Origin of the sequence: Pseudomonas sp. Irchel s3h17 (genome assembly GCF_900187505.1) — a bacterium.
Taxonomy (GTDB): Bacteria; Pseudomonadota; Gammaproteobacteria; order Pseudomonadales; family Pseudomonadaceae; genus Aquipseudomonas.
Genome location: NZ_FYDL01000008.1, coordinates 112710 through 227620, shown reverse-complemented (window position 1 = coordinate 227620; position 114911 = coordinate 112710). Strand labels below are relative to the sequence as shown.

The 114911-nt window shown below is 60.3% G+C and carries 103 protein-coding genes and 1 tRNA gene (2 of these 104 cut by a window edge); 43 read left to right on the top strand and 61 right to left on the bottom strand.

What is annotated here, in order from left to right; genetic code table 11:
* Both CKW25_RS13785 and CKW25_RS13780 read left to right on the top strand, forming a co-directional pair.
* Positions 1-2640, top strand: the 3' portion of a protein-coding gene (locus tag CKW25_RS13785) for a transglycosylase domain-containing protein (RefSeq protein WP_095079994.1). Its footprint begins 477 nt before the window's first position; 2640 of the gene's 3117 nt are visible here — the last part of the coding sequence; its start codon lies beyond the left edge, outside the window; its stop codon occupies positions 2638-2640.
* A gap of 171 nt (positions 2641-2811) precedes the next feature.
* Complete coding sequence (locus CKW25_RS13780; protein ID WP_095079993.1) at positions 2812-7479, top strand: dermonecrotic toxin domain-containing protein; 4668 nt, start codon at positions 2812-2814, stop codon at positions 7477-7479.
* 60 nt (positions 7480-7539) lie between these two features.
* Here the strand turns inward: CKW25_RS13780 and CKW25_RS13775 are convergent, their stop codons facing one another.
* The 6 genes from CKW25_RS13775 to CKW25_RS13750 form a co-directional block, all read right to left on the bottom strand.
* Positions 7540-8796 (bottom strand): hypothetical protein, encoded by a 1257-nt coding sequence (locus CKW25_RS13775; RefSeq protein ID WP_095079992.1) that lies wholly within the window; start codon positions 8794-8796, stop codon positions 7540-7542.
* 61 nt (positions 8797-8857) lie between these two features.
* Positions 8858-9346, bottom strand: coding sequence for a CS1 type fimbrial major subunit (locus CKW25_RS13770; protein WP_095079991.1), 489 nt, complete (start codon positions 9344-9346; stop codon positions 8858-8860).
* Positions 9347-9423: 77 nt separating this feature from the next.
* Positions 9424-10164 carry a pilus assembly protein gene (locus CKW25_RS13765; RefSeq protein WP_095079990.1) on the bottom strand — a complete coding sequence of 247 codons (741 nt, stop codon included), beginning with the start codon at positions 10162-10164 and terminating at the stop codon, positions 9424-9426.
* Between the two features lie 54 nt (positions 10165-10218).
* Positions 10219-11457: a hypothetical protein gene (locus CKW25_RS13760; protein WP_095080060.1), complete on the bottom strand. Its 1239-nt coding sequence runs from the start codon at positions 11455-11457 to the stop codon at positions 10219-10221.
* A 71-nt stretch (positions 11458-11528) separates the two neighbouring features.
* Positions 11529-14051, bottom strand: a complete 2523-nt coding sequence (locus tag CKW25_RS13755) for a CS1-pili formation C-terminal domain-containing protein (protein WP_095079989.1) — start codon at positions 14049-14051, stop codon at positions 11529-11531.
* 99 nt (positions 14052-14150) lie between these two features.
* The gene (locus tag CKW25_RS13750; RefSeq protein ID WP_095080059.1) at positions 14151-14651 is read right to left on the bottom strand and encodes a CS1 type fimbrial major subunit; all 501 of its coding nucleotides are present in this window, start codon (positions 14649-14651) and stop codon (positions 14151-14153) included.
* 554 nt (positions 14652-15205) lie between these two features.
* On the opposite strand from CKW25_RS13750, the gene CKW25_RS13745 reads away from it, so the two are divergent.
* Positions 15206-15769 carry a PadR family transcriptional regulator gene (locus CKW25_RS13745; protein ID WP_095079988.1) on the top strand — a complete coding sequence of 188 codons (564 nt, stop codon included), beginning with the start codon at positions 15206-15208 and terminating at the stop codon, positions 15767-15769.
* Positions 15766-16551, top strand: a complete 786-nt coding sequence (locus CKW25_RS13740; protein WP_095079987.1) for a siderophore-interacting protein — start codon at positions 15766-15768, stop codon at positions 16549-16551. Before CKW25_RS13745 ends, CKW25_RS13740 begins: the two co-directional genes overlap by 4 nt.
* Before the next feature lie 237 nt (positions 16552-16788).
* Here CKW25_RS13740 and CKW25_RS13735 read toward each other — a convergent pair whose 3' ends face one another.
* Both CKW25_RS13735 and CKW25_RS13730 read right to left on the bottom strand, forming a co-directional pair.
* Complete coding sequence (locus CKW25_RS13735; protein WP_095079986.1) at positions 16789-17460, bottom strand: Pr6Pr family membrane protein; 672 nt, start codon at positions 17458-17460, stop codon at positions 16789-16791.
* A 9-nt stretch (positions 17461-17469) separates the two neighbouring features.
* Positions 17470-17700 (bottom strand): VF530 family DNA-binding protein, encoded by a 231-nt coding sequence (locus CKW25_RS13730; protein WP_095079985.1) that lies wholly within the window; start codon positions 17698-17700, stop codon positions 17470-17472.
* 278 nt (positions 17701-17978) lie between these two features.
* Here CKW25_RS13730 and CKW25_RS13725 point away from each other — a divergent pair, with 278 nt between their 5' ends.
* The 7 genes from CKW25_RS13725 to cmoB all read left to right on the top strand — a co-directional run bounded on the left by CKW25_RS13725 (position 17979) and on the right by cmoB (position 28115).
* Positions 17979-19361 carry a carbohydrate porin gene (locus tag CKW25_RS13725; protein WP_095079984.1) on the top strand — a complete coding sequence of 461 codons (1383 nt, stop codon included), beginning with the start codon at positions 17979-17981 and terminating at the stop codon, positions 19359-19361.
* 89 nt (positions 19362-19450) lie between these two features.
* Positions 19451-21859, top strand: a complete 2409-nt coding sequence (locus CKW25_RS13720; RefSeq protein ID WP_095079983.1) for a glucose/quinate/shikimate family membrane-bound PQQ-dependent dehydrogenase — start codon at positions 19451-19453, stop codon at positions 21857-21859.
* A 650-nt stretch (positions 21860-22509) separates the two neighbouring features.
* On the top strand, positions 22510-24930 hold the full coding sequence (gene lon, locus CKW25_RS13710) for an endopeptidase La (protein WP_095079982.1): 2421 nt from the start codon (positions 22510-22512) through the stop codon (positions 24928-24930).
* Positions 24931-25135: 205 nt separating this feature from the next.
* Complete coding sequence (locus tag CKW25_RS13705) at positions 25136-25528, top strand: protease inhibitor I42 family protein (protein WP_095079980.1); 393 nt, start codon at positions 25136-25138, stop codon at positions 25526-25528.
* Positions 25529-25530: 2 nt separating this feature from the next.
* On the top strand, positions 25531-26166 hold the full coding sequence (locus tag CKW25_RS13700; RefSeq protein WP_095079979.1) for a lysoplasmalogenase: 636 nt from the start codon (positions 25531-25533) through the stop codon (positions 26164-26166).
* Positions 26167-26382: 216 nt separating this feature from the next.
* Complete coding sequence (gene cmoA, locus CKW25_RS13695; RefSeq protein WP_172736508.1) at positions 26383-27162, top strand: carboxy-S-adenosyl-L-methionine synthase CmoA; 780 nt, start codon at positions 26383-26385, stop codon at positions 27160-27162.
* A complete protein-coding gene (gene cmoB, locus CKW25_RS13690; protein ID WP_095079976.1) occupies positions 27159-28115 on the top strand; it encodes a tRNA 5-methoxyuridine(34)/uridine 5-oxyacetic acid(34) synthase CmoB in 957 nt (318 codons plus the stop codon). Before cmoA ends, cmoB begins: the two co-directional genes overlap by 4 nt.
* 189 nt (positions 28116-28304) lie before the next feature.
* On the opposite strand, the gene tadA is transcribed toward cmoB, so the two are convergent.
* The 6 genes from tadA to CKW25_RS13660 all read right to left on the bottom strand — a co-directional run bounded on the left by tadA (position 28305) and on the right by CKW25_RS13660 (position 35097).
* On the bottom strand, positions 28305-28802 hold the full coding sequence (gene tadA, locus CKW25_RS13685; protein WP_095079974.1) for a tRNA adenosine(34) deaminase TadA: 498 nt from the start codon (positions 28800-28802) through the stop codon (positions 28305-28307).
* On the bottom strand, positions 28802-30178 hold the full coding sequence (locus CKW25_RS13680; RefSeq protein ID WP_095079972.1) for a multicopper oxidase family protein: 1377 nt from the start codon (positions 30176-30178) through the stop codon (positions 28802-28804). Before CKW25_RS13680 ends, tadA begins: the two co-directional genes overlap by 1 nt.
* Positions 30179-30393: 215 nt before the next feature.
* Positions 30394-31971: a glutamine-hydrolyzing GMP synthase gene (gene guaA, locus CKW25_RS13675; protein WP_095079971.1), complete on the bottom strand. Its 1578-nt coding sequence runs from the start codon at positions 31969-31971 to the stop codon at positions 30394-30396.
* Between the two features lie 99 nt (positions 31972-32070).
* Positions 32071-33540 carry an IMP dehydrogenase gene (gene guaB, locus CKW25_RS13670; RefSeq protein ID WP_095079969.1) on the bottom strand — a complete coding sequence of 490 codons (1470 nt, stop codon included), beginning with the start codon at positions 33538-33540 and terminating at the stop codon, positions 32071-32073.
* Positions 33541-33691: 151 nt separating this feature from the next.
* Positions 33692-34240 (bottom strand): sugar ABC transporter ATPase, encoded by a 549-nt coding sequence (locus tag CKW25_RS13665; RefSeq protein ID WP_095079968.1) that lies wholly within the window; start codon positions 34238-34240, stop codon positions 33692-33694.
* A gap of 89 nt (positions 34241-34329) precedes the next feature.
* On the bottom strand, positions 34330-35097 hold the full coding sequence (locus CKW25_RS13660; RefSeq protein WP_095079966.1) for a sulfite exporter TauE/SafE family protein: 768 nt from the start codon (positions 35095-35097) through the stop codon (positions 34330-34332).
* A gap of 102 nt (positions 35098-35199) precedes the next feature.
* Here CKW25_RS13660 and CKW25_RS13655 point away from each other — a divergent pair, with 102 nt between their 5' ends.
* From CKW25_RS13655 to leuA, 4 genes are all read left to right on the top strand, one after another.
* On the top strand, positions 35200-36105 hold the full coding sequence (locus CKW25_RS13655; RefSeq protein ID WP_095079965.1) for a LysR family transcriptional regulator: 906 nt from the start codon (positions 35200-35202) through the stop codon (positions 36103-36105).
* 83 nt (positions 36106-36188) lie between these two features.
* Positions 36189-37568: an exodeoxyribonuclease VII large subunit gene (xseA, locus tag CKW25_RS13650; protein WP_095079963.1), complete on the top strand. Its 1380-nt coding sequence runs from the start codon at positions 36189-36191 to the stop codon at positions 37566-37568.
* A 3-nt stretch (positions 37569-37571) separates the two neighbouring features.
* Positions 37572-38393: a M23 family metallopeptidase gene (locus tag CKW25_RS13645; RefSeq protein ID WP_095079962.1), complete on the top strand. Its 822-nt coding sequence runs from the start codon at positions 37572-37574 to the stop codon at positions 38391-38393.
* A gap of 332 nt (positions 38394-38725) precedes the next feature.
* Positions 38726-40405 carry a 2-isopropylmalate synthase gene (leuA, locus tag CKW25_RS13635; protein WP_095079960.1) on the top strand — a complete coding sequence of 560 codons (1680 nt, stop codon included), beginning with the start codon at positions 38726-38728 and terminating at the stop codon, positions 40403-40405.
* A 246-nt stretch (positions 40406-40651) separates the two neighbouring features.
* On the opposite strand, the gene CKW25_RS13630 is transcribed toward leuA, so the two are convergent.
* The 21 genes from CKW25_RS13630 to trmJ form a co-directional block, all read right to left on the bottom strand.
* Entirely contained in the window at positions 40652-41443 is a 792-nt protein-coding gene (locus CKW25_RS13630; RefSeq protein WP_095080058.1) for an amidohydrolase, read from the bottom strand.
* Positions 41431-42579, bottom strand: coding sequence for a pyridoxal phosphate-dependent aminotransferase (locus CKW25_RS13625; RefSeq protein ID WP_095079959.1), 1149 nt, complete (start codon positions 42577-42579; stop codon positions 41431-41433). Before CKW25_RS13625 ends, CKW25_RS13630 begins: the two co-directional genes overlap by 13 nt.
* A gap of 224 nt (positions 42580-42803) precedes the next feature.
* The gene (gene der, locus CKW25_RS13620; RefSeq protein WP_095079957.1) at positions 42804-44267 is read right to left on the bottom strand and encodes a ribosome biogenesis GTPase Der; all 1464 of its coding nucleotides are present in this window, start codon (positions 44265-44267) and stop codon (positions 42804-42806) included.
* Between the two features lie 183 nt (positions 44268-44450).
* Positions 44451-45602, bottom strand: a complete 1152-nt coding sequence (gene bamB, locus CKW25_RS13615; protein ID WP_095079956.1) for an outer membrane protein assembly factor BamB — start codon at positions 45600-45602, stop codon at positions 44451-44453.
* Complete coding sequence (locus CKW25_RS13610; RefSeq protein WP_095079954.1) at positions 45595-46236, bottom strand: tetratricopeptide repeat protein; 642 nt, start codon at positions 46234-46236, stop codon at positions 45595-45597. The genes bamB and CKW25_RS13610 overlap by 8 nt, the downstream gene beginning before the upstream one ends.
* A gap of 40 nt (positions 46237-46276) precedes the next feature.
* Positions 46277-47566 (bottom strand): histidine--tRNA ligase, encoded by a 1290-nt coding sequence (gene hisS, locus CKW25_RS13605; RefSeq protein WP_095079953.1) that lies wholly within the window; start codon positions 47564-47566, stop codon positions 46277-46279.
* Positions 47567-47588: 22 nt separating this feature from the next.
* Positions 47589-48698 (bottom strand): flavodoxin-dependent (E)-4-hydroxy-3-methylbut-2-enyl-diphosphate synthase, encoded by a 1110-nt coding sequence (gene ispG, locus CKW25_RS13600; RefSeq protein WP_095079951.1) that lies wholly within the window; start codon positions 48696-48698, stop codon positions 47589-47591.
* Between the two features lie 3 nt (positions 48699-48701).
* Positions 48702-49724 carry a RodZ family helix-turn-helix domain-containing protein gene (locus CKW25_RS13595; protein ID WP_095079949.1) on the bottom strand — a complete coding sequence of 341 codons (1023 nt, stop codon included), beginning with the start codon at positions 49722-49724 and terminating at the stop codon, positions 48702-48704.
* Positions 49724-50482, bottom strand: coding sequence for a type IV pilus biogenesis/stability protein PilW (gene pilW / locus CKW25_RS13590; RefSeq protein ID WP_095079946.1), 759 nt, complete (start codon positions 50480-50482; stop codon positions 49724-49726). Before pilW ends, CKW25_RS13595 begins: the two co-directional genes overlap by 1 nt.
* A 12-nt stretch (positions 50483-50494) precedes the next feature.
* Positions 50495-51643, bottom strand: a complete 1149-nt coding sequence (gene rlmN / locus CKW25_RS13585) for a 23S rRNA (adenine(2503)-C(2))-methyltransferase RlmN (protein ID WP_095079944.1) — start codon at positions 51641-51643, stop codon at positions 50495-50497.
* A gap of 28 nt (positions 51644-51671) precedes the next feature.
* Positions 51672-52097: a nucleoside-diphosphate kinase gene (ndk, locus tag CKW25_RS13580; protein WP_007916882.1), complete on the bottom strand. Its 426-nt coding sequence runs from the start codon at positions 52095-52097 to the stop codon at positions 51672-51674.
* A gap of 90 nt (positions 52098-52187) precedes the next feature.
* A complete protein-coding gene (gene iscX / locus CKW25_RS13575; RefSeq protein ID WP_095079942.1) occupies positions 52188-52388 on the bottom strand; it encodes a Fe-S cluster assembly protein IscX in 201 nt (66 codons plus the stop codon).
* A gap of 14 nt (positions 52389-52402) precedes the next feature.
* Complete coding sequence (gene fdx, locus CKW25_RS13570) at positions 52403-52744, bottom strand: ISC system 2Fe-2S type ferredoxin (protein WP_095079940.1); 342 nt, start codon at positions 52742-52744, stop codon at positions 52403-52405.
* A 2-nt stretch (positions 52745-52746) separates the two neighbouring features.
* Positions 52747-54609, bottom strand: coding sequence for a Fe-S protein assembly chaperone HscA (gene hscA / locus CKW25_RS13565; RefSeq protein WP_095079939.1), 1863 nt, complete (start codon positions 54607-54609; stop codon positions 52747-52749).
* Between the two features lie 51 nt (positions 54610-54660).
* Positions 54661-55182 (bottom strand): co-chaperone HscB, encoded by a 522-nt coding sequence (gene hscB, locus CKW25_RS13560; protein ID WP_095079937.1) that lies wholly within the window; start codon positions 55180-55182, stop codon positions 54661-54663.
* Positions 55183-55190: 8 nt separating this feature from the next.
* Entirely contained in the window at positions 55191-55514 is a 324-nt protein-coding gene (gene iscA / locus CKW25_RS13555) for an iron-sulfur cluster assembly protein IscA (protein ID WP_095079935.1), read from the bottom strand.
* Between the two features lie 34 nt (positions 55515-55548).
* Positions 55549-55935 carry a Fe-S cluster assembly scaffold IscU gene (gene iscU, locus CKW25_RS13550; protein ID WP_028620148.1) on the bottom strand — a complete coding sequence of 129 codons (387 nt, stop codon included), beginning with the start codon at positions 55933-55935 and terminating at the stop codon, positions 55549-55551.
* A 95-nt stretch (positions 55936-56030) separates the two neighbouring features.
* Positions 56031-57245: an IscS subfamily cysteine desulfurase gene (locus tag CKW25_RS13545; protein ID WP_095079933.1), complete on the bottom strand. Its 1215-nt coding sequence runs from the start codon at positions 57243-57245 to the stop codon at positions 56031-56033.
* 50 nt (positions 57246-57295) lie between these two features.
* Positions 57296-57787 (bottom strand): Fe-S cluster assembly transcriptional regulator IscR, encoded by a 492-nt coding sequence (gene iscR / locus CKW25_RS13540; RefSeq protein ID WP_095079931.1) that lies wholly within the window; start codon positions 57785-57787, stop codon positions 57296-57298.
* 183 nt (positions 57788-57970) lie between these two features.
* On the bottom strand, positions 57971-58747 hold the full coding sequence (gene cysE, locus CKW25_RS13535) for a serine O-acetyltransferase (RefSeq protein WP_095079929.1): 777 nt from the start codon (positions 58745-58747) through the stop codon (positions 57971-57973).
* A 2-nt stretch (positions 58748-58749) separates the two neighbouring features.
* Positions 58750-59520: a tRNA (cytosine(32)/uridine(32)-2'-O)-methyltransferase TrmJ gene (trmJ, locus tag CKW25_RS13530; protein ID WP_095079928.1), complete on the bottom strand. Its 771-nt coding sequence runs from the start codon at positions 59518-59520 to the stop codon at positions 58750-58752.
* A 302-nt stretch (positions 59521-59822) separates the two neighbouring features.
* On the opposite strand from trmJ, the gene suhB reads away from it, so the two are divergent.
* Positions 59823-60641 carry an inositol-phosphate phosphatase gene (gene suhB / locus CKW25_RS13525; protein WP_095079926.1) on the top strand — a complete coding sequence of 273 codons (819 nt, stop codon included), beginning with the start codon at positions 59823-59825 and terminating at the stop codon, positions 60639-60641.
* Positions 60642-61035: 394 nt separating this feature from the next.
* On the opposite strand, the gene CKW25_RS13520 is transcribed toward suhB, so the two are convergent.
* The 6 genes from CKW25_RS13520 to queA all read right to left on the bottom strand — a co-directional run bounded on the left by CKW25_RS13520 (position 61036) and on the right by queA (position 67132).
* Positions 61036-61584, bottom strand: coding sequence for a glycine zipper 2TM domain-containing protein (locus CKW25_RS13520; protein WP_095079924.1), 549 nt, complete (start codon positions 61582-61584; stop codon positions 61036-61038).
* 119 nt (positions 61585-61703) lie between these two features.
* Positions 61704-62618, bottom strand: a complete 915-nt coding sequence (gene secF / locus CKW25_RS13515) for a protein translocase subunit SecF (protein WP_095079922.1) — start codon at positions 62616-62618, stop codon at positions 61704-61706.
* A gap of 9 nt (positions 62619-62627) precedes the next feature.
* The gene (secD, locus tag CKW25_RS13510) at positions 62628-64496 is read right to left on the bottom strand and encodes a protein translocase subunit SecD (protein ID WP_095079921.1); all 1869 of its coding nucleotides are present in this window, start codon (positions 64494-64496) and stop codon (positions 62628-62630) included.
* A 62-nt stretch (positions 64497-64558) separates the two neighbouring features.
* Positions 64559-64894 carry a preprotein translocase subunit YajC gene (gene yajC / locus CKW25_RS13505; protein ID WP_095079919.1) on the bottom strand — a complete coding sequence of 112 codons (336 nt, stop codon included), beginning with the start codon at positions 64892-64894 and terminating at the stop codon, positions 64559-64561.
* Between the two features lie 43 nt (positions 64895-64937).
* Positions 64938-66053 (bottom strand): tRNA guanosine(34) transglycosylase Tgt, encoded by a 1116-nt coding sequence (gene tgt / locus CKW25_RS13500; protein WP_162130301.1) that lies wholly within the window; start codon positions 66051-66053, stop codon positions 64938-64940.
* Between the two features lie 14 nt (positions 66054-66067).
* Positions 66068-67132, bottom strand: a complete 1065-nt coding sequence (gene queA, locus CKW25_RS13495) for a tRNA preQ1(34) S-adenosylmethionine ribosyltransferase-isomerase QueA (RefSeq protein ID WP_095079917.1) — start codon at positions 67130-67132, stop codon at positions 66068-66070.
* A 108-nt stretch (positions 67133-67240) separates the two neighbouring features.
* Here queA and CKW25_RS13490 point away from each other — a divergent pair.
* The 8 genes from CKW25_RS13490 (at position 67241) to CKW25_RS13455 (ending at position 71926) form a co-directional block, all read left to right on the top strand.
* Positions 67241-67325, top strand: a tRNA-Leu gene (locus tag CKW25_RS13490).
* Positions 67326-67418: 93 nt separating this feature from the next.
* On the top strand, positions 67419-67748 hold the full coding sequence (locus tag CKW25_RS13485; protein ID WP_095079915.1) for a hypothetical protein: 330 nt from the start codon (positions 67419-67421) through the stop codon (positions 67746-67748).
* 52 nt (positions 67749-67800) lie between these two features.
* On the top strand, positions 67801-68169 hold the full coding sequence (locus tag CKW25_RS13480) for a PH domain-containing protein (RefSeq protein WP_095079913.1): 369 nt from the start codon (positions 67801-67803) through the stop codon (positions 68167-68169).
* Between the two features lie 205 nt (positions 68170-68374).
* A complete protein-coding gene (locus CKW25_RS13475) occupies positions 68375-69838 on the top strand; it encodes a PAAR domain-containing protein (protein WP_095079911.1) in 1464 nt (487 codons plus the stop codon).
* Positions 69835-70446 carry a hypothetical protein gene (locus tag CKW25_RS13470; RefSeq protein ID WP_095079910.1) on the top strand — a complete coding sequence of 204 codons (612 nt, stop codon included), beginning with the start codon at positions 69835-69837 and terminating at the stop codon, positions 70444-70446. The genes CKW25_RS13475 and CKW25_RS13470 overlap by 4 nt, the downstream gene beginning before the upstream one ends.
* On the top strand, positions 70443-71054 hold the full coding sequence (locus CKW25_RS13465) for a hypothetical protein (protein WP_095079908.1): 612 nt from the start codon (positions 70443-70445) through the stop codon (positions 71052-71054). Before CKW25_RS13470 ends, CKW25_RS13465 begins: the two co-directional genes overlap by 4 nt.
* Entirely contained in the window at positions 71051-71323 is a 273-nt protein-coding gene (locus tag CKW25_RS13460) for a hypothetical protein (RefSeq protein ID WP_143497323.1), read from the top strand. Before CKW25_RS13465 ends, CKW25_RS13460 begins: the two co-directional genes overlap by 4 nt.
* A 147-nt stretch (positions 71324-71470) precedes the next feature.
* Positions 71471-71926, top strand: a complete 456-nt coding sequence (locus tag CKW25_RS13455) for a glycine zipper 2TM domain-containing protein (RefSeq protein WP_095079904.1) — start codon at positions 71471-71473, stop codon at positions 71924-71926.
* 47 nt (positions 71927-71973) lie between these two features.
* Here the strand turns inward: CKW25_RS13455 and CKW25_RS13450 are convergent, their stop codons facing one another.
* Together CKW25_RS13450 and CKW25_RS13445 are read right to left on the bottom strand one after the other, a co-directional pair.
* A complete protein-coding gene (locus CKW25_RS13450; protein WP_371855131.1) occupies positions 71974-73308 on the bottom strand; it encodes an ATP-binding protein in 1335 nt (444 codons plus the stop codon).
* Between the two features lie 5 nt (positions 73309-73313).
* Complete coding sequence (locus CKW25_RS13445) at positions 73314-74024, bottom strand: response regulator (RefSeq protein ID WP_095079903.1); 711 nt, start codon at positions 74022-74024, stop codon at positions 73314-73316.
* A gap of 168 nt (positions 74025-74192) precedes the next feature.
* On the opposite strand from CKW25_RS13445, the gene CKW25_RS13440 reads away from it, so the two are divergent.
* The 9 genes from CKW25_RS13440 (at position 74193) to CKW25_RS13400 (ending at position 82945) form a co-directional block, all read left to right on the top strand.
* Positions 74193-74984 carry a VacJ family lipoprotein gene (locus CKW25_RS13440; protein ID WP_095079901.1) on the top strand — a complete coding sequence of 264 codons (792 nt, stop codon included), beginning with the start codon at positions 74193-74195 and terminating at the stop codon, positions 74982-74984.
* Positions 74974-75252, top strand: a complete 279-nt coding sequence (locus CKW25_RS13435) for a hypothetical protein (protein WP_095079899.1) — start codon at positions 74974-74976, stop codon at positions 75250-75252. The genes CKW25_RS13440 and CKW25_RS13435 overlap by 11 nt, the downstream gene beginning before the upstream one ends.
* Before the next feature lie 178 nt (positions 75253-75430).
* Positions 75431-76468, top strand: coding sequence for a DUF1214 domain-containing protein (locus CKW25_RS13430; protein WP_095079897.1), 1038 nt, complete (start codon positions 75431-75433; stop codon positions 76466-76468).
* 125 nt (positions 76469-76593) lie between these two features.
* Positions 76594-78516, top strand: a complete 1923-nt coding sequence (locus CKW25_RS13425) for an alkaline phosphatase D family protein (RefSeq protein ID WP_371855100.1) — start codon at positions 76594-76596, stop codon at positions 78514-78516.
* A gap of 111 nt (positions 78517-78627) precedes the next feature.
* Positions 78628-79053 carry a VOC family protein gene (locus CKW25_RS13420; RefSeq protein WP_095079895.1) on the top strand — a complete coding sequence of 142 codons (426 nt, stop codon included), beginning with the start codon at positions 78628-78630 and terminating at the stop codon, positions 79051-79053.
* Positions 79054-79598: 545 nt separating this feature from the next.
* Positions 79599-81272 carry a monovalent cation:proton antiporter-2 (CPA2) family protein gene (locus CKW25_RS13415; protein WP_095079893.1) on the top strand — a complete coding sequence of 558 codons (1674 nt, stop codon included), beginning with the start codon at positions 79599-79601 and terminating at the stop codon, positions 81270-81272.
* Between the two features lie 186 nt (positions 81273-81458).
* On the top strand, positions 81459-82181 hold the full coding sequence (gene fnr, locus CKW25_RS13410) for a fumarate/nitrate reduction transcriptional regulator Fnr (protein WP_095079891.1): 723 nt from the start codon (positions 81459-81461) through the stop codon (positions 82179-82181).
* 258 nt (positions 82182-82439) lie between these two features.
* Positions 82440-82694 carry a type II toxin-antitoxin system prevent-host-death family antitoxin gene (locus tag CKW25_RS13405; RefSeq protein ID WP_095079889.1) on the top strand — a complete coding sequence of 85 codons (255 nt, stop codon included), beginning with the start codon at positions 82440-82442 and terminating at the stop codon, positions 82692-82694.
* Positions 82691-82945, top strand: coding sequence for a Txe/YoeB family addiction module toxin (locus CKW25_RS13400; protein WP_095079887.1), 255 nt, complete (start codon positions 82691-82693; stop codon positions 82943-82945). The genes CKW25_RS13405 and CKW25_RS13400 overlap by 4 nt, the downstream gene beginning before the upstream one ends.
* On the opposite strand, the gene CKW25_RS13395 is transcribed toward CKW25_RS13400, so the two are convergent.
* Positions 82939-84129, bottom strand: a complete 1191-nt coding sequence (locus CKW25_RS13395) for an aspartate aminotransferase family protein (protein ID WP_143497321.1) — start codon at positions 84127-84129, stop codon at positions 82939-82941. The genes CKW25_RS13400 and CKW25_RS13395 overlap by 7 nt on opposite strands.
* An 87-nt stretch (positions 84130-84216) precedes the next feature.
* On the opposite strand from CKW25_RS13395, the gene CKW25_RS13390 reads away from it, so the two are divergent.
* Positions 84217-85128 (top strand): LysR family transcriptional regulator, encoded by a 912-nt coding sequence (locus tag CKW25_RS13390; RefSeq protein WP_095079883.1) that lies wholly within the window; start codon positions 84217-84219, stop codon positions 85126-85128.
* Between the two features lie 283 nt (positions 85129-85411).
* Here CKW25_RS13390 and msrA read toward each other — a convergent pair whose 3' ends face one another.
* The 3 genes from msrA to msrB are packed head-to-tail and all read right to left on the bottom strand — an operon-like array spanning position 85412 to position 88530.
* Positions 85412-86119 carry a peptide-methionine (S)-S-oxide reductase MsrA gene (msrA, locus tag CKW25_RS13385; RefSeq protein ID WP_095079881.1) on the bottom strand — a complete coding sequence of 236 codons (708 nt, stop codon included), beginning with the start codon at positions 86117-86119 and terminating at the stop codon, positions 85412-85414.
* 39 nt (positions 86120-86158) lie between these two features.
* Positions 86159-87967 carry a cytochrome c biogenesis protein DipZ gene (locus CKW25_RS13380; protein ID WP_095079879.1) on the bottom strand — a complete coding sequence of 603 codons (1809 nt, stop codon included), beginning with the start codon at positions 87965-87967 and terminating at the stop codon, positions 86159-86161.
* Positions 87968-88011: 44 nt separating this feature from the next.
* Positions 88012-88530: a peptide-methionine (R)-S-oxide reductase MsrB gene (gene msrB / locus CKW25_RS13375; RefSeq protein ID WP_095079878.1), complete on the bottom strand. Its 519-nt coding sequence runs from the start codon at positions 88528-88530 to the stop codon at positions 88012-88014.
* Positions 88531-88682: 152 nt separating this feature from the next.
* Between msrB and CKW25_RS13370 the strand changes: the two genes are divergently transcribed.
* The 3 genes from CKW25_RS13370 (at position 88683) to CKW25_RS13360 (ending at position 91819) form a co-directional block, all read left to right on the top strand.
* Positions 88683-89399, top strand: a complete 717-nt coding sequence (locus CKW25_RS13370; RefSeq protein WP_095079876.1) for a response regulator transcription factor — start codon at positions 88683-88685, stop codon at positions 89397-89399.
* Positions 89396-90925 carry a HAMP domain-containing sensor histidine kinase gene (locus CKW25_RS13365; RefSeq protein ID WP_095079875.1) on the top strand — a complete coding sequence of 510 codons (1530 nt, stop codon included), beginning with the start codon at positions 89396-89398 and terminating at the stop codon, positions 90923-90925. Before CKW25_RS13370 ends, CKW25_RS13365 begins: the two co-directional genes overlap by 4 nt.
* Positions 90926-91114: 189 nt before the next feature.
* The gene (locus CKW25_RS13360) at positions 91115-91819 is read left to right on the top strand and encodes a hypothetical protein (protein ID WP_095079874.1); all 705 of its coding nucleotides are present in this window, start codon (positions 91115-91117) and stop codon (positions 91817-91819) included.
* Between the two features lie 292 nt (positions 91820-92111).
* Here CKW25_RS13360 and cyoE read toward each other — a convergent pair whose 3' ends face one another.
* The 7 genes from cyoE to hmpA all read right to left on the bottom strand — a co-directional run bounded on the left by cyoE (position 92112) and on the right by hmpA (position 99763).
* Positions 92112-92999 (bottom strand): heme o synthase, encoded by an 888-nt coding sequence (gene cyoE / locus CKW25_RS13355; protein ID WP_095079872.1) that lies wholly within the window; start codon positions 92997-92999, stop codon positions 92112-92114.
* 10 nt (positions 93000-93009) lie between these two features.
* Positions 93010-93351 carry a cytochrome o ubiquinol oxidase subunit IV gene (gene cyoD / locus CKW25_RS13350; protein ID WP_095079870.1) on the bottom strand — a complete coding sequence of 114 codons (342 nt, stop codon included), beginning with the start codon at positions 93349-93351 and terminating at the stop codon, positions 93010-93012.
* A complete protein-coding gene (locus CKW25_RS13345; RefSeq protein WP_095079868.1) occupies positions 93352-93972 on the bottom strand; it encodes a cytochrome o ubiquinol oxidase subunit III in 621 nt (206 codons plus the stop codon).
* 3 nt (positions 93973-93975) lie between these two features.
* Positions 93976-96006, bottom strand: a complete 2031-nt coding sequence (gene cyoB, locus CKW25_RS13340) for a cytochrome o ubiquinol oxidase subunit I (protein WP_095079866.1) — start codon at positions 96004-96006, stop codon at positions 93976-93978.
* Positions 96007-96009: 3 nt separating this feature from the next.
* Positions 96010-96954 carry a ubiquinol oxidase subunit II gene (gene cyoA / locus CKW25_RS13335; RefSeq protein WP_095079864.1) on the bottom strand — a complete coding sequence of 315 codons (945 nt, stop codon included), beginning with the start codon at positions 96952-96954 and terminating at the stop codon, positions 96010-96012.
* A gap of 818 nt (positions 96955-97772) precedes the next feature.
* Positions 97773-98282, bottom strand: coding sequence for a disulfide bond formation protein B (locus tag CKW25_RS13325; protein WP_095079862.1), 510 nt, complete (start codon positions 98280-98282; stop codon positions 97773-97775).
* A 299-nt stretch (positions 98283-98581) separates the two neighbouring features.
* The gene (gene hmpA / locus CKW25_RS13320) at positions 98582-99763 is read right to left on the bottom strand and encodes an NO-inducible flavohemoprotein (protein WP_095079860.1); all 1182 of its coding nucleotides are present in this window, start codon (positions 99761-99763) and stop codon (positions 98582-98584) included.
* 157 nt (positions 99764-99920) lie between these two features.
* Between hmpA and norR the strand changes: the two genes are divergently transcribed.
* The 3 genes from norR to CKW25_RS13305 all read left to right on the top strand — a co-directional run bounded on the left by norR (position 99921) and on the right by CKW25_RS13305 (position 103015).
* Positions 99921-101477: a nitric oxide reductase transcriptional regulator NorR gene (gene norR, locus CKW25_RS13315; protein ID WP_095079858.1), complete on the top strand. Its 1557-nt coding sequence runs from the start codon at positions 99921-99923 to the stop codon at positions 101475-101477.
* Between the two features lie 155 nt (positions 101478-101632).
* Positions 101633-102535 (top strand): chemotaxis protein CheV, encoded by a 903-nt coding sequence (locus CKW25_RS13310; RefSeq protein WP_095079856.1) that lies wholly within the window; start codon positions 101633-101635, stop codon positions 102533-102535.
* Between the two features lie 153 nt (positions 102536-102688).
* Positions 102689-103015: a hypothetical protein gene (locus CKW25_RS13305; protein ID WP_095079854.1), complete on the top strand. Its 327-nt coding sequence runs from the start codon at positions 102689-102691 to the stop codon at positions 103013-103015.
* A 430-nt stretch (positions 103016-103445) separates the two neighbouring features.
* Here the strand turns inward: CKW25_RS13305 and CKW25_RS13295 are convergent, their stop codons facing one another.
* The gene (locus tag CKW25_RS13295) at positions 103446-103691 is read right to left on the bottom strand and encodes a hypothetical protein (protein ID WP_095079851.1); all 246 of its coding nucleotides are present in this window, start codon (positions 103689-103691) and stop codon (positions 103446-103448) included.
* Between the two features lie 904 nt (positions 103692-104595).
* Between CKW25_RS13295 and CKW25_RS13285 the strand changes: the two genes are divergently transcribed.
* The 3 genes from CKW25_RS13285 (at position 104596) to CKW25_RS13275 (ending at position 108105) form a co-directional block, all read left to right on the top strand.
* Complete coding sequence (locus tag CKW25_RS13285) at positions 104596-104820, top strand: hypothetical protein (RefSeq protein WP_095079847.1); 225 nt, start codon at positions 104596-104598, stop codon at positions 104818-104820.
* Positions 104821-105065: 245 nt separating this feature from the next.
* Complete coding sequence (locus CKW25_RS13280) at positions 105066-106334, top strand: OprD family porin (protein WP_095080055.1); 1269 nt, start codon at positions 105066-105068, stop codon at positions 106332-106334.
* 262 nt (positions 106335-106596) lie between these two features.
* The gene (locus CKW25_RS13275) at positions 106597-108105 is read left to right on the top strand and encodes a sensor domain-containing diguanylate cyclase (protein WP_095079846.1); all 1509 of its coding nucleotides are present in this window, start codon (positions 106597-106599) and stop codon (positions 108103-108105) included.
* Between the two features lie 82 nt (positions 108106-108187).
* Here the strand turns inward: CKW25_RS13275 and lpxC are convergent, their stop codons facing one another.
* The 6 genes from lpxC to murC form a co-directional block, all read right to left on the bottom strand.
* Complete coding sequence (gene lpxC / locus CKW25_RS13270; protein ID WP_095079844.1) at positions 108188-109099, bottom strand: UDP-3-O-acyl-N-acetylglucosamine deacetylase; 912 nt, start codon at positions 109097-109099, stop codon at positions 108188-108190.
* Between the two features lie 112 nt (positions 109100-109211).
* Complete coding sequence (ftsZ, locus tag CKW25_RS13265) at positions 109212-110405, bottom strand: cell division protein FtsZ (RefSeq protein WP_095079843.1); 1194 nt, start codon at positions 110403-110405, stop codon at positions 109212-109214.
* 76 nt (positions 110406-110481) lie between these two features.
* Complete coding sequence (ftsA, locus tag CKW25_RS13260; protein ID WP_095079841.1) at positions 110482-111744, bottom strand: cell division protein FtsA; 1263 nt, start codon at positions 111742-111744, stop codon at positions 110482-110484.
* A 14-nt stretch (positions 111745-111758) separates the two neighbouring features.
* The gene (locus CKW25_RS13255) at positions 111759-112625 is read right to left on the bottom strand and encodes a cell division protein FtsQ/DivIB (protein ID WP_095079839.1); all 867 of its coding nucleotides are present in this window, start codon (positions 112623-112625) and stop codon (positions 111759-111761) included.
* 4 nt (positions 112626-112629) lie between these two features.
* Positions 112630-113598 (bottom strand): D-alanine--D-alanine ligase, encoded by a 969-nt coding sequence (locus CKW25_RS13250; protein ID WP_095079837.1) that lies wholly within the window; start codon positions 113596-113598, stop codon positions 112630-112632.
* Positions 113595-114911, bottom strand: partial view of a UDP-N-acetylmuramate--L-alanine ligase gene (murC, locus tag CKW25_RS13245; RefSeq protein ID WP_095079834.1) — the 3' portion only. It continues 144 nt past the right edge of the window; the window shows 1317 of its 1461 coding nt (coding positions 145-1461); its start codon lies beyond the right edge, outside the window; it ends in the stop codon at positions 113595-113597. The genes CKW25_RS13250 and murC overlap by 4 nt, the downstream gene beginning before the upstream one ends.

The window sequence follows — 114911 nt, the reverse complement described above, 5'->3', positions numbered from 1 at the left end:
CAATTCAAGTACCCGCAACAGTTGTACTCGAGTTTCGCGACGATCCCACCGTTGGTGACCCATAGCCTGCTGTTCATCGAAAACCGTGAGCTGCTGGACCCTGGACAACCCAAGGCCAACCCCGCCGTGGACTGGCCACGCTTTGCCAAGGCCGCCTGGTCGCAGGTCGCCAAAATGCTCCACCTGCCCGGCCAGACGGCCGGCGGCAGCACCCTGGCCACCCAGTTGGAAAAATACCGCCATTCGCCTGACGGCCTGACCGTGTCGGGCGGCGAAAAAATCCGCCAGATGATTTCCGCCAGCGTGCGCGCCTATCAAGGTGGCCCGCAGACCCTGATAGCCCGGCAGAACATCGTGCGCGACTACCTCAACAGCGTGCCGTTGTCGGCGGTACCGGGCCATGGCGAAGTGCATGGCATGGCCGAAGGATTGCGGGTCTGGTACGGCGCCGACTTCAATCAAGTCAACCAGGCCCTGGCCAGCGATGCCACTGACCCTGTGAGCCTGGCGCAACGTGGCCTGGCCCTGCGCCAGGTGCTGTCGTTGATGATCGCCCAACGCCGGCCGTCGTACTATCTGGCCAAGGGCCGGGAAGAATTGGCGGACCTCACCGATAGCCATATCCGCCTGCTGGCCCAGAACGGCGTGATCGACAGCGCGCTGACCTCTGCCGCGCTCACCAGCAAGGTGAGCTACCGCGACTGGCTGCAACAACCGACCATCCAGCCGATTGAAACCAATAAAGGCATCAGTGTGGCGCGCAGTCGCCTGGCCTCGATACTCAACCGCCCGCTGTATGACCTGGACCGTCTCGACCTGTCCGCCACCAGCACCTTGCAGGGCGATCTGCAAACCCAGGCCAGCGCCTACCTCAAGCGTCTCGCCGACCCGACCTTCGCCGCCGAAATCGGCCTGTTTGGCGAGCGCCTGCTGACCCCCACCAGCACTACGCAAGTGCGCTACAGCTTTACCTTGCTGGAGCTGACCCCCGACGGATCGCGGGTGCGGGTACAAACCGACAGCACCGACCAACCCTTCGACATCAACGAAGGCAGCAAACTGGAACTGGGGTCCACCGCCAAGTTGCGCGTACTGACCACTTACCTGCAAATCATGGCCGAGTTGCACGACCGCTACGCGACCAAGACCCCGGCCGAACTGAAAACGGTCGAAGTCGCCGAGCAGGACCGGTTGAGCCGTTGGGCCGTCGACTACCTGATCCAGAACACCGACCGCAGCCTGCCGACAATGCTCAGCGCCGCGCTGGACCGCAAATACTCGGCCAGCCCCGGCGAAGCCTTTTTCACCGGGGGTGGCCTGCACACCTTCCATAACTTCCGCAAAGAGGACAACGGTCGCCTGCCGACCCTGCGCGATGCGCTTCGTGAGTCGATCAACCTGCCCTTTATCCGACTGATGCGCGACCTGGTGCGCTACACCACCTATTCGGGGCCCGACAACAGCGGCCAGTTGCTCAAGGATGACGTGAACCCGCGGCGCCAGGAATACCTGGCCCAGTTCGCCGACCGCGAGGGCACATCGTTCCTGCTCAAGTTCTGGAAGAAGTACCAGAAAAAGGACACCCAGGCCCGCCTCGATACCTTCCTGGACAGCATGCACCCGACCCCGATTCGCCTGGCCGCCGTACACCGCTATCTACTGCCCGAAGCCACCCAGGAGAGTTTCAACAGCTTCGTGCGCTCCCACCTGAAAACCGCCAAGACCAAGGAAAGTCTCACCGACGAACGCCTGGAACGGCTCTACAACAGCTATGGCCCCGGCTCCTATGACCTGCCCGACCAGGGCTTCATCGCCAAGGTTCACCCACTGGACCTGTGGCTGATCGGCTACCTGATCGACAACCCCGACGCCAAGTTCAGCCAGATCGTCAAAGCCAGCCAGTTCGAGCGCCAGGAGGTTTACAGCTGGTTGTTCAAGAGCCGGCACAAAAGCGCTCGCGACAGCCGCATCCGCACCATGCTGGAGATCGAAGCGTTCCTGGACATCCACCAGCGCTGGCAAAACGTCGGCTACCCCTTCGATCACCTGGTGCCGTCACTGGCCACCGCCATCGGCAGCTCCGGCGACCGTCCCGCAGCCCTGGCAGAGTTGGTGGGGACCATTCTCAACGATGGCGTGCGCATGCCGACGCTGCGTATCGACACCCTGCACTTCGCCGCCGATACCCCCTATGAAACCAGGTTGATCAACGACCCTGACAAGGGCAAACGGGTGATGCCTTCGGAAGTGGCAACGGCATTGCGCGAAGCGCTCTCGCAAGTGGTCGACGCCGGTACGGCAAGACGCGTGGCGGGCAGTTTCAAGCTGGCTGACGGCACGCCGCTGGCCATGGGCGGCAAGACCGGCACCGGCGACAATCGCATTGAAGCCGTCGGCTCTGGCGGGCGGATTCTCAGCTCCAAGGCGATCAACCGCACGGCGACCTTTGTGTTCTACATCGGCGACCACCACTTCGGCACCCTGACTGCCTTTGTCCCGGGCGCATCGGCCCAGGACTTCAAGTTCACCTCGGCATTGCCAGTACAAGTGCTCAAGGGCATGGCACCGATTTTGTCACCCTATTTGCAACCAGGCACCCACACCATGTGCCAGCCAACCGTGGCGACGGCGAGCCATTAAGCAAGGATCAACGGAGGGAGCGACGGGGCGGTAATTATGTATTTTCAACTCTTTGATTTTTTGAGATTCGAGTCGGAACCCGCGCCGTTTCAAACCAAACTTTGAGCTTTTTCTGAGCAACATGTTTACCTAGCCTGATCGCTCCACAATTGATCAACGGACGATCACGCAATGCCCAACCCACCCATGACAAGTCAAAGGTCGGATCATCTCTCAAGCGACCTGCCCGATAACAGTATCCACTTTGAGTTGGTCAAGAAGGCCATCCCCTCCTGGTTGTCAGATGCATCAATGTCTCGTGTCACAGCGCTAAAAAACCACAGACTGACGATTCCTGATTGGCAAAGGAACGCAGCACAAGCGCTCCATCAACGCTTGAAAAATGACATCCAGCGCAGTTGGACCGCGCAAAATGACGTCGATAAGGCGCTGAGCGACCTACAAGATGTCTACACCTTTGCCAAACCCTTGCTGCAAAAGGCGTTGAAGGAGCGCTTCGGCGTCGAGGACGACGTCGAGGACACTTGGCTGCTACTGTATGCACCGGTGAAAACCTCGTGGTGGGTGCATGACTTTTCAGGTGCCACGACCAGTCGAACCGTCTCGCTGCTGGATGCCGCCCTGCACAACTTTTCGCGCGACGAGGCATTTAGCCAAGACTCTGAGTTCATCACCCGCCCCGACGTCCGCGGACATTTCAGGATCAAACCGCTCAAATACAGACTGAGCATCGATCAGTTCAAATCACTGTGCCGCGAACTAAACATCGGCGCCCTGTACAAACAGCACTTGAGTGAGTTTTTACTTTCGACTAACAGGGTCGCCAGCAACTTTCTGCGCTACAAGGTCATTTACAGCCAGAAGAGCGCGCTCAATGTCGCGGCGCAAATGGCCCTGATGAAAAACGACATTGACCGCAAGGTCTATGAGGTGGTGAAGGGTGTGCTCGACGACCGTGGGCGAGTGGAATGGAACGGTCGAGCCGTCAGCTATTACAACCTGACCCTGATGGACGTGTCCCTGACGGGTATTGTCCTGATCGCCGCCGCCGATATCTCGACCGCCACGACTCCCGTCCCCGTGATTGCGTATGTTCCCCATGACCCGGAACACCCGCTTAAGCAATACCCGTCAGCGCTCGATTTCATGGCTGAGCTGACGCGGCAGTTACGCGGCGAAGCGCCCGCCACGAGCTATCAAAAGTTCTTCAGTCAGTTTGTAAGCCATCAACAGCGAGGGCATTTTTTTGCCCGTTTGAATGACCGCCTGAGCACAGTAAAATGGCAACCGACCCCACCCGGGTCCAACTTGCCGAGCTGGCGTGAAACGCCTGTGGATAATCCCAACCTGCAATTCAGTCTGTCGAGTGTGCGGGATGATCGTCAGACCCGCTTCAACGGCGACCTGTGGGGCTATTTCTATCGACAGAAACTCAACAAGATTCTCAATGATGCCCGGGAAATCGCGATTTCCACCGAGTACGCCGACCGCATGGCCCGTTGGGCCTGGTGGGACAACCTGGAGAAAATGCTCTCGGACATTCTCAATGTCGCGTTGCAGGTGGCAACGCCGCTTGTTCCCGGCCTTGGCGAGCTGATGCTGGCCTACACCGCCTATCAACTGACCGATGAAGTGGTCGAGGGTATCGTCGATCTGGCCGAAGGTCATTTTGCCGAAGCTGCAGAACAAACCATCAGCGTGCTGGAAAGTGTCGTCCAACTGGGCGCATTTGCGGCGGGCGGCGCAATCGGTAATGTCGCGCGAGCGAAACTCTCGCCGTTCTTCGAAGGACTCAAACCGGTGCAAACGGCAGAGGGTCGGACGCGGCTATGGAATCCTGACCTTACTCCCTATGAAAAATCCGGCTTGTCATTGCCAATAGACGCCAAGCCCGATGGAACAGGCGTTTACCAGCACCAAGGCCGGCAACTTCTGCGACTCGACAACAAACACTTCGAGGTGCAAAAAGACCCGGCCACCGGGCAACACCGAATCATGCATCCACAACGCCCCGATGCGTACGCACCGACCTTGCGGCACAACGAACAAGGCGCCTGGGTCAGTGAAACGGAAAACCCGCGCGAGTGGGAAGGCACGACACTGATGCGTCGACTGGGCCATACAACCGATGCCTTCAGCGACACGCAACTGGATCAGATCCGTCAGATCAGCTGTACCGAAGAAGCCGCCCTGCGCAGGATGCACACCGAGCACGCCCCGCCGCCGCCCTTGCTGACCGACACCCTGCAACGCCTGGGGGCACCCGTGAATCCACCTCCTGCGCTGTCCCCCGAAATCGCTGCACTTTTCAGCGACTTTCCCGAACTGCCTGAACCCATCGCGGAAAAAATCTTTGCCGGCGCCACCCAGTCGGAACGCCAGCAGATTACCCGGCACAAGCGCCTGCCCTTGCGCCTGAAAAGCCAGGCCCGGGAACTTCAGTTCGAGACCCAGGCCGTCCGCGCCGCCCACGGTCTGTACGACAACACTTTGGTCAGTGGCGATACCGAACGCCTGGTGCTGGGCACCTTACGGACGCAAACCGATACCTTCGGCAACCTGCGCATCGACATCCGCCAGGGCGCGCTCGACGGAGAACTGCGATGCCGCGCCGGGCCGGAAGATGCAGCACAAGTGCGGGTCATGGTTCGCGACGAATCCGGAAAATACGAAGTGCGTGACACCATGGACCAGCAGATCCATGCAGCCGATGATTTCCTTCCTGCCCTGCTCCAGGCGATGGGCAGGGATGGGCAGAGAGCGGTGGGATATCGAGCGGGGGATATCGGGTTCTTCAAGCAGTGGATCATCGCCAAGACCGAGACACCGAGCGAGCGCCGGGCGGTTCTGGCCACGCCACCGATTCGTACTGTGGCCGAGCACGAGACCGTACTGTTGGTTCGTGGAGGCGGCCTGAGCAAGGAAGGAAAAACACTGCACGAACGAATTCAGGATCTTCATCCGCACTTCAGCGAGGCCGAGGTTGAGGTATTTGCTCAGGCCTTGAACGCCAGAGGAGAGCCGCTCAGGGCGATGGACGAGCAAGAAAAGGATCTCGCAGAGTTACGGGGGATACTCAAGCATTGGGAGCGCCAGCAACCTTACAGCGTGGTTTCAGACAACCGCGGATTCCTTGGCGGTGGTGGAAGGCACATCGTCGAACGGCTCATTGACTGTTACGAGCGGAAAAATACAGGGCTGGGTAGCCGCACCAATCCATACTCCTACTCTCTGGACCTCTCTCGGGATTTACTACCACTGGATCTGGAAACCTGGTGGTCCAAACGTCCAAAACTAAAAAAACATCTCGACAAAATCACCGTGCTCAAACTCGATAATACAAGGTTCTCCGGCGAGCTATACGGGGTGCTAAAGGACTTTCCAAATCTGCGGGAACTCAATGCCAACCACTGCGAATTGACTCGCCTGCCAGATAACATCGGTGCCATGCATCGCTTGGAATGTCTGCGATTGAGTTCAAACGTTATTACCTTGGATCCTCCCGCTGTCGAGAAACTGAGGAATCTGACGTATCTGGAAATTCTTGAGCTGGACCACAACCCACTAACCCTGCTGCCGGATATTGGGCGCATGCCCCGGCTAAAGACTGTCGGCTTGAGGAACACCGGTATTACTACCTGGCCCATTGGGGCTTTTAGCAGACGCAGAACTCAGGAGTTTGTTTTGGACATGCGGGGCAATCCAATCAATCTAATACCTGAAGTTATTCATCAATCACCAAATGCATGGGTGATAGGTCAAACACGTATCGATATCGAGAGCCTATCGGCTTCAGACCGCCTCAGGTTTAATCAGATACGTCAATGGTTAGGTCTTCCCAACGAGATAGGTGCGTCGCCTGTTATTGACTTGCCGCCGGCGATATCGATATGGACCGGTGTTCCTGACGTGAGTCCTGAACGCATCAAACATTGGGAGGAACTGAAACACGAACCCCACTCCGGACCTTTTCTGTCTATCGTTAATGGGGCTGAGGGCTTCGCTGATTATCGTGCTGGAGGCGAAGCTCGGACACAGCTACTGGATCGCCTGTGGCGCATGCTTGATGCCGTCTACATCGACACCCCGCTTAGGGAAAAACTTTTCACAATGGCGAAGGACCCAGTGAGGTGTGCCGATGCGGGTGCGCAGTTGTTCAACAATATGGGGATTGAGGTACTCGCCTTTGAGGCGCACGCCTACGACACTGATCCAGCGTTGCTTGAAAATAAATTAATCGTGCTAGCCAAAGGTTCCGCGCGACTGGAACTTGTAAACGATATCGCCCGGGCCGATATGAGCAGCCGTGAAGGTAACCCTGACGAAGTGGAAGTCTACCTGGCTTATCAGACGGGCTTGGCTGGACGTTTGGACCTGCCTTGGCAATCCGAATCCATGCTTTACCGGCCGGTGTCCGGTGTCACCGATGACATGATCGAAAACGCATACGACACGGTGCTATCCATGGAAAAGGATGACAGTCTAGTTAACAGAATGCTTGAGCTGGATTTCTGGGAACGCTTTCTCCGTGAAACATATCCTTCGCAGTTCGAAGAAAACCAACAGGTCTACCTGAGTAAATCAGAGCGGCTCGATACTTTACTAAACACCCAGCTCGAATGGTGCAATTCGACGCAATTGACGAAAATTCAACGTACGGGCTTGCGAAACAGACTTATAGAACTCATGAACGGTTTTTCGATTCAGGAAGACGCCGTGTTTTCCGGCACGCCAATAAGTGAGGATATTTACAATCGGCTGCTCATCGACTTGGGAGACGAGGAAAAAGAACTATCACGGCGTTTGACTCGAGAGGCCATGACCAGAGCTAACATTTAAACAATCGATAACTGATACCGGCCCTGAAGAACCCGTAAATGAGCCTTCAGGGGCGCGCTATCAGATCACTTCCGAGTCCCAGATTATTGTGACATTTCCTGTATAGGTTTTGGCACTGTCTTTGTGCAACATCTGTTCGACGTGCTCCCGAGCCACTTCAAAGTGAAGGATTCCCGGCTTTCGATCGACGTATAAACCAGGTTGAAACAACTCAGTGCCACTGCCATCGAGTCGAAGGGAGCGACGATGAACGGGTTGCCCCGCTCCATCCAGCAAACCGTTTGGCAGTGTCACGCTGGTATTCAAGGGCACAAGATCGGCAGAGCCTGTGTCGCGCAAAGCGCAGGTGTTACCGGCGATGAACTGACACTCGAGTTGCATCTTGAACCGCGATGAAGCCGAGATATTGAATGTCTGGTCCCGGAACAACCGCACTGGCTTGCGTCCCTGATTCAACCAGGCTTGCCAACCGCCCTGAGGCACCAGCTCAATGTGATTACCTCCCGGCGGGACGTCGACTTTTAGCGCATGCATGACATCCAGGGTGAAATTGAGGGTAATGGCGTTGTCGTTGGGGATCAGCACATCGCCCATGTCGAAGTCCATTCCCGGGCCTGTGGTGTAGGTCAGGGAGCCTCTATATTCTCCTGATGACATCCTCAGGGGGTTGGGCGTCCTCAGTTCGTAGACATACTCGACCGCACTGTAATTGAACCAGGGAATGTCGACAGAAGGTGTTCTGCCACAAGCCCCCGCGCCTTCAGGTATCAGCCAGAAAAAGGGCGACCATGCGACACCGGCAACCCCCACGTTCACACCGCTACACGGGGCTGGAGCATTTTTCCATTGACTAAACCAACCGACACCGGGTCTGGCCCATGCACTGACCCCCGGAGGTCTCGCCATGTTCCAGCTACCACCAACTCCCGCAATTCGCATCTGAACAGTCTCACTCTCACCTGTACGACTGTGGAAGACCTCCAAATTTCTCCAATTGGATGGCACACTAAAAGTCGCGCCCATTCTGGGGTCGGCATGATCGCCAAGAATAGGTTGTGACGAATTGAATCGCAGACTAGGAATCCTCAGACTGAAGATGCCCAGACTCCTGCAACGAGCAGTAATCCAACTGACGCACACCCCACTTTCCGGTGTTGTGTTCTTAAACTTGTTGAGCATCGGATTTGTCGGATCAGGTACAAACTCCGCCCGAATCTCCTGAACCACCGCTTTGGCGGACGGGGCATACAATCCTGTTAAAACACCTCCCACCAAGGAAAGCGCAGTCATTATTTTTAGCGAAAAAGAGAACTTCATTGTAATACAACCTGTAATTTAAACGTGACAAAAACGCTCATCCGTTGTTTCCAAAACAGGATCAAGGAGCAATCGCCTCAAAGATCATATGCACGCTGCCGTAGTACTCGCCGGCTTTATAACCGTCATCCGGTTTGACTGCCGCAATCACCAGTTCCACGCGCTTGCCGGTTTTGCCATCCGGTTCAGAAATAACTGTTGCATCATCTACCGTGAGCTTTATCCGGTTGAACTGAACGTCCAAAGCAATGTTGTCTACGTCTCTGCCATTGCTCAAATATGGCTCTTCACTCAATCGTGCCGTGATCCCGCCGTTACTGTTTTTGACATCGAAGTGCTTACGCAGCGGGCTTAGTTCCTGCGCGGTCAAATCCCAGTTCAACCTCTGTTCCCGTCCAATCCAGTCCAACTCAGTCGGCAATACATAAAATTCCGCCGTCGGGATGGTGACCGAAACTTCAAATATTTCTCGTTCTACGAGGGCATACGCACATGCGCTGACCAACGTCAGCGCCATCATCGAAATGACGTTCATTAATGTTTTAAACATGGTGATCACCTATTTTTCGCGGTGCACGCGATTAAAAGATTGAATGCCGAGACACAACCTCCCTGCCATACCCAGGGTTAACCCTTTACGTCCAGCTTCGTGACCTTGGAACCTTCAACCAAGGTAAAACGGTATTCCCGACCGATCTGTTTATCGAACTTGAAAGTGCGACCGGCCAGGATGTGATGCTTAGTGGTCGGCTGGCATTCCTGTTCGTTCTTCAGCGAACAGTCCTTGAACTCATCGACCACTACCACAGTGTTGCCGTTGTTGCGGATCCGGTATTGGCTGGCGTCGTTCTCGATCACACTGTCGAAACGAGTCTCTTTCGGTCGTACGAAAAACACGGTGCCATATCCGGCCAGCACGTTGACCCCGGCCGACAGCGTCTTTTTGTAGTCCTCACGTTCTTCGGCAGACACGGCAAACTCATCTTCCTTCTCGGGCACTACGGGCACATAACGTACACGGAAGTAACGTTCTTTCTCCCGTTCGCCCATGAACAGCAAGCGCGAACCTTGCATGCCATTGGCAGGCACGATCAATCGTGCCGGGCTGGACATCAAGCCATTGCGGGAAGTGCCATCGGCCTGGCTCTCCAGTGGAACCTCCCGGGCAGTGCCATCGGCGTCATAGATAATTTCGAGAATATTGATCTTGACGAAAGCGGTGCTGTCACCACCGTTGAATACACGTTTCAAATAAGTACTTTTATCGCCATCCAGATAGTCGTAAACAACTCCGACATTGATTTGCGGCCCGGCCAGGACAACGTGGGATAACAGAGAAAAACCAAACAGTGCCAACAGGCGCTTCATGACGTACCACCTCAATTGTGAAAATCAAACTAATCGGACCCATATGAACAAGACTCAAACGTCCGAATCCCAGATCACCGTGACATCGCCCGAGTAGGTTTTTGAAACACCCTCGTTCAGCATTTGCTCGACGTCTTCGCGGGTAATTTCAAAATGCAGGGCTCCCGGTTTGCGGTCGAGATAAAAACCGGGTTGAAAAAACTCAGTGCCATTGCCATCCGGGCGCAATGGTCGACGATGGACTGCTTGACCCGCGGCATCGGTCAGGCCATTGGGCAGGGTGACACTGGTCTTCAGCGGCACCAACCGCGTGGATTCAACGTCGCGTAACGCGCAGGTATTACCGGCCTGGTACTGGCATTCGAGTTGCATCTTGAATCGTGATGACGCCGAAACATTAAAGGTTTGGTCCCGGAACAGCCGAACCGGTTTGCGCCCTTGATTGAGCCAAGCTTGCCAACCGCCTTGAGGCTCCAGTTCGATGTGATTTCCACCGGGGGGAATGTCAACTTTCAGGGCGTGCTGAACTTCCAGCGTAAAGTTAAGCGTCAGGCTGTTTTCACTGGGCAGCATGTTGTCGCCCATATCAAAATCACCATGGGGCCCTACCTGATAAGTGACACTGCCGGTGTAGATCCCCTGACTCATTTTTAGAGGCTCGGGTGTTTCAAGGGCATAGCCAATGTCAAAGAACAAATATTCAAAACCAGGAATGGTATACGCCGCCGTTTTTGCACATGTACCCGCAACGGGCGTGAGCCAAAAAAAACTGTACTCCCGTTCATTGTGCGAACTTGTACCACTACCTCTACATGGAGATGGCGCATCATGCCAAGACTGCCCTGACCATAAAATTCTGTGTTCACCATCTACACGCCCAACTAAATTACTGGCCGTATCGCTGAGCCTGTATCGAGCCCCTAAACCGGCAATACGCACTTTCATTTCTACAGTTTCGCGGGCGGTCGAGCCTTCACCCGAAACTTTCGTGACAGCGAATGTTTTCCAGTCAGCGGGCACCTTGAACATCGCGCCCTGCCGTGGATCGCTATGTCGCCCCGGGATGGCATAACTTGAACTAAACTCAAGTGGCGTTCTTAAACTGAAAATATTGTGGAAGTCACAGGTAGTATAAAAGTCAGCGCAATACCCTGAAGACGGCGTTGTATTGATAAATTTATTGACCAACGGATTAGCCGGATCAGGACTGAACCTGGCCTGAATATCCATTGACGCCGCGCCCGCGAACAATGGAGCCGTACTGAGACCCAAGAACAAAAAACAATAACTCATCGCTTTTTTTATGGCACACACCGCATTTATATTGATAGACACAAAATATCCTCCAAAGCCTCGACGGCTACTTAACCCGCCGTCTCGGCATTGCCAGCGGCATCCGCCAACGTCTCCGGCGTACAGCGCAAATCACCAATCATCAGCACATCGTTTTCCCGAAGAGCGTTGTCCGGATCGAGACGGAACTGGCAGAGCAACTGGTTGCCGGAACGAACCTCCAGGGTGGGTGACCCGGCGTTCATTTCCATGGAGAAGAAGCCGTCGATTTCGCTGACGCCACGACTGGCGTGGTTGATGATGTGATGGCCCTTGAGCGGCTTGCCCTGGGGGTCGACCAAGCGTCCGAGCACGGTGACGGTTTTGCTGACGGTGATCTTGCGGTACTCCACGCCGCCCTTGTTCAGGTGATAGCTGGAACGGGCCGGCTGAATGGTCGCGGCAGGCACATGATTGCCTTCGAAATCGAAGCTCACCGAGCTGCTTCTGTAAGCGGTGATGGGCACGAAGTTACGCCCCGGACGCAACACCGCACTGCCACCGCTAAAGTCGTCGGCACGCAGGACAATACCGTCGATGTCCGACTCGACATCGATGATCATGCCGGCGCCATCGCGGTGGTACTGGCTGGTCATAACCATCTTGCGTGCGCCGACGGCCACGGTGCTGTCCAGGTTAAGACCGCCGGTGAGATCGTTGTTGTAAGACGAACGCTGAATAAAACCGTCGCCGTTGACCAGGTCCGATTGCATCGTTGCCATGGCATTCAAACCGACGCCGTAGGTATCGGTAATGGCCGTGGCCGACACACTTTGCAGCAGGTGATCCTGAAGGTCTTTGCGATAGGTAATCGATGCATTGTTATCTCGGCCACCTTCGCGGGCAGTACGGGTGCCGATACTGCCGGATATCTGCTCACCCGGGCCGCCAAGGGCGATGTTGACGCTCAGGTCAATGCCCCGGTTCCTATCATCACCCGAGCTGAAACTGCCCGGCCGGTCGAACAGTGCAAGCCGCCAGTTAGCATCGCTGCCAAACAACCGTGTGCGCTGGGTCCATCCCAGGTCCAGGCCTGCACCTTCGGTGTTGCCTTCGCTGTGAGAGACTCGGGCATTAATCGAACTTTTGCTGGTCAGACGATGATTCACCGACAGCGATGAGTTACTCGTCTCGCCGACATACACATTGCGCTGCCGCACCTGCGTGCCATCGGGCAGGGTGTCGTACAGCCGGGTTGTGTCGAGCCAACTGCGGTTGTGACTGGCGACAATACTGCCGCTGCCATAGGAGTAGAGCCCTTGTACATCAAGGCCGGTGCCGTAGTCCTCGGTCTGGTAGACATTGGCATAGAGACTTGCATTATTGACGATGGCCCAGTCGACCGAGGTGCCGTACTGCAAGGAGTCGCGCACCTGCCGCCCGCTCAGCCCCAGGATGACACGGGGGTGCAGCAGGAAGTTGAACGCCGCACCGGCGGTCATGTCGCCTTCGTCCTGTTCGTCCCAGTTGCTAAGCAGCTCGGACTCACGACCGGCGAACACGTTGTAGCGCCAGCGTTGGTCATGATCACGCCAATTGTTGGGTTTATAGACCAATTCCTGAGTGCTGGAGGTGATCTGACCGTCTTCGATCAGGCGTACTTCCACTTCATAGATTCCGCCTGGTAGCGGTCGGGTATCGAGGGTCTGTAGTCCGGCGGGCACCGCTTGGGTATTGATCAGCAAGCCGTCGCGGTAGATCTCCACCGACCCCTGGCGATTGGCAGTGACATAAATCGGATAGACCGCCGGTTTCGGATTGTTGATAGCCAGACTGTCAGAGCTGCCGTACATGACGCCAAATGCGGTGTCGGGGCTGGCGCCAAAGGTGCGCGGTTGTCGGGTCAACCCTTCGGACGAGGGCGTGAACAAGCCCAGGCGCAAAAAGTTGCCCTCCAGTTCGCGCTGGGTGTAGAGCTCATTCACCGCGTGATAGAGCTGGTGATCCAGACCACCCAGGCGGGACAGTTGAATGTTTACCGCTTGAGTCCAGTTACCCAGGCTGCTGCTGGCCTCAAGCCCATAGCGCCCACCCAGGTCCTGGTTCTGACCACCATTGAGGTTCAGCTGATTGCGCACGATCAACCCGCTGCTGCCGCCTTCGGGCAGTGCGTAGTAACGCTGTTCCTGGTCATCGCGCTCGGCGTTTTCCGTGAGGATCGAGACCAGTGAGTTTTCAAGGCTGTAGTGCACGGCAAGTAGCTGTTCCGGGCATTTGCTCTGACAGCCGCCCAGCGCCACACCTTGTTTAAGATAGTTCGACCAAGTGTCGCGTTCGCTGGCGTTGATCTGGCTATCACTGACATCGGCGAAGTCAACAAGTGTGAGGCGATCATCGCGTGATAGCACCACCATTGCCTCACCAAGAAATTGTTGGTCAAGTTCCACGCGCACCGCCAATGGCACATCAAAAAAGTGCTCTTCGAACTCGCTCGGCAACCCCTTGGCCTGCGCCAGTAAACTTCGAGGTGTATGACCTTTATCCGCAGGCGCGGCTGAAGCCGCTGCGCTGAAAAAAAGGGCGAGCGCCATCGCGATGGGAGTCATCGGGAACATGAACGAAATACTCTGAAGATAAGTGCGTTAAACACGATCGACAGGTAGTGATTACCCGTCGACCGTTAAGCCTCAAGCGTTAACGAACAAAGAAAAACCTTAATTCGTAACCGGAGAGACGCGCGGGATGGCATCGAAAATCACAACCGGATTGGCCGTATAAAGACCTGTCTGAGTGGCTGTTGGCTTGGCTGCGGCAATCACCAGATCAGCCCGCATGCCCCCGTTGGACTCGGCATCGCCTACCACTTCTTCAGACGCGCCGGTCAAGGTTACGCCATTGAAGGTGTAGGTCAGCTCGATGTTGTTGGCACCGTTGAACAAAGGTTGCGGGCCACCCTCCACGTAAGCACCGACCGAGCCGTTGGTGTGCCGGATATCGTAAGCCGCACGCAGAGCGCTCAGGGTGCCATCGACCAGGTTGTAGGCCATTTGTTCATCTTTACCGAAGTCTGGATTCACCGGCTGGGCGTGGAATACCTTGCTTGGAATGGTGGCGCTGATGTTGATGGAGCTACGTACTTCTTCTGCAGCAAACGCCATGGAAGAGCTCAATGCCAGAACAGCCAATGGAGCAGCAATCGCGATTTTCTTGAACATCATTCAATACCTGTCTTTTTAAAGGGTTTGATCATTGAAAATGACAACAGACTGAAGAGCAGTCATGCGCCGCAATGGCGTTTTGTCTTAACTTTCAATGCCGAAACATGATCAACCAACCACCCATTAAAGTAAGCAGGCAAGTTCCGCCCTTCGTGTAGTTATACCGACACACGAAGACAAGGAAAAAATCATGAAAAACAACAACTCATAACAACAACCGTCAGAGACAGATGACACACAGATCGGCTCGAAATACCACACAGATGGCCAACGGCCATTTAACTTTAAAGAGACTAGTCGCCCCCCCTCTATAAATAAAGGCCCAAACCGTACTATTAGAGAGTTAGCACTAAACCCAAATCGATAACTGTGAACCCGATACTGTTTTCCTCTGATCGACCCTCGATCAAAAAACCACCACTCCCGACCGGATCCCGCCGCTCCTTGTTGTCGTGAAGGGGTTGCGCTGGTCTTGCACCGTTGGTCCTGATTTCTTGCGCCCAGTTAAGATATATCTTAAGTTATGTCTAAACACGACGAGATAACGGAAAATGAGCGACCATCATTCCCACCGCGAGCACACTGGCGGCCGCGACGGCTTCGAAAAGCGCCCAGGTCCCGGCCGTGAACGTGGAGGACGCGGCCCCCGTGTGTTCGCCCCTGGCGATCTGAAATTACTGCTGCTGTCGCTGATCAACGAACAGCCATGTCACGGCTACGACCTGATCCGCCAGATCGAGAGCATGTTCGACGGCGCCTACAGCCCCAGCCCCGGGGTGATCTACCCGACCCTGACCTTCCTTGAAGAAAGCGAAATGATCCTGGGCGATGCCGCTGGCGGAAAAAAACGCTACGCCATCACCGAGGCCGGGCGCCTGTCATTGAGCGAACAGGCCATCGCCCTGGACGGCGTGCGCATGCGCATCGAGGTGAGCAAGCGCTCATTGCGCGGCCACGACCGCCCCGCCGAGATCCACGAAGCGGTGCACAACCTGCGCCATGCCCTGCAGATGCATCACGGGCGCTGGAGCCCGGCAGAAATCCTGCGGGTACGTGACCTGCTCAATAACACCGCCAAGGCCATCGTTGACGGCCCTCAGGAGCACGCCGAATGAGCGAACTGATCGCCAGCACCATTCACCGCGTCAGCCACGCACTCATACGTCGCCGCCTGCACGTGCTGCGGGTGGTCGACCTGACGCCGCGCATGCGCCGCATCACCCTCGGCGGGCCGGAACTGGCGGGGTTTGTCAGCCTGGGAACCGACGACCACGTCAAACTGTTTTTCCCGCAAACCGCCGCGGAGCACGCAACACTGGAAACCCTGGTGCTGGGCGCCGGCAAGGACCACGGGGCGATGCCTGCGATGCGCGACTACACGCCCCGCCGTTATGACCTGGACACGCTGGAACTGGACATCGACTTCGTCCTGCACGGCGACGGCCCTGCCGCGACATGGGCGGCACAGGCCAAACCCGGTCAGTGCCTGCATATCGGAGGGCCGCGCGGCTCGATGGTGGTCCCGGACATCTTCGACAGCTACGTGCTGATCGGTGACGAAACCGCCCTGCCCGCCATCGCCCGGCGCCTGGAAGGCCTGGCGGCCAACCGATGCGCGCTGGTAGTGGTCGAAGTGGAAAATGCTGCCGAGCAGCAAGCCCTGACTAGCGCAGCCCAGGTCAATGTCATTTGGGTGCTGCGTGAAGCGGGCAAGGACAACCTGCTGGCCACGGTCAAACAACTGCAGCTGCCCAAGGGCAATCTGTATGCTTGGGTCGCCACGGAAAGCAAAGCCTCGCGGCAGGTTCGCCGGGTACTGCTCGATGAGCATGGCCTGGACGAGCAGCGGGTCAAGGCCGTCGGCTACTGGCGGCTGGGAGACAGCGACGAAGCCTGATCGTCGCCAGCCCGCTCCCGCTAACGGTCTTTGCTCTCGCCACACAGAGGACTAGCGAACACTCACCCCTGTGGCTTGCTCGCGCTGGGCTGCGCAGCAGCCCCAAAACCACTCACCGGGTTCTATCTGAAGACCTGCAAGCGCCTTGTCGGGGGCGCTTCGCTCCCCAGCGCGAGCAAGCTCGCTCGCCACGGGGCAACACTGACATTTGATTGAGGGTGGGCAGCATCGGCGGCACTACCGGCCTCGGGCCGTACCCCGCCGCCCGCACCAGCGATCCAGTCCCATCACCAGCAGCGCCATCAGCACAAAACCCAGCAATACCCCTGCGGCATTGATGAACACCTGGGCATACCCCAGCGTGTCGACGTCGATGAACGGGTACGGATACCACCCCAGCGAATGCCCGCGCAGCATGACGTAGGCGAAATACAGCAGCGGGTAGATCACCCACAACCCGATGTGCCCCAGGTGCAGGGTGCCCTTGGGCACGCAGCGCCACCAGTACAGCAAGAACACCAACGGCATGATGTCGTGCAGTAATTCGTCAGCCACGAACTGCCAGCCCTGCGGGTGCCACAAGTGCCGCAACAACAGGTTGTAGGCCAGGCCGACCACGGCAATGCTCACGGCGATGCCGCTGCTGACCCAAGGTTGCAACAGCCAGCGCCGGCCCCTGGACTGCCGCGAGGTCACGGCACAGGTCAGCACCGCCGCCACCAGGGTGTTGGTCAACACCGTGAAGAAACTGAAGTAACTCACCAGTCCGCCCAGCAAGCTGGCCTCGACGCTCCAGCGCCCGTACAACACCAGGTACATCTGGATGCTCAGGCCCAACCAGCCAAGCACGGCAGCCAGACGGATAAAACCGCTCCCGGTGGGAGAGCCTCGAGTCAGCTCGACAGGCATCGATCTTCCTTAGAGCGGACGTTTGGTGCGCATCAGTTTCACGTAGAGCTTTTCGACTTTCTCACGAGCCCACGGCGTCTTGCGCAGGAAGGTCAGGCTCGACTTGATGCTGGGATCGCTCTTGAAACAACGAATATCGATACGCTCGGCCAACCCCGACCACTCGTAGTGTTGGACCAGCGCATTGAGAATCTGCTCAAGCGTCACGCCGTGCAGCGGGTTGGTGTTGTGTTCGGTCATGCCGGGCCTTTGAACAAAGAAAGTAAGGAAGGCGCGCACCTTAGCCGAGGGGGCCCGGCGGTGGAAGGATTCTGTGCGGCACAGCCTTAACTCTAGGCGATGTTTCCTCCCCGGCTGACTGTTACCGAATCCGAAAGGATTCATGTCGAGAAAAGCCCTTTCTCTATTTGTAACAGATCATTATCCTTGCGCCCTCAAGCTGAAACGTTTCTCCCGAGCGTTTCACCCCCTTGCGCGTTCCGCTCTCTCCTATAGAAAAAGACCCGAATTTCTTCTTTATGCCTGACCTTCAGACCTCACAAGACAGCGCTGTCTCAACAGCGATTGCCCGCCGAAATGCCCTGAGCCTGCTCAGTGGCCTCACCGCCCTGGGCCTCGCCACCTGCACCCATGCCGCCCCGGCCTTCGATAGCGAGTCGCCGTGGATGCTCGGTGACTGGAACGGCACACGCAGCGAACTGGCGGAACAAGGTTACGACTTCAAAGTCGACTACACCGGCGAAATGGGCAGCAACCTGCACGGCGGCTACGACCAGGACCGCACCGCGCGCTACAGCGACCAGTTCGCCTTCGGCAGCCACCTGGACCTGCAAAAGATCCTCGGCTGGAACGATGCCGAGTTTCAACTGACCATCACCAAGCGCAGCGGCAACAACATCAGCAACGACCGGATCAACGATCCGCGGGTCGGTGGCTTCACCTCGGCCCAGGAAGTCTGGGGGCGTGGCCAGACCACGCGCCTGACGCAGATGTGGTACCAGCAGAAATTCCTCGATGAAAAACTCGACATCAAGGCCGGCCGCTTTGGCGAGGGCGAAGACTTCAACAGCTTCCCCTGTGACTTCCAGAACCTGGCGTTCTGTGGCTCCCAGGTCGGCAACTGGGCCGGAGGCATCTGGTACAACTGGCCGGTCAGCCAATGGGCACTGCGGGTCAAGTATCACCTGACACCCGAGCTGTACGCGCAAATCGGGGCCTATGAGCAGAACCCCTCGAACCTGGACAAGGACAACGGCTTCAAGCTCAGCGGCAGCGGCACCCAGGGCACCGTCGTGCCGGTGGAGCTGGTATGGACGCCGACACTCAATGACCTGCCAGGCGAATACCGCGCCGGTTACTACTACAGCAGTGCCAGCGCCAGCGATGTCTACAAGGACAGCAACGGCCAGCCGGCGGCCTTGAGTGGCGAGGCGTACCGCAGCGCATCGAGCAAGCACGGCTTGTGGCTAGGTATCCAGCAACAATTGACCAGCGTTGCCAGCGACCACTCGCGCGGCCTGAGCGTGTTCGCCAACGGCACGATGCACGACAAGAAAACCAACGCCATCGATAACTACGTCCAGGCCGGCGTCGTCTACAAAGGCCTGTTCGATGCCCGTGCCAAGGACGACATCGGCGCAGCCATCGCCCGGGTCCACGTCAACCCGGCCTACCGCAAGAACGCCGAGGCGAGCAACCAGGCCCACGCTGCCTTCGACTACGACGACCCGGCGTATCTGCCGCCGCAAGACACCGAATACAGCGCCGAGCTCTATTACGGCGTGCACGTCACAAACTGGCTGACCGTGCGCCCAAACCTGCAATACATCCGCCACCCGGGTGGCGTGAATGAGGTCGACGACGCACTGATCGGCGGGATCAAGGTGCAGTCGTCCTTCTAGACCCGCAGTAACCGAACCCTGCCCACGCCTGTTCGTCATCTACAGTGAACAGGCGCGGGACTACTTGAAACGTCACGGAGAATCGCACTATGAGCACTGAAGGTGCTTCAAGTCCAAGCCGCCTGATGCCGAGCCTGCTCGGCATTGTGCTGCTACTCATGGGCCTGGCCTTGCTGGCCGGGGGGATCAAGCTGAGCCTGCTCGGCGGCTCGCTGTACTACCTGCTGGCCGGCACCGGCCTGGTACTGACCGGCATTCTGCTGCTCGCCGGCCATCGTGCGGCCCTGGGCCTGTACGCACTGGTGCTGCTGGCCAGTACCGCGTGGTCACTGTGGGAGGTGGGCCTGGACTGGTGGCAACTGGTGCCGCGCCTGTCACTGTGGTTCGCCCTGGGCGTGGTGATGCTGCTGCCATGGTTCCGCCGCCCGCTGCTGCGCAATGGCGCTGCACCGCTGGGCACCGGCGCGCTGAGCGTGGCCGTGGTGCTGGCGGGGGCCACGGCCCTGGCCAGCCAGTTCACCCACCCGGGTGAAATCCTCGGTGAACTGGGTCGCGACAGCGCCGACATGAGCAGTACCGCGCCGCAAATGCCCGATGGCGACTGGCAGGCCTATGGCCGTACCGAGTTCGGCGACCGCTACTCGCCACTCAAGCAGATCACCCCGGACAACGTTGGCCAGCTGCAGGAAGCCTGGCGCATCCGCACAGGCGACCTGCCGACCGCCGGTGACCCGGTGGAACTGACCAACGAGAACACCCCGCTCAAGGCCAACGGCATGCTCTATGCCTGCACCGCCCACAGCAAGGTGCTGGCACTGGACCCGGATACCGGCAAGGAAATCTGGCGCTTCGACCCGCAGATCAAGAGCCCGGTGGGCTTCAAGGGCTTCGCCCACATGACCTGCCGTGGCGTTTCCTACTATGACGAGAATGCCTACGCCAAGGCAGATACCTCGACCGCCGTCATCTCCGACGCCGGCAAGGCCGTTGCCCAGGCCTGCCCGCGTCGCCTGTACCTGCCAACCGCCGATGCACGCCTGATCGCCCTGAACGCCGACACCGGCAAACTCTGCGAAGGCTTCGGCAATCAAGGCGTGGTTGACCTGACCCAGGGCATCGGCCCGTTCACCCCGGGCGGCTACTACTCCACCTCGCCTGCCGCGATCACTCGCGACCTGGTGATCATGGGTGGCCACGTCACCGATAACGAGTCGACCAACGAGCCCTCCGGTGTGATCCGCGCCTTTGATGTGCGTGACGGTCACCTTGTGTGGAACTGGGACAGCGACAAACCAGACGCCACCGAGCCTTTGCCGGCGGGCGAGCAGTACAGCCGCAACTCGGCCAACATGTGGTCCCTGGCCAGCGTCGATGAGAAGCTGGGCATGGTCTACCTGCCTCTGGGCAACCAGACCCCTGACCAATGGGGCGCCGACCGTACCCCGGGCGCCGAGAAATTCAGCGCTGGCATCGTCGCGCTGGACCTGGCCAGCGGCAAGGTGCGCTGGAACTATCAGTTCACCCACCATGACCTGTGGGACATGGACGTCGGCAGCCAGCCGACGCTGCTGGACATGAAAACCGCCGATGGCATCAAGCCGGCGCTGATCGCACCGACCAAACAGGGCAGCCTGTACGTGCTCGACCGTCGCGACGGTACGCCGATCGTGCCGATTCGCGAGGTCGCCGCGCCACAAGGCGCGGTGCCTGGCGACCGTACCGCCCCGACCCAGGCGCGTTCGGACCTGAACCTGCTGGCTCCGGACCTGACTGAAAAAGCCATGTGGGGCGCCAGCCCGTTCGACCAGATGCTGTGCCGCATCCAGTTCAAGGAACTGCGTTACGACGGCCAGTACACCCCGCCGTCGGAACAGGGCAGCCTGATCTATCCGGGTAACGTCGGTGTGTTCAACTGGGGCGGCGTCTCCGTCGACCCGGTGCGCCAGATGCTGTTCACCAGCCCGAACTACATGGCCTTCGTCTCGAAAATGGTGCCCCGTGCCCAAGTGGCGGAAGGCAGCAAGCGCGAGAGCGAGACCGCTGGCGTGCAACCCAACACGGGCGCGCCTTACGCGGTGATCATGCACCCGTTCATGTCGCCGATCGGCGTACCGTGCCAGGCGCCGGCCTGGGGCTACGTGGCCGGCATCGACCTGACCACCGGCAAAGTGGTGTGGAAACGCAAGAACGGCACCAGCCGCGACAGCTCGCCACTGCCAATCGGCCTGCCCATCGGCGTGCCAAGCATGGGCGGCTCGATCGTCACCGCCGGTGGCGTGGGCTTCCTCAGCGGCACCCTGGACCAATACCTGCGCGCCTACGACGTCAACACCGGCAAGGAACTGTGGAAATCACGCCTGCCGGCCGGCGGCCAAGCCACCCCCATGACCTACACCGGCAAGGACGGCCAGCAATACGTACTGCTGGTGGTCGGTGGTCACGGTTCCCTGGGAACCAAGATGGGCGACTATGTGATCGCGTACAAACTGGCAAACTAAACGCCAGCAGCAACAACGAAACAGGCGACTACCGCAAGGTAGCCGCCTTTTTTGTGAGCAAGCCCACCACCACCACCACCACCACCACCACCACCACCACACACCACTCACCACTCAACAGGCCGAGCGTTAGCTCGCCTGCCGCTCTTGATCTTGATCTTGATCCACCCGCCCCATCGGCAGGCCGAGCGCAGGCGTTCATCAGGGGAATGGCGCGCAGCGCCCCTCGACGCAGTCGAGGACATCGCATGGAGGTCGAGCGAAGCCGACCGGAGGGCGATGCCCCCTGAGGAATGCCGGAGCGAGGGAACCCCGAGCCTCGGCGAGGGGCCGGACGCTCGGGGCGAAGCGTTTTTTTGCTTACTTTTTTTAGGCGCTTGTAAAAAAAGTGAGTCGCCGTCGGGCGAAACCATAAGTCGCCATGACCGCAGCAACGGGTATGTACACCGCACCTGCAAGAAAATGGTTGGTTGTCAGGCCGCCTTCGCGGGCAAGCCCGCTCCCACAATGTTGAACACTACACACAGAATCGGCCAACGCCCACGTAACAACCCGCTTACCAAACAAATCCCCCCCCAAAGCCCCCTGAACATTGAAACCACCCCCCACCTGCCCCATCTAACTTTCATACCCCATTGCGCAGGTGCCCCATGAGCGACCAGCAAGCATTCCCGAAAGACCCTAGCGAATACGCCGCACCCGAAAACGCCGAACAGCACCACGGCGCGGGCAAAGGCCTGGCCCTGCCCGGACAGAACCTGCCAGACAAGGTCTACATCATCCCGATCCACAACCGGCCATTCTTCCCGGCGCAAGTGTTGCCGGTGATCGTCAATGAAGAACCCTGGGCCGAGACCCTGGACCTGGTCGCCAAGTCCGAGCATCACTCGCTGGCGCTGTTCTACGTCGACACCCCGCTGGACGACCCCCGGCATTTCGACACCTCCGCCCTGCCGCTCTACGGCACCCTGGTGAGGATCCATCACGCCAGCCGCGAGAACGGCAAACTGCAATTCGTCGCCCAGGGCCTGACCCGCGTACGCCTTAAAACCTGGCTCAAGCACCATCGCCCACCGTACCTGGTGGAAGTCGAATACCCGCACCAGCCGAGCGAACCGACCGATGAGATCAAGGCCTACGGCATGGCCCTGATCAACGCGATCAAGGAACTGCTGCCGCTCAATCCGCTGTACAGCGAAGAGCTGAAGAACTACCTCAACCGCTTCAGCCCCAACGACCCGTCGCCGCTGACCGACTTCGCCGCCGCCCTGACCTCGGCCACCGGTAGCGAACTGCAGGAAGTGCTGGACTGCGTGCCCATGCTCAAGCGCATGGAAAAAGTCCTGCCAATGCTGCGCAAGGAAGTCGAAGTCGCGCGCCTGCAGAAAGAAATCTCCGCGGAAGTGAACCGCAAGATCGGCGAGCACCAGCGCGAGTTCTTCCTCAAGGAACAACTCAAGGTGATCCAGCAAGAGCTGGGCCTGACCAAAGACGACCGCAGCGCCGACATCGAGCAGTTCGAGCAACGCTTGACCGGCAAGGTCCTGCCGGCACAGGCGCAAAAACGCATCGCCGATGAGATGACCAAGCTGTCGATCCTCGAAACCGGCTCACCGGAATACGCGGTGACCCGCAACTACCTGGAGTGGGCGACGGCGGTCCCGTGGGGCGTCTACGGGGAAGACAAGCTCGACCTCAAGCACGCGCGCAAGGTGCTCGACAAACACCATGCCGGGCTGGACGACATCAAGGACCGTATCCTCGAGTTCCTCGCCGTGGGCGCCTACAAAGGCGAAATTGCCGGTTCCATTGTCCTGCTGGTCGGCCCGCCGGGCGTGGGCAAGACCAGTGTCGGCAAATCCATTGCCGAGTCCCTCGGACGGCCGTTCTATCGTTTCAGCGTCGGCGGCATGCGCGACGAAGCCGAGATCAAGGGCCATCGCCGCACCTACATCGGTGCCCTGCCGGGCAAACTGGTACAGGCGCTGAAAGACGTCGAAGTGATGAACCCGGTGATCATGCTCGACGAAATCGACAAGATGGGCCAAAGCTACCAGGGCGACCCGGCCTCGGCGTTGCTGGAAACCCTGGACCCGGAACAGAACGTCGAATTCCTCGACCACTACCTGGATTTGCGCCTGGACCTGTCGAAAGTCCTGTTCATCTGCACCGCCAACACCCTGGACTCGATCCCGGGCCCGTTGCTGGACCGCATGGAAGTGATTCGCCTGTCGGGCTACATCACCGAAGAGAAAGTCGCCATCGCCAAGCGTCACCTGTGGCCCAAACAGCTGGACAAGGCCGGGGTGGCGAAAACCAGCCTGTCCATCAGCGACAACGCCCTCAAGGCCCTGATCGACGGCTACGCCCGCGAAGCCGGGGTGCGCCAACTGGAGAAGCAACTGGGCAAACTGGTGCGCAAGGCCGTGGTCAAGCTGATGGATGACCCGCAATCCGTGATCAAGATCGGCCCCAAGGACCTTGAAGCCTCCCTGGGCATGCCGGTGTTTCGCAACGAGCAAGTGCTGTCCGGCACGGGTGTCATCACGGGCCTGGCCTGGACCAGCATGGGCGGCGCGACCTTGCCGATCGAAGCCACTCGCATCCATACCCTCAACCGAGGTCTCAAACTTACCGGGCAACTGGGTGACGTGATGAAGGAGTCGGCCGAGATCGCCTACAGCTACGTGACCTCGCACCTCAAGCCGTTCGGTGGCGATCCGAAATACTTCGACGAAGCCTTCATCCACCTGCACGTTCCGGAAGGCGCGACCCCCAAGGACGGCCCGAGTGCCGGTGTGACCATGGCCAGTGCCCTGCTCTCGCTGGCACGCAACCAGCCGCCGAAAAAAGGCGTGGCCATGACCGGCGAGCTGACCCTGACCGGGCACGTGCTGCCCATTGGCGGGGTGCGGGAAAAGGTGATTGCCGCGCGCCGGCAGAAGATTTACGAACTGATCCTGCCCGAGGCCAACCGTGGCAGCTTTGAAGAGCTGCCGGACTACCTGAAAGAAGGCATCACCGTACACTTTGCCAAACGCTTTGCGGACGTGGCGAAGGTGTTGTTCTGAGGTTGCTGTAGCGCCGGACCGGCCTATATCGCTGGCAAGCGGAACGCCGCCCGGCCCGCACCCACAAGGGTGACCATAACCCAGTGGGAGCGGGCTTGCCCGCGAAGGCGGCGGTACTGACGACAGCATCCCGGCCTAACTGTCACAATTTGTCTCATCTTCGGTTATGCTCGCCGTTCGTCGCAAATCCGGAGCGCCTGACCCCATGTCCCCAACCCGCCTGTTGCTGCCCTTGAGCCTTGCCTTGCTGACCGCCTGTGCCTCACAGCCAAAACACAACGTGACGCTGGAGCAACAGAGCCAATGCCCGGTGCAGCTGATCAACGGGCAGAACCTGATCCTGAGCCTGCCGAGCAACCCGACCACGGGTTATCGCTGGGCCATCCAGGACTCGGCCGGGGGCGTGCTGCGGGCGATCAGTCCCGAGGTGTACACCAATCCGGAAAACACCGGCCTGGTGGGCGCGGGTGGGCAATCGACCTGGCAATTCCAGGCCTTCGCCAGTGGCAGCGGCCGCTTGCGCCTGACCTACCAGCAGCCGTGGGAGCCGGAAGCAGAGCCGGCGCAAACCTTCGACTGCACGATCACGGTGAACTGACCATGGGCTGGCTGATTCTGGCGCTGATGGGCGCATCGACCTTTCTCTACGGGGTGAGTGTTCACGCCGAATTGCTGTGCCTGCTGGTCAAGCCGCTGCCGGTGCTGGCGCTGCTGGGCTGGTTGCACGACGCACCGCCCAGCGAGTATCGACGCTGGATCAGCCTGGGCCTGATCTTTTCCCTGCTGGGCGACGTGCTGCTGGCATGGCCCGGCGACCTGTTCGTGTTTGGCCTGGGCGCGTTCCTGGTGGCTCACCTGGCGTACCTCAAGGCCTACCTGAGCGATTGCCGCCGCCTGGCACTGCTGCCGCTGATCCTGGCGGTGGCCGTAGGTGGGTTGCTGCTCAGCCTGCTGATTTCCCATGGCCTGGGACCGCTGCTGATTCCGGTGATTGTCTACGCCACGGCCATCAGCGCCATGCTCTGGCGCGCCCTGGCCCGCCTGGGCAGCGATGTCCCCAAGCGTTCGGCACTGCTCGCCGCCGCGGGCGCCGTGGCCTTTGTGTTCTCCGACAGCGTGATCGGCATCAGCCGCTTCGTGATGCCGTTCGACGCCGCGCCCTACGTGATCATCATCAGCTACTGGCTGGGGCAATGGGGGATCGCGGCGTCGGCCTTTCCCCAGAAACCGCGCTGACTCCCGTGGCGAGGGAGCTTGCTCCCGCTGGACGGCAAAGCCGTCCCAGTACCGCTAGTCGCGTTTCAACAGGCAGAATGTATCGACCGGTTTGCGACTGCCGCGCTGCCGAGCGCGAGCAAGCTCGCTCGCCACAACTGCTCACCTGCCATGCAGTCGCCTTAACACCAGCGGTTTATCAGACAACCCGCGCATCCACGCGCCAACTTGGCTAAAATGCTGGCCTTTTCCACATCCGCCGCTGGAACCGCCGTGAGCAAACAACCCGATCGCCTTTTCGCCCAGCCTTTGACCCAGGTGCCTGACTTCGCCTTTAACGAGGATGTGGTGCGGGTGTTCCCGGACATGATCAAGCGCTCGGTACCGGGTTACCCGACCATCGTCGAAAACCTCGGCGTGCTCGCTGCGCAGTTCGCCCAGCCCAACAGCGTGCTGTACGACCTGGGCGCTTCCCTCGGCGCCGTGACCCAGGCCCTGCGCCGGCATGTGCGTACCGACGGCTGCCGGGTGATCGCGGTGGATAACTCCGCGGCGATGGTCGAACGCTGCCGTGAATACCTCAACGGCCAGGACTCGATGTTCCAGGAGTTGCTGCCGGTGGAAGTGATCGAGGGCGACATCCTCGCCCTGCAATTCCAGCCGGCCTCGGTGGTGGCGCTGAACTTCACCCTGCAATTCATTGCCCCGGACCAGCGCACCGCGTTGCTGTCGCGCATCCGTCAGTCGCTGTTGCCCGGCGGTGCCCTGATCCTCTCGGAAAAACTGCGCTTCGAAGACGAGCAGGAGCACGCGCTGCTCACCGACCTGCACATCGCCTTCAAACGCGCCAACGGCTACAGCGAACTGGAGATCGCCCAGAAGCGCAGCGCCATCGAAAACGTCATGAAGCCCGACAGCCTCGAAGAACACCGCGAACGCCTGCTGGCGGCCGGGTTCTCGAAAGTCGTGCCGTGGTTCCAGTGTCTTAACTTTGCCTCGTTGATTGCCTTGCCATGATTGATCTGTCTCCCCTCGCCCGCCGCCTGGCCGGTACCCCGTTGGCCGACTGGGCCAATACCCTGCAAGCGCAACTCGATAGCAAAATGGAAAAGGGTCATGGCGACCTGGAGCGCTGGCAGAGCGCTCTGGACGCCTTGCCCAGGATCCAGCCGAGCGAAGTCGACCTGCTGAACGGTCTGACCCTGGACACCGACTGCGATGACCAGACCCGCGCACAAATGCGCACCGCGCTGATGGGGCTGTCGCCGTGGCGCAAGGGTCCGTTCGACCTGTTCGGCGTGCATGTCGATACCGAATGGCGTTCGGACTGGAAGTGGTCGCGGGTCGCCCCTCACCTGGACCTTGCGGGCAAGCGCATCCTCGATGTCGGCTGCGGTAACGGGTATTACATGTGGCGCATGCTCGGCGCCGGCGCCGACAGTGTCATCGGCGTTGATCCCAACTGGCTGTTCTTCTGCCAGTTCCAGGCCGTGCAGCGTTACTTGTCCGAGCCGAATGCCTGGCACCTGCCGTTTCCCTTCGAAGACCTGCCGCCGAACCTCGAAGGTTTCGACACTGTGTTCTCCATGGGGGTGTTCTACCACCGCCGCTCGCCGATCGAGCACTTGCTGGCACTGAAGGATTGCCTGGTCAAGGGCGGTGAGTTGGTGCTGGAGACGCTGGTGATCGAAGGTGACGAGCAACAGGTGCTGGTGCCGGAAGACCGCTACGCGCAGATGCGCAACGTGTGGTTCCTGCCATCGGTGCCGGCACTGATGCTCTGGCTGCGCCGCGCCGGGTTCAGCGATGTGCGTTGCGTGGATGTGAGCGTGACCACGGTCGAGGAACAGCGCGGGACGGAGTGGATGAAGTACCAGTCGCTCAGTGACTTCCTCGATCCCGAGGATCACAGCAAGACGATTGAAGGGCTGCCAGCGCCGATGCGCGCGGTCATCGTCGCAAAAAAATAACGTAGCACACCCGTGGCGAGGGAGCTTGCTCCCGCTGGGGCGCGAAGCGGCCCAAAAAACCAGCACCGAGAACTATCGGACAGTGACCGGAAACTGGTTTACGACTGCTTCGCCCGAGCGCAGACCGGCCGACGGGAGCAAGCTCCCTCGCCACAAAAGCTCGCTCCCACAGTTGATTTGTGTCGTACCTCAGATCGCAGGCCTGGCCCGCCGCGCCTTGAAGAACTCGCTCAACACCGCCCCGCACTCCTCGGCCAGCACCCCGCCTTCATACAACACTCGGTGGTTGAGAAAACCCTGAGTGAAGAACTGGCCCTGGCTCTGCACAATCCCGGCCTTGGGCTCCAACGCCCCATAGACCACCCGGGCAATCCGCGAGTGCACGATCAACCCGGCGCACATGCTGCACGGTTCCAGCGTGACGTAGAGCGTGCTGCCCGTCAGGCGATAGTTGCTGACGGCCTGGGCCGCGGCACGGATGGCGACCATCTCGGCGTGGGCGCTGGGGTCGCTGCCACTGATCGGGCAATTGAAGCCACGACCGATGATCTCACCGTCCTGCACCACGACCGCGCCGACCGGCACTTCTCCCAAGGCCGCACCTTGGGCCGCGAGGGCCAGGGCTTCACGCATGAAGTGCTGGTCACGGCTACGGTCGATGATCTGCGCGGGGCGTATCTGACGCATCAGGCCACCTCGATCGCGGCCATCAGGCCGGTTTCCATGTGGTCGATCACATGGCAGTGGAACATCCATACCCCCGGGTTATCCGCCACCAGTGCAACGCGCGCGCGCTCGTTCTTGCCCAGCAGGTAAGTGTCGGTGAAATACGGGACGACCTTGTGCCGGTTCGAGGCAATGACCTTGAAACTCATGCCGTGCAAGTGGATCGGGTGTTGGTACTGGGTCATGTTCTTCAATTCGAAAATGTAGCTCTGGCCTTTCTTGAGCGTAGCAATCGGCCGGTCCGCGCAGGTCTTGTCGGTGATATCCCAGGCTTGGCCGTTGATCTGCCACAGGCTGGGCGGCTTGCCATTGTCGACATCCACCGACACCGAACCCACCCACTCGAAATTGAAGTTGAGTTTCTCGGCGTTGGCCATGTCCGGCTCGGCAATCGGATTGGCCGGCAGCGCGGGCGGCCACTCGGTGGGGGCGTCGCTGTTGGCCACCGAACGGAAGGTCCCCAGGCGTACCGGACCGTTGCGCAGCGCCAATTCTTCACCCGCCGCTGGCGCCTTGATCGCCAGGCAAATGCGCATGCCCGGCCCCAACCAGTATTCCTTGCCCAGCGGGCGCGGTTCGATCGGGTTGCCGTCCAATGCATAGATCCGGGCTTCGACGCCTGGAATGTTGATGCGGTAGGTCAGGGTGTTGTCCAGGTTAAGCAAGCGCACCCGAGTGATCTGCCCGGCTGGCAGCTCGATCACCGCCTGCGGCACACCATTGATGGTCGACAGGCGCCCCACCGTGCCCCCCCGCGCGGCCTCGCGCGGAATGCTGAAGGGTACGAACGCACCTTCCTCATCCACATGCCAGTTCTTCAGGCTCAGGGTTTTCTCGTACGTGAAGCCAGTGGGCTCACGTTCTTCGACAATCAACGGCCCCACCAGCCCGCGGCCTAGTTCTTCACTGCTGCTGACATGGGGGTGGTACCAGTAGCTGCCGGCGTCCGGCACGCGGAACTTGTAATCGAAGTACTCGCCCGGCAACACCGGCAGCTGCGAAACGTAGGGTACGCCGTCCATTTCCAGCGGCAGGCGGATGCCGTGCCAGTGAATGGTGGTGGCCACCGGTAGGTGGTTGATGAAGCGCACCCGCAGCCACTCGCCCTGACGCACCCGCAGCTCGGTGCCTGGCGCCGAGGGACCAAAGGCCCAGGCTTCGGTCTTGTGCCCGGGCACCAGTTCAACGTCCAGGGGCGCGGCGATCAGCTCGTAGTCATGCCCTGCGTTGGCATCCGCCCGCTTCCCCAGCCAGTAACGCGACGCACCACCGACCCCGACACCTACCACTGCCAGACCGGCCAGGCCACCCAGTATTTGTCGACGGGTAAAGGACATGGACTCACTACCTCACGTATCTGCTGCAGGCGCAGGGCCCGCAAAAGGCGAATACGATACACCCGCAATTGTGAAAGAAACAGCAAAGCGGGCGTGACCACGGGACGCAGGCAAGCCAGACGACTGTCCATCACAACGCAAAAAGGCCGCATGAACACGAGGTTCACACGGCCTTTTTCGATACCGGCAATCAAGCCATCAAGGCTTGCGCGGGATCATTCCCATTCAATGGTCGCTGGCGGCTTGCTCGACACGTCGTAGGTGACGCGGGAGATGCCTTCGATTTCATTGATGATGCGGCCGCTGACGGTTTCCAGCAGTTCGTAAGGCAGGTGTGCCCAACGCGCGGTCATGAAGTCGATGGTTTCCACGGCACGCAGGGCCACGACCCAGGCGTAACGACGGCCATCGCCAACAACGCCAACCGATTTCACCGGCTGGAACACCACGAAGGCCTGGCTGACCTTGTGGTACCAATCGGCTTTGTGCAGCTCTTCGATGAAGATGTGGTCGGCGCGACGCAGCAGGTCGGCGTATTCCTTCTTCACTTCACCGAGGATCCGCACGCCCAGGCCCGGGCCCGGGAACGGGTGACGGTAGACCATGTCGTACGGCAGGCCCAGTTCCAGGCCCAGACGACGAACTTCGTCCTTGAACAGCTCGCGCAGGGGTTCAACCAGCTTGAGGTTCATTTCTTCCGGCAGGCCGCCCACGTTGTGGTGCGACTTGATCACGTGGGCCTTGCCGCTTTTCGCGCCAGCCGACTCGATCACGTCCGGGTAGATGGTGCCCTGGGCCAGGTACTTGATGTTGTCCAGCTTGCAGGATTCGGCATCGAACACGTCGATGAAGGTACGGCCGATGATCTTGCGCTTCTTCTCCGGGTCGGCTTCGCCGGCCAGGTTACCGAGGAACTGCTCTTCGGCGTTGGCGCGGATCACCTTGACGCCCATGTTCTCGGCGAACATGGCCATCACTTGCTCGCCTTCGTGCAGGCGCAGCAGGCCGTTGTCGACGAAGACGCAGGTCAACTGGTCGCCAATGGCCTTGTGCAGCAGCGCGGCAACCACCGAGGAATCCACACCGCCAGACAGGCCGAGCAGTACGTTGTCGGTGCCGACCTGGGCACGGATGTTGGCAATCGCGTCTTCAGCGATTTTCGACGGCGTCCACAGGGCTTCACAGCCGCAGATGTCGAGGATGAAGCGCGACAGGATGCGACCGCCCTGCTTGGTGTGGGTCACTTCCGGGTGGAACTGCACGCCGTAGTAACCGCGAGCATCGTTGAACATGCCGGCAATCGGGCAGCTCGGGGTGCTGGCCAGAATGTGGAAGTCTTCCGGCATCTTGGTGACCTTGTCACCGTGGCTCATCCACACGTCGAGACCGAACAGGCCGTCAGCGTCGATGTGGTCTTCGATGCCATCGAGCAGGCGGCTCTTGCCGACCACGTCAACGCGGGCATAACCAAACTCACGCAGCTCGGAACCTTCAACCTTGCCGCCCAGTTGCTCGGCCATGGTCTGCATGCCGTAGCAGATACCGAAGACCGGTACGCCCAGGTCAAACACTGCCTGCGGGCAGCGCGGGCTGTTGGCTTCGTGCACGGACTCGGGGCCACCGGCGAGGATGACGCCTTTAGGGGCGAATTCGCGGATCGCATCTTCGTCCATGTCGAACGGGTGCAGCTCGCAGTACACACCGATCTCGCGCACGCGGCGGGCGATCAGTTGGGTGTACTGCGAACCGAAGTCGAGGATCAGGATGCGGTGAGCGTGAATGTCGAGGGCCATGATTCAGTCTCGTCTAAGTAATTCAGAAACAGTCGTGATTCAGAAACAACTCGGGGCTGAATAGAACAGCCCCGGTTGCTTAACGATTTGCTTGAAGCCTCAACCTACGCGGTAGTTTGGCGCTTCTTTGGTGATCTGCACGTCGTGAACGTGGGACTCGGCCATGCCAGCACCGGTGATCCGCACGAACTCAGGCTTGGTGCGCATTTCTTCGATGTCGGCGCTGCCGGTGTAACCCATCGAGGAACGCAGACCGCCCATCAACTGGTGAATGATCGCGCTCAGGGTGCCCTTGTACGGAACACGCCCTTCGATGCCTTCCGGAACCAGCTTCTCGGCGCCGGCCGAGGAGTCCTGGAAGTAACGGTCGGAGGAACCTTGAGCCTGGGACATGGCGCCCAGCGAACCCATGCCACGGTAAGCCTTGTACGAGCGACCCTGGAACAGTTCGATCTCGCCCGGCGCTTCTTCGGTACCGGCGAACATCGAGCCCATCATCACGCAGGAAGCACCAGCCACGATGGCCTTGGACAGGTCACCGGAGAAACGGATGCCGCCGTCGGCGATCAACGGAACGCCAGTGCCTTCAAGGGCAGCGGCAACGTTGGCGATGGCACTGATTTGCGGCACGCCGACACCGGCAACGATACGGGTGGTGCAGATCGAGCCAGGGCCGATACCGACCTTGACCGCATCCGCGCCCGCTTCGGCCAGAGCCTTGGCGGCAGCGCCAGTGGCGATGTTGCCGCCGATCACCTGCACTTCAGGGAAATTCTGTTTGACCCAGCGAACGCGGTCGATCACGCCTTTGGAGTGACCGTGAGCGGTGTCGACCACCACCACGTCAACGCCGGCTGCCACCAGGGCGGCAACGCGATCGCCGGTGTCTTTACCGGTACCGACCGCGGCGCCAACGCGCAGACGACCTTGATCGTCCTTGCTGGCCAGCGGGTAGGCCTTGGCTTTTTCGATGTCGTTGACGGTCATCATGCCCTTGAGGGCGAACTTGTCGTCGACGATCAGCACGCGTTCGATGCGGTGCTTGTGCAGCAGTTCACGCACATCGTTCTTGTCGGCGCCTTCCTTGACCGTGACCAGACGTTCTTTAGGCGTCATCACTTCACGGACAGTGGCTTCCAGACGGTTCTCGAAACGCACGTCACGGGAGGTGACAATGCCGACCAGGTCGCCATTGTGCAGTACCGGAACGCCGGAGATGTTGTGCATGCGGGTCAGTTCGAACAGTTCGCGCACGGTAGCGTCGGCGTCGATGGTGATCGGGTCCTTGACCACACCGGCTTCGTAACGCTTGACCTTGCGCACTTCGGCAGCTTGCTGCTCGATGGTCATGTTCTTGTGGATGATGCCGATACCACCTTCCTGAGCCATGGCGATTGCCAAACGGGCTTCAGTGACGGTGTCCATGGCGGCGGAGACCAGTGGAATATTCAGCTCGATGCCACGGGTAAGACGGGTTTTGAGACTGACTTCGTTAGGAAGCACCTCGGAATAACCAGGCACTAAAAGAATGTCGTCGAAGGTCAGAGCTTCTTGGCTGATACGCAGCATCGCGGGGGCTCCCGAGCGGGAAAATGGAAGCGCGCCATTATACTCAGACACCCCCGTCGGTGAAAGGTAAAAGTCTGTCTATTATTCGCATTGCTGATGTACGGGGATTTCGTTGATTGTCGGCGCGGCCGAACGCGGCGCCCGCGGGGATTCAAAGTTCGACTTTTACCCAACTCACCGGCAAATCCAGCCACTCGGCAAACTCATCGATAAAACCCTGCTTGAACCCGGCCTCGGCCCAGTTATTGAAGATAAAGCCCAGGTTGGAAAACCCGCACTCCTGCAGGAACAGGAAGCCATTGATGTCATCTTCATGCCCACATTCGGGGCAGATGAAGTTATCGGTGCGGCCCGGCATCCAGTCTTCAAGGCTTTCGAACAGTGCTTCGCCGATCTCCTTGCGGCATTCGGCACAACCGGCTTCCTCGAGAAAACCCTTGGCCGGGGTATAGATGCAGCGCTTGGTGATGATTTCCAGGCCGTTGACGGGATCGCCGAACGGCAGCGCTTCGGGATGCAGCACCACGGCCCGCGCGCCGGGCGCGATGGCATGGGCCATGCGATTGCCGGTACGGCCGCAGGTGGTGAGCGTCTCTTCAATGATGTTCTTGCGCACCAGCCACCGCACAATCGCCCGCGCCCGGGCCTCATGCACTGGCAGGGTGGAGATTTTCGGGACGATGATGCTTTGGGAATTCATGAGGCGGCCTGCGACTTCTGATAAGGATGTGCTGCGGTATTCGACCTGACGCCAGGACGGCCGGCAGCATAATCCCTGCCCCGCTCAGGTCAAGTACTCAGGTACCGCCCGATCAACGCAATCCCGCTGGCCAGCACCAGCCAGGTGACCAGCCGCACAAAGGCTTCCCGGGACAATCTCATGGTCAGCCGTCGACCTATCCACAGCCCCAACACCATGGCCGGCAACAAACACAGCGCCAACATCAACAAGGGTAGCTCGGCATACACACCGGCGATCACGAACAAGCTCAAGCGCACCACCGTGCTGCAACTGATCAGCGCACTTTGCGTGGCCCGGGCTTCGTCCTTGGACAAGCGACTGTTCAGGTAGATGGCATACAAAAAGCCTCCGCTGCCGAACAGCGCGCCAAACATCCCGCCGACCGTGCCCATGGGCATTGCCCAGACGGCGGACAACCGGGCAGGCCGAGCCTTCACCCACAGGCTATAGACCGCATAGACGCTGATGAACAGCCCCATCATTAACAGCAACAGGTCGGACTTGAGGTTCAACAGGAAGATCACCCCCAGCGTGCAACCCAGCGCCATGCACGGCAGCAGGCGCAGCAGTTCGGGCCTGGCCACGTCCCGGCGCGAGGGCAGCAGATTGCCGAACGCGGCGACGAAATCCAGCAGCACCAGCAGCGGCACAATCTTCGACAACGGCATGAACAGAATCAGCACCGGGCCGGCCACCAGTGCCGTGCCAAAACCGGCAATGCCAAACACGATATAGGCCAGGACAATCCCCGCGCCGATCACCAGCCAATCCACGGAGCCAAACGGCCATTGCTGCAACAACTCGATAACACTCATTGGTTAAACGTCCTGAATCCAAGGTGAAATGACTTTAGCCAGCGACGAGCCTTGCGACTAATATCTTCAGCGCCGCCCACCCATCTCGAAAAGGCATGACTCGTGCTCTCCATCCGCCAACTGCGCTACTTCGTCGAAATTGCAGAAACCGGCAGCTTCAGTGCTGCCGCCGAACGATTGTTCGTGGCCCAGTCGGCCCTGAGCCGGCAGATCAAGGAGATGGAGAGCCGACTCAACACCCCGCTGTTCGAACGCACTGCTCGCCAGCCAAGGCTGACTGCCGCCGGCGAAGCCTTTTACCCTCGGGCCAGGAACCTGCTGATCGAACTGGGCAAAGCCAGCGACATGGCAACCCAGGTGGGCACCGGCCAATTGGGCACCTTGCGCCTGAGCCACTCCAGCACCGTTCCCTTGAGCGGCCGGTTGCTCAATGCAATCAGTGGTTATCTGGATCATTGCCCCGGCGTCTCCATGGAGATCGTCAAGCTGTCCTCCGAAGCACAGCTCGAAGCGCTGGCCGAAGGCCGCCTGGACGTCGGACTGCTACGCCTGCCAGTGCTGCGCCAGCGCGAAGGGGTGAGTATTGTCCCGCTGTTCAGCGAACGGTTACTGCTCGCCGTCCCTCCCACTCATCCACTGGCGACCCATCACCCCGAACAGGCCATCGACCTGGCGCAATTGAAGGATGAAGCCTTTATCTCGATCCCCCATCCGCAGCGCGGCGGGCTCAGCTATTTATCCGCCGAGCTGTGCATGCGCCAGGGCTTTTTCCCCAGGGCGGCCCGCGTGGTGTCGCGCAAAACAACCCAGTTGCAGCTGATTCAGGCCGGTTTCGGGATTGCCCTGCTGCCGGAATCGATGCGCGACATCGCGCCAGCCAACATCCATTTCCTGCCCCTGGCGGATCCGGATTGCCAGAGCACCGTCGCCCTCGCCTTTGCGCAAAAGCCCACGGCGCTGGTCCAGCAGTTCACGCAACACTTCACCCAGTCTTGCGCACCTTTCTGAGGGAGCAGCGCCCACCCCACGCCCACAAGGGATTTGCGCTGACTCATGGAGATTGATCGCCGAATGCCTTTAAACTGCGCCCCATGATTAAAGATCCCTTCGCAAGACTCGGCCTGGACCGTGAAGTCCTGACCGTCAGCCAACTCAACGGCCGCGCGCGGGTGTTGCTCGAAGACGTGTTCAGCAACATCTGGGTCGAAGGCGAAATCTCCAACCTCGCCCGTCCGGCGTCCGGCCATGTGTATTTCACCCTCAAGGACAGTGGCGCCCAGGTGCGTTGCGCGCTGTTCCGGCAGAACGCGGCACGGGTGCGCCAGGCGCTGAAGGATGGCCTGGCGGTCAAGGTCCGGGGCAAGGTCTCGCTGTTCGAAGGCCGTGGCGACTACCAGCTGATTCTCGACACCGTGGAGCCGGCCGGTGACGGTGCGCTGCGCCTGGCCTTCGATGCGCTGAAGGAGAAGCTCAGCGCCGAAGGCCTGTTCAGCGCCGAACGCAAGGTCGCGCTGCCGGCGCATCCGCAACGCATTGGTATCATCAGCTCGCCGACCGGCGCGGTGATCCGCGACATCATCAGCGTGTTCCGCCGCCGCGCGCCGCACGTGGCATTGACCCTGATCCCTACCGCCGTGCAGGGCCGTGAAGCCACCGGGCAAATTGTCCGTGCCCTGAAACTGGCCGACGCCCGAGGCTTCGATGCCTTGATCCTGGCCCGTGGCGGTGGCTCGCTGGAAGACCTCTGGTGCTTCAACGAAGAAGCCGTGGCCCGTGCGGTGGACGCCTGCGTCACGCCGATCGTCAGTGCGGTCGGCCATGAAACCGATGTGTCGATCTGCGATTTCGTCGCCGATGTCCGCGCCCCCACGCCGTCGGCCGCCGCCGAACTGCTGGCACCGGACTCCAGCGACCTGCTGCACCGTGTCGAAAGCCTGCACCGCCGACTGGTGATGCGCATGCGCGACCGCCTGATGCGTGACCGCTTGCGCCTGGAAGGCATGACCCGGCGCTTGCGCCATCCCGGCGAACGCCTGCGTCAGCAGGCACAGCGCCTGGACGATCTGGACATGCGCCTGCGCCGCGCCTTCGAGCGCAACCTCACGGCTCGCCGCGAACGCCTGATCCGCCTGGAAACCCGCCTCGCCGGGCAGCACCCGGGGCGGCAACTGGCGCTGCTGCGCCAGCGCCTGGACAGCCTCGCCGAACGCCTGCCGCGTGCGATGCGCGAAGGCCTCAAGGCGCGGCGTATGAACCTGCAAACCCAGATGCAAACCCTGCACGTGGTCAGCCCGCTCGCCACCCTGGGCCGTGGTTACGCCATCTTGCTGGATGAGCGTGGTAACGCGATCCGCAACGCTGCGCAAACCCAGAACGGCCAACGCCTGAAAGCCAGGCTGGGCGAAGGCGAACTGCAGGTCCGGGTCGAAGATAACCACCTGACGCCTGTCACCCTTTCTCTACTGGATTGATCCATGCCGCGTTTTTTCAGTGTTCTCTTTCTGCTGTGCCTGACCTTCAACGTTCACGCCGACAGCTACATCACCCGCCTGCTGAACAAGCCGGTTCCCGGAGGCGTTGCGGTGCTCGACCTGGGCTCCTCGGCCCAGGCGCCAAAGGCCAGTTACCAGGGCAAACCGGTGCTGGTGGTCAAGGAGCAGAACAACTGGCTGGCGATTGTCGGCGTGCCCCTGACGGTCAAACCCGGCACCCAGCAAATCAGCAGCGGTGGTCGTAACCTGAGCTTCACCGTCGGTACCAAGCAATACCCGGAGCAACGCATCACCCTGAAGAACACGCAGCAGGTCAACCCGAACCCGGCCAATCTCAAGCGCATCGAGGGTGAACTGGCCGAGCAGCTCAGCGCCTACCGCACCTTCAGCCCGAACATTCCGAGCAACCTGCTGCTGGACAAACCGGTCAACGGGCCGCTGTCGAGCAAGTTCGGCGTGCGCCGTTTCTTCAATGGCGAAGAGCGCAACCCCCACGCCGGGCTCGACTTCGCGGTGCCGGCCGGCACGCCGATCAAGACCCCTGCTGGCGGCAAGGTGATCCTGATCGGCAACTACTTCTTCAACGGCAACACGGTATTCGTCGACCACGGCCAGGGCTTTATCAGCATGTTCTGCCACATGTCGAAAATCGACGTGAAGGTCGGCCAGCAACTGGCCCGCGGCGGTGTCGTCGGTAAGGTCGGCGCCACCGGCCGCGCCACCGGACCGCACATGCACTGGAACGTCAGCCTGAACGATGCCCGCGTGGACCCGGCGATTTTCATTGGCGTGTTCCAGCCATAACCTGCCCACAGGTATTGCGCATGACCAACGGTCTGCGCAATACCCAGCAACATTTCCAGATAATCCACGAATAAAATCTCGCCAAAAACGACTTTTCGAGTATTCCTCTCAAAGTTTTTCGACCACTTGCCATCCTTCTTCACCGCGGTTAGGGTTGAAAGCATGAAAACCTCTCACACCCTCATTCAGCTTCGCCAGCACCGCAGCCTGTGCCTCGTCAGCGCACGACTGCCGGGCTGAATCGCAGTGCCTCGCCCCCGGTTTTATCCCACGTATTTTTTGATCCACCGGCAGGCCGCCACTTTTCGGCCAACAGAATAAGGACTTCCCAGATGAGCATGCTCAAAGACCCGTCTTCCAAATACCGCGCGTTCCCGACCATCGATATCGCGGATCGCACCTGGCCGTCGAAGACCATCACTGCCGCGCCGATCTGGTGCAGTTCCGACTTGCGCGACGGCAACCAGTCGCTGATTGAGCCAATGGACGCAGTGAAGAAGCTGCGCTTCTGGAAAACCCTGGTGTCGGTGGGCGTCAAGGAAATCGAAGCCTCCTTCCCGGCGGCTTCGCAAACCGACTTCGACTTCGTGCGAACCCTGATCGAAGACGGCCACATCCCGGACGACACCACCATCCAGGTGCTCACCCAAGGCCGTGAAGACTTGATTGCGCGTACCTTCGAATCCCTTCGCGGGGCAAAAAAGGCCATCGTTCACCTGTATAACGCGACCTCCCCTTCCTTCCGCCGGATTGTCTTCAACCAGGACAAGGACGGCGTCAAGGAAATCGCGGTCAGCGCGGCCAAGCTGTTCGTCAAATATGCCGCCCAGCAGCCGGAAACCGAATGGACGTTCGAGTACTCGCCGGAGACCTTCAGCGCCACCGAGCTCGACTTCGCCAAGGAAGTCTGCGACGCGGTGATCGAGGTCTGGAACCCGACCCCCGATCACAAGATGATCCTCAACCTGCCCGCCACCGTTGAGTGCGCCACACCGAATATCTACGCCGACCAGATCGAGTGGTTCGGCCGTCACATCAACCGTCGTGACAGCGTAATCATCAGCCTGCACACCCACAACGACCGTGGCACTGGCGTTGCGGCCACCGAACTGGGCCTGATGGCTGGCGCCGACCGCGTCGAAGGCTGCCTGTTCGGCAACGGCGAGCGCACCGGCAACGTCGACCTGGTCACCGTGGCCTTGAACCTCTACACCCAGGGCGTCAACCCTGAGCTGGACTTCTCCGACATCGACGGCGTGCGCAAGGTCGTCGAGGAGTGCAACCAGATTGCGGTTCACCCACGTCACCCGTACGTCGGCGACCTGGTCCACACCGCATTCTCTGGCTCGCACCAGGACGCTATCCGCAAGGGCTTCGCCCAGCAGCAACCGGACGCCCTGTGGGAAGTGCCTTACTTGCCGATCGACCCGGCCGACATCGGCCGCAGCTACGAGGCCGTGATTCGCGTCAACAGCCAGTCCGGCAAAGGCGGTATCGCCTACCTGCTGGAACAGGAATACGGCATCAACTTGCCACGCCGCATGCAGATCGAGTTCAGCCAGGTGGTCCAGCGCGAAACCGATCGCCTGGGCCTCGAAATGACGGCCCAGCAGATCCACGCCTTGCTGCACAGCGAGTACTTGCAGGCCAACACCCCGTACGCACTGGTCAGCCATCGCCTGCAGGAAGAGAACGGCCATAGCTCAGTCGAAGTGGAAGTCTCCAGCAAAGGCCAGGGCGAAACCAACCTGCACTGGCGTGGCAAGGGCAACGGTGCCCTGGAAGCCCTCGTGGCCGGCTTGCCGATCCCGGTGGAGATCATGGACTACAACGAACACGCCATCGGCGCGGGCACCAATGCCAAGGCAGCGGCCTACATCGAACTGCGTGTGAATGGCGAACGCGCGGTGCATGGCGTGGGTATTGATGAAAACATCACCACCGCCAGCTTCAAGGCCCTGTTCAGTGCCCTGAACCGCTCCCTGAGCCAGCCACAGGCCAAGGCGGCGTAACCTGTAGCGGATAGGCAAAAGGCCCCGGGGTGAGAACCTCGGGGCCTTTTTCGTTGCTGGAGTGTCCAATTGAGACAAGGAAGCTGTTGTGGCAAGGCGCTTGCCGTGGCGAGGGAGCTTGCTCCCGCTGGGGCGCGAAGCCCCCCCCCCCAGAACCATCAGCACATTCCGTCAGAACGAACTCATCGGCTGCCTTGGACCTGCTTCGCAGGTCAGCGGGAGCAAGCTCCCTCGCCACATGGGGTACTACAGGAACTCGAAGGTATCGGCGTCCAGATCAGCCGGGAACCGTGTGCGGTAAGCGGCTAGCTCGGCGGCATCCAGCACCACCTTGAACACCCCGTCGGCCTCGCCGGCGCTGAGCAGCGTCTCGCCCTGGTAATCCAGTACCTGGCTGTCGCCGGTATAGGCAAAACCCTTGCCATCGGTGCCAACACGGTTCACCGCTGCCACGTAGCACAGGTTCTCGATCGCCCGCGCCGGCAACAATCGGTTCCAGTGCTGACGCCGGGCTCCTGGCCAGTTGGCGGTGTACAGCAACAGGTCGGTGTCGTGTGGGTCACGGCTCCAGACCGGGAAGCGCAGGTCGTAGCAAATCAGTGGACGCACCCGCCAGCCCTTGAGTTCGAACTGCACCTGACGCTCGCCCGGAGTGAAATGGTGGTGTTCGCCCGCCATGCGGAACAGATGGCGCTTGTCGTAGTGCCAGACCTCGCCATCGGGTCGCGCCCACAATAGCCGGTTGCGATGACTGCCATCGGCGGCCTGGACAATCACACTGCCGGTGATCACCGCGCCCAGCTTCGCCGCCTGAGCCCGCAACCATTTACTGGTCGGGCCGTTTTCCGCTTCGGCGAGGGTCTCTGACGCCATGGAGAAACCGGTGGTGAACATCTCCGGCAGGATGATCAGGTCCGCACCGCGTGCCTGCTCCAGCAACGGTTCGAAATGCTCGAGGTTGGCCTGGCGGTCATGCCAGGCCAGGGTGGTCTGGATCAACGCAACATTGAGATTGGGCAAGGTACTCAGATCACGCATAGTTTTTCCGCTGCCTCACGCAGGGTCTCCTCTCGCTTGGCAAAACACAGGCGCACCAGACGCTGTTCCTGCGGCGGGCTCTGGTAGAACACCGACACCGGGATTGCCGCCACACCGTGCTCGCGGGTCATCCACATCGCCATGTCGACGTCGTTCAGGTCCGGGCGAATCGCGGAATAGTCGACCAGCTGGAAATAGGTACCGGCGACCTTGGTAAAACTGAAACGCGAAGGCAGGAGCAAATCGCAGAACAGATCGCGCTTGGCCTGATAGAACGCCGGCAACTCCTCGACATGCTCCGGGTGCTCGGCCATGTAGTCGGCCAAGGCGTACTGCAACGGGGTGACACCGCAGAAACTGACGTACTGGTGCACCTTGCGCAGTTCCGCGGTCAATGCCGGTGGCGCGACCACATAACCGGTCTTCCAGCCGGTGACGTGATAGGTCTTGCCGAACGAGCTGACCACAAAGGCGCGTTGATACAGCTCTTCGTGGGCCAGGACACTGACATGGGGCACGCCATCGAATACCAGGTGTTCGTACACCTCGTCGCTGATCACATAGATGTCGCGGTCGCGGATCAGCTCGGCCAGTTGATCCAGCTCGGCACGGGAGATCAGTGCACCGCTGGGGTTATGCGGCGAATTGAGGATGATCATGCGTGTACGCGGGCTCAGCGCTTCACGCAGCTTCTGGAAGTCGATGGCAAAGTCCTTCACCCCCAGCTGCACATGCACACAACGCCCGCCCGCCAGCTCCACCGAAGGCTCATAGCTGTCGTAGGCCGGGTCGAAGACGATCACTTCGTCGCCGCTGTGGATAACCGCCTGAATGGCGCAGAAGATCGCCTGGGTGGCACCGGGCGTGATGGTCACCTCGGTGTCGGCATCGACCCTGGCACCGTAGCTGCGGGCAATCTTCGCGGCCACTTGCTCGCGCAGCACCGGCAGGCCGGTCATGGGTGAATACTGGTTGTGGCCATTGGCAATATGCCGCCCCACTGCATCGCGCAGGGCCTGCGGACCATCGAAATCGGGGAATCCCTGGGACAGGTTCAGCGCACCGGTCTGCGCCGCGAGCTGAGACATTTGGGTGAAGATGGTGATGCCGACATTCGGCAGCTTGCTGGTGATCATCGGTGGTTCCCTGCTGAACACCCGGCTCTGACGTCGGCGCGGGAGAGCCCGAGGATAGCCCATCCGACGCCCATAAAAAAAGGGCGCATAAAGCGCCCTTTCTTGAACCCGATCCAGTGGGAGCGAGGCTTGCCCGCGATGGCCACGCTGCGGTGTAACAGGTACACCGCGTTATCGTTCATCGCGGGCAAGCCCGCTCCCACAGAAGCCAGGCAAGCCGTCAATCAACGCTTATCGCGGCGCTTCTTTTCAGCTTTCTTGTGGTGAGTCATCATCCGACGCTTCTTGTTGACCTGACGGTCGGTGAGCGTGTTCTTTTTCGCTTCGTACGGGTTCTCACCACCTTTGAACTCGATGCGGATCGGCGTACCGACCAGCTTCAAGACACGACGGTAGGTGTTTTCCAGGTAACGGACGTAAGAGTTCGGAACCTTCTCGACCTGGTTACCGTGGATCACGATCAACGGCGGGTTGGCACCGCCCAAGTGAGCGTAACGCAGCTTGATCCGGCGGTTGTTGACCATCGGTGGCGCGTGCTCGCCAACGGCGTCTTCGAGGATCTGGGTCAGGCGGTTGGTCGGCCAGCGAGTGATCGCCGACTTGAACGAGTTCTGTACCGACTGGTACAGGTTGCCCACGCCAGTGCCGTGCAGTGCCGAGATGAAGTGGATGTCGGCGAAGTCGACGAAGAACAGCCGACGCTCCAGCTCGATCTTCACGAAGTCACGTTCCGACGGCGTCATGCCATCCCACTTGTTCAGGGCGATGACGATGGCACGACCGGCTTCCAGGGCAAAGCCCAGCAAGTTCAGGTCGTGGTCCACCACGCCCTCACGGGCGTCCATCACAAAGATCACCACGTTGGCGTCTTTGATCGCTTGCAGGGTCTTGACCACCGAGAACTTTTCAACTTCCTCGTTGATCTTGCCGCGCTTGCGCACACCCGCGGTGTCGATCAGCGTGTACTTCTCATCGTTACGCTCGAACGGGATGTAGATGCTGTCGCGGGTGGTGCCGGGCTCGTCATAGACGATCACCCGGTCTTCACCGAGCATACGGTTGACCAGGGTCGACTTGCCGACGTTCGGACGACCGATGATGGCGATCTTAATGCCATCTTTTTCGCTCGGGCCAGGAATCCGCACCGCTTCTTCGCCTTCGGCGACGTCGGCGTTCAGGTCCTCTTCTTCGGTGTCACGCGGGAATTCGCTCAGGGCGGCTTCCAGCAGTGTGTTCACACCGCGACCTTGCGCACCGGCAACACCAATGGCGTGGCCCATGCCCAACGGAGCGAATTCAGCGCGGGCCATTTCAGGATCGATGTTGTCGATCTTGTTGGCCACCAACAGGGAGCGTTTGTTGCGCTTGCGCAAGTGCTCGGCAATCATCTGGTCGGCGGCGGTGAAGCCAGCCTTGGCGTCTACCAGGAACAGAACGACATCGGCTTCTTCGATAGCCAGCAGCGACTGCTCGGCCATCTTTTCGTCCATGCCGTGTTCATCACCGGAAATACCACCGGTGTCGACCAGGATGTAGGAGCGCCCTTGCCACTTTGCCTCACCGTATTGGCGATCACGGGTCAGACCGGAAAGGTCGCCAACAATAGCGTCGCGGCTTTTGGTCAGGCGGTTGAACATGGTGGATTTACCGACGTTCGGTCGGCCCACCAGGGCGATTACGGGAACCATGCGGCTCTCCACTTCGTTATTTCAGAAAATACAAAAGCCGCTGCGAGGCAGCGGCTGGTGCTCGTGTAGGAGCGAGCTTGCTCGCGAAGAACGTCACCACACCGCGTTTATCCGGACTATACGCGTTATCGTTGACGTCCATCGCGAGCAAGCTCGCTCCTACCTATAGGTCCAGCATAGTCCTTACTTGATGGTCAGGGCTTCCAGTTTGCCGCTGTTGCCATACACATAAATCGTGTCACCCACCACCAGCGGACGGGCACGAAGGCCATCGCTGTCGATGCGTTCACGGCCGACGAAACGACCGTCCACCTGACTCAGCAGGTGCAGGTAACCTTCCAGGTCACCGACTGCAACGTAGCTGGAGAACACTTCCGGAGCCGACAATTGACGACGGGCCAGCGAATCGTTGCTCCACAATGCCGTGGTGGAACGTTCGTCGACGCCTTCAACCGTGCCCGAAGACAGGCTCACATAGACGTTGCCGAAACCCTGGGCGACACCGGCATAGCTGGAAGCATCACGCTGCCAGAGTTGACGACCGCTCTCCAGGTCCAGTGCCGCAACGCGACCCTGATAGCTGGCGACGTACAGGGTACCGCCAGACAACAGCAGGCCACCGTCGATATCGACCACGCGATCGAGTTCCGAACGGCCTTGCGGGATCGCAACGCGAGTTTCCCACACCGGCACGCCGTTGGAGATATTCAGCGCCACGACTTTGCCGGTCGACAGACCGGCCAGCGCCAGGCGATTGGTCACGATCGGCGCACTGGTGCCACGCAGGGTCAGTACGGCCGGGGTGCTGTCATACAACCAGCGCTGGTTGCCAGTGGCCGCGTCCAGGCCGATCAGGCGATCGTCCTGGGTTTGCACCACCACCACGTCACCGTTGTTCGCAGGCGGCGCCAGCACTTCGCTGGTCACGCGAGCGCGCCACTTTTCTTCGCCGTTGATGGCGTCCAAAGCAACCACTTCGCCCTTGAGGGTGCCGATCATCACCAGGCCGTAACCCACGCCAACGGCGCCGGAAACAGGCAGTTCAAGATCCTTTTTCCACTTGACGTCACCGTTGCCGCGATCCATCGCCACGACCACGCCGCTGACATCGCCGGCATAGATGGTGTCGCCGTCGATCGCCGGCACCAGCATGTTGTAGGTTTCGCCCTGACCGTCACCGATCGAACGGCTCCACTGCTTTTGCAGGACCACTTCTTCCTTGAAGTCGACCAGCTCCGCCGGTGGCAGTTCTTTTTTGCTGTTGCTGCTGCAACCCGCGGCCAGAACGGCCAGAGCCAGCAATGCTGCATGTTTCCAACGAATCACGTCACGCATCCCCTTTGGCCAGGTCGTCCAGTTTGATTTGCAGGCCGCCTACCGCCGCTTCATCCGACAGCGCCGCCTTGGCTTTCTGATACGCCGCGTGGGCTTCGTCGGTACGGCCCAACTGGACCAGCAGGTCACCCTTGAGTTCTTCACGAGTGGCCAGGAATGCCTTGTCCGCATCGCCTTCAAGCAGTTTCAGGGCCTCATCGACCTTGTTCTGCCCCGCCAGCACCTGAGCCAGACGCTGACGCGCCACTTCACCCAGGGCGGCGTTGGCCGGTTTGTCGGCAACGGCCTTGAGTTCGCGGGCGGCGTCATCGAGCTTGCCGCTGTCGACCGCGACTTTCGCCACGAACAGGCTGCCGTATTGCGCGTAGGCAGTGCCGCCGAACTCGCTGTTGAGCTTGTTCGACAGGTCCGCCACACGGGCCATGTCAGGCTTGCCGTCCGGGGTCAGCGTGGTTTCCAGCAATTGCTGATAGAGCATCGAGGCGCCTTGCGACTGGTTGCCCTGATACTTCTGGAACGCCTGCCAGCCGAACACGATGACCAGCGCCAACAGGCCGCCAGTGACCAGGGGCTTACCGTTGCGCGTCCACCAGTCCTTCAAATCCGCCAGCTGTTCATCTTCGGTACTCGACACCCCAATACTCCTTATTCGCTAAATCGGCTGATTGACAGCTTCAACCCTGCACGACGCAGGTGGCCAGGTGAGCGGCGAGCGCATCCCAGGCAATGCTTTGTTGTTCACCCTGGCCACGCAGGGGTTTGAAACCTACCACTTGCTGGGCCATTTCGTCGTCACCCAGGATCAGTGCGTACAGTGCACCGCTCTTGTCGGCTTTCTTGAACTGGCTCTTGAAGCTACCGGCGCCGGCATTCACTTGCAGGCGCAGGTTGGGCAACTGGTCACGCACCCGCTCGCTCAAGGTCAGGCCGGCCAGCTCGGCCGCTTCGCCGAAAGCGCACAGGTAGACATCGACCTGACGGGAGATTTCCTGCGGGATCTGCTCCAGGGTTTCCAGCAGCAGCACCAGGCGCTCGATACCCATGGCGAAACCGACGCCGGTGGTCGGCTTGCCGCCCATCTGCTCGACCAGGCCGTCGTAACGGCCGCCCGCGCACACGGTGCCCTGGGCACCCAGCTTGTCGGTGACCCATTCGAAAACGGTCTTGCTGTAGTAATCCAGCCCGCGCACCAGCTTCGGGTTGATCACGTAAGGAATGCCGGCGGCGTCCAGGCGAGCCTTGAGGCCCTCGAAGTGCGCGCGCGACTCCTCGTCGAGGTAGTCGGCCATCTTCGGCGCATCGACCAGTACCGCCTGGGTATCGGCGTTCTTGGTGTCGAGCACCCGCAGCGGGTTGGTTTTCAGGCGGCGCTGGCTGTCTTCATCCAGTTGGTCCAGGCGGGCCGACAGGTACTCGACCAGGGCCTCGCGATAACGACCACGGGATTCGCTGGTACCCAGGCTGTTGAGCTCGAGCTTGACCGCGTCACGGATGCCCAGCTCGCCCCACAGGCGCCAGGTCAGCACGATCAGCTCGGCATCGATGTCCGGGCCATCGAGGTTGAAGACTTCAACGCCGATCTGGTGGAACTGGCGATAACGGCCTTTCTGTGGACGCTCATGGCGGAACATCGGGCCGATGTACCAGAGCTTCTGCACCTGGCCACCACCCGTGATGCCATGCTCCAGCACCGCGCGCACGCAGGCCGCCGTGCCTTCGGGGCGCAGGGTCAGCGAGTCGCCGTTGCGGTCCTCGAAGGTGTACATCTCTTTTTCGACGATGTCGGTCACTTCACCGATGGAGCGCTTGAACAGTTCGGTGAACTCGACGATCGGCATGCGGATCTGCTTGTAACCGTAGTTATCCAGCAGACGCGAGACGGTGCCTTCGAAATGACGCCACAGCGGGGTCTGTTCGGGCAGGATGTCGTTCATGCCACGAATGGCTTGCAGAGACTTGCTCACAAAAATTCCTTAATTCGTTCGATCAGCCGCGAGCGATGACCGCTGCGTCGGCTTCGACCTTTTCGGCCGCTTTCTCGCGGATCAGCCGTTCCAGCTCATCCACCAGATTGTCATTCGTCAGTTTCCGCGACGGCTTGCCGTCGATGTAAATCAGGTTCGGGGTGCCGCCGGTCAGGCCAATATGGGCCTCTTTGGCTTCGCCAGGACCGTTGACCACGCAACCGATGACCGCCACATCCAGCGGCACCAGCAGATCCTCGAGGCGCCCTTCCAGCTCGTTCATGGTCTTGACCACATCGAAGTTCTGCCGCGAGCAGCTCGGGCAGGCGATGAAGTTGATACCACGGGAACGCAGGTGCAGGGATTTGAGAATGTCGTAGCCGACTTTCACTTCCTCGACCGGGTCGGCTGCCAACGAGATGCGAATAGTATCGCCAATCCCTTCGGCGAGCAGCATACCGAGGCCCACGGCGGATTTCACTGTGCCTGAACGCAAACCGCCGGCTTCGGTGATACCCAGGTGCAGTGGCTGCACGATTTCCTTGGCCAGCAGACGGTAGGCTTCAACGGCCATGAACACGTCGGAGGCCTTCACGCTGACCTTGAAGTCCTGGAAATTCAGGCGTTCAAGGTGCTCGACGTGACGCAAGGCCGACTCCACCAGCGCGGCAGGGGTTGGCTCGCCATATTTCTTTTGCAGGTCTTTTTCCAGGGAGCCGGCGTTCACCCCGATACGGATCGGGATCCCGCGGTCGCGGGCCGCATCGACCACCGCACGCACACGGTCTTCGCGACCGATGTTGCCCGGGTTGATCCGCAGGCAATCGACGCCCAGCTCAGCGACGCGCAAGGCGATCCGGTAGTCGAAGTGGATATCGGCAACCAATGGCACCTTGACCAGCTGCTTGATGCGACCGAAGGCTTCGGCGGCATCCATGTCCGGAACGGAAATCCGCACGATATCGACGCCAGCCGCTTCCAGGCGATTGATCTGGGCCACGGTGGCGGCCACATCGTTGGTATCGCTGTTGGTCATGCTCTGCACAGCGATAGGCGCATCACCGCCCACCGGTACCGAACCGACCCAGATCTTGCGGGATTCGCGACGTTTGATTGGAGATTCGCCGTGCATGACTTATTGACCCAACTTCAGGCGAGCAGTCTCGCCACTGGTGAACGGAGCTACATCGACCGCTTGCCCGTTGTAGCTGATCTGCGCGCCACGGGCGAAGCCCAGGCGTACTGCAAAGGGTGGCTTGCCGCTGAGGTCGACGGCCTCGCCTTTACGCTTGAGACCGCTCAACAGCACTCTGCCGTTGCCATCGGTGACTTGTGCCCAGCAGTCGGCCACGAACTGGATCCGCACCTGGCCGGCACCGGCCACCGGGGCAGTCGGTGCTACCGTCGGGGCAGCAGGAACTACCGGAGCTGCCGGGGCTGCCGGGGCTGCCGCGACAGGCGCCGGCGCAACGGTGGCGACCCGGGCGACTGGTGTCGCAGGCGCCACGACAACCGGAGCAGCCGGCGTCACGACCGGGGCTACCTGGGCCGGTACCTGGGTGTTTGCCTGGACTTCGTCAGTCGCTGCGGCCTCAGGCAACTCCAGCGGCGTGGTGCTTTCGGTCTGGGCTTGTGCCACCGCCTGATCTTCCGGCTCGTCGAGCGGATGGATCTGCGTGGTGCCATCGGCGCCTTCGACTTCGACATGTTCCGGGTTCAAGCCGATCAAGTCCTTGGTGCGCAGCGAGGTTTGATCCTGCCACCAGACAAAACCGCCACCCACGACGGCGATCAGCAACAACAGGCTGACAATGCGCAAAATGGTGTGGGAAACGCGGCTTGGCTCTTCGATGCGACCCAGGCTGTGTACGTTACTGCCTTTGGCATCGGTGCCGGTGTGCTGGTCGAATTGTTGAACCAGGATCGCCTGGTCCAGGTCGAGCAGTTTGGCGTAAGCGCGGATATAGCCGCGGGCAAAGGTGTGCCCTGGCAGCTTGTCGAACGCGCCGGCTTCCAGATTGCTCAGGGAAATCACGGTGAGATTGAGCTTCAGAGCCACTTCGCTCAGCGACCAACCATTGCCTTCACGCCCCTGACGCAGGGTCTGGCCAGGGTTTACGCGAGTCGCTGCTACAACTTCGGGATGCGCCGCTTTCATCATTGCTCCGACAGGTATTGCTGATATTCCGGTGTACCGGGATAGAGTCGTTTTAATTGCAGGCCTAGACTGGCGGCCTTGTCACGATCGTCGAACACGTCGGCCAGCCGAACGCCGAGCCATAGACTACGTGCATTTTGCTCGGCAAGCAGGCTAAAACGGTCGTAATAGTCACGCGACGGCACATAATGCCTGTCTTCGAAGGACAACTCAGCCATTTCCAGCAACGCACGGGGTTGTTGACGATTCAGGCGCAGGGCTTTTTCCAGCTGTTGCCGGGCCAGGTCGCGCTGCCCCAGCATCGCGGCGGTCATGCCCAGGTTCTCGAACACCCGCGAACGTCCAGGGTAAAGGCTATCGGCGGCGGCTTGTTCAAAGCGCTCGTAAGCTTCCTTGTAACGTTTCTCTTCAAAGAGAAAGCTGCCGTAGTTGTTCAGGATACGCGCATCATCAGGACGGGCTGCCAGGGCCTTGCGAAAATGCTGGTCAGCCAGTTCAGGTTCCATTTCGGCCTGAAACACCAGGCCCAGGGCCGCATTGGCCTCGGCGTCCGAGCCATCGAGTTCCAGGGCCTTCTTGAGGGGTACCTTGGCCTGCTCGGTCATGCCCTGCTGCAGATACCCCATGCCCAATTGCACGTAGGCAACGCGCGCCTCGTCACGGCCCTTGCTGGTTTTCATCGGGTCGAAGTCACCCGACAAAACACAGCCAGCCGACAGGCTGGCAAACAGCAAGAGCAGCGCAACGCGCAGGGACATGGAGATCCTCTCTTAGGTACGATTCGCAGCGTCTTGCGCGATATCGCTGTCGGCGCTCAACTCACGCACGGCAATATAACGTTCGCTACGACGGGTGCGATCCAGCACCTGCCCTACCAATTGACCACAGGCCGCATCGATGTCTTCGCCGCGCGTGGTACGCACGGTGACGTTGAAGCCCGCGTGATGCAGTTGATCCTGGAAACGCCGGATGGCGTTGTTGCTCGGGCGCTCGTAACCGGAGTGCGGGAACGGGTTGAACGGGATCAGGTTGATCTTGCACGGGATGTTCTTGAGCAACTCGATCATTTCAACCGCATGCTCGACCTTGTCGTTGATGTCCTTGAGCAAGGTGTACTCGATGGTCAGCACGCGCTTTTCGCCCAGGGACGACATGTAGCGCTGGCACGACTCGAGGAGCATCTTAAGCGGATACTTCTTGTTGATCGGCACCAATTGGTTACGCAATGCGTCATTGGGTGCGTGCAGGGACAACGCCAGGGAGACGTCGATGTGCTTGGACAGCTCATCGATCATCGGCACCACGCCTGAAGTAGACAGGGTCACGCGGCGCTTGGAGATCCCGTAGCCCAGGTCATCCATCATCAGATGCATGGCGGCCACGACGTTGTCGAAGTTCAGCAGCGGCTCACCCATGCCCATCATCACCACGTTGGTGATGGCACGGTCGGCGGTTGCCGGGATGCTGCCGAACGATTTATTGGCAATCCACACCTGGCCGATGACTTCGGCGGCGGTGAGGTTGCTGTTGAAGCCTTGCTTGCCGGTGGAGCAGAAACTGCAATCCAGGGCACAGCCTGCCTGGGACGAAACGCACAAGGTGCCGCGTTTGCCCTGGGGAATGTACACGGTCTCGACGCAGCTGCCGGACGCCACACGAACCACCCACTTGCGGGTGCCGTCGGTGGAGATGTCCTCGCTGACAACTTCAGGACCGCGAACCTCGGCAATAGCCTTGAGCTTGTCGCGCAAGGCCTTGCTGACGTTCGTCATGGCGTCGAAATCATCGACGCCAAGGTGGTGAATCCATTTCATTACCTGACCGGCACGGAAACGCTTCTCCCCGATTGAGTCGAAGAATTTTTCCATTTCCAGCTGAGTCAGACCCAGCAGGTTAGTTTTAACAGTCGATGTAGTCATGGATTCACCTTCACTCTTAAGCCAATGCTTAGCGAGTGGTTACTTCAGTAGCTGCGAAGAAGTACGAGATTTCGCGAGCAGCAGCGGCTTCGGAGTCCGAACCGTGTACAGCGTTGGCGTCGATGGAATCAGCGAAGTCAGCACGGATGGTGCCGGCAGCTGCTTCTTTAGGGTTGGTAGCGCCCATCAGCTCACGGTTCAGAGCGATAGCGTTTTCGCCTTCCAGAACCTGGACAACAACCGGGCCGGAGATCATGAAAGCAACCAGGTCGCCGAAGAAACCACGAGCGCTGTGTTCAGCGTAGAAGCCTTCAGCTTCAGCCTTGGACAGTTGCTTGAGTTTCGAAGCTACAACGCGCAGGCCAGCTTTTTCGAAACGAGTGGTGATCTCGCCGATAACGTTTTTTGCAACAGCGTCAGGCTTGATGATGGAGAAAGTACGTTGAACAGCCATGGTGTAACTCCAGAAACGGTAATTTGCGAAAAATTAAACCCGCGAATTATACGCGGGTTCTTTGGTATTGCCTAACGGCGTACAGTGCGTTCAGTCGGCTTCTTCGATCCAGGCCGCTTGAATCGCTTCAAGCACCTTCTCGCCACCGCGGGTGGGGTCATCACTGAACTCCGGCAATGCCAGCACCCATTGATGCAGATCGACGAAGTTCACGTAATGCGGATCCACATCCGGCTTGGATTCAGCCAACTGGATCGCGATTTCCAGCACATCAACCCATTTAAGACTCATGACAATTCCTTGAATCAATGCGGCGCTTCGGCGGCGTGGTTGAGCGAGTACTTCGGAATCTCGACGGTCAGGTCTTCCGTCCCGACCTTGGCCTGACAGGCCAGGCGCGATACGGCTTCCAGCCCCCAGGCCTTATCAAGATAGTCTTCTTCCAGCTCGTCAGCCTCTTCCAGCGAGTCGAAGCCTTCGCGAATCAGGCAGTGGCAGGTGGTGCAGGCGCAGACGCCGCCACAGGCACTTTCCATCTCGATATGGTGCTCATGAGCCAGTTCGAGGATGGACACGCCGGTCTCAGCCTCCACAACCATGCCGTCCGGGCAAAACTTTTCGTGTGGCAGAAAAATGACCTGCGGCATCGTTATTCCTCAATCTCATTCAGGTTGCGCCCCGCCAGAGCGGCTTTCACCGTCGAGTCCAGGCGGCGGGCAGCAAAAGCATCGGTCACTTGCGACAGACGCTTGGTCTGCTGCTCGATGGCGTAACCATCGGTACCTTTCATCAACTCGGCCAGTTCTTGCATCTGCAGTTCGATGACCATGCGCTCTTCGGCGTCGAGCAGACGATCACCGTCCGCATCGAGGGCGCCCTGCACCGCTTCGATCAAGCGCTGGGCATCGACTTGCTGCTCACGCAGCACACGGGCAACCTTGTCGTCATTGGCGTGCTGGAACGAATCCTTGAGCATGCGGGCGATTTCGCCGTCGGTCAGGCCGTAGGACGGCTTGACCTGAATGCTCGCCTCGACACCCGAACCCAGCTCACGAGCCGAAACGCTGAGCAGGCCATCGGCGTCGACCTGGAAGGTCACGCGAATCTTCGCCCCACCCGCGACCATGGCCGGAATACCGCGCAACTCGAAGCGCGCCAGCGAGCGGCAATCGCTGATCAGCTCGCGCTCGCCCTGCAGCACATGAATCATCATGGCCGACTGGCCATCTTTGTAGGTCGTGAAGTCCTGGGCCCGCGCGACCGGAATGGTGGTGTTGCGTGGAATCACCTTCTCCATCAGGCCGCCCATGGTTTCCAGCCCAAGGGACAACGGAATCACGTCAAGCAGAAGCAGTTCGCCACCATCGCGTTTGTTGCCCGCCAGGGTATCCGCCTGGATCGCGGCACCGATGGCCACCACTTGATCCGGGTCGATTTCGGTCAACGGCTGACGACCGAACGCCTCGGCCACGGCCTGGCGCACACGGGGAACGCGGGTCGAACCGCCCACCATCACCACCGCATGCACATCATCCAACTCGATACCGGAGTCGCGAACGGCACGGCGGCAAGCCTTGAGGCTGCGGGCGACCATGGGCTCGATCAGCGCATCGAAGGCTTCACGGGTCAGTTCGGCTTTCCAGTCACCGTAAGCGACTTCGACCACCGCGGCGTCCGTCAGGGCTTCCTTGGCCGCGCAAGCGGTTTGCAGCAGGTGGCGTTGCGTGCCCGGATCAAGATCGGCGGACAGACCGGCGCGCTCGATGATCCAGCCGGCAATCGCGTGATCGAAGTCATCGCCACCCAGGGCGCTGTCGCCACCGGTAGCCAACACCTCGAACACACCACCGGTCAGGCGCAGAATCGAAATATCGAAGGTGCCGCCACCCAAGTCATAAATAGCGACCAGGCCTTCGGCCTGCTGGTCCAGACCATAGGCCACCGCTGCCGCGGTCGGCTCGTTGAGCAAGCGCAGCACGTTCAGACCGGCCAGCTTGGCCGCGTCCTTGGTGGCCTGGCGCTGGGCATCATCGAAGTAGGCCGGAACGGTGATCACCGCACCGACCAGCTCGCCACCCAAGGTCGCCTCGGCGCGCTGACGCAGCACCTTGAGGATGTCGGCGGAGACTTCGACCGGGCTTTTCGGCCCCTGCACGGTGTCGATGAACGGCATGTGCGACTCGCCGTCGACGAAACGATACGGCAGTTGCTCGCCCAGCTGCTTGACGTCGGACAGACCACGACCCATCAAGCGCTTGACCGACAACACCGTGTTCAACGGATCGGCAGCGGCCGCCAGCCTGGCGGACTCGCCCACCTCGACACGGTCGGCGTGATAGCGCACCGCCGACGGCAGGATGACCTGCCCGGCAGCGTCGGCCAGAGGTTCGGAAAGACCACTGCGCAACGCAGCGACCAGCGAATTGGTAGTGCCCAAGTCAATCCCCACAGCCAGGCGACGCTGGTGCGGTTGAGGACTTTGGCCGGGTTCGGCGATCTGCAGTAGGGCCATCGTAATCAGGACTTATCTGTATATCAGGCGTGCAACCTTGGCGGCACTGGGTTAATCGTCGAGGCGCTCTTCTAACTGGCGCACTTCGTAAGTGAGCTTGTCCAGGAACTGCATGCGCCGCATCAGGCGTTCGGCCCGTTCACGTTGCACGGCATCGTTCCAGCAAGCTGCGAAGCTTTGGTTCAGTTCATCCTGGGCGACTTTCAGGCGGCGCTTGAACGCGGCAACGCCATTCAGGTCAGCACTGTCCTGCAGGTCTTCGAGCTCTTCACGCAACTCCATCTGTTGCAGAAGAAACTCTGGATCATGCACCGTGACCTCCAGCGGTAGCTCGCCACCATTCAAGGCGAGCAAGTAACGCGCGCGCTTGGGCGGACTCTTGAGCGTCTGGTAGGCCTCGTTGAGGCTCGCGGATTTCTCTAGCGCCAGCCGCTGCTCACGCTCGGAAGCGTCGGCAAAGCGGTCTGGATGGACGCCACGCGCCAACTCACGATAGCGCGTAGCCAGCTGGTCGAGGTCCAGGTTGAAGCTCGGTTGCAGCTCAAACAAAGCGAAATGACAAGGAGTACCCACGAGCAGCCTCAGATGTTGAAGCTTTCGCCGCAGCCACATTCACCGCGCACGTTGGGATTGTTGAACTTGAAGCCTTCGTTCAACCCTTCCTTGACGAAATCGAGCTCGGTGCCGTCAAGGTACGCCAGGCTTTTCGGATCGATGATCACTTTCTCGCCGTGACTTTCGAATACCTGATCGTCCTCGCCAACCTCATCGACAAACTCCAGCACGTAGGCAAGGCCGGAACAGCCCGTGGTGCGAACACCCAGGCGAATCCCATCACCCTTGCCGCGCCCGTCGAGGGAGCGTCGCACGTGTTGAGCAGCCGCTTCTGTCATGCTGATAGCCATCGGTGACTCCTTACTCGTCGCCAAATCTTGAAAGTCAGATCAAGCCTTTCTTCTGCTTGTAATCGCGAACAGCAGCCTTGATGGCGTCTTCAGCGAGAACCGAGCAGTGGATTTTCACTGGCGGCAGGGCCAGTTCTTCAGCCAGCTGAGTGTTCTTGATGGTTTCTGCCTCGTCCAGCGTCTTGCCCTTCATCCACTCGGTGGCCAGGGAGCTGGAAGCGATGGCGGAACCGCAGCCATAGGTCTTGAACTTGGCATCTTCGATGATACCGGCTTCGTTGACCTTGATCTGCAGGCGCATCACGTCGCCGCACGCCGGAGCGCCGACCATGCCGGTGCCGACATCAGGATCTTCCGCGTCCATCTTGCCGACGTTGCGCGGGTTTTCGTAGTGGTCGATGACCTTTTCGCTGTAAGCCATGGTACTTATCCTCACTCATCAGAGAGTCGCTCTTCGGGCCCTGCACGCCTGCATTTCACTGCGCGTGACAGGACCCATGTGCGGCGACTTATATATCAGTGTGCCGCCCACTCGATCTTCGAAATGTCGACGCCGTCTTTGTACATGTCCCACAGCGGCGACAGGGCGCGCAGCTTGGTGACGGCCTCGCAGACTTTCTGCGCGGCGTAATCGATTTCTTCTTCGGTGGTGAAGCGGCCGAAGGTGAAGCGGATCGAGCTGTGTGCCAGTTCGTCGTTACGGCCCAGGGCGCGCAGTACGTACGAAGGCTCGAGGGACGCCGAGGTGCAGGCCGAACCGGACGACACCGCCAGATCCTTGAGCGCCATGATCAGCGACTCGCCTTCGACGTAGTTGAAGCTCAGGTTCAGGTTGTGCGGTACACGGGCGGTCATGCTGCCGTTGACGTACAGCTCTTCGAGGTCTTCGACCTGCTTGAAGAAACGGTCGCTCAAGGCTTTGATGCGAACGTTTTCGGCAGCCATGTCTTCCTTGGCTACACGGAATGCTTCACCCATGCCAACGATCTGGTGGGTCGCCAGGGTGCCGGAGCGCATGCCGCGCTCGTGACCGCCGCCGTGCATGGTCGCTTCCAGGCGAACACGTGGCTTGCGACTCACGTACAACGCGCCGATGCCTTTTGGACCGTAGGTCTTGTGCGCCGAGAACGACATCAGGTCGACCTTCAGCTTTTGCAGGTCGATGTCGACCTTGCCGGTGGACTGCGCGGCGTCGACGTGGAACAGAATACCCTTGGAACGGGTCAGTTCGCCGATGGCCGCGATGTCGTTGACGGTGCCGATTTCGTTGTTCACGTGCATCACCGACACCAGAATAGTGTCATCGCGCAGTGCGGCTTCGATCATCTCGGGCGTCACCAGGCCATCTTCACGCGGGTCAAGGTAAGTCACCTCGAAACCTTCACGCTCCAACTGGCGCATGGTATCCAGGACCGCCTTGTGCTCGATCTTGGTGGTGACCAGGTGCTTGCCCTTGCTGCCGTAGAAATGCGCGACACCCTTGATTGCCAGGTTGTCGGACTCGGTGGCACCGGAGGTCCAGACGATTTCACGCGGGTCGGCGTTGACCAGGTCAGCGACCTGGCGGCGAGCGTTTTCGACCGATTCTTCGGCCTTCCAGCCGAACACGTGGGAACGGGACGCCGGGTTACCGAAGTTTCCGTCGACCAGCAGGCATTCACTCATTTTTTGCGCGACACGCGGATCAACCGGGGTGGTCGCAGAGTAATCAAGGTAAATCGGCAATTTCATGGACTATCTCCTAAATCAGGCTGGCTGGCGTGCCGCTAGCTCTTGGGCTGTCATTCGACGGCGGACGCTTCAATCTTGTCCAGACGCGGCGTCTTGCTGTTGCAACGACGCTGGTCCTGACGCTGGGCTACTTCTTGTACCTCACGGCGAGTGACAAGATCAGCCAAGCTGATACCGCTGAGAAATTCGTGGATTTGCAGGCTCAGATCACACCACAAGTGGTGGGTCAGACAGGTGTCGCCACCATGGCAATCACCCAGCCCCTGGCATTTGGTTGCATCGACCGATTCGTTCACCGCATCAATGACCTGAGCCACCTGGATCCCCTGCATCTCACGCGACAGCTGGTAGCCGCCGCCTGGACCGCGAACACTGGACACCAGGTTGCTGCGGCGCAGTTTGGCAAAAAGCTGTTCGAGGTAGGACAGGGAAATGCCTTGGCGCTCGGAGATATCAGCCAGGGACACCGGCCCATGCTGCGCGTGCAACGCCAGGTCAAGCATGGCGGTGACAGCGTATCGGCCTTTTGTAGTCAGTCGCATGGACAATTACCACGGAGTTTCGGGATGGGGACGAGTATGCAATTCCCGAGTATTTAAGTCAACTATAAGACCTAGTACTTTAGTCAGGTTTACCCGTAAAAGAGCGCGCGCACTATAGCAAAGTCTGCAGCTTAATGGCACACCCGCGAGGCGCACCACTGAGCCGCGACACAAACCACGCCATCAGCTCGCCTGGCTTTCATCCTTGCCCTTCACGCAGGCGAAGTCTTCCTCGCGCAGTTCAGGCAAATCCTTGGCACAGTACGGGCTACCCAGGTCCTTCAACGCACCGCACATATCCTCCAGCCGACCGTCCACCGCCTGCAGGTGATCCAGCAACTGACCGATGGCACGCGCCACCGGGTCCGGCATGTCTTCGCTGACGCCATAGGCGTCGAACCCGAGCTTCTCGGCCATGGCCTTGCGCTTGGCTTCCTGCTCGTCGTCAGACTTGACGATGATCCGCCCGGGAATCCCGACCACCGTCGCCCCCGCTGGCACCGCCTTGGTCACGACGGCATTGGAGCCGACCTTGGCGCCCGCGCCCACCGTGAACGGCCCCAACACCTTGGCGCCCGCCCCCACCACTACGCCATCTTCCAGCGTAGGGTGGCGCTTGCCTTTGTTCCAGCTGGTGCCGCCCAGGGTCACGCCCTGATACAGGGTGACGTCATTGCCGATCTCAGCGGTTTCGCCGATGACGATGCCCATGCCGTGGTCGATAAAGAAGCGCCGGCCGACCTTGGCGCCCGGATGAATCTCGATCCCGGTCAGCCAGCGACCGAAGTTCGACACCAGTCGCGCCAGCCATTTCCAGCCCATGCCCCACAACGCCGACGACAGGCGATGAATCCAGATGGCGTGCATGCCCGGGTAGCAGGTCAGCACCTCAAACGCATTACGTGCCGCCGGGTCGCGATGGAAAACGCTCTGGATATCTTCACGCAAACGCTCGAACATCATTAATCCTTCCGTTTAAGGAGCTCGCCACGGGCCGCTTTCTGGGTTTCCGTGAGGATGCCACGCAAAATATTCATTTCCGCCCGGCTTACCGAGCTTCGACCGTACAACCGACGCAGGCGCGCCATCAAGTGCCGTGGTTTTTCCGGATCGAGAAACTCAATGGCCACCAGGGTCTGCTCCAGGTGCTCATAGAATCGCTCCAGCTCATCCATGGTCGCCAACTCACCGCTTTTGATGGACGCCACTTCATCTTTCTCGACCTTGCTCGGCTGGCCTTGTGCCGCCAGCCAGGACATGCGCACTTCATAGCTGAGCACCTGCACCGCCGCCCCGAGATTCAGCGAGCTGAACTCAGGATCCGAAGGGATGTGCACATGGAAATGACATCGCTGCAGCTCTTCATTGGTCAGGCCGGAATCTTCACGACCGAACACCAGAGCGATCTCGGCGCCCTGCCCGGCTTCTTCAACCACTTTGCTGCCGCACTCACGCGGATCGAGCAACGGCCAGGGAATGCGACGATCCCGAGCACTGGTGCCCAGCACCAGGTTGCAGCCCACCAGGGCATCTTCCAGGGTGGCGACAACCTGGGCATTTTCCAGAATGTCACCGGCACCGGAGGCCCGCGCATCGGCTTCGTGGTGCGGAAAAATCCGCGGTTCGACCAGCACCAGCCGCGACAGCCCCATGTTCTTCATGGCACGCGCAGCCCCGCCGATATTGCCCGGATGGCTGGTATTGACCAGGACGACACGAATGTTCTGCAGCAAGGGAGGCGCTCTCTGACAGGGGATTTGGCGGCAAATCTTACAGTTCATCCAGGCATCCTGCCTCAAATATTACTGCCTGGCCCGACCCCACTCACTGTCGCCATGCGGCACCGACGCGCGCCCGTCGCCCACCATGAATCGCCACGACGCCCCGCCCGGGCCCATTGACCGCTCGTCAAAAAGCCCGCGCCTTTAAAGGGCCGGATGCAAAGTTAGGTCACGAAAGCGAACGTCGTCGTTCATCTGTAGAAACTTTCTGCTAGAATGCTCGGCTTTCTTTAACAACCTTAGGTGACACATCCATGCAGCCCATGCTGAATATCGCGCTGCGCGCCGCCCGCAGCGCCAGTGAATTGATTTTCCGCTCCATCGAGCGCCTGGATACCATCAAGGTCGACGAAAAAGACGCCAAGGACTACGTGTCCGAAGTTGATCGCGCGGCCGAACAGAAAATCGTCGATGCCCTGCGCAAGGCCTACCCGAACCACTCGATCCTGGGCGAAGAGACCGGCATGCACGCCGGCACCGGTATCGAAGGCGAAGAATACCTGTGGATCATCGACCCCCTGGACGGTACCACCAACTTCCTGCGCGGCATTCCGCACTTCGCCGTGAGCATTGCCTGCAAATACCGTGGTCGCCTGGAACACGCCGTGGTCCTGGACCCGGTTCGCCAGGAAGAATTCACTGCCAGCCGTGGTCGTGGCGCCCAACTCAACGGCCGTCGCATGCGCGTCAGCGGCCGCACCAGCCTTGACGGCGCCCTGCTGGGCACGGGCTTCCCGTTCCGCGACGACCAGATGGACAACCTCGACAACTACCTGGGCATGTTCCGCAGCCTGGTTGGCCAGACCGCCGGCATCCGTCGCGCTGGCGCAGCAAGCCTGGACCTGGCCTACGTGGCCGCTGGCCGCTTCGACGCCTTCTGGGAGTCGGGCCTGTCCGAGTGGGACATGGCAGCAGGCGCCCTGCTGATCCAGGAAGCAGGCGGCCTGGTGAGCGATTTCACCGGCGGTCACGATTTCCTTGAAAAAGGCCACATCGTTGCCGGCAACACCAAATGCTTCAAGGCAGTCCTGACGGCCATCCAGCCGCACCTGCCAGCCTCGCTGAAACGCTAAGCGATTGGCACAGAAAGCACCCTTCGGGGTAATGCTAGTCAGTTAAGAGAAATAAAGCCGAACACGAAACCCGTGGCGAGGGAGCTTGCTCCCTCGCCACGGGTACTATGTTCGGCTGGTCTTTGGCTTAACTGATCGGCATTACCCTTCGGGGTGCTTTTTTATGCCTGCGATTTACCCTCCACTGTAGGAGCGAGCACGCTCGCGATGGTCGTCAACGATAGCGCGTGCTTTCTGATTAAACGCGACTCTTGAATTCATCGCGAGCACGCTCGCTCCTACAGGCAGCACACCCAGATTTAATCCAAAAGACACCAAAAGCGGCACAACACCTGAATCCGCGCACAAAAAAGCACCCCGCAGGGTGCTTCTTGTTGAACTTGAGTTCAGCGGATCACTGAGCCGGTTCGTTCTGCCCCAGGATCAGCTGACCTTCCTTGTCGACCGGAATCTGGTTGCCCGGATCACGATCCATGCGCACCTTGCCTTCCTTGCCGGCCAGCGAATAACGCACGTCGTAGCCTACGACCTTCTCGCTGATGTCATTGACCGTATTGCAACGGGTTTGCGTGGTGGTGTAGGTATCACGCTCCTGCATGCCTTCCTGCACCTTGTTGCCGGCGTAACCGCCGCCCACCGCACCCGCGACCGTGGCGATCTTCTTACCGCTACCGCCGCCGATCTGGTTGCCCAGCAGACCACCCGCCACCGCACCCAGCACGGTACCGGCGATCTGGTGTTGATCTTTTACCGGCGCTTGCCGGGTAACGGCGACATCCTTGCAGACTTCACGTGGTGTCTTGATCTGTTGTTTGACCGGCTCGACCGCCAATACCTGAGCGTACTCAGGGCCGCTTTTTACCAGCTTATAGGTGGCAACAGCCCCCCCCGCGGTGACAGCGACAGCACCTAGCACCGCACCCACCAGCATCGACTTGTTCACATGAACCTCCTGACCATCACATGCGGGATAAACCCGCGCTTCTCCCAGCCTTGGAACACAAAAAAAGGCGCGAGTTCAATACTCGCGCCTTTTCAGATATTACCAGAAGGAATGACGCCTCAAGGACGGTCGTCCACTTCCTTTTCGGTGTTGGCAGGAGGAATCAGGTCCTCGCTGCTCAGGCTCAGCCAGATCAGCACCACGTTGGCGATGTAGATCGACGAGTAGGTACCCGCCAGTACACCGATGAACAGCGCAATGGAGAAGCCGAACAGGTTGTCGCCACCGAAGAACAACAGGGCCGCGATCGCCAGCAAGGTGGAGATCGACGTTGCCATGGTGCGCAGCAGGGTTTGCGTGGTCGAGATGTTGATGTTCTCGATCAGGCTGGCCTTGCGCAGCACCCGGAAGTTCTCACGCACCCGGTCGAACACCACGATGGTGTCGTTGAGCGAGTAGCCGATGATCGCCAGCACCGCCGCCAGCACCGTCAGGTCGAAGGTGATCTGGAAGTACGACAGGATACCGATGGTCACGATCACGTCGTGGATCAAGGATACGATCGCACCGACCGCAAACTTCCACTGAAAGCGGAACGCCAGGTAGAGCAGGATGCCGCCCAGCGCCATCAGCATGCCGAGGCCGCCCTGGTCGCGCAGTTCCTCACCCACCTGCGGGCCGACGAACTCGACGCGCTTGACCACGGCCGAGTTGTCGCCACCGACCTTCTGCAGCGCTTCAGCCACCTTTTGACCCAGCAGCGGGTCATCGCCCGGCATCCGCACCAGCAAGTCGGTGGTAGCACCGAAGCTCTGGACCACGGCGTCGTTATAGCCCGACGAAGCCAGTTGCTCGCGCACCTTGGTCACATCGGCCGGACGCTCGTAGGTCAGCTCGATGAGCGTACCGCCGGTGAAGTCCAGCCCCCAGTTCATGCCCTTGGTGACGCAGCTGAACAAGGCCAGGACCGTAAGGAACAATGTGACGCCGAACGCAACGTTGCGAACGCCCATGAAGTTGATTGTACGTAACATGGCAGCCCCTTAAATCCACAACTTCTTGAAGTCACGACCGCCGAAGATCAGGTTGACCATCGCGCGGGTCACCATGATGGCCGTGAACATCGAGGTAAAGATCCCGAGGGACATGGTCACTGCGAAGCCCTTGACCGGGCCGGTGCCCATGGCAAAGAGGATGCCGCCGACCAGCAAGGTGGTCAGGTTGGCGTCGAGAATCGCGGTAAATGCCCGGCCGAAGCCTTCGTTGATTGCACGCTGCACGGTCATGCCCGCAGCGATCTCTTCACGGATCCGCGAGAAGATCAGCACGTTGGCGTCGACCGCCATGCCCATGGTCAACACGATACCGGCGATACCCGGCAGGGTCAGGGTTGCACCCAGCAGCGACATCAGGGCCAGCAGCAACACCATGTTCACCGATAGAGCGACGGTGGCAATGATGCCGAAGAAGCGGTAGATGGCGATAATGAACAGCGACACGAACAGCATGCCCCACAGCGACGCATCGATACCCTTGGTGATGTTGTCGGCACCCAGGCTTGGACCGATGGTCCGTTCTTCGGCAAAGTACATCGGTGCAGCCAGGCCACCGGCGCGCAGCAACAGGGCCAGCTCCGAGGATTCGCCCTGGCCGGTCAGGCCAGTGATACGGAACTGGGCGCCCAGCGGCGACTGGATGGTCGCCAGGCTGATGATCTTCTTCTCTTCCTTGAAGGTCTGGACCGGCACGTCTTTCTCGACGCCGTTGACCATCTGCTTGACGTAGGTGGTCACCGGGCGCTGCTCGATGAAGATCACCGCCATGCTGCGGCCGACGTTCGAACGGGTCGCACGGTTCATCAGCTCGCCGCCGTGACCGTCCAGACGAATGTTCACTTCCGGCGAGCCCTGTTCACCGAAACCGGCCTTGGCGTCAGTCACCTGGTCACCGGTGATGATCAGCCCACGCTCGATGAGCGCAGGAGGACGGTTGCCCTCACGGAACTCGAAGGTTTCGGAAGTGGCTTTCGAAGCACCCGGCTCTGCGGCCAGACGGAACTCAAGGTTGGCCGTCTTGCCCAGGATACGCTTGGCTTCGGCAGTGTCCTGCACGCCTGGCAGCTCGACCACGATGCGGTTGGCACCCTGGCGCTGAACGATAGGCTCGGCTACACCCAGCTCGTTGACGCGGTTACGTACCGTGGTCAAGTTCTGCTTGATGGAGTATTCGCGGATTTCCGCCAGCTTGGCCGGGGTCATCGCCAGACGCAGCACCGGCTGACCATTGAGGTCGGCGGGAACAATGTCGAAATCGTTGAAGCTCTTGCGGATCAGCGTGCGGGCCTGTTCGCGGGCCGCTTCATCAGTGAAGCCCAGCTGAATGGCGCCACCCAGTTGCGGCAGGCTGCGATAGCGCAGACGCTCTTTACGCAACAGGCTCTTGACGTCGCCTTCGTAGACTTTCATGCGGGCATCGAGGGCTTTGTCCATGTCCACTTCCAGCAGGAAGTGCACACCACCGGACAAGTCCAGGCCCAGCTTCATCGGGTGCGCGCCGAGGCTGCGCAGCCATTGCGGGGTGGTTTGTGCCAGGTTCAGCGCGACAACATAATCATCGCCCAGTGCCTTGCGCACGACGTCCTTGGCTGGAAGTTGGTCTTCCTGCTTGGTCAGGCGTACCAGACCGCCCTTGCCTTTTTCCGCCAGAGTGGCGGCCTTGACGTTGATCCCGGCCTCGTTGAGCGCTTTGCTCACACGATCCAGATCAGCCTGAGTCACCTGCAACGCAGTACTTGCACCACTGACCTGAATGGCCGGATCGTCAGGGTATAGATTGGGAGCGGAATAAATCAGACCGACCGCTAGCACCGCCAGGATCAGTACGTATTTCCACAGAGGGTATTTGTTCAGCATCACGCCGCCCGCTTATGACGCGGGGCGCCTTGCGCGCCCCGTCGATTGGTAGAAGATGAAACTTAGATCGCTTTCAGCGTGCCTTTTGGCAGCGTGGCAGCGATGGCGCCTTTCTGGAACTTCAGCTCTACCGAGTCAGAAACTTCAAGAACAACGAAGTCATCAGCTACTTTGGTGATCTTGCCGGCGATACCGCCAGTAGTCACAACTTCATCACCTTTTTGCAGGCTGCCGAGCAGGTTCTTCTGCTCTTTGGCGCGCTTGGCCTGTGGACGCCAGATCATCAGGTAGAAGATGACCAGGAAGCCGACCAGGAAAATCCACTCAAAGCCGCCGCCCATTGGGCCAGCAGCAGGTGCAGCGGCGTCCGCCATAGCATTAGAGATAAAAAAGCTCATTTAGCACTCCAGTTGCAAGTATTGAATCTTAAGGTCAGAAAACTCAGTCCAAAGGCGGAACAGGCAACCCGCGCTTGGCATAGAAGGCATCGACAAAGGCGGCCAATGTACCCTGTTGAATAGCCTCGCGCAAACCAGCCATAAGCACTTGATAATGACGCAAGTTATGGATGGTATTGAGCATGCTCCCCAGCATTTCGCCGCACTTGTCCAAGTGATGCAGATAAGCGCGGGAGAAGTTCTGGCAGGTATAGCAATCGCAGGTCGGATCGAGTGGCGAATCATCATGGCGATGGAACGCGTTACGGATCTTCAGCACGCCGGTATCAATGAACAGATGCCCGTTGCGGGCATTACGGGTTGGCATCACGCAATCGAACATGTCCACCCCGCGGCGCACACCCTCAACCAAGTCTTCCGGCTTGCCAACACCCATAAGGTAACGAGGTTTGTCAGCCGGCATCATGCCCGGCAGATAATCCAGCACCTTGATCATTTCGTGCTTGGGCTCGCCCACCGACAGGCCGCCGATGGCCAGGCCGTCGAAGCCGATCTTGTCGAGGCCTTCCAGGGAGCGCATGCGCAGGTCCTGGTGCATGCCGCCCTGAACGATGCCGAACAGCGCCGCCGTGTTGTCGCCATGGGCTTCTTTCGAACGCTTGGCCCAACGCAGGGACAATTCCATGGAAATACGGGCGACGTCTTCATCAGCCGGGTACGGCGTGCATTCGTCGAAAATCATCACGATGTCGGAGCCCAGGTCACGCTGGACCTGCATCGACTCTTCCGGGCCCATGAACACCTTGGCGCCGTCGACCGGGGAAGCGAAGGTCACGCCCTCCTCCTTGATCTTGCGCATGGCGCCCAGGCTGAACACCTGGAAACCACCGGAGTCGGTCAGGATCGGGCCTTTCCACTGCATGAAGTCATGCAGGTCGCCGTGCTTCTTGATCACTTCGGTGCCAGGGCGCAGCCACAGGTGGAAGGTGTTGCCCAGAATGATTTCAGCGCCAGTCGCCTCGATATCCCGTGGCAGCATGCCCTTGACCGTGCCGTAGGTGCCCACCGGCATGAAGGCCGGGGTCTCGACGGTACCGCGCGGGAAGGTCAAACGACCACGACGAGCCTTGCCGTCGGTGGCCAAAAGCTCAAAAGACATACGACAGGTGCGACTCATGCTGTTTCCTCAGGGCCCGATTCACTAGGGGCAGTCGGCGCTGGATTACGGGTGATGAACATCGCATCACCGTAGCTGAAAAAGCGGTATCCATGCTCGACCGCGGCCTTGTAGGCCGCCATGGTTTCGGGATAACCGGCGAATGCCGAAACCAGCATCAACAGCGTGGATTCAGGCAAATGGAAGTTGGTGACCAGGGCATCGACCACATGGAACGGCCGGCCCGGGTAGATAAAGATATCGGTGTCGCCGCTGAATGGCTTGAGCACACCATCACGGGCCGCGCTTTCCAGCGAGCGCACACTGGTGGTCCCCACGGCCACCACGCGCCCACCGCGAGCCCGGCAGGCCGCGACCGCATCCACCACGTCCTGGCCGACTTCCAGCCATTCGCTGTGCATGTGGTGATCTTCAAGGCGCTCGACGCGCACCGGCTGGAACGTGCCAGCGCCGACGTGCAGGGTCACGAACGCGGTCTCGATGCCCTTGGCGGCAATCGCCTCCAGCAACGGCTGATCGAAATGCAGCCCCGCTGTCGGTGCCGCCACCGCGCCCAGGCGCTCGGCGTACACCGTCTGATAACGCTCGCGGTCCGAACCTTCGTCCGGGCGGTCTATATAAGGAGGCAGCGGCATATGCCCGACACGGTCGAGCAGCGGCAGCACTTCTTCGGCGAACCCCAGTTCGAACAACGTATCGTGGCGCGCCAGCATCTCGGCCTCGCCACCGCCGTCGATGAGGATCTTCGACCCCGGCTTGGGCGACTTGCTGGAGCGCACATGAGCCAGCACGCGATGACGGTCGAGCACCCGTTCCACCAGGATTTCCAGCTTGCCGCCGGAAGCCTTCTGGCCAAACAGCCGCGCCGGAATCACCCGGGTATTGTTGAACACCATCAGATCGCCCGGGAGCAAATGCTCAAGCAAATCAGTGAATTGACGGTGTGCCAGGGCGCCGCTGACCCCATCCAGGGTCAACAGGCGACTGCCGCGCCGCTCAGCCAAAGGGTGGCGAGCGATCAGCGAATCAGGGAGTTCGAAAGTAAAGTCAGCAACGCGCATGATGGGGTTCGTCTAGCAGGGCCGGGAAGTCTAGCGGAAATAGTGAAAATAGACCATGAAAGCTGATTGACCAACGGTAAACTCATCTCTATACTTCGCCGCCATTGAGCCCTGATGGCGGAATTGGTAGACGCGGCGGATTCAAAATCCGTTTTCGAAAGGAGTGGGAGTTCGAGTCTCCCTCGGGGCACCAAAATTAAGAAAGGTCTTGCTTAGCAAGGCCTTTTTTTTCGCCTACAGGAAAGTGCCGACGACCGTCCTGCCAGACATCACAAGGATCCACCCCATGGAATTGCCACTGGAAACAGTTGCCCTTTTCTCCCTCAAGCTGGCGTACGAGGCAGAAGGCCAAAGCCCGATTCTGCGGGATGACCTGATCATGGCCGACTATCAGAGGGACGTATTCGAGCTGCTGCTGCGCCGAGGTGATGTCGAGGCCATCCAGTTTAAAGTCAATGAATGCCTGGGCTTGGCGCTCAGCGCGTTAGGCGGTGTCGACAAGCCCCTGGGGCGTGAGCTGCAGCGGTTGTCAGCTGACTTCAGCCAGGCGCGGACGCTGGAGCAACTGAATGCCCCGCTCATCGCGCTCAAGGACTACTTGAAAGACATTCAGTGACGGATGGGGCGCTGTGCAGCCCCCAGATCCATTCAACTACAAGGACTGGCGAATGATCGACTTCAACAACAAAGGCTTCTTCAAGCTCAAGCAAAACAATGAGTACGCAGAACGTGTCTCGTCCCTGTTGCTGGAAGGCGAGGAAGTCGTCGACGCCTACAAGGCCATGCGCGACGGCGTGGTCTTCACGACCAAGCGGATCATCGCGGTGAACGTGCAAGGTATCACTGGCAGCAAAAAAGACTTCACCTCCCTCCCCTACAAAAACATCGTCGCCTACTCCGTGGAAACGTCCGGCACGTTCGACCTGGATTGCGAACTGGAAATTTACTTTTCGTCGCTGGGCAAGGTGAAGTTCGAATTCACAGGGAAGACGTCGATTGTCGAGATATCGAAGCTCATTTCCAAACATTTGCTCTGAGCCACGCCAAAAGAGGATCGGTTTTTATAAACGGTCCTCAAAGGGCGACAATCAATATGACGCCTCTTTCCCGACACATCGACAGATCATCTATCGAGTGAATTCAGAGCAAACCTACACCACTCAACGAAACGTCTGATTTATCTCCCTGCACCGCCTCGCCTAGCGTGCTCGTCCCTACCGATCACACAAGGACTTGTCTGGCATGAGGCGCTATCACATCACCGTCGGGGCCAAAACCACGGTCAACGGCACCGTGCTCACCGGCTACGCATACAGCACCATCAATGGCCAGGCCATGGCCCGCGAAGGCGATGAAGTCGACTGCCCGGAATGCGACAGCACCGGGGTCATTGTCTGCGACGGCCCGCACCTGGTGGACTTGCTGGATGGTCTCCCCGCCGCCCTCGACGGCGACCTCTGCCGTTGCAAGTGCGACCCGCCGCCGCGACTGATTGCCAACCAGAATCTCAGGTGTCAGTTGTTCGACAACGTCGCGCCACGCCCCCGAGCCACTGCTCAACCCGCCGCGCCAACCGCACGCCACCCGGTAGCCGAACCGCGCCCCTCCAGCTTCACCCCTGCACCGAACCGTCCAACCTCGACCTTCGCGCCGCTGCCCGGACAGGTCTGCGAGAACCTCTGGCGCGAGTACCAGCAAAGAGCCGAAGCCATCGTGGCGCCAGGCGGCATTCTGATCGCCGACCCCAAGGCACGTAACCGCGCGATCAATGCCGCCTACGCCCAACTCTGGCTACACGATCCGCGCTTGCAGTGGGCCGGGCTCGCCGCCTTCGCCTCGAAACAGGTGGGCTGTGGCCTGCTGCACGCCGCCGACTCGATCGACAAGATCCAGGCCGAACATGAAGCCGCGCAGCAGCTCAAGCGTAGCGCCAGGACAGGGCTCTTTGGCTTGTTCAGCGGCAGTGAAGATGAGCGGCAAGCGAAGCTGGGGGACTACGAGCAGGCACAACGGGACTACGAGCACGCCATCGGCAACAACCCGCTGCCGAGTATCGACCTCAGGCGCGAGGGCGAACCGCTGTCGATGGCGCAACAGCTGTACCAGCATGTGTATGAGATGCTGGCCATGGGCAATACCACGCTGTTCCTGGACGTCTATCCGCTGCATGTTTTCTACAAGGAACGGGGGTTGGGGGCGCTCGAAACCTGCCTGCCTTCGCGTAAGAACATTTATGGGCATGACCAGTACCCCGTGCTATGGCCGGTCGCACAACAGAAGCTAAAGTTCGGGACCGATCACGATGAAATCCTGCAAGCCTTTGAGGCCATTGAGGCTGGCAATATCGCCAAAAGTGTTGACCATCTTGCTAGGCACGAACAGGTCAATATTTTGCAACCGTCGATGTACAGCGACCTGAAGTTGGTGGTTCTGCTACGCGGCAATCACTTCTCTTATGTCACGAACTTCCCATCCGGCGTCGCTCAGGCCATTGAGCTGACGCTGGCCAGCCAATGCCGACCTGTCGATGACAGACGCACCATTGGTTTCAGCAATAACCCCGTAGCCGACCTGTCCGACATCCATCAGCGTATGCCTTTTGTGCTCAAGGCCGCGGCCCAGTTTGACGAGCTGTTGCATGATAGCAACCGCTATCAGATCGAACAGGCGCTTCGGGATATCGCCGCAGGTGCGGGCGTGCGATGAGCCTGATGCAACGTCTGGGTTGGCGACGCGGTGTGATTGCACTCGCGGTCGCTGTCTGCATTGCATGGGCGGCGATTGCAGCGCAATCAGAAAAGGAAATCGCATTGGTGATAGGCGAGCCTTGGGAGGACATGCGCCAGCGCTCCAGTGCGACCATTGGTCCAGCCATTCCTGGACGAGCCTGGTTCAATATGCCCAAGTCGGATGCCCGCCTGCGCTTCATTGACCCTCACTACGGGTTCGAGACCCCACTGGCTCGGTTTTTCACGGTTACTTTTGATGATGAGTTAGTCAACAGTGTCAGCATGTCCCCGCAAATCGAGCCGCTGCTACTCGACGATACGCTCAAGGTCGTGCTGGATTTGCAGGAGCAATGGCGCAAAGGCGGCTGGACGCCGAACCGGGTCAAAGACTTTCCATCGTTCGCCGACACACCGCAATGGCGTGCCCAATTGCGGGACGTGAACAAAGGCGGTACCGCTTACTGGCTAGCGGGCGACAAGTACCAGGCAATGCTCGTGGTCAATCGCTTCGAGGACTACAAGCGCCCTGAAGAGGAGCGTTACCTCATTACACTGGGGCTTTCCAAATCACGGGGCGTGCGATGAGCCTGACGCAACGTGTCGGTTGGCGACGCGGTGTGATTGCACTCGCGGTCGCTGCCTGCATTGCATGGGCGGCGATTGCAGCGCAATCAGAAAAGGAAATCGCATTGGTGATAGGCGAGCCTTGGGAGGACATGCGCCAGCGCTCCAGTGCGGAGATTGACCCGGCTATTGCCGGGCGCTTTTGGGGGCGATTGCCGAAATCGGATGCCCGCCTGCGCTTCATTGACCCTCACTACGGGTTCGAGACCCCACTGGCTCGGTTTTTCACGGTTACTTTTGATGATGAGTTAGTCAACAGTGTCAGCATGTCCCCGCAAATCGAGCCGCTGCTACTCGACGATACGCTCAAGGTTGTGCTGGAACTGCAGGAGAAATGGCGCAACGGCGGCTGGACGCCAATCCGGATCAAGGACTTTCCATCGTTCGCCGATACGCCCCAATGGCGCGCCCGATTGCGAGAGGTGAACAAGGGCGGTACGGCTTACTGGCGAGCAGGCGACCAGTACCAAGTGATGCTGGCGGTCAATCGTTTCAGGGATTATAAGCGCCCCACTGAGGAGCGTTACCTTATCACTCTACAGCTTGCCACACCGTGGGGGAGACCTTGACCCTGAGCCCTGATGATGGACACGCCATTGGCTTGGACAACAACCTCATGACCAATCTGTCCGACCTCCATCAGCGCATGCCTTTTGTGCTCAAGGCCACGGCACCGTTTGACGAGCTGTTGCATGACGGCAACCGCTATCAGATCGAACAGGCGCTTCGGGATATCGCCGCAGGTGGGGCGGGCGATGAGCCTGGCGCAATGTCTGGGTCGACGACGTGGTGTGTTTGCACTGGTGCTCGCTGCCTGCGTTTCGTGGGCGGCAATTGAAGCGCAATCGGAAAAGGAAATCGTATGGGTGATGGGTGATGGACGAGCCTTGTTTGCACCACCCCAGACCGGCGCCACCCGTGTGCTAGGCTTTTTCCCGATTACCCATGGCCAATGAAGGCCGCCTCAGCACACTGGAGTTATCCGATGAATACATCTGCCTCGTGGTTGCTTGCACCGGTTTTTGCCTTGTTGCTCAGCGGTTGTGCCGCTGTGGGCGCGGGCAGTGGCGGTGCGGGGGAAATGGAGATTCGCAGCGGCAAGATCGAGCAGATCACGCTCACGCAGATGCAGACCAATCACGACAGCGGTGTCGGGGCGATTCTGGGCGGGTTGGCTGGGGTCGGTATCGGCAGCCTGATCGGCAACGGCACCGGCCGGGACGTGGCCATGGTCGCTGGGGCACTGGCCGGCGCGGCGGGCGGTAATTATGCAGAGAAAAAGCACTATGACCAGCCACAGCAAGCGCAGCAGGTTATCGTGCGGGTGAAGAGCGGTGTGCTGGTGTCGGTGACCCAACCGATCAATCCTGCGCTGGCCAAGGGCAGCAATGTCTACATCGAAGGCAGCGGTAACGAGGCTCGGGTGGTGCCGCAGAGTTGAGGCCGCGGGGCAGGCTCACGGCACGCCTGCGGCCTGTCTGCCTGCCCCTACCCCTCCAGCACCGGCAACACCACCCTCGCTTCCAGCCCGCCGATCTTGCGGTTCCTGACCGTCAGCTCTCCCCCATGCTCCAGCACGATCGCCCGTGCGGCCGACAGGCCCAACCCCACGCCGCCGGTGTTTTTATTGCGCGAGCCTTCCAGCCGGTAGAACGGCACGAACACCTGTTCGTAGCGGTTATCCGGAATGCCCGGCCCACGGTCCAGTACGCGAACGATCACCTGCTTCTCGTCGCCGCACAGTTCGATGGCCGGCTCGCTGGCGTACTTGAGGGCGTTTTCCACCAGGTTGGTGATGACGCGCTTTAGGCCCAGCGGGCGGCCGACGTAGACCAGCCGGGGCGGGCCGCTGAAGGGGATCTCGATGGACTGGTCGCGGTAGTCGTCGATCAGGGTATGCAGCAGTTCGGCCAGGTCAAACGGCGTGGCTTGTTCAAGGCGCGCATCGTCGCGAAAGAAGTCCAGGCTGGAATTGATCATGGCGTGCATTTCATCGACGTCGCGGAACAGCTTTTTCTGCAGGTCCGGATCACCGATGAACTCACCACGCAGGCGCATGCGGGTCAGGGGCGCGCGCAGGTCATGGGAGATCGCCGCAAGCATCTGGGTGCGGTCCTTGATGAAGTGCTGCAACTGGGCCTGCATGGCGTTGAACGCAAGGATGGCCTGGCGGATTTCGTTCGGGCCGACCGGTTCGATAGGCGGTGCACGAAAGTCGACACCAAAGCGCCGTGCGCCCTGGGCGAAGGTTTTCAGGGGCCTGGCCAGGCGGCGGGTGGTGATCAGGGCGACCAGGCCGGTGGACAACAGCACCAGCAGGATGACGATCAGGTTGCGCGCCCAGTGCTCCAGCCCCCAACTGCGCGAGGGCATGCCGAACATCAGCCAGGAGCCATCCGTCAATTGCATCACCAGGGCGTACTGGCCGTCCTGTCGTGGCCAATCGCGGGGTTGGTAGACCTCCAGGCGCGAGCTATCGAATAGCTGATGAGCCTTCGGGTTGTTCGTGCGGGTGCTCGCCTCGGGGATATCGGGCAGGTTCAGCGCGTCATGGCTGGCGCGCCACTTGATGTCGAGGGTGCCATCGCTGGCGGCCGTGGCCAGTTTTTGCCGCTGCGAGGGTTCCGAGGCCTCGATCACCCGGCTCAGGGACGACAGTTTTTCCAGCAGGCCGGTCTCGGTCAGCGGTGGATACGCCCACACGCCCGCCACCTGGGTAAACAGGGCGTAGAAGCCCAGCGAGGTAAGCATCGCCAGGATGGTGGTCAGGGCGATCCAGCGCGAAACGGTGTCCCGCGAGCGCAGGCACCGGCCCCACTTCAGCCCTGTCACTGACGGGTCACGCTAGGGGTGAACAGGTAGCCGCCGTTGCGCACGGTGCGGATCATCTCCGGGCGCTTGCTGTCGATTTCCAGTTTGCGCCGCAAGCGGCTGACCTGGACGTCGATGCTGCGATCGAATGCCTCATGGGCACGCCCACGGGCCAGGTCCAGCAACAGTTCGCGGGTGAGGATGCGCTGCGGGTGCTCGACGAACACCAGCAGCAAGTCGAACTCCCCGGCCGACAACGGGATCATCACCTGATCCGGTGAGCGCAGTTCGCGCCGCGTGAGGTCCAGTTGCCACTCGGCGAACCGGATCAGTGGGTGTGGCACCTGGCCGGTCAGTGGACGCACTTCGCCCACCCGGCGCAATACCGCACGCACCCGCGCCAGCAGTTCGCGGGCGTCGAAGGGTTTGCTCAGGTAATCATCGGCGCCCATTTCCAGCCCCACCACCCGGTCGCTCAACTCACCCATGGCGGTCAGCATGATCACGGGCGTGGTGTATTGCTGGCGCAGGCGCTGGCACAGGCTCAGGCCGTTCTCGCCGGGCATCATCAGGTCGAGGATGATCAGGTCCGGCACCTGGCGCTCGATCGCGGCCCACAGTGAGACACCGTCGGTGGCGACCTCGACGGCATAACCTTGCTGCACAAAAAATTTACTCAGTAGATCAAGGACCTCAAGGTCGTCGTCCACGATCAAAAGATTGCTCACCGGCGCATCACTCAGCGTCTGATAGATCTGACATCTAAAACCATTCGGCGCGCCCCGTCATTTATTTCATCAAGGTCACAAAGAATCAACCCCGAAAAAAAGCAGACATCTTTAAGCAAGGTGCAGCTGCCAGCATCAAGCTTCCTCTTTTTCCAAAGACTGTCCGCCATGCCTGTGTTCAAGCGCTCCCAAGCACTGTTTCGCAATACCGCACTGCTGCTGACCTTGACCTACCTGTACGGCTGCACCAGCCGTAACACGGCCGACACTTCAGCTACCTGCGCCCAAGTCAGCTACCCGCTGCACGACCCGGCCGAGCAGGTTAACCGCGGTATTTTCTCGTTCAACCAGGTGATCGATGAGTACGCCATCGCGCCGGTCGCTCGCGGTTATGGCTACACGCCGGATTTCTTCCAGCTGGGCATGCATAACTTCACCACCAACTTCAACGAACCCACGGTGTTCGTCAACGACCTGATGCAAGGCAACGGCAAGCGGTCACTCAACACCCTGGGCCGCTTCACGATCAACAGCACGGCCGGCCTGCTGGGGATGATCGACGTGTCCGACTCGCTGGCAATCCCGCGCCACACCTCGGACTTCGGCCAGACCTTCGGTGTGTGGGGCATCGGTGCCGGACCGATCGTTGAAATGCCGGTACTGGGCACCGCCAACAGCCGCGACGCGGTCGGCAAGGTTCTGGCCGCTGCCTTCAACCCGTTCGGCGACAACAGCGACACTGCCGAAACCCTGACCACCGTTGCCAGTGTCGGTGGCGTGATCGACAAGCGCGCCGCGGCATTGCCGTTGACCGACACCCTGTCACAACAACCGGATTACTACGCGGCCCTGCGTGACATCACCGCCGAAAAGCGCGCCAAATTTGTCCAGGAAGGCAAACTGGGCGAGTCCGACCCGCAACAGCAACGCTGCGAAGAAACCCCGACCGATGCCACGTAACACCCGGCCACTGGTGCTCGAGCAGCGCCAGGTCAAACGCACCCATGCCCACCTGCACTGCAGCGAAACCAGCCTGCACCTGTCGGATGACGAGCGCGAGCTGACCCTCCGGCGCTACATCGAGGTCTCCAGCCCCGAAGGCATGCAGTGGGTAGAACGCAGCCATCGGGTGCCGGTGGCCGCCCTGATGCGCTGGATAATCGCCCATGGCGAGGAGCAAGCGGTGGAGCAAGGCAATGAAATGCCCGCCCACCGATCGGCTGTTTGAACCCGCTACCCGGCCAATCCTGCTTTTGCTCCCCCTCCCCTTCAGTGCCCCGTCGGCGGCATCATCCCCTGCCAGCACCCTCTTGCTTTAGCGACCCAAGCCCTTACTATCGCTGATTCATTCGAAGCGTCGCCCCTGCGGCACCGACGCCTGCCCTGCGCCTTGAAAGGACTCAACGATGAACACGACCCTGATTGCCACTGCTGTCCTCACGGCCCTGCTCGGCAGCGCCCAGGCTCAGGCCACCACCACGCCTGCCGCCGATAAGGCGGTGCCCGTGACCGTCGACAACTTCATCCGCGCCGAATCGGACATGTACGTGGGCGCGCTGACCCAGCAAGGCGGCCTGGGCAAACTGCTGCATCGTCGCGAAGCCGCTTCGATCGAACACCAGACCGTCATCCGCCTGAACCGCGACACGCTCTACTCCTCCGGGGTGTTCGACCTCGACGCCGGGCCGGTGACCATCACCCTGCCGGAGCCGGGCAAGCGCTACATGGCACTGCAAGTCATCAACCAGGACCACTACGTGCCGAACGTGTACTACGGCGCCGGCAGCTACACCCTGACCCGTGAAAACGTCGGCACCCGCTATGCGGTGACGGCCATCCGCACCCTGGTCGACCCGGCCAACCCGGACGACGTCAAACAGGTGCATACGCTGCAGGACGCGATCAAGGTCAGCCAGAAAGCCCCTGGTTCGCTTGAGTTGCCGCAATGGGACGCCGCCAGCCAGAAGAAAGTGCGCGATGCCCTGCTGGTACTGTCCTCGACTATCCCCGACTTCAAGAAAGCCTTCGGCACTCGGGACACCGTCGACCCGATCCGCCACCTGCTCGGCTCGGCATCTGCCTGGGGCGGCAACCCGGACAAGGACGCCACGTACCTGAACGTCACCCCGGCGCAAAACGACGGCAAGACGGTGTACCGCCTCACCGTCAAAGACGTGCCCGTGGATGGCTTCTGGTCCGTGAGCCTGTACAACGCCGAAGGCTACTACCAGCCCAACCCGGCCAATGCCTACACCCTCAACAACCTCACCGCGAAGAAAGCCGATGACGGCTCGATTGCCATCCAGTTCGGCGATTGCCAGGCGACGACCGTCAACTGCCTGCCAACGGTTGCGGGATGGAATTACACCGTGCGCCTGTACCGTCCGCAGGCGCCGATCCTGAACGGCACCTGGACATTTCCCGAGTCGGTTGCGGTCAAGTAATCAGTTGATGCGGGGCTGGTTGCCGGCCCCTTATTCAATGTGCACATGTATAAGTCGGGACATATTTCTGCGGACCGGCTGCGGTATCATCGTCGGCTAATCTGCGCCAAGAGCCACGCCCCCGGATGTCCATGCCTGCCCTGCCCCTCGACACTCAATCACCTTTGCCCGCCGTGTTGGTCGGCCCGCTGCTGCGGCGCCTGGAGCCGACGCGCCTGGTGCTGTGGCTGGTGGGGTCGCGGGCGCTGACGCTGACGTTGCGCCTGTCGACAGGCGGCGACATCGCGCTCGACGCCAGTCGCTGCCAGGTGATCCCGGTCGGCAGCCAGGCTTTTATCCACCTGATCGACGTCAACCTGGACACGGCCCTGCCCTGCGACGTGGCGATTGAGTACGACCTGTTGATCGCTCAGGCCGATGGCACCTCCAGCGGTATCGCCGAGTGGGCACCCCACCTGATTTATGGCGATGCACAGCAGCCGAACTTTGTCCTGCGCAGCCGCATTGACCAGATACTCCACGGATCCTGCCGCAAACCTCACCATCACGCCCGTGACGGCCTGCTGTGTGTCGACCAGCTGTTGGCGACCAACCCTGTCGCCGAGCAACGACCGGCGCTGTTGATGATGAGTGGTGACCAGGTCTATGCCGACGATGTGGCAGGGCCGATGCTGCGGGCGATTCATGCCTTGATCGAGCGCCTGGGTCTGTTCGGCGAGCACCTGGACGGCGCAGTGGTGAACGACAGCGCCGCGCTCTACGGGCACCCGGCCAGCTACTACCATCGTGCCGATCTGCTGCCGGCGCTGTCGAGCAACGACACCCTGCGCGAGCGGTTTTTCGGCGGGGCGCGCAAGCCGATTTTCACCAGCAGCAGCGCCGACAATCATCTGGTGACCTTCGCCGAAGTCATGGCCATGTACCTGCTGGTATGGTCGCCAACCCCCTGGACACTGATCACCCCCCAACCGCCGGCTCTCACCGCGCCACGAAAAGAGCTCTACGAGCTTGAGCAGGTGCGAATCGATGCCTTCAGGGAGGGGCTCGACGGCGTGGCCCGGGTGTTTGCCCACTTGCCGTGCCTGATGATCTTCGATGACCACGACATCACCGACGACTGGAACCTCAGCGCCCAGTGGGAAGAAACCGCCTACGGTCATCCATTCTCCAAACGCATCATCGGCAATGCCCTGATCGCCTACATGTTGTGCCAGGGCTGGGGCAACAACCCCGATGCGTTCACTGCGATCATGGATAAAACCCACGCCCTGAACGCCCGGGACGGATACCTGGACAGCACCGCGCAAGACGCGCTGATCAGCGACCTGCTGAAGTTCCAGCAGTGGCATTACGTGCTGCCGACCACGCCGGCGCTGGTGGTGCTCGACACCCGCACCCGCCGCTGGCGCAGCGAGTTCAACCTCAAGCAACCCTCGGGGCTGCTCGACTGGGAAGCCCTGAGCGAACTGCAACAGGAACTGCTCGACCACCCCTCGGCGATCATCGTCTCCCCGGCCCCGGTGTTCGGGGTCAAGCTGATCGAGACCGTGCAGAAGGTCTTCAGTTGGTGCGGTTATCCACTGCTGGTGGATGCGGAAAACTGGATGGCCCATCGTGGCGCGGCGCAGGTGATCCTGAATATTTTCCGCCACTCGCGCACGCCGGGTAACTACGTGATTCTGTCGGGCGATGTGCATTACTCGTTCGTCTACGAAGTGCTGATCCGTCATCGCACCGCCGGCCCGCGCATCTGGCAGATCACCAGCAGCGGCATCAAGAACGAGTTTCCGCCCAGCCTGCTCGAATGGTTCGACCGCCTCAACCGCTGGCTCTACTCACCGCGCTCGCCGCTCAACTGGTTTACCAGGCGTCGACTCATGCAGGTGGAGCCCCATGTACCGGAACACGCACAAGCCGGCGAGCGGCTGTGGAATTCGGCGGGCATTGGCCAGGTGTTCTTCAATGAACAGGGCCAACCGCTGGCCATCTACCAGCACAATGCCAATGGCTCACCGAAAACCCGGATGGTGGCGCCGTCCCCGGACTGACCGTCAGCATCATGGATGCCAGACAATGCCTGCGCGACAGGAGCGAGTTCATGGAACTCCTCGCCCTGGCACAGACCACCCGCTGAAGTTCACTGCTTACGAAGGATACGTATGCTCACGCGAAACAAGATGGTCCCCGAACTGATGGTCAGTAATCTCCAGCAAAGCCTGGATTTCTGGACCACGCTGATTGGCTTTCACATCGCCTACGATCGCCCTGAAGAGGGGTTTGCCTACCTCGATTTCGACGGGGTGCAAGTGATGCTCGAACAGCACGACCCACTGGAAGGCCAATGGCAGACGGGGGCACTGGAAGTGCCCTTTGGTCGCGGTATCAACTTCCAGATGACCGTCGATGCCGTCGAACCGATTCTGCAGCGCCTGGCCGCGCTCCAATGGCCGCTGTTTCGCCCGTTTGCCGAAGCCTGGTATCGCTGCGGCGCGGTTGAAGTGGGTCAGTGCGAACTGTTGGTACAAGACCCGGACGGCTACTTGTTGCGCCTGGTCCAGAAACTGGGAGAGCGACCCGCCCGGTAGCCACCGGCGGCCTGATGATGACTGCGAGGCGGTGCGTGGGATACACCGCTTTCGCTTGATCGAAAAGATGATCATTATTTCACAATCATCAACCCGGACCGCGAACATCCCAGACTAATATAAATAACTAACCGCTAAACTTAATTCATTAAATATGACACACTGTCGACGCACTCCTGACATAAATACAACATTCGATCTAGAACTTTAATAACTAGCCAGCATGAGACTGACCGGCTGTCAGGCACTCACCCCGCCGCCACAAAAATCAGCCCCGGCGCGGCCTTACGCACTTATCAATTTATCAAAAATGTTTATTTATAATCAGTAGACATTGACCTCCCACGCCTCCCCCCTCCTAATTAACTGACCCCGGCAGCCTGAAACCTGCTGCCCGGAAAGCGCCTTGGCATGCAAAAATAGAGCTTGCGAAACGGAGCAGCAGCGCGGGCGATAAAGAGCTGAGCTACGCTTGCGCACATTGAACATTCATTTAATCTACAGCCTCCACCCGATACGCTGCGCAACCACACAGGGATCGATCAATGCTCAGAGATGTTTTAATTATTCTTACAGCATCGTTGGTAGTCATTGCACTGTTCCGACGCCTGAACCTGCCACCGATCCTCGGCTACCTGTGTGTCGGGTTGATCGTAGGGCCGCAGGCGCTCGGCTGGGTGAGTGACTCAGAGGGCCTGCCCTACCTGGCGGAACTGGGTGTGGTGTTTCTTCTGTTTTCCCTGGGCCTGGAGTTTTCGCTGTCGAAAATGCTCGCCTTGCGCAAGGTGGTCTTCGGCCTGGGCAGCCTGCAAGTCATCGTCTCCAGTGTGATTCTGGGCGGGGCCTTGTACATGGCGGGCTTGCAGGCGAGTGGCGCAGTGCTGCTCGGGGCTGGCCTGGCGTTGTCCTCCACCGCCATTGTCAGCAAGGAGCTGACCAGCCTGGGCGAAGTCTTCAGCCCCCACGGCCAGAACGCGATCGGTGTATTGCTGTTCCAGGACGTGGTTGCCGTGCTGTTGCTGACAATGGTACCGGTGTTTTCCGGAACCTCCGGGCAAGCCTGGTACTGGGCACTGCCCATCACCCTGGGCAAGACGGTCGTGCTGTTCGTGGGCTTGTTCATGATCAGCCGCTGGCTGCTGCCGAAACTGTTCCATGAGATCGCCGCCTCCCGCTCCGCCGAGTTGTTCGTGCTGCTGGCCCTGGTGATTGTCATGTTGACGGCCTGGCTGACCCATTTGCTCGGGCTCTCGCCGGCACTGGGTGCGTTTCTCGCCGGCATGCTGCTGGGAGAAAGCAGCTACCGGCACCAGATCGAAGCCGACATACGCCCTTTCCGGGATATCTTGCTGGGGGTGTTTTTTGTCAGCATCGGCATGCTGATCGACCTGAGCATCTTCCAGAGCCACTGGCTCTTGATCATCGGCTTGACCCTGGCGTTGCTGGTCACCAAGGGCGTGGTCGTTGCCGTCATTCTCCGGCTCAATGGCAGCAACAGCGAAACGTCCTGGCGCAGCGGCCTGGCGTTGGCTCAGGGCGGTGAATTCTGCTTTGCCCTGATGACGCAAATGCAAGCCAACAGCCTGGTTTCCAAGGAACTGAGCGGGCTCTTGCTGACCGCGACCTTCTGCTCGATGGTGGTGACCCCCCTGATGCTGCGAGTGGCCCCGGCCATCGCCAAGCGCCTGCACCAGACGCCGAACGATGAGGTCAACATCGATGAAATCGCCCTGCAAAGCCAGGAGCTGCACGGCCATGTGATCATCTGCGGCTACGGTCGCGTGGGGCAGGCCATTGGCCGGGTCCTGATGGGTGAGCAACACCGGTTTGTGGCGGTCGACGATAACCCTGAGCAAATCCAGAAAGACTCCGCCCAGAAGAATGTCCACTACGGTGACTCGCGACGCCCCGAGTTACTGGCCGCCCTGGGCCTGAACCGCGCGCGCCTGGTGGTGATTGCCATCGATGATGCGGACGCCGCCATGACCATCATCCAGGCCATCAGGCACATCAACAGCACCATCGACATCATTGTCCGCACCCAGGACGACAGCCAGACCACCGAGTTGAAAGCGGCCGGTGCCACCGAGGTGATACCGGAAGTGCTCGAGTCGACCCTGACACTGGCCGCCCACACGCTGATCATGCTGGGCACTCCCAAAGAACGCGTACAACTACGGGTGGACGACGTCAGACGCAACCGCTACCACTTGCTGTAATCCACACCCAACCCGCTCAACAGTCGGTGATAACGGGCGCACTCAAGGATTGAGCGCGCCCTTTGAACACGCCAGCACCCGACGTTGTGAAGGTGACAGAAATAACCATTTTTTAGCGCCTGCATGATGCCGCCCCGACATAGCGGCCAAGGCATTACGCACCCACGATTTCCTCAAGGCTAAAACATGCAAACCCCTGCCCCCCTGAAGCACGCCGAAACGCAGCACTGCAAAGATTGCAAGTTAGCCTCCCTATGCCTTCCTCTCTCGCTCAACAGTGAAGATGTCACCGCATTGAACGAGATCATCAAGCGCGATCGCCCGTTAAGAAAAGGCGATTACCTGTTTCGCCAAGGCGATCCCTTTACCTCGATTTACGCCATCCGTTCCGGCACGCTGAAAACTTCCAGCCTGAACAGTAACGGAGAAGAGCACATTATCGGCTTCCATTTGCCCGGCGAACTGATCGGCTTTTCCGGCATGGATATAAACGCCTACACCTCAAGTGCCCAGGCACAGGAAACCACCACGGTGTGCGAAATCCCCTTTGATCAACTGGAGAAGTTATCGGAGCGAATTCCGAAACTGCGACGCCAGTTGATCCACATCATGAGCCGGGAAATCCGTGACGATCAAAAAATGATGCGGCTACTGGCCAAGAAAAATGCCAACGAACGCCTGGCGGCTTTTCTGGTCAATCTGTCCCTGCGCTTTCACGCCAATGGTTACTCGGCCAATCAGTTTCGACTGAGCATGACCCGCAATGAAATCGCCAACTACCTGGGCATCGCCACCGAGACCGCCTGCCGCACCTTCACCCTCTTGCAACAGCAAGGGCTGATCGCCGCACAGGGCAAATGCATCCAGATCATCGACACCACATCGCTGTGTGAACTGTCCAACCGGTAAGTGCCGTGGGTTCATCCAGGCCCGGCCGTACTCCTGAAGAGCAACAGCAGTGTGATCCGACTACAGGGATTCCAGGCCACCTTCGCTCAGATCAGACCTACAGGGTTTAAAGAAGCGTCTTGAGGACGGCAAAGGTGTAGAGAGGGCTTAATCGAAACTGCCCAGGGAGCAGTTTCGATTTCCCGGACCACTCAGAGGTGCACCTTGCAAACATGTACTCATTTCTGTACGTTCTTCGTATCAAGCGAGGACAAGACGATGCAGACCATCAATTACACCCATGCGCGCGCGCACCTTTCGGAAACCATGGATCGCGTCAATGAAGACCGCACCCCGCTGCTGGTGACCCGGCAAAAGGGAGAACCCGTGGTGATGATTTCCCTCGCCGAGTACAACGCGCTGGAAGAAACGGCCTATCTGCTCCGAACGCCAGCCAACGCCGAGCGCCTGATCAAGTCGATCAGTAACCTGCGGGCCGGGAAAAGCAAGCCAAGACAGCTCATCGAAGAATGAACATCCTGTTCACTCCCGAAGGCTGGGAAGATTACCTCTGGTTTCAGCAGAACGATAAAGCCGGACTAAAGCGGATCAACCTGTTGATCAAGGCAACCCAGCGAGATCCCTTTACCGGTCCCGGCAAGCCTGAGCCACTCAAACATAACCTGAGTGGCTTCTGGTCACGGCGAATTACTGCCGAGCATCACCTCGTCTATTGCGTTGAGGGCGACGGGTTACAGATCGTGATGTGCAGATACCATTACTGAACGCTTACCAGCCGCCCTATCCCGCGCACAATCATCTCCACCTCGCGCTCATCAATCGTCAGCGGCGGCAGCAGGCGAATGGTTTTACCCCGCGTCACATTGATCAGCAGCCCGTGGTCGCGGGCGGCGATGAGGGTCAGGTCGCGAATGGGTTGGGCCAGTTCGATGCCGATCATCAAGCCCTGACCACGGATCGCCAGCACGTTCGGGTAATCATCGAGTTCGGCGTGCAGCCGAGCCAGCAGCAGTTCGCCCTGGCGCTTGGCGTTTGCCAGCAGCCCTTGCTCTTCAATGATCTCAAGCACCGTGCAGCCGACCCGACATGCCAGCGGGTTGCCGCCAAAGGTGCTGCCGTGGCTGCCGGGGGTGAACAGTTCGGCGGCTTTGCCACGGGCCAGGCAGGCGCCGATCGGCACACCGTTGCCCAGGCCCTTGGCCAGGGTCATGATGTCCGGCACGATGCCTTCGTGCTGAAAGGCGAACCACTGCCCGGTACGGCCGATACCCGTCTGGATCTCGTCGAGCATCAGCAGCCAGTTGCGCCGGTCACACAGAGCACGCAGGGCTTTGAGATACCCGGTCGGCGCCAGTTGCACGCCGCCTTCGCCCTGAATCGGCTCCATCAGCACCGCCACGATACGTTGCCCGTAGGCCTGGTGGGCTTTATCCAGCGCCGCGAGATCGCCAAACGGCACTTTGAGAAAACCCCCTGGCAACGGGTGAAATCCCAGGCGCACCGCCGGGCCGTCACTGGCGGACAGCGTGCCAAGGGTGCGGCCGTGAAAGGCGTTTTCCATCACCACCACCAGCGGCTGCTCGACCCCTTTGTGCCAACCGTACAAGCGCGCCAGCTTCAGTGCGGTTTCATTGGCTTCGGCACCCGAGTTGTTGAAGAACACCCGTTCCAGGCCGGACAGCGCGGTGAGCTTTTCCGCCAGCCGTTGCTGCCAGTCGATGCTGTACAGGTTCGACGTGTGCAGCAACAAACCGGCCTGCTCGGTGATCGCACTGACCACCCGCGGGTGCGAGTGGCCGACATTGGTCACGGCCACGCCCGCCACCGCATCCAGATACTCACGGCCGGACTGGTCCCACAGGCGGGTGCCCAGTCCCTTGGCAAAACTCAAGGCCAGCGGTTGATAAGTGCTCATCAGGTGGGTGGCGGTCATGGCATCAAGCTCCATCAGGTGTTGGTTTTTTTGCAGTATCGTTAGCCACCCGAGCTGGATAAACGCTATAACTCTTCAATCATTTTAAAGCTGAGTTTGATAATGGATTTATTCCTGGCGATGTCGGTTTACGTGAGCGTGGTCGAGTCCGGCAGCATGACCGCCGCCGCCCGGCAGTGCAGCCTGTCGACCACCATGGTGGGCAATCACTTGCGCGCCCTGGAGCAACGCCTCGGGGTCAGCCTGATCAATCGCACCACCCGCCGCCAACGCCTGACCGAGTTCGGCGCGGCCTATTACGAGCGCTGCCTGGAGGTGCTGGGCCTGGTCCAGGAGAGCGAACGGCTCGCCGAACAGGTCCAGGGCGAACCCAAGGGCCTCTTGCGCATTACCGCCCCGCCCAGCTTCGGTTCGGAGTGCCTGGCACCCGCCATGCACCTGTTCACCCAGCAATACCCGGAAATCCGCGTGGATGTGGTGCTGAGCAACCAGGTGGTGGACCTGATAGACAACAGCGTCCACGCCGCCATTCGCCTGGGCACGCCAGAGCCGTCGGGGCTTATCGCCCGGCCGCTGCAGGATTTCACCCTGACTATCTGCGCGGCACCCTCGTACCTGGAACGACGGGGCGTCCCCGCCCTTCCCGCCGACTTGAGCCACCACGCTTGCCTGGCCTACGCTTATCCAGCGGGCGATGAATGGAGTTCGATGGAAAAACAATGGCTGTTGACCGGCCCTGAAGGCGAGGTGCAGGTGCCGATCAGCGGCCCGATGGTGATCAACAGCGCACCGGGGCTGCTCCAGGCCGCCCGGGCCGGCATGGGTATCGTCATGCTGCCCGACGCCCTGGTGCATCAGGACCTGCGTGAAGGCAAGCTGGTCGCGCTGCTGCAGGATTACCAACTGCCAAGGCGGCCGATGAACCTGGTCTACGCGCCAGACCGCTACCGCTTGCCGAAGCTGCGCAGCTTTGTCGAGTTCGCCTTGCAGATGTGGGGCAAGCAAAGTGGTTGATCAGTCGCCAGGCTTCACTAGCCAGCCTCTCGCCGCTGGGCGACTTCGTGATGAGGATGACGTAGCCCAGCCCGTTGCAGACGAATGACAGAGCGGCCTATAGGCTAATGCCGGTCAGTTAAGAGAAATAAAGCCGAACACGAAACCTGTGGCGAGGGAGCTTGCTCCCGCTGGGCTGCGTAGCAGCCCCAAAACAGGGCCGCTTTGCGCCCCAGCGGGAGCAAGCTCCCTCGCCACGGGTCTATGTTCGGCTGGTCTTTGGCTTAACTGATCGGCATTAGGCCTATAGGCCCTCCTTCACCAACACCGGCTTGTGCGAATAACGCTCGGGGTACAACTGTTTGAGTTGCGCCACTTTCGGCAGGTCGTTGATCACGATGTAGGGATACGTCGGGTGCTCCGTCAGGAAGTCCTGATGGTAATCCTCCGCCGGATAGAAGCCGTTGTAGGTTTCCAGTGTGGTCACGATCGGCTTGCTGAACGCATGGGCCGCGTCCAGTTGTGCAATGTAGGCCTGGGCGACGGCGCGTTGTTCCGTGCTTTGCGCAAAAATGGCCGAACGGTACTGGGGGCCGGTGTCCGGTCCCTGGCGGTTCAGTTCGGTGGGATTGTGGGCCACCGAAAAGTAGATCTGCAGCAAGCTGCCGTAGCTCACCTGAGTGGGATCGAAGGTCACTTTCACCGCTTCGGCGTGACCGGTGTCGCCCTCGCTGACACGCTCGTAGCTCGCGCTGTCGGCCGTACCGCCGGCATAACCGGAGACGGCACTCTTCACGCCTTTGACATGCTGAAACACCCCTTGTACCCCCCAGAAGCAACCACCGGCGAACACCACGGTTTCGCTGCCGGCCTTGGGGGCTTCATCGAGGATGGGGGGTGCGATGGCGACCGCCTCTTCAGCCGCACCGAAGGAAAACCCCAGGCATTGACCGACGACGCCGGCAAACGTCAGCCCCAACAGGGTTTGACGCCAGGTAAATCGGGCTCTCATGGTGTCCACTCCTCAATGCTGAAAATACAAAAGCCGTGTTCAACCGAAGGTAAAGGCATAGGCCGAGACGCCCGGGTCGAGGAATTCGATGCTGAACGTGCGCTCCGCGACATCGCCGGGTTGACGCACCAACTGGTACAACCGTTGTTCGGTCACGCTGCCACTGCCATCCGGGGCGACATCGGTGCCGTGGGCATCACCCGGCGCCAGGCCGTCGACCGTGACTTTGAAGCGCACCGGCTTGCCCTCCCTACCCGGCCCCAGCACCAGGTGCAGGTCGCGGGCATGGAAGCGGTAGACAATACGGCTGCCCGCAGCCGCCGAGGTGGCATGCTCGGCGCCAACGTTCCATTGCCCGTCCAGTGCCCAGTCATTGAGCGCCAACATCGCCGGCACCTTGTAGTCGGCCACCGCGTCGGGCGTCAGGCTCTCTACGGGTACGAAATGCGCCAGGCGCTGATAGCCCACATAGGTTTCCGGTGACTTCACTTCACTCATTCGCGCCGCCCGTTGCATCCCTGGGGCGCTGGCGCTGATCAAGCCGTCGGGCACTGCGGAGGCACCGGCTTCGCGCAACAGTTGTTGAATCACCCGCTCCGATTCGGCGTAGTTGCCCTCACCAAAATGGTGGTAACGAATGCGGCCCTGGGCGTCGGCAAAGTAATGAGCCGGCCAGTACTGGTTGTTGAAGGCCCGCCAGATCGTGTAATCGTTATCGAGGGCCACCGGGTAGTTGATGCCCAGTTTCTTCATGGCCCGGGTCACGTTATCGACGTCACGCTCGAAGGCGAACTCCGGTGCATGCACACCGATCACCACCAGCCCCTGATCGCGGTACTTCTCAGCCCAGGCTTTGACGTACGGCAAGGTGCGCAGGCAGTTGATGCAGGAGTAAGTCCAGAAATCCACCAACACCACTTTGCCCTTCAACGCCTGCGTGGACAGTGGCGGTGAGTTGAGCCACTGCACGGCACCGTCGAGCGACGGCAGCATGCCCTCGATCGGCAGGGTGGCCGCGCCATTGGCGGTCCTCTTCATCGCGCCACCGGCGGCCATCATGCTGGCGCCCGGTTGATCGCTGGCGGTCGGCAGCTGCGCCATCATCGCCCCGTTGCCACCGGGCGACTGGCTGGCCAGGCGGGTGACCAACGCCTGTTCAAGACCTCCCGTCGACGCGGTCGACAGCCGCGCCAGGACCCCGGTGTCCAGGCCCAGCGCAATGGCAGCCACTCCGGCGAGCATCGCCGCACCCAGCCCCCGGCGCAGCCATTCACCGGCACCGATCGAGCGCTTCATCGCCGCGTACACTTTACCGCCCAGCAGCAGGGCGACCGCCAGGGAGGTGGCGGCGCCCAAGGCGTACGCCAACAGGAGCAAGGTGCTGCCGATGTTGGCCCCTTGCAGCGCCGCGCCGGTCAACACCAGTCCGAGGATGGGGCCGGCGCACGGAGCCCAGAGCAGACCCGTGGCGACGCCGATCAGTAACGAAGCGCCGGGACGCGGCCGAGCATCGGCGCCGGCCGCCTGCGACAGGCGACTGCCGGCGGCCACCAGCGGGCGCGTCCAGCGTTCGGCCAGGCTTGGCAGCAGCAACGCCAGCCCGAACAGTGCTACGAACAGCAACGCGAGCCAGCGACCGTACTGATTGAGTTGCACCACCCAGGCGCCGCCCACCGCGGCCAGTGAGGCGACGAGCGCGAAGGTCAGCGCCATCCCCAGCAACAGTGGCAAGCCACTCTTGACAAATGGCTGCCCGGTGCGAGCGAAGACAAAGGGCAGTACCGGCAGAATGCACGGGCTGACGATCGTCAGCACACCACCGAGATAAGCGAGAACCAACAGCCACATAATGATGACCTGCCTGCAAGTAAGAGAAGAACCTGAGCATGGGATCAGGCCTTCCGTGGTTCGAAGGTCAGCGCCAGGCCGTTCATGCAGTAGCGCAGACCGGTCGGCGGTGGCCCATCGTTGAATACATGGCCCAGGTGCCCGCCGCAGCGTCGACAGTGAACCTCATCGCGCACCATCCCGTAGGAGCGGTCCTGGCGCGTGGTCACGGCGTTGGGCAGGGGCGCCCAGAAACTCGGCCAGCCGGTGTGGCTGTCAAACCGGGTGCTCGATGAAAACAGTGGCAGCGCACAACCTCCGCAGGCAAAGGTGCCGTCGCGATGCTCGTTGTTCAGCGCGCTGCTGTAGGCACGTTCGGTGCCCTCCTCGCGCAGGATTTCGTACTGTTCGGCGCTGAGCATGGCGCGCCATTGGGCCTCGGTGTGGTTGACCTCGAAGGTTTCGCCCGCGCTCGCCTCGCTGATCAGTGCCGTGGGGGCCAGTAGCCTTGGCAGGGCACCGAGCGCCAACGCCGCACCACCCAGGCCAGCGCCTGCCAGCAGAATCTGTCGCCGTGAATACATGGCCCTCTCCCTTATTTCGCCGTAGGTTTCATGGAACACAGCCTAGGCTTGTGGTGATCGCCAAATCCTCACGTGGAGTTAAACAATTCGTGATAACTCCCCCGCGGGAAAACCCGCACAATGGCTGCACCACGTAACAGGATCCAACCCCTATGGACCAGCCCAAACGCGTCCTGGTGGTCGAGGACGACACCCACATCGCCGACCTGATCTGCCTACACCTGCGCGACGAGCAGTTCGAGGTGGTGCACAGCGCCGATGGCAACCAAGGCTTGCGCCTGCTGGAGCAGGGCAACTGGGATGCACTGATCCTCGACCTGATGCTGCCCGGCACGGACGGCCTGGAAATCTGCCGCCGCGCCCGCGCCATGGCCCGCTACACGCCGATCATCATCACCAGCGCCCGCTCCAGCGAAGTGCATCGCATCCTCGGCCTGGAGCTGGGGGCCGACGATTACCTGGCCAAGCCGTTCTCGATGCTGGAGCTGGTGGCACGGGTCAAGGCCTTGCTACGGCGGGTCGACGCCATGGCCCGCAACCTGAAGATGGACGCCGGCAGCTTGACCTGCGATGGCTTGTTCATCGACCCGATCACCCGTGAAGTATCCCTGGAGGGCAAGCGCCTGGACCTGACGCCCCGCGAGTTCGACCTGCTGTACTTCTTCGCCCGCCAGCCGGGCAAAGTGTTCTCGCGCATGGACCTGCTCAACGCCGTATGGGGTTACAGCCACGAAGGCTACGAGCACACGGTCAACACCCACATCAATCGGTTGCGGGCCAAGATCGAAGCCGATCCGGCGCAACCGGTGCGCATCCTCACCGTGTGGGGCCGAGGCTACAAGTTCGCCACGGCGCAGGAGTCGGCATGAAACTGACCCTCAGCCAGCGCCTGTCGGCGGTGTTCGCCCTGTTGCTGCTGGTGTGCAGTGGCACCTCGGTGTGGATGCAGGTGCGTTCCAACACCATGCATGAGCTGGAGGTGGTGCAGGGCTTGTCCCGCGACCTGGCCGGGCACATCGCCCGGGACACCCAGTTGATGGACGCCAACGGCCTGAAACCCGAGGCCCTGCGCATGCTGTTCAGCCAGCTGATGTTGGTCAACCCGAGTGTCGAGGTGTACCTGCTCGACACTCAGGGCCGGGTGGTCGGCAATGCCGCGCCCGAAGGTCATCTGCGCCGCGAGCAGGTCGACCTGGCCCCCGTGCAGCGCTTGTTGAACGACGAGCCGCTGCCGATTCTCGGCGACGACCCGCGCAGCCTCCAGGGGCGCAAGGTGTTCAGCGCCGCGCCGCTCAAGGTCAACGGCCAGCAGGCCGGCTATCTCTACGTGGTGCTGCTCAGCGAAGAACACGACCGCCTCGCCGAGCGCGGCGCCACCAGCGCGGCGTTGAACACCGCCTTGTGGTCGATCGGCATGGTGGCCTTGCTGTGCCTGATTGCCGGCCTCACCGCCTTCACCCTGATCACCCGGCCGCTGCGACAGCTGACCGATACGGTGGCGCATTTCGACATCGACGGCGCCCCCGCCGCACCGCCACTGCCCGCCCCCTCGGACAAGCCGGACAGCCTCGCCGGCCAGGACGAAATCGCCACCCTGGATGCGGCCTTCCGGCAGATGCAAAAGCGCCTGGGCGAACAATGGCGCTCCTTGACCCGCCAGGACCAGGAGCGCCGCGAACTGGTGGCCAACATCTCCCACGACCTGCGCACCCCCTTGGCCTCGCTGCATGGCTACCTGGAAACCCTGTCACTCAAAGACGCCAGCCTGACCCCGGACGAGCGCCGTCGCTACCTGGGCATCGCCCTGGATCAGAGCCGAAAAGTGGGCGGCCTGGCGCAATCGCTGCTGGAGCTTGTGCGCCTGGAACACGGTTTCGTGCAACCGGTGCTGGAGCGCTTCTCGCTGACCGATCTGGTACAGGACATCTTCCAGAAATTCGAACTGGCCGCCGAAGCCCGGCAAGTGCATCTCAAGGCCAGCTTCGCACCGAGGGTGTCCGGGGTATGGGCTGACCTGGGGTTGATCGAGCGGGTGCTGACCAACCTGTTCGACAATGCGTTGCGTCATACACCGACGGGCGGAATGGTCGAGATCAGGCTCGTGCCACAGGGTCGGTTCGTCGAGATCACGGTCAGTGACAGCGGCCCTGGGATCGCGGCCGAACTGCGCGACGGGTTGTTCCTGCGCCCGTTCAACATCGGTGGCGCACGGCGCGATGGCGGATTGGGGTTGCGCATCGTGCAACGGATCCTGGAGTTGCATGGTCGCGAAATCCGCTTGCTGGATGTGCCGGGGCAAGGAGCAACCTTCTGCTTTTCGCTGCCGGTGGACGAAGACACCGCCACCACCCTGGCGGTGCGCTCAATGAACCTGAACAGCCCGGGCAAAACCTGATCCTGGCTTAACAAAAGAGGCCCTTGTGGCGTAATGTTTGACCGTTCATGGGGTCCCATCGAGCAACGGACGGCCCTGATCGTCTGTTGGTCCGTGACAACGGCGCAGCGGTCCAATAGATTAGGCGCCCCCGAAAACACCGATGCTGTTCTCGGCTCACATCCTGTTTAAAGAAGTAGTGAAATTTCAATGTCAGATTCCAACACCGCTGAATCCGTAGTCACCTTGTCATCCAAAGCGGAATACGAAAACTCCATCAATCTTTCACAACACGTGCCGCAGGCCAAGACCATCAGCGAGATGGTCCTCGACGCCTTCCACACCTCGAAGGAAAGCGACCAGATTCGCGAACTGCGCGCCGCCATCCGGCAGGCGCACGACAGCTTCGACGACGACAAGGCCTACGAGCTGATGGGCCAGCTCAAGCAACTCAAGGACGCCGAAGCCGCCGACATCGCTGCCCTGGAAGACCTGAGCAGCAAGTTCCCGATCAGCCGCATCCTGTCCAGCTTCAAGGACGATCCGAGCTTCCAGGAACTGGTCTACGGCCTGGCCCTCAAAGTGCTGAACCAGACCCACCAGGCCATCAGCAACCCTGCCGGCGGCAAAGGCAAGGCCGCGCGGGCCAAGAAAGAAGCCGAAGTGTTCAGCATCAGCAAGGACGGCATCACCGTCACCCTGCCCCTGCGCACCCCACGCTCCAAACCCAACGTCGATCGCGAAGCCTTCGAATTCCTCGGCTTCACCTTCGTCGGCGAAGGCGATGAGGCAGAGCTGGAAAACGAAACCTTCATCGACACCAGCGGCACCGAACAACCGGCCACCCGCAAAGCCATCATCACCGCCCTGCAACAGCAGACCGCGTTTGAGGGCTACAGCATCGTTCAGCAGTAAGCGGCAACGGATAGGGATAGGGATACCAAGCATCAGGCGTAAACACTGCCCCGTGGCGAGCGAGCTTGCTCGCGCTGGGCTGCGCAGCAGCCCCAAGACACTCACCGAGTTCGATCTGAAAGCCGGCAATGGTCCTGTTGGGGGCGCTTCGCACCCCAGCGCGAGCAAGCTCGCTCGCCACGGGGCATGCCTGTCAGATCGTCATCGCGGGCAAGCCCGCTCCCACAAACACACCCCCATAAAAAACCCCGCTCTTCTCTCGAAGGCGGGGCTTTTCAACAGCGTCCGACGCTCAAGGCGCGTAAGTCAGCAACAACTCACTCGGCACCTTGAAGTCCAGCGACATCATCACGCTCAAGGCAGTGATGGTGAAGATCGAGAACACAAACAGCTTGCGCGCCCAGACCGTATCGTCCACCGCCTTGTAGCCCGTCCAGGCCATGTACAACCAGTACATGCCCATGGCCGCCGCAACCGCGAGATAACTCATCCCGGCATAGCCACTGAACGTCAGCATCAAGGTCGCCACCAAGAACGCCAGGATGTAGAGCAGGATGTGCTTCTTGGCCACCTGGATCCCGCGTTTCACTGGCAACACCGGAATCGATGCGGCCAGGTAATCGTTGAAACGGAAAATCGCAATGGCATAGGAATGCGGCATCTGCCACAGACTGAACATCACCAGCAGGGTCAGCGCGGCCATGTCGAAGCTGTTGCTCACGGCCACGTAGCCGATCACCGGCGGCATCGCCCCCGACAGACTGCCCACCAGCGTGCCGTGAACCGACTTGCGCTTGAGGTACAGGCTGTAGAAGCCGACGTAGATGACAAAGCCGATGACGGCGAACAACGCAGCCAACGGATTGGCCACCGTGTACAACAGCGCAACGCCGACGACACCCAGGACGGTGGCATAGGCCAGGGCCAGTTTCAGGGAGATCAAGCCCTGGACCAGCGCCCGGTTCTTGGTGCGCTCCATCTTCAGGTCGATGTCGCGGTCGATGCAATTGTTGAACACGCAACCGGACGCCACGACCAGGGACGTGCCGATCATGGCCGCCAGGAAAACAGCCAGATCGACATGCCCTTTCGAGGCCAGGAAAAACCCGCCTGCCACAGAAAGCACGTTACCGAAAATGATCCCCGGTTTGGTGATTTGGATAAAGTGCTTGAGCGACATCGGGTCTACCTCACTTCGCCATCATGAAGGTGTGGATGCTGAACATGATCCACAGCGACAGACCCACCAGCAGGACGATCACCAGCGCGGCGAACACAAACGCAATCACGTTGTTGCGCTGCGCGGCCGAACGGTCCAGGTGGAGGAAGTACACCAGGTGCACCAGCACCTGGATGATCGCGAACGCCAGGACGATCCACAGGGTGATCGACTTCGGCAGCGATGGGTACATCACCAGGCCGAACGGAATGACCGTCAGGATCACCGACAGGATAAAGCCGATGGCGTAGGACTTGACGCTGCCGTGGCCGGCTTCGTCGTGGCCATTGTGGGAATGTGATGCGTTAGCCATTTACAGAGTCCCCATCAGATAAACAACCGTGAATACGCAGATCCACACCACGTCCAGGAAGTGCCAGAACAGGCTCAGGCAGCTCAGGCGAGTCTTGTTGGTCGCCGTCAGGCCGTTCTTCTGCACCTGGTACATCATGATCGCCATCCAGATCAGACCGCTGGTCACGTGCAGACCGTGGGTACCGACCAGGGTGAAGAACCCGGACAGGAAGCCTGAGCGGCTAGGGCCGAAGCCTTCGGAGATCAGCAGGTGGAACTCGTTGATCTCCATGGCGATAAAGCCGGCACCGAACATGAAGGTCATGGCCAGCCAGCCCAGCACCTGATTCTTCTTGCCCTTGAACAACGCCAGCATGGCGAAGCCGTAGGTGATCGAGCTGAACAACAGCAGAGCGGTTTCGCCCAGCACGTAAGGCAGTTCGAAGATGTCGTGGCCCGACGGGCCACCGGCAACGTTGTTTACCAGTACGGCGTACACCGCGAAGATCGATGCAAACAGAATGCAGTCGGTCATCAGGTAGAGCCAGAAACCGTATACGGTTATCTCGCCCGAATCGTGGTGATGGTCATCGTGCCCATGGTCATGGGCGTGTCCAACATTGGTCACTAAGTTCGACATGGTTTAAGCCTGTTCCAACGAGGTTTCAACACGGGTGGCGGTGGCTGGAACTTTCCCGGCCGCTACCAGACGCTTGTGCTGCTCGGCTTCGATGCGTTCGATTGTCTCTACCGGCACCATGTAGCCCTGGTCATCACGGGCAGCGTGGATCACGAAGTACACCACGGTGCCGACCAGGCCGAAGGCAGCCAGCCACCAGATGTGCCAGATCATCGCGAAACCGAATACGGTCAACAGTGCGCCCATGACCACACCGGTCGCGGTGTTGTTGGGCATGTGGATCGGTTCGTACCGGGCCGGAGCCTTGTACGCGGTACCGTTTTCCTTGGCTTCGGTGAACGGGTCGATGCTTTCGGCTTTCGGCAGTACGGCAAAGTTGTAGAACGGCGGTGGCGACGAGGTCGACCATTCCAGCGTATGGGCGTTCCACGGGTCGCCGTGTTCGCACATGTTCTCTGGCTTGTTGCGGTCACGCACGCTGACGTAGAGCTGGATCAGCTGGCAGGCGATGCCGACGGCGATCATCACCGCACCGAACATGGCCACGTACAGGTAAGGCACCCACTCAGGGTTGGTGGTGGCGTTCAGACGACGGGTCATGCCCATGAAGCCCAGTGCATAGAGCGGCATGAACGCGACGAAGAAGCCCGAGATCCAGAACCAGAACGCGGCCTTGCCCCAACCTTCGTGCAGCTTGAAGCCGAACGCTTTCGGGAAGTAGAAGCCGAAGCCGGCGATGTAGCCGAACACGGCGCCGCCGATGATCACGTTATGGAAGTGCGCGATCACGAACAGGCTGTTGTGCAGGACGAAGTCAGCACCCGGGATGGCCAGCAGTACGCCGGTCATGCCGCCGATGGCGAAGGTCACCATGAAGCCCAGGGTCCACAGCACCTGGCTGGTGAACTGCAGGCGGCCACGGTAGATGGTGAACAGCCAGTTGAATAGCTTCACCCCCGTCGGGATCGAAATCAGCATCGTCGCCAGGCCGAAGAAGGCGTTGACGCTGGCCCCCGAACCCATGGTGAAGAAGTGGTGCAGCCACACCATGAAGCCCAGCACCGAGATCGCGCCGCTGGCGTAGATCATCGAGTGATGGCCGAACAGTTTCTTGCCGGTGAAGGTCGAAATGACTTCGGAGAAGATGCCGAACGCCGGCAGGATCAGGATGTACACCTCGGGGTGACCCCAGGCCCAGAACAGGTTGACGTACATCATCGGATTACCACCAAGTTCATTGGTGAAAATGTGGAAATCCATGTAACGGTCAAGCGTCAGCAGTGCCAGGGTAGCGGTCAGGATCGGGAACGAAGCCACGATCAGGACGTTGGCCCAGGTGCAGGTCCAGGTGAAGATCGGCATGTCCATCAGCTTCATGCCCGGGGTACGCATTTTCAGCACGGTGGCCAGGAAGTTGACCCCCGTCAGCGTCGTCCCGAGTCCCGATAGCTGTAGCGCCCAGATGTAGTAGTCCATCCCCACGCCCGGACTGTATTGCAGGCCCGACAGCGGCGGATAGGCAACCCAGCCGGTCTTGGCGAATTCGCCAACGCCCAGGGACAGGTTGACCAGCACCACGCCGGACACCAGCAACCAGAAACTCAGGGAGTTCAGGAACGGGAAGGCAACGTCACGCGCGCCGATCTGCAGCGGCACTGCCAGGTTCATCAGGCCGGTGAAGAATGGCATCGCCATGAAGATGATCATGATCACACCGTGAGCGGTGAAGATCTGGTCATAGTGTTCAGGTGGCAGGTAGCCCGGCGAACCCTCGGTGGCCATGGCCAACTGGGTACGCATCATGATGGCGTCGGCAAAACCGCGCAGCAGCATGACCATGGCGACGATGATGTACATCACGCCGATTTTCTTGTGGTCGACCGAGGTCAGCCACTCGGTCCACAGGTAAGTCCACTTCTTGAAGTAGGTGATTGCAGCGAACAGCGCCAGACCACCGAGCGCGATCATGGCGATGGTCACCATCACGATCGGCTCGTGGAACGGAACCGCTTCCCAACTTAATTTACCAAACATCGTTTACTCCTCTGCCCCGGCAGCTGAATGCGCGTTCATGTCCGATCCTTGCGTCGCGGCCACTTCTTTCTCTTTCTTCTCGTGCTTCAGCGGCTTGCCCGGTTTCATGCCTTCGTACTTGTCGACGATGATCTGGAACAGGTCTGGCGTGACCGAGGAGTAGAGCTCGACTGGGTTGTTCTGGCTCTGCTTGGAAAGGGCTGCGTATTCAGCTTGTTCAAGCTGTTTAGGTGCCTTTTTGACTTCGCTTACCCAGGCGTCGAAATCTTCCTGAGTCGTTGCGATCGCTTTGAATTTCATGCCGGTGAAGCCCGCGCCGCTGTAGTTGGCGGAGATACCGTCGAGCTCGGCGTTCTGGTTGGCAATCAGGTGCAGCTTGGTCTGCATGCCGGCCATCGCGTAGATCTGGCCACCCAGGCCCGGGATGAAAAACGAGTTCATCACGGTGTCCGAAGTCACCTTGAAATTGATCGGGGTGTGGGCCGGGAACACGATCTTGTTGACCGTGGCGATGCCTTGTTCCGGGTAGATGAACAGCCACTTCCAGTCCATGGCGACCACTTCGATGGTGATCGGCTTGACGTCCGATTCCAGCGGGCGGTACGGGTCCAGGGCGTGGGTCGACTTGTAGGTGACGTAACCCAGGGCGATGATGATCAGCACCGGTACGGTCCACACGGCGATTTCGATCTTGGTGGAGTGGTTCCACTTCGGCGCGTAGTCGGCCTTGGTGTTCGACGCACGGTATTTCCAGGCGAAGGCGAAGGTCATGATGATGACCGGCACAACGACCAGCAGCATCAACAGCGTGGCGGTGATGATCAGGTTTCGCTCATCCAGGCCAACCTGGCCCTTGGGATCGAGCAGGGTCATGTTGCAGCCTCCCAGCAACAACGTGCCGAGCAGCGGCACTAGGCCTAGTAATCTGGGGTACCTGTTTTTACTCATCTCACGACCTCTAAAGCAGCTTGCGCAATGCAGTTGGGTTTTGATCGCCAACACTTCACCCTGCCAAGGGTTGGCATTTTTCTTGGATTGAATAAGGGCCTGCCCGTCGCGCTTACATGGCGATCGACACATCCTGGGCTAGCGTTGAGTTCTTATTCGAATTCGTGGTCAAAGGCCTAGTTACAGACCAATTCCATTTGGTGCGGATACGTGGAAGGCGCCGGCACCCGGGGTCGCATGAAGCCTTGAAACGGCTCCTCGACCACCCTTCTCTGCTCAGGGGTGAGCAGTGCCGGAATTTCAGTGCGGGCGATTGTAGATATGTAACGTTTTATAAACCATGTCTCATCTCGAAATAATTTTTATCGGATACAGCAACAATCATTAACGAATCCTGTAAAGATTGCCGATCTTATCGCGATTAATTCTCAACAAGAACCCCAAAAAAAGTAAGCCTACTGCCGGCAACCCAGACCGCCTTGTTACCATCCCGGGTATCCCCAGGCTCGCCAAAGCCCCCTTTTCACAAGGCCTGCGGCCATTCACCCAAGCCTGTTAAAACTGCCCATTGCACTGTCTCGCCGGGTTTCAGCGACTGCGCTTGCTCGAGCTAATTCTTTGTATCTTTCAATGACTAAACGCATTTTTTGAAATGCCTTGCCACACCAAAGCTGTGACAACATGTCGCACATGCGCCGCACCCTTCCTTGCCCCACATCACGATGCCTTTACCGGGTGGCTGAAATGCAAAACGCCCCGGCCTCTTTCGAGGACCGGGGCGTTTTCAGGGGCTGCTCCGCCGGGGGTGGCGACCGCCTTCAGTTCAAGTGCTTGCGGTTGCGCGAGACCAGCAACGGCACCAGTACCGCCGTCAACACGAAGGCCACCAGGGCCCACTGTGCCAGCGACAGACCGAGGATCGGCGGGTACGGCGTAGCGCAGAAACCGTCTACCTGGAACACCAGCGGGAAGATCTTGGCCAGTGGCAAACCGTCGACAATCGGTTGCAGCACATCGATGCCGCAGCTGACGGCCGGGTAGAACTGGGTGTAGACGTGATGCGCAGCCGTACCCGCGCCGGCCAGGGCAAAGATCACCACCAGCCCTTCAAACACGCTGATCCTACGACGGGTATGCATGGCGGCCCCGGCGAAGGCACTGATTGCAATCAGCAGCAGCGCATAGCGTTGCAGGATGCACAGCGGGCATGGCGCCTCACCCAGCACGATCTGCATGTACAGGGCACCGCCGATCAGCGCCAGGCAGATCAGCCCCAGCAGCACCAGATAACGCCGCTCACGCGCCAACCGCATCATTTCCTCATTCATTCCGGGTTCCTTCGTCAAACATGCAGGTTGTGTTCGACAGATCCCTGGTCGCCAGGCGCCAGGCCTCTGTCGGGTATCAATGACCGCCAGTCTACACGCAGGCCGCGCCCGTTGAGCACGTCTGGTGTTGGCGGATAATCCGAGGGATTCAGCAGGAGGGAATTAACGGCAGGCGTATTAACAGGGGATTAAACGGTGGGATCTGAGACGAGGCGAATGTCGCCTTCGCCGGCAAGCCGGCGCCTACAGGATGGCGATCATCTGCAGGAACCGGCTTGCCAGAGAGCGCGTCTGATTGGTTATTCCAGCGTCGCAGCCGGCCCGAAGAACTCGTAGCGGCTCTGACTCTCTGGCACACCCAACGCCTTCAGGTGGCGCTTGATCGCCGTCATGAAGCCTTTGGGGCCCAGGAAGTACGCGTCCAGGTCTCGTTGCTCAGGCAACCATTGCCCAAGGGTTTCCTGGCTCAACAACCCGACCTGATGCGCCGCCGGGCTGACGCCGTCATCCTCGGCATAGCAGTAAAAGCGCTTGAGCTGGGGATGACGTTCGGCCAGGCCGTCGATCCAGTCGCGGAAGGCATGCACAGCGCCGTTACGCGCACAGTGGATAAAGTGCACCGGGCGCTCGGTGGCCAGTGCCGCTTCCAGCATGGCCAGGGTCGGGGTGATGCCGACACCGCCGCTGATCAGCACCAGCGGCTTGTCGCTGGCGGTCAGGGTGAAGTCGCCCGCTGGCGGGAACAGTTGGATGCTGGCACCGACCTGGAACTGGTCGTGCAGGTAGTTCGACGCACGACCACCGTCTTCGCGCTTGACGCTGATGCGGTACTGACCGTCATGGCCCAGGGACGACAGCGAATAATTGCGACGAATCTCTTCCCCCTCCAGCATCAGCTTCATGCCGATGTACTGGCCTGGCTCCGCAGCGAGGATCGGCCCTTTGTCCACAGGTTCGAAGTAGAACGAGGTGATTTCCGCACTTTCCTCCACACGCTTGGCCAGTGTGAATTCCCGCTCACCGCGCCAGCCACCGACGGCTTCGGCTTTCTGGTCGTAGATCGCGGCTTCGGCACCGATCAGGATGTCGGCCAGTTGACCGTAGGCGGCGCCCCAGGCACTCATCACTTGCGGCGTGGCGATTTCCTCACCCAGCACTTCGGAAATCGCTCGCAGCAGGCAACTGCCGACGATCGGGTAGTGTTCCGGAAGAATTTGCAGGGCCACGTGCTTGTTGATGATCTTGGCCACCAGATCGCCCAGTTGATCCAGCTGGTCGATGTGCCGTGCATACATCAACACGCCGTTGGCCAGCGCCCGAGGCTGGTCGCCGCTGGCCTGGTGAGCCTGGTTGAACAGTGGCCGCACTTCTGGGTACTCAGAGAGCATCATGCGATAGAAGTGGGTGATCAGGGCTTCGCCGCCGCTTTCGAGCAACGGAACAGTGGATTTGACGATGGCACGGTCTTGCGCACTAAGCATAAGGGGGTACTCCTGAACGACTGCTTTTCTAATGAATTACCCATTAGTAATCAGTTTTCATGCCAACAATTAAAACCATATAAATCAACAAGTTAAGTAATTTGTAGTCACATCGACACAGGCAGGCTTATAGTCATCCCGACTACATGGAGTCAATATGACTGCAAAATCCTTGCTCACCACGCTACTGCCACTGGTCTCTGACCTTTCCCGTGAATTGCCCGAAGGCGAGCGCTACCGACGCCTGCTCGAAGCCATGCGCGCCCTGCTCCCCTGCGATGCCGCGGCCTTGTTGCGCCTGGACGGCGAATGGCTGGTGCCGTTGGCGGTGGATGGCCTGAGCACCGATACCCTGGGGCGACGCTTCAAGGTCAGCGAACATCCGCGCTTTGCCGCGCTGCTCAGCAGCCCCGGCCCGACGCGCTTCGACGCGGACAGCCACCTGCCGGACCCGTACGACGGGCTGGTCGATGGCCTCCATGAGCACCTGGAAGTCCACGATTGCATGGGCTGCCCACTGTTTATCGATGAACGCCCATGGGGCTTGTTGACGCTGGACGCCCTGGACCCGAAGCGTTTCGAACCCATCGAACTGGATGCCCTGCAAGCTTTCGCCAGCCTTGCGGCGGCGACCGTCAATGCGGCCGAACGCATCGAACGGCTGGCCAATCGGGTTGAAGACGAACACCAGCGGGCCGAGGTCTATCGTCAGGCCAGCGGGCAGCAAGACCGGGAAATGATCGGCCAGAGCAAGGCCCACAAGCGCTTGGTCGAAGAAATCAATCTGGTCGCAGGCAGCGACCTGACGGTGCTGATCACCGGGGAAACCGGGGTTGGCAAGGAACTGGTGGCCCAGGCCATCCATGCCGCATCACCTCGCGCCGACAAACCGATCATCAGCCTCAACTGCGCCGCCCTGCCCGACACGCTGGTGGAAAGCGAGTTGTTCGGTCATGTGCGCGGGGCCTTCACCGGGGCCACCAGCGACCGGCGCGGCAAGTTCGAACTGGCCAACGGCGGCACACTGTTTCTCGACGAGGTGGGCGAGCTGTCACTGACCGTGCAGGCCAAGCTGTTGCGCGTGCTGCAAAGCGGCCAGTTGCAGCGCCTGGGGTCGGACAAGGAGCATCAGGTCGACGTGCGCCTGATCGCCGCGACCAACCGTGACCTGGCGGTCGAAGTGCGCGACGGCCGCTACCGTGCCGACTTCTACCATCGCCTGAGCGTCTACCCGTTGCGGGTCCCGGCACTGCGTGAGCGGGGTCGGGATGTGCTGTTGCTCAGCGGCTATTTCCTTGAGCAGAACCGCTCGCGCATGGGCCTCAACAGCTTGCGCCTGAACAGCGACGCCCAGGCATCACTGCTGGCCTATAGCTGGCCGGGCAACGTCCGCGAGCTTGAACACCTGATCGGCCGCAGTGCGTTGAAGGCCCTGGGCAGCACCCGGGAGCGACCGAAAATTCTGAGCCTCAGTGCGGCGGACCTGGATTTGCCCCACGACACGCCTGACGCCCCGCCGATGCCTGAGCCCCACGCGCCACAGCCCCTGACGCAAGATGTCGGCGACCTGCGCCAGGCCACTGAGCACTATCAACGCCAGCTGATCAGCGCCAGCCTTGAACGCCACCAGAACAATTGGGCCAGTGCTGCCCGTGAACTTGGCCTGGATCGGGCGAACCTGGGGCGGATGGCCAAGCGGCTGGGGATGAAGTGACAACAGCTGGACAGCCTCCCTCACCACAGGGGCTCATCGATTGACCTGTTGTCGCGGTCCAGGCTAAAGCCTGCCCCCGACACGTCGATAACCCGGTATCGATAGTGGCTGGCGGTCCTGTGATCGCCCACCACCTTTTTCCACAGAAGGTTCATATGTCCACCACCAAAGCCCGCGCAGACTCACTCTCGCTTCTGCTCTTTACCTTGCGCAGCGGCAAGCTGATGGCGATCAACCTGCTGAAAGTCAGTGAAATCATCCCCTGTCCGCCGCTGACCAAGCTGCCGGAGTCCCATCCTCACGTCAAAGGCATCGCCACCTTGCGCGGCACCTCGTTGTCGGTCATCGACCTGAGCCGGGCCATCGGTGAACGGCCGCTGGCGGACCCGGACGGCGGTTGCCTGATCGTCACCGACGTCAGCCGCTCCAAACAGGGCCTGCACGTTCAGGCGGTGAGCAAGATCGTCCATTGCCTGACCACCGACATCCGCCCGCCACCCTACGGTTCCGGCGGCGTGCGCTCGTACATCACCGGGGTGACCTCGGTCGACGGCACACTGGTGCAGGTACTCGACATCGAGAAAGTCATCCACGGCATCGCCCCGGCACAGATCGAGATGGCGCCCACAGAGCTGAGCATGGAAGACGCCGAAGTGCTGGGCAACGCACGTATCCTGGTGGTCGATGACAGCCAGGTGGCGCTGCAACAGTCCGTGCACACGCTGCGCAACCTCGGCCTGCAATGCCACACCGCGCGCAGTGCCAAGGAAGCCATCGACTGCCTGCTGGACCTGCAAGGCACCGCGCAGCAGATCAACCTGATTGTCTCGGACATCGAAATGTCGGAGATGGACGGCTATGCCTTCACGCGAACCCTGCGCGAAACCCCGGATTTTTCCCACCTGTACGTCCTGCTGCACACCTCCCTGGACAGCGCGATGAACAGTGAAAAGGCCCGCCTGTCCGGGGCCAACGCCGTGCTGACCAAGTTCTCCTCGCCAGAGCTGACCAAGTGCCTGATCGACGCCGCCAAAGCGGTGGCACAGCAAGGGCACTGAGCCTTGAGCGGGGCGCATTGCCTGTTAAATGTCGGGATAATCGCTGCAGATTGATCGTGGCTGCGCTGCAGGGGCCAGATTGCCAGCGAAGGGCCCCTTACAAACGACGTCGAATCATCAGGCATACTCCAACGCCCCCTAAGGAGCCCTGCCATGAACACCTCAGCCCTGCTCTTCATCACCCTGACCAGTCTCGCCACCCAGGCCCTCGCCTCCAGCCCCGATGCCTGGGCCGCCTACGACAAGGCCGTGCTCGCCAGCTGCATCCAGGCCAGCCAGTTGAGTCACGCCCAACCGGTGGGCAACGCCGCGCAGTTCGATGATCGCGTCGGCTACACCGCCCTGTTGCTCCAGGGTCAGTACCCGCAAAAACACATGAAAGGCCAACCAGGCACCGAGTTGTGTCTCTACAACAAAAAAAGCAAAACCGCCTATGTCAGCGAATGGGACTCGGTCCAGCCGACCACCGAGGGCCGGTGACTGGCGCACAACTGGCCTTGGCCCTGCCCCTCGCCGAGGCCCGGAAGCGGGCGGCTGACGGGGGTTGCCGAGGTCATGCAGGCGTGCCCAGCGGGGAACCCCAGGCCCATCGTGACGACATTCAGCGCCAGGAAGCGATGCGCGCAACCGGGGATTCGCACCACGGCGCTCATTGGCGACAGATTGACCGCCTGCTTGCCGGACATGACGGCGCTTACCCAGGCCCTGGATCAGGCACAGCCGCTATCGGCTTCGGTTGGTGAAGGGCAGTTTCAACTGTCGGGCGACTATATTGCAGAACACCTGCAGGCGACCGGGGGGCGGGTCACCGCGGCAGCGCCGCTGAGGGACGCGCTAGTCTCGTTACGCGCCACCTGATCGAGGCGGCACGCAACGCTGCCAGGGCTGGCAGATCGGGCAGGCGAGCGACTCAGCGCTTGCCCATCGAGCGACGGGTGCCCGGAGGCGCTGCGCCTGGCACCTTGGTGTGCCCGTTCTTGGCGCCGTTCTTGTACCACGGCTGATTGCCTTGCTTGGCAGCGGCCAGTTCACCCGGTTTGAACGGGAACTTGAAGGCCGGGATCGCGGCATCGCTTTCGCTGTCGGCGCTGGAGTCGACGCTGTCTGGCAGGTCAGCCTGGTCGTCAGCCGCAGGCGTTTGTATCGGGGAATTCATGAAGGCTCCGGGTGTTGCATTGAGGCGGGTCCGGATGACCGGCCGCGAAAGCCGGCAGTATAGCGGGAAGAGCAGCTGCAAGCTTCAAGCCGAAAGCGCATCGGCGCTAACTTATCGCTCGCGGCTTGAAACTGTCCTCCCTGTCAGCTAGCGGTCACGGTGCTGACCGGATCGAAGGGCTATAAGGGAGCATACGGCCTAATACCAGCCCGCGAAGCGAACGCCGGCCTTTGTAGGAGCGAGCGTGCTCGCGACGGACGTTAACGATAACGCGCACTTTCTGATTGAACGCGTTGCTTTTGAGTTCATCGCGAGCACGCTCGCTCCTACAAATGCGACGTCATCTCCTTGACTGACTGGCATTAGGCATATGGTCCCTTCCGATTCATCTGCTTTGGCGTTCGACGTGAAGCCCATTAAAAAAACACCGCTCCTGCTTCTTGGCACCCTCGCCGTCCTGATCGCCCTCGGCGCCTGGGCACTGACCCGGCCAGCCAGCACCCGACTCGTCGCCCCCACGGCCTGGGGCTGGCCATCGTCAAGGCGATCGCGCTGATGCACGGCGGTGATGTGTTTGTGCGCAGTGATGACGGGGTCAATACCTTCGGGATCTATTTGCCGGTGTGACCTGCCCCCGTGGCGAGCGAGCTTGCTCGCGCTCGGCTGCGCAGCAGTCGTCAAACCGGTAGGTGCGGTGTGCCTGATGTAATCGTGCTGCACGTTTTGGGGCCGCTTTGCAGCCCAGCGCGAGCAAGCTCGCTCGCCACAAGAAGCGCCGCCCCCCGCTGTGCACTATTGCCTTTGGTGCAACAGTCCTTTCTGTAATCCGCTCTGTTTCCCCACGCCCCCGGCCCTTATCTTTGCCCGCACCAAACAGCACTTGCCAAGCAAGAAGGTTTTCCAGATGTCCAACAGTATGGGTATTGCCAGCGCGTTCGTTTTGTCTTCCTTGTTCCTGTCACCGTTCGCCCTGGCTGAAGAATCACAGGCCTTTGTCGCGCACAACGCCGCGCGCGCAGACGCCTTCGACAAGGCTCGGGCCGAGCTGACCGCCAAGGCACAAAACCCTGAGCAAGCCCGGAAAACATCGGCTCTCCAGGCTCAACCACAGGTTGAAAAAGAGAGCTGAGCGGCACCACTTCGACGTTTCCCTCGACACTCTACCCGGCTCTTTCCCGCGTGAAGTTGTCTTAAAAGCCGCTGCTATCAGCGGCTTTTTTTTGTTGTGTTTTCACCCTTCCGTGCTTCGTCGCTACTGAATAAGAAACACCGGATTTCAAACAATAGCCCCACAGGTTATTGACCCAAGGAGCTGTACCCCACGTGAGCATCACCGCAAAACTCAGTCCACTGTTCATTGCAATTGCCGCAACGATGACCGCCAATGCCCAGGCCTCGGAAGATCCCGATCGCCAAGGCTTCGTTGCGGGTTCAAGCCTGAACCTCAGCGCCCGCAACTACTACATGAACCGCAACCGCCTGCAGCAGACCGACGACAACATCGAATGGGGCCAGGGGTTTCTCGGCATTTTCGAGTCGGGATACACCCAGGGCCCTATCGGCGTTGGCATCGACACCCATGCCATGCTCGGGCTCAAGCTCGACGGCGGTGGCAGCACCGACAACTCCAGCATCCTGCCGGTCAGTGATGGCAACGGCAAAGCCCCCGGCTCATTCTCGACCGGCGGCGCCACCCTGAAAATGCACGCTCTGGAGACCGAACTCAAAGCCGGTGACCTGTTCCTCAACAACCCGGTGATTGCCGGTGGCATGAGCCGCATGCTGCCGCAGACCTTCCGTGGTGTCAGCCTGAGCAACCACAGCTTCGACGGCTGGCGGATCGAAGGTGGCCAGGCCAGCTTCACCAAACCTTACAACCAGAGCGGGCACCAACGTATCGGCACCTCCTACGGCAAGCTGGCCGAGGGCGACGAAAGCCAGCACCTGAACTGGGCCGGTGTGGCCTGGAGTGGCGTGCCGGACCTGACCAGCAGCCTCTACGCCTCCGAACTCAAGGACGTGTGGAACCAGTACTACTACGACCTGGACTACCGCTACGCGCTGAATGAACGGATCCGCCTCAACCCGGGCCTGCACAACTACCACACCCAGGATGCCGGCGATGCGCTGCTGGGTACGATCGACAACAACACCTACAGCCTGCACTTCACCGTCGAGGCCGGTCACCACAGCGTCAGCGCCGCTTATCAGCGCGTGAACGGCAACACGCCCTTCGACTACATTGCCCAAGGCGACAGCGTCTACCTCGACAACTCGCAGCAGTACTCCGACTTCAACGGCCCGAACGAGCGCTCGTGGAAACTCAAGTACGCCTATGATTTCGCGGGGCTGGGCATTCCGGGCCTGACCTCGGCGGTGTCGTACTCCCGTGGCACCCTGGACCTGACCAAGGTCGACCCGGACAGCCGGGGTTATGCCAGCTACTACAATGCAGAGGGTAAAGACGCCAAGCACTGGGAGCGCGACCTCGACCTGCGCTATGTGATCCAGGGCGGCAAGGCCAAGGACCTGGCCGTCCGCTTGCAATGGGCAACCAACCGAGGCGGCAACGGCTATGGCGCGCTGGACACCGACACCGATGAGTACCGGGTGATCGTCGATTACCCACTGAACGTTTTCTAGCAAACCCGTTAAAATGGCCAGCCTTTGCGCTTAATGCCGATCAGTTAAGCCAAAGACCAGCCGAACATAGCTCCCTCGCCACGGGTTTCGTGTTCGGCTTTATTTCTCTTAACTGACTGGCATTAGCCTTTGCGCTGGCCTTTTTCATGCCCGGGATTTATACAGGCGGCCAGGCAAAAACCATCAACAAACTGATATCTGCACCGCCTCCCGGCTCGTTCGGGAACTACGCTGATGACGTCCCTCTGCAGAAATCAGAACCATGACCCCAAGCCGCACCTACTTTGATATGACAGGTACTACACGCCGGCCAGAGTTCATGCTGATTCTTGGCAGCTCGCTGACGGTGATCGCCATCCTCGCCATCGTCACCTTCCTGCTGATTCGCGAACACGCCAATGCCATGCAGTCGGCCACTCGCAGCGCAACTAACATCGTCCAGTTGATCGATGCCGATGTGCTGCGTAACGTCGAACTCTATGACCTGTCACTGCAAGGACTGATCGCCGCCGCCCAGCGCGACGATCTGAAGCAGGTATCGCCGGAGATTCGCCACCTGGTGCTGTTCGACCGCTCCAGCACCGCACGCTTCAAGGGCGATCTGCTGCTGCTGGACAGGTATGGCAACGTCATCGCCGACTCATCACTGGTGGAACCCAAGCCGGGCAATTTTGCCGACCGCGACTACTTCCTCGCCCACGCCTTCAACAGTGACACCGGGATGTTCATCAGCCGCCCATTCAAATCCCGCTGCGACTGTGCCGAGGCCAATCAGTGGCGCATCAGCTTCAGCCGGCGTATTTCTTCGCCCTCCGGGGAGTTTCTGGGCGTGGCGGTCGCCTCCATGCGCCTGACCTACTTTGACGAGCTGTTCAACAGCCTGAACATTGGTGCTGACAGCACCCTGAACGTGATCGACAAGGACGGCATACTGCTGGCGCAAAAGCCGATGCTGGAGGATGACAGCATCGGCAAGAACTACGGTGCCCGACCCAACGTCATTCGCATGATGCGTGAAGGCAGTGGCAGCTTCAGCAGCGTTTCGAGCATGGATCAGCTCAATCGCCTGTACACCTTCTCCCGAGTGGGCAACCTGCCGTTGACGGTGAGCGTGGCCTTGTCCATGGATGAGGTGTTCGCGACCTGGAAACGCACCGCCTACGTGATCAGCGGGGCCACCGGCGTGCTCTGTATCGGCCTGATGTGGCTGACGCTGCTGCTGTGTCGCGAGCTGAGACTGCGCCAGCACGCCGAGGGAGAGCTGGCACAGCTGGCGGCCACCGACTCGCTCACCGGCGTTGCCAACCGCCGCACCCTTGACCAGGTACTGCAACGCGAGTGGGCCCGCGCACAGCGCTCGGGCAAGCCGGTGTCGGTGCTGATGATCGATGCCGACCACTTCAAGGCCTTCAATGATCGACATGGCCACCAACGCGGCGATGATGCGCTAAGGATCCTCGCCAGGGTCATCAATGAAAACATCCGCCGCCCGGGTGACCTCGCCGCACGCTACGGCGGCGAAGAGTTCACGACGGTGCTGCCCGAAACCGACGCCGCCGGCGCACTGCGCATTGCCGAGAACATCCGCGCAGCGGTTGAACGCCTGCCACCTTTTGAAGACGACGAATCGCCGATGACCGTCAGCATCGGCCTCAGCACCTCCACCGGACATCCGGCGCAAAGCCTGGAAAACCTGTTGTACACGGCCGACAAGGCGCTGTACCAGGCCAAGCGCGCCGGACGCAACCGGGCGATCAGCGCCCAGCCATAGCCCGCGCGCTGGTCACGACAAAACCGCAGGCATAAAAAAAGGCCACCCGAAGGCAGCCTTTAAAAACTAGAGAGGTTTTTACTTACACAGCCGCAACAGGGCGCATGTAAGAGATCGGCGCAGTGCTGGCGTCTTCGAAGGTCACGACTTCCCAAGCATCTGTCTGCTCAATCAATTTGCGCAGGAGCTGGTTGTTCAGTGCATGGCCCGACTTGAAGCCCTTGAACTCACCAATCAGGCTATTGCCCAGTAGGTAGAGGTCACCAATGGCGTCGAGGATCTTGTGCTTCACGAATTCGTCTTCATAGCGAAGGCCGTCTTCGTTCAGTACACCATCAGCGTCGACCACAATGGCGTTTTCAACGCTACCGCCGAGTGCGAGGTTGTGCTTGCGCAGGTACTCGATATCACTCATGAAACCAAAGGTCCGGGCGCGGCTGACTTCTTTTACGAACGAAGTGCTTGAAAAATCCACGCTGGCACTTTGAGTGCGGTCACGAAACACCGGGTGATCGAAATCGATCTCGAAGCTCACTTTAAAGCCTTCGAACGGGACGAAGGTGGCGCGTTTGTCGCCGTCTTCTACTGTCACTTCCCGCAGAATGCGAATGAACTTCTTGGCTGCGTCCTGTTCTTCCAGGCCAGCCGATTGAATCAGGAATACGAAAGGTCCAGCGCTACCATCCATGATTGGCACTTCGGACGCGGAGAGCTCGACGTAGGCGTTATCGATGCCCAGGCCAGCCATGGCCGAGAGCAAGTGCTCCACCGTGTCCACTTTGGTGTCACCACTGACCAATGTGGTCGACATCGTGGTTTCACCAACGTTTTCCGCGCGAGCAGGAATCTGCACCACAGGGTCCAGGTCGGCACGAACAAACACGATGCCGGTGTCGACAGGTGCAGGTTTGAGGGTCAGGTATACCTTCTCCCCGGAGTGCAGACCTACACCTGTGGCACGAATAATATTCTTCAGGGTGCGTTGTTTAATCATGGCTTGGACCGCTTCAGCGCAAATTGCGAACTGGTATCAACAAAGGCTGGCGATAATAGCAGACCAGACCTTTGCTGAACACCAATCACCTTCATAGCCCTGATACATTCCATTAATCGGCCTGACGACGCAGGAATGCCGGGATGTCCAGGTAATCCAGATCGTCTTGCGGATTAAGCTTCGCCGCCGCCGCTGCGCCGGCCTGAGCCTGGTTGCGCATTACAGTTGGACGATCCAGGTCACGGTAGTTCACCGCAGTCTGTTCATGACGAGCGGGTGCCGATTGCTGTGGCTGGGAAGCCATCGAGGTGTGAACGGTATTGTCGATGACCTTGACCGGCTTCTCGATTTTTGCGCCTAAACCTGTGGCAACCACGGTCACGTGCAGCTCGTCGCGCATGTCCGGATCGATAACGGTACCGACCTTGACCATGGCGTGCTCGGAAGCGAAGGCTTCGATGATGCTACCCACGTCGGAGTACTCACCCAGGGACAAGTCAGGACCGGCGGTGATGTTCACCAGGATGCCGCGTGCACCTTGCAGGTTCACGTCTTCGAGCAACGGATTGCGGATCGCCGCCTCGGTCGCTTCACGCGCACGGTTAGGACCGCTGGCGCAGCCAGTGCCCATCATGGCCATGCCCATTTCGCTCATGACCGTACGTACGTCGGCAAAGTCGACGTTGATCATGCCTGGACGCTTGATGATGTCGGAGATACCGCGAACGGCACCGGCCAGAACGTCGTCAGCCTTGGCGAAAGCCGACAGCAGGCTTGCGTCCTTGCCCAGGATGGTCAGTAGCTTCTCGTTGGGAATGGTGATCAACGAGTCGACGCTTTCAGACAGCAGACGGATGCCTTCGTCGGCGATCTGCATGCGCTTGCGGCCTTCGAACGGGAACGGACGGGTCACCACCGCAACGGTGAGGATCCCCATTTCCTTGGCCACTTCGGCGATGATCGGCGCAGCACCAGTACCGGTACCGCCGCCCATGCCAGTGGTGATGAACACCATGTTGGTGCCTTGCAGCACTTCGGCAATGCGCTCACGGTCTTCCAGGGCGGCCTGACGACCGACCTCAGGATTCGCGCCGGCACCCAGGCCTTTGGTCACGCCGGTGCCCAGTTGCAGGATGGTCCGTGCACCGATGCTTTTCAGCGCCTGGGCATCAGTGTTGGCGCAGATGAACTCAACGCCTTCAATGTTGCTCTTGACCATGTGATTGACAGCGTTGCCGCCGCCACCGCCAACACCGATAACTTTAATAACCGGGCTTGCGGGGATGTTGTCTACGAGTTCGAACATTTTCCCTCTCCTTCATTTCTCTAGTTTTTTCGCCTACTGCGCCTACTGCGTGTTGCGTACTGCTTGAATCTACTGCTTAAAAATTGCCCTGGACCCAGCTTTTGATGCGATCAAGCAACGGGCCCTTGGCCTCTTCGTTGCTGTAGCTGTCGCGGTTGCTGCTGATCCCCGAGAAGGAAATGCCGTCGGACTGCTTTTGCAGGCCGTACATCAGCAAACCAACGCCGGTTGAATAAATCGGGTTACGCACCACATCGTCCAGACCCTTGACGCCATGGGGCACGCCCAGGCGAACCGGCATGTGGAAAATCTCTTCGGCCAGCTCGGTGGCACCTTCCATCTTCGAGGTACCGCCGGTCAGCACGATGCCGGCCGGGATCAGGTCTTCGTAGCCACTGCGACGCAGCTCGGCCTGGATCAGGGTGAACAGTTCGTCGTAGCGCGGCTCGACCACTTCGGCCAGGGCCTGGCGGGACAGTTCGCGCGGCGGACGGTCACCGACACTCGGAACCTTGATGGTTTCACCGGCGCCGGCCAGTTTGGCCAGGGCGCAGGCGTAGCGAATCTTGATTTCTTCGGCGTACTGGGTCGGGGTGCGCAACGCCATGGCGATGTCGTTGGTCACCTGGTCACCGGCAATCGGGATCACCGCGGTATGACGAATCGCGCCTTCGGTGAAGATCGCGATGTCGGTGGTACCGCCGCCGATGTCCACCAGGCACACGCCCAGCTCTTTCTCGTCATCGGTCAGTACCGAGTACGCGGACGCCAGTTGCTCGAGGATGATGTCGTCGATTTCCAGGCCACAGCGACGCACGCACTTTTCAATGTTCTGTGCCGCGTTCACCGCACAGGTCACCACGTGGACCTTGGCTTCCAGGCGCACGCCGGACATGCCCAGCGGCTCACGCACGCCTTCCTGGTTATCGATCACGTAATCCTGCGGCAAGGTGTGCAGTACCCGCTGGTCGGCAGGGATCGCCACGGCCTGGGCAGCGTCGAGGACGCGCTCAAGGTCGGCCGCGCTAACTTCGCGATCACGAATCGCCACGATGCCGTGGGAGTTCAGGCTGCGAATGTGGTTGCCGGCCACGCCGACGAACGCCGAATGGATCCGGCAACCGGCCATCAGTTGCGCTTCTTCGATCGCACGCTGGATGGACTGCACGGTGGATTCGATGTTCACCACCACGCCCTTCTTCAGGCCGCGGGACGGGTGTGTACCGATCCCGACGATTTCCAGCTGGCCATCGGCCGCGACCTCGCCTACCAGCGCCACCACCTTGGAGGTGCCGATATCCAGACCGACGATCATTTTGCCGCTTTGCACGTTTGCCATGGTCCTGCCTCTTCTCAATTCTTCGCGACGGCGGGTTGGGCCGTCGTGGGCGCTACAGGTTCCCGCCAGCCGACGGCAAGGCCGTTGGCATAACGCAGGTCGATGCGCGCAATGTTCGTAATCTGTTCTTTAAGCGTCTTGTCATAGATGGCAAAGAAGCGGCGCATCTTTTCCACCAGCTTGCCGCGGCCCAACAACAACTCGATCCCCGGCCCCGAACTGCCGGCACCCGTGGTCAGGAACCAGCTGCCGCGCTCACGCAACTCCAGCCGGGCAATCGAAAAACCCAAGGGCCTGAGCATCTGGCTCAACACCTGGTACTGCTGCATCACCTGCTGCTGGGCCCGCTGCGGGCCGAACAACTGTGGCAAATGCTCGTAGTTGGCCAACTCGCGCGGCGTAAACGCCTGGCCCTGGTTGTTCAGCAATGCCTCATCGCCCCAACGGGCCACGGGCAGTTGTTCTTCCAGGCGAATCACCACCTGGTCCGGCCAGACGCGACGCACTTCGGCATGGGCGATCCATGGCATCTGCTCGAGCTCGGTGCGCATACTCGCCAGGTCGATGGTGAAGAAGCTCGCCGCCACGTACGGAGCGATCCGCTGCTGCACCGCTTGCTGGCTGATGTAGCTCAAGTCGCCCTGCACGTTGATCCGGGTGATCGGCCGGTCGGCATACGGCATCAAGCGCTGGGCGCCTTCGTAGGTACCGAACCCCAGGGCCACCAGCAGCACGGGCCAGAACACGGCTTTGAGAAAAGCGAAATTGGCTTTCGGCAGGCGCACCGACATCGGCTCTTTGGCCACCATTCGGCTGGCACCCCGCGGCACCGGCTTGCGGCCGGGTGCGGGTGACTGATGACGTAGATGGGCGCCTTGCATGGCCTTAACCTCGCAGCTCTTCGTTGCCGGTCACACTTGCCGCCAGGATCGCCAACACCAACTGTTGGAAATCCAGGCCGGCTGCCCGTGCCGCCATTGGCACCAGGCTGTGATCGGTCATGCCCGGTGCGGTATTGACTTCCAGGAACCAGAACTGCCCATCGGCGTCCTGCATCACGTCTGCCCGTCCCCAACCGGCGATACCCAGCGCCTCACAGGCTTTCGCCGTAAGGTCCATGAGTTCTTGTTCCTTGGCACTGTCGAGGCCACACGGAATCCGGTACTGGGTATCGGAAGCCAGGTACTTGGCGTCGTAGTCATAGAAAGTGTGCGGTGTCCCCAGGGCGATCGGTGGCAACACCTGGTCACGCAGCATGGCGATGGTGAACTCAGGACCCTGGATCCATTGCTCGACCAACACTTGCGAATCGTAGGTACTGGCCGCTTTCCAGGCGTCGGTCAACTCAGACGCTGATGTCACTTTGGCCATACCGATACTTGAACCTTCATGCGCCGGTTTGACGATCAAAGGGAAGCCCAGTTCCGTCGCCGCCAAAATACAGTCGGCTTCGCTGCTCAATACCGCATGACGTGGCGTCGGAATGCCCAGGGTGTGCCAGACCTGCTTGGTACGCAGTTTGTCCATGGCCAGGGCCGAAGCCAGGATGCCGCTGCCGGTGTACGGAATGCCGAGGCACTCCAGCAGGCCCTGCATGCTGCCGTCTTCACCGCCACGGCCGTGGAGAATGATGAACGCGCGGTCGATCTTTTCGTTGAGCAGGCGCTGCAGGAAGTCGTCCCCGACATCGATGCCGAAGGCGTCCACGCCGGCGCTTTGCAAGGCGTCAAGCACGGCGTTGCCGGACTTAAGCGACACTTCGCGTTCAGCGCTTTTACCACCGAACAGCACGGCAACACGGCCGAAGTCTTTCGGGGCGATGGTCGAGAACAGGTTGGCGTAGGCTGCAGTCATTTCAACTTCCCCTCGCTAGGCGCGACAACGGCACCCGCGAACAACGGACTCTTCAACAGTTTCGGCGCAAGGCCGCCAATATCGCCGGCGCCCTGGCACAGCAGGATGTCACCGGCACGCAGCAACGGTTTGACCAGCGGCGCGAGGTCGACGCCGCGCTCGATGTAGATCGGGTCGAGCTGGCCGCGCTGGCGAATGCTGTTGCACAATTTGCGGCTGTCAGCGCCCGGGATCGGCTCTTCGCCGGCCGGATAGACTTCCATCAGCAGCAGGACGTTGGCGTCAGCCAGTACATTGACGAAGTCGTCGTACAGGTCGCGGGTGCGGCTGTAACGGTGTGGCTGGTAGACCATCACCAGGCGGCGCTCCGGCCAGCCACCGCGCACGGCCTTGATCACCGCGGCGACTTCGGTCGGGTGGTGACCGTAGTCGTCCACCAGCATCACGCTGCCGTCTTCGACCGGCAGTTCGCCGTACACCTGGAAGCGTCGGCCAACACCCTGGAAGCCCGACAGGCCCTGGACGATGGCTTCATCGCTGACCCCTTCGTCGGTGGCGATGCAAATGGTCGACAGGGCATTCAGGACGTTGTGGTTGCCCGGCATGTTCACCGATACATCCAGCGGCTCGCGGTCGGGACGCAGCACCGTGAAGAAGGTCTGCATGCCCTGCTGGCGAACATTGATGGCGCGCACGTCGGCTTCTTCGCTGAAACCGTAAGTGACCGTCGGGCGCTTGACCTGCGGCAGGATTTCGCGAACCACCGGATCGTCCAGGCACAACACCGCCAGACCGTAGAACGGCAGGTTGTGCAGGAACTCGACGAAGGTTTTCTTCAGTTTGTTGAAGTCACCGCCGTAGGTCGCCATGTGGTCGGCGTCGATGTTGGTGACCACGGCCACCAGCGGCTGCAAGTGCAGGAAGCTGGCGTCGCTTTCATCGGCTTCGGCGATCAGGTAGCGGCTGGTGCCCAGCTGGGCATTGGTACCGGCTGCATTCAGACGGCCACCGATCACGAACGTCGGGTCCAGGCCACCGGCGGCGAACACCGACGCGATCAGGCTGGTGGTAGTGGTCTTGCCGTGGGTACCGGCCACCGCGATACCGTGGCGGTAGCGCATCAGCTCGGCCAGCATCTCGGCACGTGGCACCACCGGAATGCGGCGCTCCAGCGCGGTCGCGACTTCCGGGTTGGAGGTGTTCACGGCGCTCGACACCACCAGCACATCGGCGGTTACGGCGTTCTCGGCGCGGTGGCCGATGAAGATCTGTGCGCCGAAGGATTCCAGGCGCTCGGTCACCGGCGAGGCCTT

What these genes read in the sequence shown, in the direction of transcription:
- CKW25_RS13780 (WP_095079993.1), top strand. Translation starts at nt 2,812, where the DNA reads ATGCCCAACCCACCCATGACAAGTCAAAGGTCGGATCATCTCTCAAGC.
- CKW25_RS13775 (WP_095079992.1), bottom strand. Translation starts at nt 8,796, where the DNA reads ATGAAGTTCTCTTTTTCGCTAAAAATAATGACTGCGCTTTCCTTGGTG.
- CKW25_RS13770 (WP_095079991.1), bottom strand. Translation starts at nt 9,346, where the DNA reads ATGTTTAAAACATTAATGAACGTCATTTCGATGATGGCGCTGACGTTG.
- CKW25_RS13765 (WP_095079990.1), bottom strand. Translation starts at nt 10,164, where the DNA reads ATGAAGCGCCTGTTGGCACTGTTTGGTTTTTCTCTGTTATCCCACGTT.
- CKW25_RS13760 (WP_095080060.1), bottom strand. Translation starts at nt 11,457, where the DNA reads ATGAGTTATTGTTTTTTGTTCTTGGGTCTCAGTACGGCTCCATTGTTC.
- CKW25_RS13755 (WP_095079989.1), bottom strand. Translation starts at nt 14,051, where the DNA reads ATGTTCCCGATGACTCCCATCGCGATGGCGCTCGCCCTTTTTTTCAGC.
- CKW25_RS13750 (WP_095080059.1), bottom strand. Translation starts at nt 14,651, where the DNA reads ATGTTCAAGAAAATCGCGATTGCTGCTCCATTGGCTGTTCTGGCATTG.
- CKW25_RS13745 (WP_095079988.1), top strand. Translation starts at nt 15,206, where the DNA reads ATGAGCGACCATCATTCCCACCGCGAGCACACTGGCGGCCGCGACGGC.
- CKW25_RS13740 (WP_095079987.1), top strand. Translation starts at nt 15,766, where the DNA reads ATGAGCGAACTGATCGCCAGCACCATTCACCGCGTCAGCCACGCACTC.
- CKW25_RS13735 (WP_095079986.1), bottom strand. Translation starts at nt 17,460, where the DNA reads ATGCCTGTCGAGCTGACTCGAGGCTCTCCCACCGGGAGCGGTTTTATC.
- CKW25_RS13730 (WP_095079985.1), bottom strand. Translation starts at nt 17,700, where the DNA reads ATGACCGAACACAACACCAACCCGCTGCACGGCGTGACGCTTGAGCAG.
- CKW25_RS13725 (WP_095079984.1), top strand. Translation starts at nt 17,979, where the DNA reads ATGCCTGACCTTCAGACCTCACAAGACAGCGCTGTCTCAACAGCGATT.
- CKW25_RS13720 (WP_095079983.1), top strand. Translation starts at nt 19,451, where the DNA reads ATGAGCACTGAAGGTGCTTCAAGTCCAAGCCGCCTGATGCCGAGCCTG.
- lon (WP_095079982.1), top strand. Translation starts at nt 22,510, where the DNA reads ATGAGCGACCAGCAAGCATTCCCGAAAGACCCTAGCGAATACGCCGCA.
- CKW25_RS13705 (WP_095079980.1), top strand. Translation starts at nt 25,136, where the DNA reads ATGTCCCCAACCCGCCTGTTGCTGCCCTTGAGCCTTGCCTTGCTGACC.
- CKW25_RS13700 (WP_095079979.1), top strand. Translation starts at nt 25,531, where the DNA reads ATGGGCTGGCTGATTCTGGCGCTGATGGGCGCATCGACCTTTCTCTAC.
- cmoA (WP_172736508.1), top strand. Translation starts at nt 26,383, where the DNA reads ATGCTGGCCTTTTCCACATCCGCCGCTGGAACCGCCGTGAGCAAACAA.
- cmoB (WP_095079976.1), top strand. Translation starts at nt 27,159, where the DNA reads ATGATTGATCTGTCTCCCCTCGCCCGCCGCCTGGCCGGTACCCCGTTG.
- tadA (WP_095079974.1), bottom strand. Translation starts at nt 28,802, where the DNA reads ATGCGTCAGATACGCCCCGCGCAGATCATCGACCGTAGCCGTGACCAG.
- CKW25_RS13680 (WP_095079972.1), bottom strand. Translation starts at nt 30,178, where the DNA reads ATGTCCTTTACCCGTCGACAAATACTGGGTGGCCTGGCCGGTCTGGCA.
- guaA (WP_095079971.1), bottom strand. Translation starts at nt 31,971, where the DNA reads ATGGCCCTCGACATTCACGCTCACCGCATCCTGATCCTCGACTTCGGT.
- guaB (WP_095079969.1), bottom strand. Translation starts at nt 33,540, where the DNA reads ATGCTGCGTATCAGCCAAGAAGCTCTGACCTTCGACGACATTCTTTTA.
- CKW25_RS13665 (WP_095079968.1), bottom strand. Translation starts at nt 34,240, where the DNA reads ATGAATTCCCAAAGCATCATCGTCCCGAAAATCTCCACCCTGCCAGTG.
- CKW25_RS13660 (WP_095079966.1), bottom strand. Translation starts at nt 35,097, where the DNA reads ATGAGTGTTATCGAGTTGTTGCAGCAATGGCCGTTTGGCTCCGTGGAT.
- xseA (WP_095079963.1), top strand. Translation starts at nt 36,189, where the DNA reads ATGATTAAAGATCCCTTCGCAAGACTCGGCCTGGACCGTGAAGTCCTG.
- CKW25_RS13645 (WP_095079962.1), top strand. Translation starts at nt 37,572, where the DNA reads ATGCCGCGTTTTTTCAGTGTTCTCTTTCTGCTGTGCCTGACCTTCAAC.
- leuA (WP_095079960.1), top strand. Translation starts at nt 38,726, where the DNA reads ATGAGCATGCTCAAAGACCCGTCTTCCAAATACCGCGCGTTCCCGACC.
- CKW25_RS13630 (WP_095080058.1), bottom strand. Translation starts at nt 41,443, where the DNA reads ATGCGTGATCTGAGTACCTTGCCCAATCTCAATGTTGCGTTGATCCAG.
- CKW25_RS13625 (WP_095079959.1), bottom strand. Translation starts at nt 42,579, where the DNA reads ATGATCACCAGCAAGCTGCCGAATGTCGGCATCACCATCTTCACCCAA.
- der (WP_095079957.1), bottom strand. Translation starts at nt 44,267, where the DNA reads ATGGTTCCCGTAATCGCCCTGGTGGGCCGACCGAACGTCGGTAAATCC.
- bamB (WP_095079956.1), bottom strand. Translation starts at nt 45,602, where the DNA reads ATGCGTGACGTGATTCGTTGGAAACATGCAGCATTGCTGGCTCTGGCC.
- ispG (WP_095079951.1), bottom strand. Translation starts at nt 48,698, where the DNA reads ATGCACGGCGAATCTCCAATCAAACGTCGCGAATCCCGCAAGATCTGG.
- CKW25_RS13595 (WP_095079949.1), bottom strand. Translation starts at nt 49,724, where the DNA reads ATGAAAGCGGCGCATCCCGAAGTTGTAGCAGCGACTCGCGTAAACCCT.
- pilW (WP_095079946.1), bottom strand. Translation starts at nt 50,482, where the DNA reads ATGTCCCTGCGCGTTGCGCTGCTCTTGCTGTTTGCCAGCCTGTCGGCT.
- rlmN (WP_095079944.1), bottom strand. Translation starts at nt 51,643, where the DNA reads ATGACTACATCGACTGTTAAAACTAACCTGCTGGGTCTGACTCAGCTG.
- ndk (WP_007916882.1), bottom strand. Translation starts at nt 52,097, where the DNA reads ATGGCTGTTCAACGTACTTTCTCCATCATCAAGCCTGACGCTGTTGCA.
- iscX (WP_095079942.1), bottom strand. Translation starts at nt 52,388, where the DNA reads ATGAGTCTTAAATGGGTTGATGTGCTGGAAATCGCGATCCAGTTGGCT.
- fdx (WP_095079940.1), bottom strand. Translation starts at nt 52,744, where the DNA reads ATGCCGCAGGTCATTTTTCTGCCACACGAAAAGTTTTGCCCGGACGGC.
- hscA (WP_095079939.1), bottom strand. Translation starts at nt 54,609, where the DNA reads ATGGCCCTACTGCAGATCGCCGAACCCGGCCAAAGTCCTCAACCGCAC.
- iscA (WP_095079935.1), bottom strand. Translation starts at nt 55,514, where the DNA reads ATGGCTATCAGCATGACAGAAGCGGCTGCTCAACACGTGCGACGCTCC.
- iscU (WP_028620148.1), bottom strand. Translation starts at nt 55,935, where the DNA reads ATGGCTTACAGCGAAAAGGTCATCGACCACTACGAAAACCCGCGCAAC.
- CKW25_RS13545 (WP_095079933.1), bottom strand. Translation starts at nt 57,245, where the DNA reads ATGAAATTGCCGATTTACCTTGATTACTCTGCGACCACCCCGGTTGAT.
- iscR (WP_095079931.1), bottom strand. Translation starts at nt 57,787, where the DNA reads ATGCGACTGACTACAAAAGGCCGATACGCTGTCACCGCCATGCTTGAC.
- cysE (WP_095079929.1), bottom strand. Translation starts at nt 58,747, where the DNA reads ATGTTCGAGCGTTTGCGTGAAGATATCCAGAGCGTTTTCCATCGCGAC.
- suhB (WP_095079926.1), top strand. Translation starts at nt 59,823, where the DNA reads ATGCAGCCCATGCTGAATATCGCGCTGCGCGCCGCCCGCAGCGCCAGT.
- secF (WP_095079922.1), bottom strand. Translation starts at nt 62,618, where the DNA reads ATGTTACGTACAATCAACTTCATGGGCGTTCGCAACGTTGCGTTCGGC.
- secD (WP_095079921.1), bottom strand. Translation starts at nt 64,496, where the DNA reads ATGCTGAACAAATACCCTCTGTGGAAATACGTACTGATCCTGGCGGTG.
- yajC (WP_095079919.1), bottom strand. Translation starts at nt 64,894, where the DNA reads ATGAGCTTTTTTATCTCTAATGCTATGGCGGACGCCGCTGCACCTGCT.
- tgt (WP_162130301.1), bottom strand. Translation starts at nt 66,053, where the DNA reads ATGTCTTTTGAGCTTTTGGCCACCGACGGCAAGGCTCGTCGTGGTCGT.
- queA (WP_095079917.1), bottom strand. Translation starts at nt 67,132, where the DNA reads ATGCGCGTTGCTGACTTTACTTTCGAACTCCCTGATTCGCTGATCGCT.
- CKW25_RS13485 (WP_095079915.1), top strand. Translation starts at nt 67,419, where the DNA reads ATGGAATTGCCACTGGAAACAGTTGCCCTTTTCTCCCTCAAGCTGGCG.
- CKW25_RS13480 (WP_095079913.1), top strand. Translation starts at nt 67,801, where the DNA reads ATGATCGACTTCAACAACAAAGGCTTCTTCAAGCTCAAGCAAAACAAT.
- CKW25_RS13475 (WP_095079911.1), top strand. Translation starts at nt 68,375, where the DNA reads ATGAGGCGCTATCACATCACCGTCGGGGCCAAAACCACGGTCAACGGC.
- CKW25_RS13470 (WP_095079910.1), top strand. Translation starts at nt 69,835, where the DNA reads ATGAGCCTGATGCAACGTCTGGGTTGGCGACGCGGTGTGATTGCACTC.
- CKW25_RS13465 (WP_095079908.1), top strand. Translation starts at nt 70,443, where the DNA reads ATGAGCCTGACGCAACGTGTCGGTTGGCGACGCGGTGTGATTGCACTC.
- CKW25_RS13455 (WP_095079904.1), top strand. Translation starts at nt 71,471, where the DNA reads ATGAATACATCTGCCTCGTGGTTGCTTGCACCGGTTTTTGCCTTGTTG.
- CKW25_RS13440 (WP_095079901.1), top strand. Translation starts at nt 74,193, where the DNA reads ATGCCTGTGTTCAAGCGCTCCCAAGCACTGTTTCGCAATACCGCACTG.
- CKW25_RS13435 (WP_095079899.1), top strand. Translation starts at nt 74,974, where the DNA reads ATGCCACGTAACACCCGGCCACTGGTGCTCGAGCAGCGCCAGGTCAAA.
- CKW25_RS13430 (WP_095079897.1), top strand. Translation starts at nt 75,431, where the DNA reads ATGAACACGACCCTGATTGCCACTGCTGTCCTCACGGCCCTGCTCGGC.
- CKW25_RS13425 (WP_371855100.1), top strand. Translation starts at nt 76,594, where the DNA reads ATGTCCATGCCTGCCCTGCCCCTCGACACTCAATCACCTTTGCCCGCC.
- CKW25_RS13420 (WP_095079895.1), top strand. Translation starts at nt 78,628, where the DNA reads ATGCTCACGCGAAACAAGATGGTCCCCGAACTGATGGTCAGTAATCTC.
- CKW25_RS13415 (WP_095079893.1), top strand. Translation starts at nt 79,599, where the DNA reads ATGCTCAGAGATGTTTTAATTATTCTTACAGCATCGTTGGTAGTCATT.
- fnr (WP_095079891.1), top strand. Translation starts at nt 81,459, where the DNA reads ATGCAAACCCCTGCCCCCCTGAAGCACGCCGAAACGCAGCACTGCAAA.
- CKW25_RS13405 (WP_095079889.1), top strand. Translation starts at nt 82,440, where the DNA reads ATGCAGACCATCAATTACACCCATGCGCGCGCGCACCTTTCGGAAACC.
- CKW25_RS13400 (WP_095079887.1), top strand. Translation starts at nt 82,691, where the DNA reads ATGAACATCCTGTTCACTCCCGAAGGCTGGGAAGATTACCTCTGGTTT.
- CKW25_RS13395 (WP_143497321.1), bottom strand. Translation starts at nt 84,129, where the DNA reads ATGGAGCTTGATGCCATGACCGCCACCCACCTGATGAGCACTTATCAA.
- CKW25_RS13390 (WP_095079883.1), top strand. Translation starts at nt 84,217, where the DNA reads ATGGATTTATTCCTGGCGATGTCGGTTTACGTGAGCGTGGTCGAGTCC.
- msrA (WP_095079881.1), bottom strand. Translation starts at nt 86,119, where the DNA reads ATGAGAGCCCGATTTACCTGGCGTCAAACCCTGTTGGGGCTGACGTTT.
- CKW25_RS13380 (WP_095079879.1), bottom strand. Translation starts at nt 87,967, where the DNA reads ATGTGGCTGTTGGTTCTCGCTTATCTCGGTGGTGTGCTGACGATCGTC.
- msrB (WP_095079878.1), bottom strand. Translation starts at nt 88,530, where the DNA reads ATGTATTCACGGCGACAGATTCTGCTGGCAGGCGCTGGCCTGGGTGGT.
- CKW25_RS13370 (WP_095079876.1), top strand. Translation starts at nt 88,683, where the DNA reads ATGGACCAGCCCAAACGCGTCCTGGTGGTCGAGGACGACACCCACATC.
- CKW25_RS13365 (WP_095079875.1), top strand. Translation starts at nt 89,396, where the DNA reads ATGAAACTGACCCTCAGCCAGCGCCTGTCGGCGGTGTTCGCCCTGTTG.
- CKW25_RS13360 (WP_095079874.1), top strand. Translation starts at nt 91,115, where the DNA reads ATGTCAGATTCCAACACCGCTGAATCCGTAGTCACCTTGTCATCCAAA.
- cyoE (WP_095079872.1), bottom strand. Translation starts at nt 92,999, where the DNA reads ATGTCGCTCAAGCACTTTATCCAAATCACCAAACCGGGGATCATTTTC.
- cyoD (WP_095079870.1), bottom strand. Translation starts at nt 93,351, where the DNA reads ATGGCTAACGCATCACATTCCCACAATGGCCACGACGAAGCCGGCCAC.
- CKW25_RS13345 (WP_095079868.1), bottom strand. Translation starts at nt 93,972, where the DNA reads ATGTCGAACTTAGTGACCAATGTTGGACACGCCCATGACCATGGGCAC.
- cyoB (WP_095079866.1), bottom strand. Translation starts at nt 96,006, where the DNA reads ATGTTTGGTAAATTAAGTTGGGAAGCGGTTCCGTTCCACGAGCCGATC.
- cyoA (WP_095079864.1), bottom strand. Translation starts at nt 96,954, where the DNA reads ATGAGTAAAAACAGGTACCCCAGATTACTAGGCCTAGTGCCGCTGCTC.
- CKW25_RS13325 (WP_095079862.1), bottom strand. Translation starts at nt 98,282, where the DNA reads ATGAATGAGGAAATGATGCGGTTGGCGCGTGAGCGGCGTTATCTGGTG.
- hmpA (WP_095079860.1), bottom strand. Translation starts at nt 99,763, where the DNA reads ATGCTTAGTGCGCAAGACCGTGCCATCGTCAAATCCACTGTTCCGTTG.
- norR (WP_095079858.1), top strand. Translation starts at nt 99,921, where the DNA reads ATGACTGCAAAATCCTTGCTCACCACGCTACTGCCACTGGTCTCTGAC.
- CKW25_RS13310 (WP_095079856.1), top strand. Translation starts at nt 101,633, where the DNA reads ATGTCCACCACCAAAGCCCGCGCAGACTCACTCTCGCTTCTGCTCTTT.
- CKW25_RS13305 (WP_095079854.1), top strand. Translation starts at nt 102,689, where the DNA reads ATGAACACCTCAGCCCTGCTCTTCATCACCCTGACCAGTCTCGCCACC.
- CKW25_RS13295 (WP_095079851.1), bottom strand. Translation starts at nt 103,691, where the DNA reads ATGAATTCCCCGATACAAACGCCTGCGGCTGACGACCAGGCTGACCTG.
- CKW25_RS13285 (WP_095079847.1), top strand. Translation starts at nt 104,596, where the DNA reads ATGTCCAACAGTATGGGTATTGCCAGCGCGTTCGTTTTGTCTTCCTTG.
- CKW25_RS13280 (WP_095080055.1), top strand. Translation starts at nt 105,066, where the DNA reads ATGACCGCCAATGCCCAGGCCTCGGAAGATCCCGATCGCCAAGGCTTC.
- CKW25_RS13275 (WP_095079846.1), top strand. Translation starts at nt 106,597, where the DNA reads ATGACCCCAAGCCGCACCTACTTTGATATGACAGGTACTACACGCCGG.
- lpxC (WP_095079844.1), bottom strand. Translation starts at nt 109,099, where the DNA reads ATGATTAAACAACGCACCCTGAAGAATATTATTCGTGCCACAGGTGTA.
- ftsZ (WP_095079843.1), bottom strand. Translation starts at nt 110,405, where the DNA reads ATGTTCGAACTCGTAGACAACATCCCCGCAAGCCCGGTTATTAAAGTT.
- ftsA (WP_095079841.1), bottom strand. Translation starts at nt 111,744, where the DNA reads ATGGCAAACGTGCAAAGCGGCAAAATGATCGTCGGTCTGGATATCGGC.
- CKW25_RS13255 (WP_095079839.1), bottom strand. Translation starts at nt 112,625, where the DNA reads ATGCAAGGCGCCCATCTACGTCATCAGTCACCCGCACCCGGCCGCAAG.
- CKW25_RS13250 (WP_095079837.1), bottom strand. Translation starts at nt 113,598, where the DNA reads ATGACTGCAGCCTACGCCAACCTGTTCTCGACCATCGCCCCGAAAGAC.